Raw genomic sequence first — 109893 nt, forward strand, 5'->3', positions numbered from 1 at the left:
GCAAGCGGCGATCTTAAGGAGCTTTCATCATGAAGATTTCGTCCGGATTTCGGTCTATCGCGGTTGCAGCCATCGCCACGGCGGCAGTCAGCGTCGCCAGCGCCGCGCATGCCGACAGCGGCACGATCCGCTTTGCCGTCTACAAGGCTGCCTTCTTCGTCGGCGGCTCCGGCGGCGAAGGCACGTTCACCTTCCACGGCAAGACCTATCCCATCTCGATCGGCGGCGTCTCGGGCGGCCTCGCCTTTGGCGTTTCCAAGACCTATTTCCACGGCACTGTGCGCCACATCAGGCGCGCGCGCGATGTGACGGGGGTCTATGGCGCGGCAGGTGGCGGCGGCACGCTCGGCAAAGGTGCCCAGGTGATCGTCATGACCAATGACAAGGGCGCCCAGCTCGAACTCACCGGCAAGCAGGTCGGGCTGCAGGTCAACGCCGATCTCAGCGGCATGGCCATCTCGCTGCGGTAAGGGCGGTCGTTCCGCCCCGTTCACACGCAAGCTGGTTCCAAGGGCGGCGTCGGCTCGACAGCCGCCCTTATTGTCAGCTCCGCAAGCCCGGTGCTTCCTGCCCCGTCCTCTCGACATATTCCGTATAGCCGCCGCCATAGGTGTGGATGCCTTCGGGCGTCAGTTCCAGAACGCGGTTGGAGAGCGCGGCCAGAAAATGCCGGTCGTGCGAGACGAACAGCATGGTGCCCTCATATTGCGACAGCGCCTCGATCAGCATCTGCTTGGTGGTGATATCGAGGTGGTTGGTCGGCTCGTCCAGCACCAGCAGGTTGGGCGGATCGAACAGCATCAACGCCATCACCAGCCGCGCCTTTTCGCCGCCTGACAGCACCCGGCATTTCTTCTCGATCTCGTCGCCGGAAAAGCCGAAGCAGCCGGCAAGCGCGCGAAGCGGCGCCTGGCCGGCCTGCGGGAAATTGTCTTCCAGCGTCTGGAACACGGTGCGCTCGCCCTCAAGCAGTTCCATGGCGTGCTGGGCGAAATAGCCCATCTTCACGCTCGGTCCCCGCGCCACCGTCCCGGTGTCGGGGTCGGAAGCGCCGGCCACCAGCTTGAGCAGCGTCGACTTGCCGGCGCCGTTGACGCCCATGATGCACCAGCGCTCGCGGCGGCGGACCTGGAAGTCGAGCCCCTCATAGATGGTGCGGCTGCCATAGGCCTTGTGGACGTTCTTCAAGGTCACGACATCCTCGCCGCAGCGCGGCGCCGGCTGGAACTCGAAATTCACCACCTGGCGACGCTTGGGCGGCTCGACGCGGTCGATCTTGTCGAGCTTCTTCACCCGGCTCTGCACCTGCGCCGCATGCGAGGCGCGCGCCTTGAAGCGCTCGATGAAGGCGATCTCCTTGGCCAGCATCGCCTGCTGGCGCTCGAACTGCGCCTGCTGCTGCTTGTCGGCGATCGCCCGCTGCTGCTGGTAGAATTCGTAATCGCCGGAATAGGCGGTCAGCGAACCGGCATCGATCTCGACGATCTTGTTGACGATGCGGTTCATGAACTCGCGGTCGTGCGAGGTCATCAGCAGGGCGCCGTCATAACCTTTCAGGAACTGCTCCAGCCAGATCAGGCTTTCCAGGTCCAGATGGTTGGACGGCTCGTCGAGCAGCATGACGTCGGGCCGCATCAACAGGATGCGCGCCAGCGCCACGCGCATCTTCCAGCCGCCGGAGAGCTTGCCGACGTCGCCATCCATCATTTCCTGGGAAAAGCCCAGGCCATCGAGCACCTCGCGTGCCCGGCCGTCGAGCGCATAGCCGTCGAGCTCCTCGAAGCGATGCTGCGCCTCGCCATATTTCTCGATGATCTCGTCCATGCGGTCGGCCTGGTCGGGATCGGCCATGGCGGCCTCGAGTTCGGCCATCTCGGCCGCCACCTCGCTCACCGGCCCGGCGCCGTTCATCACTTCGGCGACAGCGCTATGCCCCGACATGTCGCCGACATCCTGGCTGAAATAGCCGATCGTGACGCCGCGATCGACCTGCACCTGGCCCTCGTCGGGCTGCTCCTGGCCGGTGATCATGCGGAACAAGGTCGTCTTGCCGGCGCCGTTCGGCCCGACAAGGCCGACCTTCTCGCCCTTCTGCAGGGCGGCGGACGCCTCGATGAAGACAAGCTGACGGCCGTTCTGCTTGCTGATGCTTTCAAGTCTGATCATGATGTTCCGAGGGACGCCTGGAAATTGAAGGAATTTCCCGGGCCTTTACGCGATCGGCCGCTCCGGTGGAAGCGCGCAAATTGTCCGGCGCGGCGAAGGCCGTCCCGAGTCCGGCACCAGGCGTCTCAGGACGTCAGGCCGGTGCCGGCGGCCAGGCCGTCCAGCCGCGCCAGGAACAGCTTCAGCAGCGGCGAGGTGTTGGACTTGGCATAGCCGAGCACGAGGTCGATGGTCGGCACCGGCCCGGCCAGCGGCCGGCTCACCACCGAGCGCGGCAAAAGATGTTCGGCATAGACCGGCAGCAGGCTGACGCCACCGGTCGAACTTACCAGCGAGATCGCCATCGACAGGTTCTCGGCTTCATGGGCGGGGCGCAGCGTGACGCCGACCCGCCGCGCATAATCGTCGATGACGATCTTCAGCGCCGGCGCTGCCCTGGTCGGCATGATGAAGGTTTCGGCGGCCAGATCCTCGATGCGCACGGCATCGAGCGTTGCCAGCGGATGGCCCGCCGGCAGGATCGCCACCAGCGGCTCGCGCGCCAAAAGCTTGAACGCCAGGCCCGACACCCAGTCCTCGCGGCGAAGGAAGGCAACGTCGATCGCGCCGCGCAGCAGCCCGCCTGCCAGTTCCGGAGAGGACTGGCTGGACACGGTCACGTCGAGATTGGGCAGTTCGCTGCCCAGGATGCGCAACGCCTGGGGCAGCCACGTCACCTCCTGTCCGGTCAGGAAGCCCAGCGCGAAGGCGGCCTTGGCCGGCTGCGCGGCGCGGCGTGCGGCAATGCCTGCCGCCTCCACCTGCATCAGCGCCAGCCTTGCATGGTCGAGGAATGTCCGGCCAGCCGCCGTCAGTTCGATGCCGCGCGCGCCGCGCACAAGAAGCCTGGTGCCGACCTCCAGCTCCAGGTCGCGCATCTGCCGGCTCAGTGAAGGCTGCGCGGTGTGCAGCCGCTTTTCGGCCGCGAGCGTCAGGCTGCCCTCTTCCGCGACGGCGATGAAGTAGCGGAGATGGCGCAGTTCCATGATCTTCAGCCATGCTTTGAAAGTATGGCTGAAGCATACAAAGTCTTGGTCGCCAAGTCATCACTCCCCCATCTTCGCATCCATTGGCGGTGCAGGTCGCACGCCCTTTCAAGGAGAACGAAGATGGATACCAAGATTGTCTTGATCACTGGCGCGCTGACCGGCATTGGCCGCGCCACCGCGCTGGCCTTTGCCAGGGACGGTGCGCGGCTTGTCGTTTCCGGCCGCCGCGAGGAAGCCGGTGCAGCCCTTGTCGAGGAATTGCGCGGCCTTGGCGCCGAGGCCGAATTCATCAAGGCCGATATCCGCGAAGACGATCAGGTCGCGGCCCTCGTCGACCGGACCGTCGCTCACTTCGGCCGCCTCGACGTCGCCGTCAACAATGCCGGCACCGAGGGCCAGCCAGGCCCGCTGACCTCGCAGACGGCGGCAAGCCTTGCCGCCACCTTCGACACCAACGTGCTGGGCACGGTGCTTGGCCTCAAGCACGAACTGCGCGTGATGGTCCCGCAGGGTCATGGCGCCATCGTCAACATCTCGTCGACATATGGCCATCGCGGCGGCGCCAACGCATCCATCTATGCGGCGAGCAAGCACGCGGTGGAAGGGCTGACCAGATCGGCCGCACTGGAAGCCGCCGCGGCCGGCGTGCGCGTCAACGCCGTCGCTCCCGGTCCGATCGAGACCGAGATGCTCAACCGTTTCACCGGCAATGCGCAAAACAAGGCAGGATTGCTTGCCGGCGTGCCGATGAAGCGCGGCGGCAGGCCGGAGGAGATCGCCAACGCCATCCTCTTTCTCGCCTCGGGCAAGGCCTCCTTCATCACAGGCCAGGTGCTCGGCGTCGACGGCGGCAAGGGCGCGGCCTGACCCGCCCATAACTCGGTTCACGGAAAGCAAAGACCATGTCGCACGACATCAAGCTCTATCATTCCACCAACTCGCCCAATGCCAGGCGGGTGCGCATTTTCATCGCCGAGAAAGGCATTTCCATCCCGTCGGTGGCAGTCGATCTCGGCAAGCGCGAGCAGTTCTCGGACTGGTTCACGGCCATCAACCCGCGCCAGCAGGTGCCGGCGCTTGTCGCGGACGGCACCACCATCGCCGAAGTGCCCGCGATCTTTCGCTACCTGGAAGAGGAATTCCCGGCCGTGCCGCTGCTCGGCTCCAACTCGATCGACAAGGGGCTGGTCGCCATGTGGGAGCGGCGCGCCGAACTGGACGGTCTTGCCCCGGCACTGGAAGGCATTCGCAACAAGGCCGAAGGGCTGAAAGGCCGGGCTCTGTCCGGCCCCTACGCCTATGAGCAGATCCCGGCGCTGGTCGACCGCGCCATGGCGCGCATCGCCCATTTCCATGCCGACCTCGACGTGCGGCTGCAACGCGTGGCTTTCATTGCCGGCGATCATTTTTCGGCCGCCGACATCACCGCGCTGGTCGCCCTCGATTTCGCCGCCGCCGCGATGAAGACGCCGATCCCCGAGGGATTGGACGCCTTGCGGCTGTGGCATGGCGCCGTCTCGGCACGACCGAGTGCCGCAGCCTGAGATCCTGCTCGCTCCGCCGCTTTGCCCAGCCCCGGCATTGTCCGAGGCGGCGCCGGCCCTGCCCGGCGCCCCGCTGCGATTGGCATCGATCGGGCCCCAGACACACTTCAGAAACAAGATTCAACATCCGGGAAAAACTGAGGAAAACATCGTCTGCGATAACCATCCTCGCGGCGGCCGAACGGAGACCGCCACATCAACGCAAAGGGATGGTCCCGACAATGCAACGACGTTCGACCCGATGGATGGCTGCCCTCGCCGGCATTTCGCTTGCCATGCTCGCGGTCGCATCGTCGGGCGCGGAAGCGGCGGTTACCCGGAGCGAATACTGCAGCCGGCTCGGTCTTCAACTCGACGGAGCCATCCAGACCAAGGCCAAACCCGGCGCCGGTGCGAGCGAGATCGCAGAGGCAACGGCCCTCCAGGACAAGGCGAGCCGGTTCTGTGCCGAGCGCAAGCAGGCGCAAGGCATTCGCACCTACGCCAACGCCTTGAAGCTCTTGGGCGTGACGCCGGTCGACCTCGACCAGTGACAGCAACCTACAACATGTGAAGGAAAGCCTATCATGAACAAGCCCATCCTCTCCGCGCTCGGCCTGGCCATCGCTCTCGGTCTGGCAATGCCGCTCGTCGGCACCGCCAATGCGGACACGACCACCACCACGACCGCTCCGGCAACGACCACCGCCCCCGCAACGACGACCGCTCCGGCGGCCCCTGCCGCGGCTGACGCGGCGAAGACGCCGGTCAAGGCGGCCGCGCACAAGCGTCACCGCCACCACAGGAAGCACCACAGGCATGTGCGCAAGCACGCTCACCGGCACGCGGGCAAGAAGCACGGCCACCGGCACGTCGCCAAGAAGCACCACCACATCCGCACCCACAAGAAGCATGGCCACAAGCACGCCAAGGCTGCTTGAGCTGCCCTGACTTCCCTCTGACTTCCTCCCGGGAAAAGGCCGCCACGCGCATGAAGCGGGGGCGGCTTTTTCTTGTGCCAGGGTTCGTACCCTGCCCTTTGCCCGAGCTATTTCTCGCCGAGATATTGGAAAACGGCCTGCTTCCACCAGTCGCTCTCCATCGCCTGCAGCAGGGCGACATCGAGCGGTTTGCGCAGCGGGCTGCCGAGCGGCAGCGCGATGGCGTATTGCTGCTGGTCGAAGCTCGCGTCGAGAACCTGCAGGCTGGTCGCGTAGTTCTGCCCGACCAGCCAGCCTAGCAGCGGCTTGTCGTGGACCAGCGCGTCGATCTTGCCGGCGCGCAGCGTGTCGAGGCCTTGCTCGACCGTGGCGAAGTCCTGATGACGGGTATGGGTCGAATCCAGATAGGACGCGGTCGACGAATTCTGCACGGCGCCGACCCTGACCTTGGCGAGATCGCTTTCGCCCTGCACCATGCCTTCCATCTGCGTCACCGTCAGCACCGATGTGACGCCGGCGGTGAACACCGCGATCGCGATGATCGAACCCATCATCCAGATCGCGGCGAGCACGCGTCCGGGCACGGTCCGCGGCCCGAAATCGCCGGTGCTTGCCTGTGTCGCGGCGATGGTCGACCACCACATGCTGGAAAACAGGCCCTTGGCGACGCCACCGCCGAAATCATCATTGTGGCGGCGTTCGAACATCCAGATCAGCACGCCGACCACCACCGATATGACGATCAGCCCCAGCACCGCCTGCAGGAAGCCGAACGAGGTCAGCGCGCGCAGCACCGGCCGCCAGGAGGGCTGGCTGTTGAGCGGCGTGGCAATGCCGAGCCCGGTCGAGAAAAAGGGCTGCGTGAAGTCGACGACCTTTTCGCGGTCGGCGGTGACCGTGATCGCTGCCATCGCCGCATCGAACTTGCCGCTGACGACGCCATCGATCTGGTCCTGCACGCTTGGCACTTCGACATAGCGGAAGCGAAGGTTGAGCCGCCCGGCTATTTTCTGCCAGAGATCGATGCTCAACCCCGACCAGGTGCCGTCCTGCAGCTTGAAGGCGAAGGGCGGCGCGGCCTTGATCCCGACCGCTATCTCCTTGGCCGACAGGGACGAGGACTGATCGGTCTGCGCGGTGGCGCCGGTTGCGGCACACGCGACGGCGGCGACGAGGAACAACGTCATTGCCCACGAAGCAACTCTTCTCAACGGCAGGGACTCCCGCAACCAGTTCCGCCGCGCGATCGTCGCGGCGTTCGAAAAGGTAGCCGTCACGCCGCCCTTCGTCCACCCGCGATGTTGGCGCCAGCCAGGAAGCGGGACACGATAGCTCGGCGCCGATTCAAACAAAAACAGGCAGTTAGCGCGATTTCGCGATTCACCTGTTGAACCGTAATCAGGCAATGCCGAGTGCGGCCCGAACCTGCGGACCGCTCATGCCGCTGTCAAAGACGACAGTGCCAGGATCGAAGCGGCGGGCCTGCGACAGCGGCCCGGCCCCAACCCGATCGAGGCCGGCACCGCCCACCAGCCGCGCCGCGATGGCAACAGCCCCGGCGTCATCACCGGCGAGCGCAATGCCGATCCTGTTGCCGGCGCGATGCGCCTGCGATCGCAGCGTCGTCCACATGACGGTGCTGAAGGCGCGAACAAGCCGCGCGGCACAAGCGGCGCCACGGCAAGAGCCACGCCGTCCGCAGGAATCGGGTGTCGGCCGGCATCGCGCCATGCGATCGTTGATCCGTCACGAGGATCGGCCATGCTCACGCTTCACGATTATCTGCCATCGCAAAATGGCTGGAAAGCCAGGGTTCTGCTCGGGCTGCTGAAGATCCCTCACAACACGCGCATCGTCTCGATTTTCGAGGGCGAAAGCCACACCGACGCCTTCCTGGCGCTCAACCCGGCCGGCGCGGTTCCCGTGCTCGAGCTCGAGGACGGCAGCGCCATCGCCGAATCCAACGCGATCCTCACCTACCTCGCCGAAGGCACGCCCTTGCTGCCGGCGGATCGCTATCAACGCGCCAAGATCATGCAGTGGCTGTTCTTCGAGCAATACAATGTCGAGCCCGTCATCGGCTCGCTGCGTTTCTGGACCTTGACCGGGCGGCTCGAGCGCAACCAGGCCATGGTTGCCGGCAAGCGCGAAGCCGGCGCGCGAACTCTCGCCGCCCTGAACCGCAGCCTTGCCGGAACGCCGTTCCTGACCGAAAACGACCTCACCATCGCCGACATCGCCGTCTATGCATACAGCCACCGCGCCGGGGATTGCGGCTTCACCCTCGCGGACCATCCGGCATTCCTGGCATGGACCCACCGCGTGCGCGATGCCATCGGTCCCGGCTACCCCGTCCACCCCTACAGCATCGACCCGCACTCAATCGAGCCGCACTCCGGCGCCTGAGGCTACTTCTTCCCCTGCGGATAAATCGTCTCGCCGCGCTTCAGCATCGCCACGAAGGTCTCGATCTTCTTCTTGCGTCCGGCCTCGGTCCTCATGTTGTGGGTACGGAAGGCGAGCGAGAAGCGGTTCTGCGCGCTGAGTTTGTCCAGCATCGCCTTCGCCGCCGGCTCGGCATCGATCGCCGCCTGCAGATCATCGGGGATTTTCATGTCCTTGCCGCTGCCATAGGCGCGCGCCCAGCGCCCGTCGGCCTTGGCGGCCTCGACCTGGCTCAGCCCATGCGCGGTCATGCCGCCCTCCTCCACCAGCCGCGCGACATTGTCGATGTTGATCTTGCTCCAGATGCTCTTCCTGCCGCGCGGCGTGTAGCGCTGCAGGAAACTGTTCTCGTCCAGCCCCTTGCGCACGGCGTCGATCCAGCCGAAGCACAGCACGACATCGATGGCCTCCTTCGGCGTGATCGACTTCAGCCCCGAGCCGACCTTGTGCACCTTGATCCACACCTCGGTTTCGGTGGCGTGGTGCTGGCCGAGCCAGGCATGGAAACTGGCCGCGTCGGGGAATTCCCGGACCTTGGCGGGATCGACCTTGACCGGCGCCATCAGCCAGCCCGCCGGTTCGGTATCATTGTCGCTGACGCCGTTTTCATCTTGCCTCCGTCATGGTGCGATTGCCCGCATCATGGCACAGTCCACTGTCAGTTTTAGGCAGCAGTGGGGCACGCCGCCGCGAAGCAACGGAACGGCCCATCCATCGCCGCGTTGCGGCTTCAGTGCAACCGCCCGATGGAGGTCCCGATGGCGATAGAGACCATTTTCGCCCATGTCAGCTGTTCCGATCTCGAAGCGAGCATCGGCTGGTACGAAAAGCTCTTCGGCAAGCCGCCGCTGCGCCGGCCGATGCCGGGGCTGGCCGAATGGCACTTCACCGAGAGCGCCGAGCTGCAGTTGTTCGAGGACAAGGACAAGGCCGGCACCTCGACGCTGACGCTCGGCGTCCTGCCCCTGGCACCCGAACGGCAGCGGCTGGTGGCGGCCGGCCTCCAACCCGGCCCGATCGAGGAGGCCGACCATTTCTGGATCATGCGCATGCGCGATCCCGACGGGAACCTGGTGGTGTTCGCAAGCGCGGAACGCGAGTAGGAGTGCCGAACCGCGCGCGCGGGACGCCATTTCGCCCGCACGGAGAGTAAGGCTGCCTAGCCCGGTGGCGGGGCGGCCGGCGTCAGCCCATGGCGGCGCATGATCTCCATCATCCCGGCCTTGTCCGGCGGCCCGCCAGCGGCGGCGTTGAGCAGGCCGAACGCCTCGCGGAAATAGTCCGGACCGATCGCCGCCGGCGAGATGACGCACAGCGCTTTCGCATCTCGGGTGCCATTGTTGTCGAACCGGTGGACGGCGCCACGTGGAATGCACAGTGCCTCCCCCGGCCCAACCTCGATCGGCTTGCCGTTCACGGTCCAGGTGAGAACCCCTTCAATGCCGTAGATCGTCTCCTCGTAGTGATCGTGGCTGTGCGCCGGCGCGGGCAAACGCTGTGCGCCTAGCACCGTCAACTCGAAAGCGGCGACACTGCCGTTCGAATTTTCGCCCGATACGAGGAAGCGGACCGACAGCCCCTTGGTGCCGATGGTCTCATTGGATGGGTTGACCTGAAGATTCATGGCTGACATTGCGCAAACCCCTCCGGTAAATTACATTTACTAACTATCAGTAAACTCAATTTACCGGATCGTCAATGGCCACCTCCACGGAAGTTCTGCAGACCAAGACCGAGGACCTTTTGATCGGCGCCCTGCTGCGCGTTCCGGCGCAGGCCATCCAGCGCCGGCTGATCAAGGAGCTCAACGCCGCCGGTTTCGACGAATTGCGCCTGCCGCATATGGCGGTGCTGCAGTTTCCCGGCCCGGACGGCGCGCGCCCCGGCACCATCGCCGAGCGTGCCGGCATGAGCAAGCAGGCGATCAACCAGCTGCTCAGCAGCCTCGAAGGCTATGGCTATCTCGTCCGCTCCGACGGCGAAGGAGGCACGCGCGTGGTGCACTCCACCGAACGCGGCCACGCTGCTTTCTGGAAAATGGTCGACATATTGCGCGACATCGAGGAGGAGTGGCGCACCGAGCTTGGGCCGGAGCGCTTCGCCCAGCTGAAGGCGCTGCTGTTCGCTGTCTGGGACAGCCCGCTGGTGCGTTGAACGAGACGGTCCCGCCGGGCGGACACCATCATCGGCATTTCCGATGGTGCCATCGGTTTCTTCCGTTTCCCCTGCCCCGCGCCGACCTGCCAATCCCTTGCCTGTGTCCATCCAGACAAAGGCAGAGCGAAATGAGCATTTCAAATCAGAAGATCCTGATCGTCGGCGGCGGCTCCGGCATGGGACTGGCGCTGGCCAGGCGTTGCGTCGAGGCCGGTGCGACGGTCACCATCGCCGGACGTGGTGAGCAGAGGCTGCAACAGGCGCGTGAGGCGCTAGGCAATCCAGCGAACCTCGAGGTGGCCGTGGTCGACATCGCCCGGGAAGATCAAGTCGCGGACCTGTTCGCGCGCATCGGCGGGCTCGACCATATCGTCAGCACGGCGGCCGACATCGAGGGCGCCTACAGGCTGCTGCCGGAACTTGACCTCAAGGCGGCGCAACGCGTGGTCGAGAGCAAGTTCTATGGCCCGTTGCTGCTCGCCAAGCACGGCGCGCCACGGCTGGCCAGAGCCGGCTCGATGAGCTTCGTTTCAGGCATCGCCGCCTACCGGCCGGCCGCGCGCGGCTCGGTCGTCGCCGCGGTCAATGCCGCGCTCGAAGGGCTGGTGCGGGCGCTTGCCGTCGAACTCGCGCCGATCCGCGTCAACGCCGTTTCGCCCGGCTGGGTCGATACCGAGATCTGGGCGCAGGTCGCCGGCGACCGCAAGGCCGAGACGCTCGCCGCGATGGCCGAACGGCTGCCCGTCGGCAGGGTCGGCCGACCAGAGGATATCGCCGACGCCATCGCCTTCCTGATCGGCAATGGCTTTACCACCGGAACGACATTGCATGTCGAGGGCGGGCACCGGCTGGTTTAGCTGGTGACGCTCATCCCCGGGGAGTTGTTTGGAAACAAGGCTTTGGATCCATCGGCCGATTCAAGACCTGAACGATCCCCGGAGCGTTCCGGCACCAGCATGTCTCGCGCGGCGGCGAGAAATTGCCTGAGCGCCGGCGGCTGGACGCGCCGGCGCCGCCAGATCATCGCCAACGGCGCCGCCCGCATCAGGCCGGGCCATGGCAGTTCGACAAGATCGCCACGCGCAAGCGCGTCGCTGGCGGCAAGGCGTGGAACAAGGCCCAGGCCGGCGCCCGCCGCCACCAGCCGGACAATGGCGCCGATGCTGCCGGCTTCGGCGGCAAGCCTCGGAGCCGCCATGCCCGCCTCGGCAAAGGCAGTGTCGACCATATGACGGTAGATGCACCCAGGCTCCGTCGCCACGAAACGCAGCGCGGCAAGGTCTTCCAGCGCGCGTGGCGCGGTGCCCTGCCCGGGAGCCGCGACCAGCACCAGCGGTTCGGCCCCTATCGTGCGGCGGGCCAGGCGTTCATCCGCGGCGCCCCCCACGCCGTCGCGACGCTCGAAGCAGAAGGCGACATTGATGTCGCCATCCTCCAGCAAGTGCAGCAGCGTGCCGCTGTCGGCCACCTTCATCCGCACGGTGATGTCGGGATGGCTGGCCTGGAAGCCCGGCAGCCAGGGCGCCAGCCGGGCCGAGGCGATTGTTTCCAGCGCGCCGATGGTCAGCGCCCCGCTTGTCTGCCCGGTGGCCAGCAGCACCGCCGCGCGCGCCTCGCCGTCGAGCCGCAGCAGCTCCTCGGCCATCGGCTTCAGCGCCAGTCCCGCCGGCGTCAACTCCAGGCCCGACTTAGAGCGCGTGAACAAGGAAGCGCCAAGCTCGGCCTCGAGGGTCTGGATCTGGTCGCTGACACTCGATTGCGCGAGGTGGACCGCCTCGGCCGCGCGCGTGATGTTGCGGCTGCGCGCCACCGCGAGAAAGGTCTTGAGCAGTCTTGGATGCATCGCCCGGCCGGCGCGCCTACTGCAGCTGCGGCTTCTTCAAAAAACTGCCGCGGTCGGCGGACTTGACGCGCAGCCAGGTCTCGCGGCCGTCGCGCACCACGCGCATCGGGATTTCGGCACCGGCCGAGCCGCTGTCCCACAGCTTGCGATAGAAATCGGCGAGCCCGTCGACCGCGCCGTCGCGGACCTCGGAGATGACGTCGCCTTGACGCAGGCCGGCTTTTGCCGCCGGGCCGCCTTCGGTCACGCTCATCACAACCACCTTGCCGTCGCTCTCGGCCGACAGGGCGCCAAGCCATGGACGCGGCGGCCTGGCCACCTGGCCGCGCGTCAGGAGATCGTCGAGGATCGGCGGCAACAGATCGATCGGCACCACCATGTTGATATCGGCGACCTCGCCGGCGCGGCTCATCTGCAGGCGAAGCGAGCCGATGCCGAGCAGCGTGCCATCGGCGCTAAACAGCGGCGCACCGCCCCAGGAGGGGTGCGCGGGCGCGATGAAGATCGCCTCGTCGAGCAGATACTCCCAATAGCCGGCGAATTCCTGCTTGGTGACGATCTTGGCCTCGACCGCCCGGCCGATGCCGTCGGCAAGCACCACCGCGTCGCCGATCCTGGCCTTGCCGGCGTCGCCAAGCGCCACGGCCGGCAGGCCGGTCGGCGCCAGCGCCTGGACCAGGCCGAAGCCCGATTCCTGGTCATAGGCCAGCGCGTGCGCCGGGATGACACGGCCGTCATGCGCGGTCAGCCAGACCTCCTCGGCCTCAGTGATGAGATAGCCGATGGTCAGCACCAGCCCGTCATCCCTGATGACGACGCCGCTACCTTCCCTGAGCGTGCCCAGCGCGCCGGCCGTGAAGGCATCGTCCGGAACGGTCGCCCGCACGGCAACGACGGAACGCGGATTGGGATTGATGGCCATGATTCTGTCCTGCGATGCAAATGCCCTGGCGGCTTCTTCTATAGGTATGCCTCGGAGGGGATGGTGCAAGGTGCGAATTGCCGGTTCTTCCTTCTCCCCTTGTGGGGCCCGTAGGGCGGGCGAGGCCCGCGACTCGCCCCGGGCGGTGGATCGCCGCGCAGCGCCGATCCACCTTCTCCCACAAGGGGAGAAGGAAGAAGGGGCAGCGCCGACATTGACAATAGTTCAATGCAAGTTGAACTTCCGCCTCCACAGCCCTAGTTGTAGATCGACCGCCCATCCTCCCCCAAGCCCCCACGACACGAGGCCCGACATGACAGAGTACACCCCGCCGAAAGTATGGACCTGGAACAAGGCAAATGGCGGCGCCTTTGCCAGCATCAACCGGCCGATCGCCGGGCCGACGCATGACAAGGAATTGCCGGTCGGCAAGCACCCGTTGCAGCTGTACTCGCTGGCGACGCCGAACGGCGTCAAGGTGACGGTGATGCTGGAGGAGTTGCTGGCGCTTGGCCACAAGGGCGCCGAATATGACGCCTGGCTCATCAGGATCAACGATGGCGACCAGTTCGGCAGCGGCTTTGTCGAGGTCAATCCCAACTCCAAGATCCCGGCTCTGATGGATCGCAGCGGCGCCACGCCGGTACGCATCTTCGAATCCGGCTCGATCCTGGTCTATCTCGCCGAAAAGTTCGGCGAATTCCTGCCCACCGAGCAGCCGGCGCGCGCCGAGGTCCTGTCCTGGCTGTTCTGGCAGATGGGCTCGGCGCCGTATCTGGGCGGCGGCTTCGGCCATTTCTACGCCTATGCGCCGCAGAAATTCGAATATGCCATCGACCGTTTCTCGATGGAGGTAAAGCGGCAGATGGACGTGCTCGACCGCCGGCTTGCCGAAACGGAATATCTCGGCGGCAAGGATTATTCGATCGCCGACATGGCGGTATGGCCCTGGTATGGCGGGCTGGCGCTCGGCCGCATGTACAATGATTCCGGCGACTTCCTGTCGGTGCAGGACTACAGCCACGTACAGCGCTGGGCGAAGGCGATCGACGCCCGCCCTGCGGTCAAGCGCGGGCGCATGGTCAACCGCGCCTTCGGCGAGCCGGCTCTGCAACTGCACGAGCGCCACGACGCCGGCGATTTCGACACCAAGACGCAGGACAAGCTGGCCGCCGAATAGACAGCGGCAAGGGCGAACTTAACAAAAAAGCCCGCCACAAACCCGTGGCGGGCTTTTCCCAAGGCTAGACTGGTGTCGCACCCACTGTCATGGCCGAGCCATGGATCAGTGCAGCACCTCGACGATCTGACGCGTATCGGGATCGACCAGGACGGTCTGGTCGTTGATCACGGCGACGCGGTACTTGACGTTCGGCACCTCGCGCAATTCGACCTTGTCGGGCACCGGAGAGCCGAGCTTGAGCTCGAGGCCGAGCAGATTCACCGACGCCAGCGGCTGCTTCTTGACGTATTCACGAACGACCGTCTCCTGCTCGGGCTGAACGACGATTGTGTCCGCCATGGCCACGCCGATGCCGCCCATCAGAACGATCGCGGCTGCTGCACTCGAAAGATAATGTTTCATGGTAACCTCCATTTTAGATATCCGATTGCCGCCCGGGAGGAAAACTCGGTCGACACAATGAGGTTCCATCGCCTTTTGTGGAATAAATACGGCGCGCCCAACAAATGCCAATTTTTATTCTTTTTGCAATCGGGCGATAACACTCAAAGAATTCTTCAAAAATCCGTGATCAATCTTGGAATTTTGAGAGAATATAAAATAAATCCGCCATGGAAGGCGCATCTTGATGCCTCTTCCGGGAAACATGTCCGGCAACTGTCTTAGCGATAGCTAACGTAAAGCGCACGATGTCGTTCCGCATGCCGTTGCGCAGTACGACGAAAAAGGCCCGCTCTGCCGGGAGCAGAACGAGCCTTAGACGATGCCGGCGGAGGTGGCAGCCTCACCGGTCACATCAGGGAAACGCCAGCGCCGGCATCCGGTTCCCAGCCACGGCGGCATGTCCCTGCCCCGATGCAACCATGGCGCCCTGACGACGTTGTGCACGCATTCGATGAAATCCCAGCAAGGATATCGCGCCATGGCTCCCCGCCCTCCCGTGACCAAGCATCCCTTCACGCTGATGCTTGTCGTCATCGCGCTGATGGCGCCCTTTGCCGGCCTTGCCTGGCGCACGCGCGAATGGATGGGCTGGTAGGCATTCCAGGCAGCCGAGACACCAGGCAACGGCCACTTCAGGCGGGCATATCTGGCGGCAATATGACCGCCCGGGTGGCCGCCTGAATACATCTCTTTTAGCTAATGTATCGGAACGTCCAATGGACATTGCCGGAACCGAACGGGGCCTCCCGGACCTTTGCCAGAACCACCTAAGACCTTGGTCCTGCAAGGAAACGCAAAGGGCCGATGAGGTTCTTCATCGGGAACATCCCGCCTCTGCCATCGTTTGCCGCAAGGTCCCCAGACCGGATCATTTCGGAGGAAAAGCGATGTCACATCGGTCCATCATCACCAGGACAGGCCACGGCCCCGGCACGGCGATCGCCGTGTTGATGGTCGGGCTGGTGGCGGTGGGGATTGTGTTCCTCGTCCTTGGCGGCGCGCTCTATTTCGGCGAGGCGTCTTCGGACTCACACGCCCTGTCTTCGGTGCCGGCGCGGTCGTTTCAGCAAGCTGATCGCGGAGCGGCGAATTGATCGATCCGCGCTCCGGAGCATTCCATCGCCTTATGGCAAGGACGCCGCCTCAGCGCGCCAGTATCGTCCCGTCCCTGGCCACCGCCTTGCCCCGGCGATAGACCGTGCGGTCCTTAGGCACGGCCACCACCGCCTCGGGCACATGCAGCGCCCGCATGGCGACAAAATCGGCCTTGGCGCCAACCATGATGCCGTAATCCGCCAACCTGAGCGCCTTGGCGCCGGCATGGGTCACCACATCGAAGGCGTCAGCCAGTTCGCGGTCCTCGTAAAAGCCTGAGCGGTAGCCGATCATGTTGGCGCGCGAAAGCATGTCGCCATCGCCATAGGGCCACCAGGAATCGCGGATGTTGTCGGAGCCGCTGAACACGGTGACGCCCGCCTGCCGCAGGGCCGCAACCGGCGGGAAGGCATGGTTGCCGGGCGCATTGGTCATGATAGCCACGCCGGCGGCCGCCAGCATCTCGCCGGCCTTCGCCAGCGCGTCGGCCGGGATATCGCCGAGGCCATAGGCGTGGCTGACCGCGACATGGCCTGCCATGCCGAGCGCCTTGGTCCGCGCGGCGATCTCCTCGACTTGGAACAGGCCGAGCGTGCCGCCATCATGCAAATGGATATCGACGCCGGCGCCATGCTTTTGCGCCAGCCCGAACACCACATCGAGATGCCCCTTCACATCGCGGTCGAAACTGGCGGGGTCGAGCCCGCCGATCAGGTCGCAGCCGAACTTCAGCGCCTCGTCCAGAAGCTCCGCCGTGCCGGGCGAGGACAGAATGCCGCTTTGCGGGAAGGCGACGAGCTGGATGTCGATGAGGTCCCGATACGTCTCGCGCACGGCGAGAACGGTCTCGACATGGCTGAGCCCGACCGAAGCATCGACCATGACATGGCTGCGCATGGCCAGGCTGCCATGGCCGACACAGAGTTCGAGCTGGTTCTTGGCGCGCTCGGCCATCGGCGCGGCGGCGGCAAGGTTTTGCGCCTGGAAGGCAACGCGCTCGCGCACGTCGAAACCGTTGGTGCAAGGAATATGCGGCCGCCAGGCGTCGCCATGGAACGATGTGTCGAGATGGATATGTCCCTCGACGAAGGCCGGCACGACAAGCTGGCCGCCAAGGTCGACCATGATGGGATCGGTGGCGGCAGGACGGGCCGGCGGCGCCTTGCCGGCCGGCGCGATGGCGCTGAAGCGGCCGTCGGTGACGGAGAGATCGGCCAGCGACCCATCGGCCAGTTTCGCGTTGCGGAAAATCGTCTGTTCTCTCACCGGTGCTATTCCTGTTGAAAGCGCCAGTCCTCGCCGCCCGCCCGCCGCGGGTCAATGCGGCAAAGTCGAGAAACTGTTTCACGCACGGCGAACCGGGAATCACATCGCAGCTCCTGCCTATTCCGCTTTCGCGGAAGTTTCGGCGAGCCCCGCGATATGCAATGATACTGTCGCGGCGGTACGAGCCGCCCTGGTTGACGCGGGCGCCCAAGCACACCCCAACAATGCGCCCCCTCGCCCGCGTCGGCCACGGCAAACCTCTGCGGCTACCTCACTGCGGCGCGCCGGCAAACAGCACCACGCCGTCGCCGCCAGCCGCCGGCCAATCCCTGATGGTGCGGTCGTAGCCGCCGGTCAGCACCGTGCCGTCGGGAGCGAAGGCCACCGCGTAGATCGGGCCGGTCTGGCTGTCGAACATCGCGATCTGGTTGCCGGTTTCCATGTCCCACAGCCGCGCCGTGCCATCGAGCGAACCCGACAGCAGGCGCTTGCCGTCCGCCGACAGCGCGAGCGTGTAGACCGTGCCCTCATGGCCCTCGAAGCGCTTCACCTCGCGGCCGCTGTCGAGATCCCAGACCTTGATCGTCAGGTCACCGCTGCCGGTGATCAGATGGTGCCCGTCGGCGGTGAACACGGCGCCATAAGTACCTTGCTCGTGGCCGTGCCAGCTGCGCAGCTGCTTGCCGCTTTCGACGTCCCAGAGCTTCAGCGTGCCGTCGATGCTGCCGCTGAGCGCCTGCTTGCCGTCGGGTGAGACGGCGACCGCGCTGATCGACCAGTCGTGCCCGGTCAGCACATGCAGAACCGAATTGCTGACGAGATCCCAGACGATGACGTTGCCGGTATCGTGTCCGCTGACGGCGCGTTTGCCGTCCGGGCTGATCGCCAGCTTGTTGACGCCGCCATTCTGGCCGGCCTGGAAGACATGCAGCACGGCGCCGTCGGCAAGTTTGCGCAGAACGATCTCGCCGTCGTCGCCACCCGTCAGCGCGCTGACGCCGTCGGGCATGTAGAGCGCGGTGCGCGCCATGTCCTTGTGGACGCCGAGGTTGCGGATCAGGTGCTTGCCGCCAATGTCCCAGAGCTTGATCACATGGTCGGTGCTGGCGCTCATGATCGATTGGCCGTCGGGCGCCACCGAAAGCCACACGACCGCGTCGCGATGGCCATCGGGCTGCGTTGGAGCCGCCGGCGGCGGTGGCGGCAACGGCGCCACGGTCGGCGGCGGAATGACCGCGACCTCCGGCGGCGCAGGCGCGACGGGCGCGGGCGCCGGCTCGGCCACGGGCGGCGCTGGCGGCGCGGATGCTGGCGGCGGATTGGCGGCTACCGGCGGCGGAACTGGTTGCGGGGCTGGCGCGGGTGCCGGTTCGGGGGCCGGTGGCGCGCTGGCCACATCCTGGCCTTTTGGTTCACCGGGTTTGGGCTCGGCAAGTTTGGGTTGATCTGGCTTGGGCTCACTGGGCTTGGGCTCACTGGGCTTGGGTTCGCTCGGCTGGCTGGCAATCTCGCCGCCGCCATCATGCCACGGGCCGAACCGGTCGGCGGCCAGTGCCGCCAGCACGATCAACGGCAAGGCGAAAAAGATCTTGCGCAGGCCGGGCCTGCCGGTCTCCCGCACCTCGGCCGCGCGACCGAACAGTGGTGCTCCAGCCAGATGCGCCGGCCGCCCCGGCAACAGCCCGGCCCAGAACAGCAAGGCGCCGACCAGGCAGGCAAGTGCCGCCACGGAGAAAGCCGCCAGCCGGGGCAAATTAGCGCCCGGCCCGGAAAAGCCGTGCAAGACAACAGTGCTGATCAGCGGAAAGATCAGCGCCAGGCAGGCGATCGCAACCACGGCAAGGACAAGCGCAGCCAACCTGTCAGCCAATCTGTTCATCGCGCTCCCCCCTCGCCGGGCTCTCGGGCCAGACTACCAGCGTCAACCGTCTATCGCAAAACGCATCCGGTGCCTGCACGCGACGGATGGATGCGTCTGAGATCTTGAAGAAGATCGGTTAATGACCTCGATCAAGAAATCAGTTCGAATCTGATCGCGATCGCCTGCGTCGCGGCGCAAAAATGTGTTTTCGGCTTGATCAGGCGCCGCAAAAAGAACCGGTGTTAATTTACCACAGTCATCACTGATACGCGCTGGACTATCCCCAGCGAAATATTGACACCAGGCGGCACTGTGTCACTGTCCTCACGGGATATAGTGGAGAGCTTGCATTATGAAGAAGATTTATGAACGGCCCGCGCTGATCAAGAAGGGCAATCTGAAATTGATCACGGCTGCGACCAACGGCCCGATCGTGACCTCGGGTCCGACACCGCAATAGGTCAGCCCGTCAGCGTCAGGTCGTCCAGCACCATTTGCCAAGAGTGTTTCGTCGAAAGACGGACACGGGTAATTGCCTTGAGCATCGGCGCGTAGTGCAGCGGCGTCAGCGCCGATAGCGCCAACTGGTCGCTGGCGACCAGTTGCTCGCCCAGCCAGCACTCGATCAGTGCCATCTCCCCTTCAGACTTCAGCCACGCCGCGCTCAACAGCACCGAGTGAAACCCGAACGGGGTCTCGCGGCTGAACTCGGCCGGGTAGCCGCTGCTGGTATAGGCGACGTGATCGCCCGAGACATTCCGTTGACATAGCCTTCGCTGCCCTTGGTGTGGTCCTGTGCCATGGCATTGAGGTTGCGCCATTGCAGCCCGGCATGGCCGCATGGGATCTTGCGGAAGCCGCGCCCAGTGACGTCGTCGAAGCCGATCGTCCGCAGCGAGGCCTCGTTCGGCAGCGCCTGCTGCGATAGCAGCCCGAGATCGGTTGGATAGGGCGAAAGCGCGAGCTGCCGGTCAAGTCCGCCGCCGGCGATCGCCACCATGTCGGCCTCGGCGGCGAGGTCGAGCCGGAAGGGCGAACCCAGCGCCAGCACCCGGCTCTCCAGCACTCGCCCATTTGCCTTCACCGACAGTGTCGCGGTGCCATCCGCCGCCATCCGGCCGGCCAGGCTGCGCGCAGGCGCCAGGCCGACCGGCTGCGGCAGGTCCTGCGACACCAGCCCCGCCGGCGAGCCGGAGGCCAGGCGGAAATCCTGCGATTGGGTCTCATTGGCGCTGGGCGAGCGCCAGCCCGGCGGCACTGAAACCGCGAACCGGTAGGTGCCCGGCGAGCGGATCATGGCATTGGCCGAAGACATCGACATGGCGAAGTTGGCAAAGCCGCCATTGTTTGTCCTGGTTGAAGCGACGAAGCCGCCCTGTCCGTCGAACAGCCGCACCATGATGCCGGCCATCGGCCGGTCACCAACGCCATATGTCCCGTCGCGGTCGACATCCAGATAGACGAAAGACGAGTAGTTGACGGTGCCGGTGCTGTGCTCCCAGTCGGTGCGAACGGCATAGTCGTTGGCCGGATCCGCCCGGCGTCGGGCGCGGCGCCGGATGCGCGCCTTGCGCGACAGCCAGACGACGCATGTCGCGACGACAAGGATGACAGCGGCCGCGAGCAGGATTTCGACGGGGCCGAAATCATGCATGATCGGCGAACTTCGTTTGCCGCCGCTCGTGGCTATCAGGCATGCAATGCATCAAACGCCCCCCGATGCTGATCATCGCCAGACTAGCGCGAGATGTCGCCTGCGTAAAAGGACCGCGCGGCCTGGACATTCCTTGCCTCGTGCGAAAGAAGGCCGGGTCAATCAGGGGAGCATCCATGACACAGGCGACCAAACCCGTGCTGACCGGCAGCAGGGTAACGCTGAGGCCGCTGACCCGGCTCGACGCACCGGCGATCCACGCGGGGCTGGAAGAACCAGAATCGAAGTGGCTGACGGGCACGCACGCAGAGCACACACTGGCAGAGGTGGAGGCCCATTACGCAAGGGCCGAAACGGCAAGCGACCGCTGTGACTATGGCATCATCGCCGGCGGCGCTTTGATCGGCGAAGCCGTGCTGAACGGCATCGACTGGCCAAACAAGGCAGCATCGTTTCGCATCGCCATCTGGGCGGCAACCGGCCGCGACAAAGGCTACGGCACCGAGGCCGCCGCGCTGCTCCTTCATCACGGCTTCGAGGCGCTGGGGCTGAACCGCATCGAACTGGAGGTCTACGCGTTCAACCCGCGCGCCAGACGGGTCTACGAAAAGCTCGGCTTCCGGCTCGAAGGCACGCGGCGCGAGGCCTTGATCTGGGATGGCGAAGCTGTTGATGCCCACATCATGGGCCTGCTGAAGCGCGAATACTCCGGGACGCCGCCAAGGGTTGGATGAACACCGCCAGCAGACGTCGCCGCTTGCTCGAAGTCGTCCAGGCGCGACCTACTTCAACTCCACCCAGACCGGCGCATGGTCGCTGGCGCCATCCTGCCCGCGCACGTCGCGGTCGATGCCTGCCCCCTTCAGCCGGCGGGCGAGCGTCTTCGACAGCAATATGTGGTCGAGCCGCAAACCCGCATCGCGCGGCCAACGGTTCCGGCGGTAATCCCAGAAAGTGTAGAGCGTCTCCTTCGGATAGACCTTTCGCAGCGCGTCGACCCAGCCCTGCTCGATCAGGGCCGCGAAGGCAGCGCGGCTTTCCGGCTGCACCAGCGCGTTGTCGTCGTAGGAGCGCGTGGCGTAGATGTCGCGCGGCTCGGGCACGATGTTGTAGTCGCCGGCCAGCACGACCGGCAGGCCGGTGTCGAGAAGCTGCTCGGCATGCGCCTCCAGCCGTGCGTGCCAGGCGAGCTTGTACTGGAATTTCGGCCCCGGCTGCGGGTTGCCGTTCGGCGCATAGAGGCAAGCGATGATAATGCCGTTGACCGCCGCCTCGATGTAGCGGCTCTGCCGGTCGGCATCGTCGCCGGGCAGCACGTCACGGGTCAGCACCGGTTCCGCGCCGCGCGCGAGGATGGCGACACCATTCCAGGTCGGCTCGCCCTTCCACACCGCGCCATAGCCGGCATCGGCAAGCGCGGTGCGCGGAAACTGCATATCGCGCGCCTTGAGTTCCTGCAGGCAGACGACATCGGGCTTCGCCGCCGCCAGCCAGGCCAGCAAATTGTCCAGCCGGCTGTTGATGTTGTTGATGTTGAAGGTGGCGATTTTCATTGGGCGCATGAAAGCAGGAAGGCGAAGCGGGGAGCAAGAGAGGATGCGGCGCGCTGCGCCTAGGCAATAGCCAATGTCTGCGCTGCCCCTCATCCGCCTGCCGGCACCTTCTCCCCGTAAACGGGGCGAAGGGAGCGGGTGGCAAAGCCGCCGCCATTTCTGTTACATAAGCGATAGGCGAAAGCAGCGATGACCGCGTCTTTCTCCCCGCCACTATGCGGGGAGAAATGTCCGGCAGGACAATGAGGGGCGGCGCAGACGTTTCAGAAAGTGCGAAAACCCAACGCGCGCTCTAAATCCGCTCTACCCACCCCTTCACCGTCTCCACCACCGTCTTCAGATGATCCGCCGTCGAGAAGCCCGACACACTCTTGCGTGGCTTCAGATCATGGTCGCCATCCTCCAGCCACACCACCTCGATGCTATCCGACAACCCATATCCCGCCACCTCGTCCGGCGTCCCGAACTCGTCGCGCGTGCCCTGGAAGATCAGCGTCGGCGTCTTCAGTCCGGCCAGATGCCTGGTCCTGAGCTGTTCCGGTTTGCCCGGCGGATGGAAGGGATAGCCGAGGCAGACCAATCCAGCGATCTCGCCCTTGGCCAGCATCTCGTCCGCCACCATCGAGGCGACCCGGCCGCCCATCGACTTGCCGCCGACGATGAGCTTGCCCGTCACGCCCCTGGCCCTGAGATCGGCTATCGCCTTCACATATTCCGGGTTCACCGTCTCGGCACGCGGCGGCGGCTTGCGCTGGCCGTAGCGGCGCGCGGCCATATAGTGGAATTCGAACCGCGCCACCTGGAACCCGGCTTCGGCGAGCGCCCTGGCGGTGGCGGTCATCGAAGGAGAATCCATCGATGCGCCCGCGCCATGGGCAAGCAGGATGGTCGTCGGGGCGGTATCATGACCGTCGAAGAGGAAGCTGGTGGACATCAGGCCGGAACTCCCGGAAAAGCAAAGGCAATCCGCTCTGCCCGGCATGCTACCACATGAAGTCGCCCGTCGCCCGCGCCTCGGTCGCGATTGTGGAAAATCGGTCACCCGGCGTAGGGAATCTCCCCTTTCAGCGGCGCTGCCAGATTTCCGTCTGGCAGAAGATCTTGAGCGCGCAGCCGGTGAGTTTCAGCGAATTGCCCTTCAACATGGCGCGGCCCGAATATGTCCTCTCGTCGCGCGGATCGGTGATCGTCCCGGAATAGGTGCCCTTGCCCGCCGCCTTGACCCGGCCGATCTCCCTGCCCGGCCAATCGCCATTTTTCGCGATGATGCAGAAACGGTCGCCACACCCTTCGATCAAGGCGATGGATATGCCATCCGTCGTTATCCACTCCCCCTCGATCGGATCGGCCCAGGCCATGGCGGGCGCCATGGCCATGGTGAGCAGAACAGACAGTCGCGGCAGTTTCATGAAGCACCTCCCCCTTTTCGGCAAGATTTCAGCAGGCCATGCCGACGAAACCAGCGCCGCCGATGTCGCCTCGTCGATGATCCGGCTCTGTGTCAGCCTGTATTGCCTGACGCAGGGCAGACATCGCCGCGCTCTCCCGCGAAGACTGGCAGCGCTTCAGCGGCGCTGCCAGACTTCCGTCTGGCAGAATATCTTGAGCGCGCAGCCGGTGAGCTTCAACGTGTTGCCGTTCAGCATGGCGCGGCCCGAATAGGTCTTCTCGTCGCGCGGATCGGTAACCGTGCCGGCATAGATGCCCTTGCCCGACGCCTTGAGTCGGCCGATCTGCTTGCCCGGCCAGTCGCCGGTCTTCATGACGATGCAGAACTGGTCGCCGCAGCCTTTGATGGTGGCGAGCGAGGTATCGGCCGTCTTCCATTCCCCCTCGATCGGATCGGCCCACGCCATGGCGGGCGCCAGGACCACGGCGAGCAGAACTGACAGTCGCAACAATTTCATGGAGCATTTTCCTCTTGCAGGTTCTTAGCAGCCCGTGCCGACGAAGCCCGCCGAAACCAGCGCTTCCGATGTCGGCTCGTCGATGATCCCGGTCTGCGTCAGCCCATATTGCCGCTGGAAGCGGCGAACGGCCTCGGCCGTGGCCTCGTCATAGACGGTGTCGGGGAATTCGAGCAGCAGCCCCAGCCGGCTGAGCAGCCGTTCGGCCCGCTTGACGCGCGGCGAGATGTCGCCCGGCTGGAGCGCCGCGAACACATGGTCGGGCAGGACCTTGCACTGCTTGTTTCCCTCATCCCTGGAGACCCTGAATTTACCCACCAGCGAGGCGACGTCGGGCCCTGGCTGCACCGTGAAAAGACTTTCCGAACCGGTCATCGAATAGAGCAGCGAGCTGTCCAGGTCCCACGCCCCGTCAGGCGTCGACGAAACCGTGACGTGGCCTCCGTCGCAATCGATCTGGCATTCCAGCTTGCCCTTGACGAGATAGCACTTGGCGCTGGTCTCGAACTCGGTGTTGGGCACATCCCATTCGGTGAACGAGATCCTGATGATGTCGTCTTGCAGTCGTACGGCCATGTCCTTCACAGGCCCGTCCTTGCGGTCATTGTGCAGTGTCATGCATTGCCCGGACTCGAACTTGTCCGCCGCCCGCGCGATTCCCGGACCCAGTCCCAAAAGGACCATCGCCAGCATCATGGAAAAAATGCGTGTCATGCAGATCTCTCAACGCCAGTTGCCGGTGAGCAGGAAGGGGGCCCAGTAATAGGGGTGCGAAAGCCCGCCCTTCGCATCCGGCGGCACCAGCGAAATGGCGCCGCGCGCCGCGGTCTCGGTCACGATGCTCGGCCCCGCCGCGATATCCGTCGACCCGATCTTGCCGGCGATGAACTCGCGCTGGGTCAGCGCCAGCGCCATGGCCTTCGACATATTGCCCCGCTCGCGGATCTCGTAGAAGCGCTGCATGCTGAGTGCCGTCGAGGCATCGTCGACCGGCCACAGGCTGGCCAGGATGGCGCGCGCGCCACGGCTGCCGGTCAGCATGGAAAGGCTTTCGAGCTCGCGCCCGTCGAGACCCGGATCGACATAGCCGGTCTCGCAGGCGGACAGCGTCAAAAGGTCGACGCGGCCGAAATCGAAGGCGCGCCGATCCTTCTTGATATCGCGCAGCGACAGTTTTTCGCCGGTGCCGAGCAGCAGGAAAGACGACCCATCGCTTCCCGCCAGGTTGAAGTGCGAGGAGATATGCACGACGCCGAGGCCGGCCGGCGAGCGCGCGCCGATGCGCAGCGCATCGGCCAGCGCGTCCTTGTTGAACGCCGCGTCGAAGACCGCGCGCCCCTCGAAAAGACCGTATCCGTCCTTGCCCCTGATGATGCCGTCGATCTCGGCCTTGACGCCCGGCAGCGCCTTGAATCCGTCGGCGGCGCGCGTCATTCCAAGGGCTGCGAACGGAATGCCGGTCGTCTTCCTGCCGGCGATCTCGTAGCCGGCGTCGGACAGCATGGCGAATTCGAAATGCTCCACCGCATAGCCCGTGCCGTCATGGAGCGCGGCGAAGGGGATGTAGCGCAGGCGGCGGTCCGGCGACAGCAGCACAAGCTTGGTCTGGACCGCATCCAGATCGGCCCTGAAGGGGGCGATAAGCAGGTCGTAGAGCTTGCGCGCCTGTGGCTTCGGGTCGCGCGACGGCGACGTCATCGCGAGGTGCAGCTTCTGGATCTCTTCATTGAGATGCGCCTCCGAGAAGGGCTGGCCGTCCCATTGGTCGATCGTCACGCTTTTGCGGTCATAGGCGGTCGTCAGGATGATGTTCAGCCTGTCGGGAAGAACGAGATAGTGCAGCACCGCCGGCTGCTCCGGTTCATCCCTGAGATAACCCTGCAGCGATCCGAGCGCGTCGATCCGCGCGACCTCCTCGCCGCGTCCCAGCGCCTCGGCCTTTTCCACGATGGCATCGAGCGCCTTGTCATAGGCGGCGTCCGCCTCGGCGAGCCTTGCCTGGAGCGTATCGAGCTCTTTCGTCTCCGCGTCGTCGAGGCCGCCCTGACCGCGCTTGACGATCAGTTCCTCGGAGCGCCTTGCATCCTGCGTCGTCGGCGGACGCAGCGTATCGATCGCCGCCTTCAGCCCGCGCTCCGGCTCGGACAGCGGCAGCGTGTCATAGGAACGGCCCCGGAAATCGGCATCGCGGTCGACGAACTGGAAGGCCTCGAAATCCTTCAACATGGCAAGCACGGACTCGGCTTCGGCGAGACGGTTCTGGCGCACGAAGAAGTCGGCAAGCCAGCGATAATTGTCCGCGACCAGGTCGCTGAAACATGTCTGCAGATGTTCGGGCAGGCTCGACAGCGCCGAGCGCACCGTCTGCAGCGTGTTGACGGCGTCCTTGGCCAGCACCATCGCCACGTCATTCGAGCCCAGGGCCAGCGTCCGTTCGCTGGCCTTGGAGAGCAGGCAGACGCGCGTCAGGTCGCGCTGCAGGGCTCCCTCGGAAAGCCCAGCGATCTCGTTGAGCTGAAGTTCGGCCGAAAGCGCCGTCAGTTCCATGCGCAGCGCCTCTTTCGGCTGCTCTGCCTGCTTGAGTGCTCCCGACAGATCGCGTGCGGCATTGACGAAGGCGCGCGACAGGCCGCCTTTGGCGGCAACATGGCCGAAAGCCGCGCGGGCATCGTCAAGCGGAGGCGCCGTCGGCTCGGGCTTGCCAACCGAACCGCGCTGCATCAGCGTCTCGAGGAAGCCCCTCGCCTCTTCGTCGCCATTGTCCGCCAGGAAGGTCAGAAGCGGTACGAACCCTTCCGGCAGCGCCTTCAGGTTGGTGGCGTCGCGGGAAGCGACGAGGCGTCGGAAGGTGGGCGTCCGGGCGTGCTGCTCGCTGGGACCGGTGATCTGCGACATTTCAAAGCTTGTCGATTGGATCCGGCGGGCCCGCGCCAGCGCGCCGTCGAAGTCGCCATACGCGGCCAGAATGTCGACTAGCTCGATCGAATCGAGCTCGGTCAGCTTGGCGAGCCCCGGCGCCACCGCTGCAAGGTCGAGCCGGCCCGAAGCCATGGCCCGCGCGGAGCTTTCGCAGGCATACTGGTCGTCCTTGCAGACACGCTTGAGCAATGCCGCGGCCGCGGCCGGCACCGCCTTTTCACTGTCCTTCTGGCGGGCCTCCTCGAGAGCCGCGGCGACGAAGGAATCGATGTGCTCCGTCCCACCCGCGCGCAGGCGCTCCAGTCCTTCATTGGGCTGCTGCGCAAGATCGGGCCGGGCGCGCAACAGGAGGTAGAGCTCATAGCCGGCGTCCTGATTGCCGAAATCATGCGCCAGGCGAAGCCATTCAGCGGCCTTGTTGACGTCTATGACGCCGCCGCATCCGGTGCACAGATTGACCCGCGCCAGGGCGAGCGCGAAGTCGGGCGCCACCTCCGCCACGTTCATGATCGCGGTGGCCGCCGCCTCCGATGACAGCGCCGCACCGGGCGACATCATCCGGTTGGCCAAAAGCAGCGCCGCCGCCGTCGGTCCCTCGGAGGCGCGAAACCGCCCGGGCTCGGACAGGAACCGCTGATAGAGGGAGAGCGCCATGGAAGCGCCCGCGGGCGTCTCGTCCGTCTCGGCCATGCGCGCCAGTTGGTAGATGGCGAAACCATCGCCGGCATCGGCGGCACGTTGCGCCCACCGCCTGGCGGCCGCCTTGTCCTTCTCGACACCGAGGCCCTCCAGATACAGGAAGGCCAGGCGCGATTGCGCCAGGGGACTGCCGGCCTCCGCCGCCATTTCGAAAAGGCGCGCGGCAACGACGGCGTTGCGGCCATCGATCGTCCCCTCGAGCAAGCGTTCCGCCACGGTGACCTGCAACGCCGGCGGGGCGGGCCGCAACGCCTGCATCCCTGCCTCATAACGCCCGGCCAGCGTGGCAACGCGGGTGAGAGTGGCGATGTCGGCGACGCTGACCTGCTCCCAGGAATGGGTGACGAAAGGCCCTGCCGAGCCCAGTTCCGCATCCACGTCTTCAGGGCTGGCGGCGCCCGGCTCCTGCTGTGCGCCCTCGTCTGGCGGCATCCATTTTCCGGCAGCGACCTCACCGCGCACGAAGAACGTGACGGCGTCGGCGGCGGAAGCCGGCTTATCCAGTGCCTCCAGGTAACGTTTGTAGAAAACATCCGAACCGGAGGGCGTCGAAAAATCTTCGATCGCATCGCTTTGAGCCTGCGACGCACACACCCAGCACAGCGCCAAAAACGGCGCCAGCAGAACACCCCTCAAACGCATATTGCTGCCCACGCAAACTGCTATCGACCCACCCGGGCGCAGCATATCTGGAGCATTGGGACGATTTCAAGACACCGCGGCCAGCTTTGACTGCCCGTCAACAGTAACGTCGAACAGGCCGCCGAACAGAAGACTTTCCCTCACCCCGCCGTCCGCGCCAGCTGCATATCCACGAACTGCACCCCTTTGGCCGCCACCCCGGCCCATTCGCTATCCGTGTCGAGTTCCAGATATCGCACCCACAGCCGCCGTGCCTCGGGCAGATTGCCGGCGTCGAATTCCAGCCGCGCCAGGTTGAACACCGGGTCGGCATAGGCCTTGTCGAGCGCGATCGCCTTCTGCAGGTGCTTTCGCGCCGAGGCGTCGCGGCCTTGCTCGCTCATCAGGCCGGCAAGGTTGAACCAGGCTTCGACGAAGGCGGGGTCCAGTTTTATCGCCCTGGCATAGTCATGCGCGGCCTCAGCCGCGTGGCCGGCGGCGCGCAGGCAGTTGGCGCGGTTGAAGGCGGCGATGGCGTCGGTCGGGTCGATGGCGAGGCAGCGCTGGTAGAGCGCGGCGGCACCGTCATGGTCGCCGCCCTCCTCCGCCGCTTCGGCCTCGGCGAACAGATCCTCCAGCGTGTCGTCGCCCTGGGCGGCGCTGCCCAGGTCAAACAGCAACTGCCCGTCGAGTTCGCTCTGGCCGCCTTCGAGATAGATCGCGTCGGCGCGGCCATGCTGCGAGCCGACAGCGAGCGACTTGGCGGTGAGTGACGCCACCGGGCCGGAGCGGTGCACGGAGCGCGCGATCGCGCCCCAACTGGCGCCGCCCGCCACCAGCCCCGCATATTTGCGCGCCAGGATCAGGTCGCGGAAGGAATAGGGCTCCGCATCATGCTCGAACGCATCGAAGAGCGACAGCAGATCGAGGTCGGCGCCGGGCAGCCGAGACTGGTCGATCAGCGACTGCCGGGACAGCGAGGACGCCTCCGGCGCCTTCATCAAGCCGAGCAGACGCAAAAAGCCGTTCTCGCTGATCAGGATGCGCCCTGCCGCACGTTCGGCGGCGACGCGGCGCTCGATCTCGGCATCGCCGTTCTTGGTCAGGCCAGCCTTGGCGAGAAGCGTACGGCCGAACACGACACGCGTGGTGCGCCGGGTGATGCCGCGCCTGAGCTGGCCATGCTGGCGCTCGACCTCGCGGGCGGCGAGCCTGAGCGGAAACGCCGCCAGCGCGCCGATGGTGCCGAAGACGGCGCCCGCGACGGCCGATGCCGTCATTTCTTGCTCTTGCCGACCGCCTTGAGCAGACTGGCCTTCAGCGGATTTTCAGGAGCCCCACCTGCTGCCGCCTTCTTGGCGGCGGGTTTTGCCGCGACCTCGTCGGCCTTGCTCTTCGACTTGGCCGGCGGCTTCGACTGCGACAGGCTCGCCTTGAGCGCATCCATCAGGTTGATGACATTGCCGCGCTCGGGCGCTGCCGCGATGATCGGCTTGTGACCCTTGAGCTTCTCGCGGATCATCGCCATCAGCGCGATCTCGTAGCGGTCCTCGTAATTCTTCGGATCGAAGGTGGTTTCCTTCTGCTTGATCAGCGCTTCGGCGAGTTCAAGCATTTCCTGGTCGGGCTTGCCGGCCGGGATGTTGCCGAAATATTCAGCCGTGCCGCGCACTTCGTTCGGGTTTCTCAAGGTGCACACGAACATGCCGTTCTCGCGCGCGCCGATCGTCACCACCCGCTCGCGGCTGGACAGAACCAGCCGCGCGATCGCCAGCTTGCCGGATTTGCGCATCGCCTCGCGCAGCACGGCGAACGTCTCCTCCGCCATAGCGCCATCCGGCGCCAGGTAATAGGGCGCGTCCTGGTAGATGACATCGACCTCGCCTTCGTCGACGAAGGCCTCGATGTTCATCGTGTGGTTGGATTCGATGCGCACCGCGTCGAGGTCGGCATCATCGATGATGATGTACTGCTTGTCCTCATACTCGTAACCCTTGACCAGGTCCGAGCGCTCGACCAGCCCGAGTTCGGGATCGACGGGTTTCATGTTGATGCGGTTGTGGGTCTTCTTGTGCAGCTGGTTGAACGAGATGCGCTCGCTGGTCGTCGTTGCGGGGTATAGCCGCACCGGACAGCTGACGAGGCTGAGCTTGAGGTAACCTTTCCAACTTGCCCTGGGCGCCATGATATACTCCTACGCGGCCATGCACTGACATTTTAGCTTGAGCATGGTCTTGTCCGAAAACCGGTTCCCGCTTTTTGGGATCATGCTCTCTGCAGCGCTTTCGTCCGAAGGACGATTGGCGCCATGGAAATCCTACACCGACCCCGCATGATACCGGCAAATCCCTGACGAAATGGTTTAGGGCGCCGAAGGGGTCGCGGGCGGAGGATAATTCAAATTGTATGAAGCGTCGATGGCGGGCGAAGGGCTGGTGATTGGCCGAACGCCTTTAAGTTTAGCCATCCTAGGGTCTGCGCGCGTCGCTTCGCTCCTTGCTCCGCGCTAGGATGACGAAAGAAGGGTCGGCAAATCCCGCGCGAACTCGTCGATATCCGCCCAGGGATCGCCCGACGTTTCCAGCAAGCCCGGCAGCGACGAATAGTTCAGATCCTGCGGCGCATCGATCGCTTCCAGGTCGCTCCAGCTCACCGGCGTCGAGGCCGGCAGATTGGTGCGGGCGCGCAGCGAATAGGGGGCGGCGGAGGTGTGGCCGCGCGCGTTGCGGTGATAGTCGATGAAGATGCGCTTCTTGCGGTTTTCCTTGCCCATGGTGGTGGTGAAGGTGTCGGGCGCGGTTGCCGTCAGATGCGTGGCGATCGCGCTGGTCGCCTGATGCAGCTTCTTCCAGTCCTGCCTTGATGTAACCGGCACGGTGATGTGGATGCCGCTGCCGCCGGACGTCTTGGCGAAAGGCACCAGCCCCAGCCCCTCCAGCTCGCCCTTGATGTGGACGGCCGCCTCCACCACCTCGCGCCACGAAATCCCCTCGCCCGGGTCGAGGTCGAAGACGATCTGGTCGGGCTTGTCGAGACTGGCGCGATGCGTGCCCCAGGTGTGGAATTCGACGACGCCGAACTGCGCCAGCGCCAGATAGCCCTTGGCGCCTTCGACCGAGAGATAGGATTTTGTCTCGCCTTCTGAATTGGTCGCCTGGAACGTCACCACTGAGGGCGGCATGCCGGTGAAGGCGTGGCGCTGGAAGAAGCAATCCTTGGGCAGGCCGGTCGGGCAGCGCACCAGCGACACCGGGCGGCCAAGAATGTGCGGCAGCATGAAGTCGCCCACCAGCGCGTAATAGACGGCGATGTCGAGCTTGGTCGGTCCGGTCTTGCCGAACAGCCGCCGCTCCGGATTGGTCACCCAGATGGTGGCGAGGTCCGCCTCGGATATCAGGCGTTTGCGCTTGGCCGAGACCGGTGTCGACAGCCCGACATCCCTGAGACCGCGAAACACGCCATGGCGCAGCGAATTGTCCGCCGTTCGGTTGGCATAGTGGATGCGCGCCGAAAACAGCGGCTTCACCCAGTGCATCTCGCGCATGATCTCGCGCGGCACGCCTTCGGGCGGCGTCGCGCCTGATGTCAGAGGCTCCAGCCGGGCAAGCAGATCCTCCGCCGTCTCGGCATCGAAGCCGGTGCCGACTTTGCCGCGATAGTGCAGTTCGCCGTCCTCCCACTCGGCCATGCCAAGTGCTGCCAGCCCTTCCGCCGCTTGCGAGGTCGTGTAGCCCGCGATGACGAAATCGTCCTTCTGAAGCGCCTTGCATTTGGTCCAGCTCTTGCTGCGGCCGCTCTGGTAGATGGCGTTGGCGCGTTTGGACACGACGCCTTCCAGCCCGAGCTCCGTCGCCTGGTCGTAGAGCCCCTGCCCCGAGCCTTCGACATGGTCGGAGAACTGGATGGCGGAATTGGCGCCGAGGCCGGCGAGCAGTTCCGCCAGCAGCGCCTTGCGCCGGATGAGCGGCGCCTTCATCAAATCCCAGCCGTCGAGATGCAGCAGATCGAAGGCATAGAAATGCAGCTTGCTGCCGGCGCCCTCGGCCAGCGCGTCCTGCAGCAGCGCGAAGCGGCTGATGCCCTTGCCATCGAGCACCATAATCTCGCCGTCGATGATGGCCTCGCGGCATGGCAATTTGGCAAAGGCGTGCGGCAGGTCGCCATAGCGTCTTGTCCAGTCGATGCCGCCACGGGTGATCAACCGCACCTGCCCGTCGGAAACATGCGCCATGGTGCGGTAGCCGTCGAACTTGATCTCGTGCAGCCAGAGCTCGTTCGTGTTCTCGGCGACGCCTTCGCCGCCCGGTGGCTTTGGCACCTGCGTCGCCAGCTGCGGCTCGATGCGGCTGAGCGCCTGTGCCTTGACGGCGCCAGGCAGCGTGCTTGGTTTCAGGGAACCCGGCTTGGGCGCGGACTTCGCGGCCGGCTTCGCCGCTGCCGCCAGTTCCTCGATGCGCAATCCCGATTTCACGCTTTCCGGCCGCGCTTCGAGGATGTTCAGCGTCGTGTCGGCGGCAAGGTCGCGCTCCTTGAACAGCAGCCAGTTTTTCTTTTCCGCGTCCTCGCCGGGCTTGGGCTTCAGGCGCGTCAGCATCCAGCCGCCATTGAGCTTGTCGCCGGCAAGCCGGAACTTGAACGCCCCGGTCCTCAGGCTCTTTTCGACGTCGTCCATCGGCGCCCATGTGCCGGTGTCCCAGACGATCATCGGCCCGCCGCCATACTCGCCCTCGGGGATGACGCCCTCGAAGTCGATATATTCGAGCGGATGGTCCTCGGTCTCGACCGCCAGCCTCTTGTCGGCCGGGTTGAGCGAGGGCCCGCGTGGCACCGCCCAACTCTTCAGCACATCGCCGACCTGCAGGCGCAGGTCGTAATGATCGGCGGTGGCATGATGCTTGTGGACGACAAATCGGTTGCCGTCGCCGGCAATGAGGCCGCCCGCCGGCTCCGGCGTCTTGGAGAATTCGCGCTTGGCGCGATAGGTTTTGAGTTTGGAGGGAGCCGGCATGGGTCAGCGCCAGAAGCGTTTGGCAAGCAGGAGCAACCGCCGCGTTCCGGAACCGATGGAAGTCACGCTCTCAATCGTCGGCGGCCGGCGTCAGTTCGAGTTCGGCCGGCGATAGCCCCTGCTTCAGCTGGCTTAGCCGGAACTCATCCACCCAGTAGGCCTCGCCGTCGACCAGCACGCGTGCCCTGTAGGCACCGTCCGAAAAGCTCTGCGCGGTGATGTAGACCTTATGGGCGTCGAGCGCCTTGCGCACCGCGGCGCGTTTGGCATTCTGGCTGGTTACGGGACTGAACATGACGCTGCCCTCGGTCGCCCTGACACATCGGGCGACTGGGCTCAAGGATGACGGAGACAAGCAGTCCTGTCAATTTGGCGGCGCCGGCCCGCGCATTGGTCATGCGAAAAAACTCCGCTCCCTTGTCGAAATCCGCTCCCGGCGAACGACATTGGTGCGGCGCCGACGAGGCGCGATCACCTCAAACAGGGAGCACCACCATGGCCAAGATGCTCGTCATCTACAAAACCCCCGCCGATCCCGCGGCCTTCGAGCGCCATTATCACGACATTCACGTGCCGCTGGCCAAGCAATTGCCCGGACTGCGGCGCTACGAGATCAGCCGGTCGCCGATCATGAATGTCCTGCCGGGCGAGACGCCCTACAGGGTCGCCATCCTCTATTTCGACAGTCCGGAGGCCATTCGCACGGCCTTTGCCAGCGCGATCGGCCGGGCATGCGCGGAGGACCGGCGAAAGTTCGCCGGCGATGATGATCTGGTGACGATGCTGCTCTTCGACACCGAGCCGCTGTGAGCCGTCACACATCTTCACCGTCGAAGATCAGCATGTCGGCGCCGCCGGTCGCGAAGACCTGGAGGTCGGCTGCGGCAGCCTGCCCTTCGGCGCTGGCGAATGCATTCTGGATGGCGGCCAGATCGTCAAACCGCAAGGTGGCGACCAGGTGGACCTTCGCTGGTCCGGCCGGCGTCATCACCGGGCCGCGGCTGATTTCATAGCGCCGCAATCCCGGGATGGTCTTGGCCAGCGGAATGTGCTTTTCGCGATAATAGGCATTGAACGCCGCCGGATCCGCAGGCGTGCCGTACATCACCACCAGGCTTGCCATCAGCCTCCCGAAATCATTGCTCTTTCGGGAGCCTGATGACGTTGGCGGGAGCTTGTCAATCCACCCGTCCCTCCCAGGACGAAGTCGCCTTGACGAGCAGCCTCAGTTCTTCAATCGCCGCAACCGGCGCATCACACCCTGCACGGTCTTGTACAATTCCGGCCTGGAGCGCACGAAAAGCTCGATCCTGCCGCGCAGCTTGATATCGGCGGTCGCCACGCTGCCCCGCAGCGTGATCGGCTCGCACAACTCCGCCAGCACAGAGCTTGAAGCGCCGATATGCTGCTTGTAGCCCTGGCTGCCGACCGACAGGTCGAAATAGCCGAGCCCTTGCGTCACCCCCCACATCATCAGCTTGCCGATTGTCGTCAGGCCCGGCGAGGCGTTGGCCACCGCGTCCTGGTCGATCCCGAGCAGAAGGGCATGCAAGGTGCCCTTCATGATCAGCACATAGATGACGGCGAGATAGGTTTGCCCGACACGCAGCCCGAACAGCCGTACCGAGCCGTCGGACAGGCCTTGCAGGGCGGCGTTGCGATAGAACTCGACGACCGGTGCCTGCGTCAGGAGGTCGAAACGCCCGAGCTCGCGAAAGCGATTGAGCCTGAGTTCCAGCAGCGTCGCGAACTGCTTTTCCACCATATCCGGTGTCTCGGCTTCGGCCAGGTCGAGCTTGCCCATCTGTTCGAAGCGGCGGCAGTGCTTGTGGAAGTTCTTGGCGAAGGACGATTTGCAGATGCGCTTGATCAGCGTCGCCGGCTCGCCATGCATGGCCAGGCCCGAGGCGATCTGGATGGAATCGCGCGTCGCCGAAAGCAGCGCCAGCGGATTGGCGACGCCATGGATCTGTTGCGGAATGCCCGCGATGTGGATGCGGTCCGCCGGCGGCAGCACGGCGCGGACCGCTGCCCACGCGGCATCGGCACCTTGCCTGGTCCAGGGTCTCGCATCGGCCAGCAGCGGCGCCGAGTAATCGCACACGCCACAGCTCAGCCATTCGATGACATGGTGTCCAAGCGCCCGGCGCCGCATCAGCGGCAGCAACATGACCGGCGCGCCCGTGACGGCGTCGTTGACCTCGACGACCAGCAGCTCGGCACTTGCGGGCATCAGCCGTTTGGCGATCCCTTCCACCCAGGCAAGGCCCTGATGACCGGTGCATAGGCCGGTCGCCTCAAGGCGCTGCCACAGCGGCCTTACGCTGTCGAAGCTGGTGTGCAGCCGCGCCGTATAGTGCGCGACGGCGCCCAGACCGGCGACATCGGGGGAGGCCAGCTGGCCCGCTGCATCCGCTACCGCTTCTATTCGCATTGCCTGGCCTGCCACGTCCTTCTCCCGTCGTTCAGGCCCGCCCTCGTCATCCCCCACGAAGACGCCGCAAACCTCGCATCATCCCCTGGGCCGCGGTGCGCAGCCGGGGGTTGGAACGCACGAAGGCTTCGGTCCGGTTGCGGAGATCGATGGCAGCGCTCGCGACACGGCCCCGCACCGTCAACCCCTGGCGTAGTTCGGCCAGCACCGAAGCCTTGGCGCCCATACGTTCCTTGTAGCTCTGGTCGCCAACCGACAGGTCGAAGTAATCGAACCGCCGCTCGCGCGCCCAGCCTATCAGCCGGCCCATGATCAAGAGGCCCGGTGAGACATTGGGCACCACGCTCTGGTCCATAGCTATCAGCAGAGCATGAACAGTCCCTTGATGGACCACCGCATATTGGACGGCGATCAGGGCATCGCCGACGCGCAGCCCGAAGAGCCGCACCGATCCGTCCGGCAGACCCTGCAGGGCGGCGTTGCGGTAGAAATCGACAACCGCCTCCTGCGTCAGCAGGTCGAAGCGGCCAAGCTCGCGAAAACGGCTGAGCCGCATCCGGATCAGTTCGCCGAAGAGTTGCTCCACTTCGGCCTGCGTGGCGGCCTCGACCAGTTCCACGCCGCCGAGCCGTTCGAGCCGGCGCCAGTCCTTGCCGAATTCCTTGACGAAGGACGGCCTGCACAGGCGCTTGAGGACGGTTTCCGGGTCGCCGTCGATGGCCAGGCCGAAGGTGGTCTGGAGGGAATCGCGCGTCGCCGGAAGCAGTGCCAGCGGATTGTCGACGCCGTCGATCCGCCGCGGGATTCCCAGGATGTTGACGCGGTCCGCCGCCGGCAGCACGGAGCGCACCGCCGCCCACGCGGCCTGCGCGGATTGTGCCGTCCATGCGCTCGCATCGGCCAGCAGCGGTGCCGAGTAGTCGCAGACGCCGCAGCTCAGCCATTCGATCACCCGATGGTGGAAGGCCGGCCGCAGCATCAGCGGCACCAGCATCAGGGGCGCGCCCGTCACCGCGTTGTTCACTTCAACGATGAGCGGCTCCGCGCCTGCCGGCATCAGCCGCGCCACGATCCCCTCCACCCACGCGAAATGCTGGTGGGCGGTGCAGACGCCATCCGTCTGGAGGCGCAGCCAGAGCGGCTTGACCGCTTCGAGGCTGGTGTGCAATCGCGCCGTGTAGGCGTCGTTCGCGGCGACGATGGCGGAATGAGAGGCCTGCCCGTCGGGCAAGTCGGTCACCGCGGCAATGTGCACTGCCTGCTCTGCCACATCTCTCTCCTATCGCTTCGCCGCGGCGAACGTGACCGCCCGCCGCCAGGAGCCGAGGCGGCTGTGCCGCTGCTGGTCCGGATGCTCGATGTTCCACATGCGGTGATGCGCGAAATACCATGATGCCACGAGCACGAAGGTCTCGGAGACCGCCGAGCCCAGCAGCGCCCATGGCGGCGACGCGACGGCCAGCAGGATCGCGATCAGCGCCAGCCCGACGATCGCGCCGCCCATCGTGATGAACGCGACGATCCGGAAATCGCCGAAGATCTCGAGCACGATGCGGGGCATGATGTAGAGCATGATCGGCACGAAATTCGCGATCACGAAAAGCCCGATGAACCCGACCGAGGCATCCTGCAGAGCCTGGGATTTTATCATCGGCAGGACGAACATGATGGCGCATCCATAGGCCAGGCCGCCGAGCCCCATGACGAGCGACCAGATCTTCGCCTGCGCCCAGACGCGGCGCGTTTCGTTGGCCTGCATCAGCTTCGCGAGTTCCGGCTGCGTCATGTTGACGAAGGCAAGGCTGATGATGCGCAGAGGAGCGAACAGCACGAGGACCGCCGCCAGCGGCGCATAGGCGGCCGGTCCGGCAATGCCCGCGACCAGCAGCGCCAAGCATTGACCCTGGATGTTGGTGGTGGTGGCGCTGAAGGCCGACCAGCACAGCTGGCGCCAGAGCTTGGTGTAGCGCCGGCGCGTCGGCATGCGGAAACTGACGCGAACCCTACGGCCCGCCAGCCGGACCAGGACGAAGATGCCAAATAGATTGGCCGCCGCAAGGGCGTAGAACACGGTCTGCAGCACGTCCCTGGCGAACCAGATCGCCAACCCTGCGAGCACGATGCCGGCGATCGTGAAGGCGGCGTCGCTGATGGAGACGACCACCTGCTGGCGGCGCGTGAAGAATGCCGTGCGCATGTGGCTGCGCAGCGACCAGGCGCCGACGAAGCAGCCGGCGGCAATGCCGCTTGGGTCGCCCAGCAGATGCATCAGAATAGCCGTGCCGGCGGCCATCAGCAGCGCCACGACCAGCGCCGCCGTTCCGAAGGCCACGTCATGGGCATCGACGCCGGCCCTGTTCGTGCTCTTGCTCATCCAGATCGAGGCGGGGACGGCGGTAAGCGACCTGATGTAGGACAGGCCGACGCCGCCCATCACCATGGCAAGGGCGAAAAGGCCGTAGCCTTGCGCCGACAGCATGTGCAGCAGCGCGAGGTTGAGGGCGAAGTGAAAGCCGCTCTGCATTGCCTCGCCGCCGATCATCAGCACGAGGCGCCGCACCAGATGGACGGGGAACTTCACGGCTGTGTCTCCGCCTGGCGGGTGGTCGCCGCCTTGCCTGGCCTTGCCATGGCCGCCTTCAGCTTGTCGGCGGCGATCGCGGCGATCGCCGCGGCCGCGACCGGCTCGCTGAACATCGTCTCGTAGCGCTTGCGCCCGGCGGCGACGAACCCGCGCCAGGCTTCAGGGGCAAGGACGATCTCCTGCAATTTCGCGGCAAGCGCGGCTGCATTGTCAGGCGGAACATGCCAGCCGGTCTCGCCGTCGCTGACCACCTCGACCAGTCCGCCGATCGCCGACACCAGCGGCGGCCGGCCATAGGCCATGGCCTCGATGGCGACGCGGCCGAGCGATTCCGGGCGCCGCGACGGCACGGTGACGATATCGGCCCAGCGATAATGCTCGGAAGGGTCTGAGATGAAAGGCAAGGTGCTGACCTGATCGGCCAGCCCCATGGTGCCGACGAGTTCGGCCAGGGCGCGCTCGCGCTCGACGCTTTCGAAAGCGCCGCCGACCAGCCGCACCTCGATCCTCGACTTCAGCTCCGCCGGCATCGAGGCGATCGCCTCCAGAAGCACTTCCTGGCCCTTGATCCGGTTGATGCGGCCAAGCAGCAGCACCCGCAGCGGGCGCTTGCCGTCATAGGTCATCGCCTCGGCCGCCGCCGGGCCGGCGACGCCATTGTAGACGACATATGAGCGCGCGGATTTGGGATCGCCGAACGCGGCGCGCGTGGCGCGTGAGTTGAAGATGAGATCGGCACGGCTCCAGTGCATCAACCCGACCAGGATCCGGCGCAGCACGCCTTCGGGAATCTCGTGGATGTGCAGCAGGGCCTTCGTCGGCAGCAGGCGCGAGGCCAGCGCATAGTCGGCGACGATCGAGGTGTTGACGTAGACGAGGTCGCAATCGCGCAGCCGCCGCCATGCCCGCCACAGCGCGACCGGCAGCCGCGCCATCTCGATGGTCGCCAGCCTCAGCATCGCCTGACGCCGCAGCACCCAGAGCGGTTCGAAGACGATCCGGCTGGCATGAGGCTCCAGGATCTCAAGGATCGGCCCGCTGCGCGGCAGGACCACTTCGATGTCGGCGGACGGAAACGCGGCGCGCAGCGCCGCCACGCTCTCCGCGAAGCTGCGGTCGGAGCCGTAGAGTTCGTAGCCCTGGTGGATGCAGGCAATCCGCATCTTCACATGCATCTTTCTGTCAGGGGTGGTGTGACGATCCCGCCGCCTGACGGTACCGGCGACCGGAAACACCCCTTTGGACTTCACTGGTTGCGAGTGTGGTCATGAACGGGGATCACCACACCAATGCTGCACGCCCTCCGCCGATTCCGGCGCGCAGAAGTCCATCAGCAAGGATCATACCGGGCTAATATACCCATCTGCGGGCCGACTGGCCCCGGCATTGCCTCGTTTCGATACACATACGTGCGGAAAGTTGACCGATAGTGAAACAACTCCGGCGGTTGGAAGAAATATTTTACAACCCCAGTGCGATGATGGCCGGAACTGAGTCTGGCATGGATATCGCTAGGCTGCGGTTCTGAGATGACACAGCCTCGCATCACGGATCGAGCGGACCTGAAAGTACCAGCAGCCATGAAATCGGAACAGCCTTCCATCCTGATCCTGGGAACGCGCGGCATTCCCGCGGCCCATGGCGGCTTCGAGACCTTCGCCGAGAAGCTGGCCCTTTTCCTGGTCGCGCGCGGCTGGAAGGTCGGCGTCTACTGCCAGGAAGAGGTCGAGCGGGTTGACCAGCGTGTGCGCCTCGACAGCTGGCGCGGCATCGACCTGATCCACATCCAGGTCGCCTCGAAAGGCCCGCGCGCGACGCTGGAATTCGACTGGCAGTGCGTGCTCGATGCCGCGCGCCGGCCCGGTGTCTGCCTGGTGCTCGGCTATAATGGCGCGGTATTCCTGACCTGGCTCAGGCTGATGCGGCGCAAGATCATCACCAATATGGACGGCATCGAGTGGCGCCGCCCGAAATGGGGAGCAGCGGCGCGCACCTGGTTCTGGCTCAACGAATGGATCGGCGCCTGGGCTTCGCACCGCCTGGTCGCCGACCATCCTGTCATCGCCGATCACCTGGCGACGCGCCGGCCGCGCAGCGCCATCGCCACCATCACCTATGGCGCCGACCCGGTGACATCGGCACCCGAGGCGCCCGTACGCGCGCTCGGGCTCGAACCTGGAAAATACCTCATCTCGATCGCGCGCATCGAGCCCGACAACAACATCCTGCCGATCGTCGAAGCCTTCTGCAGCCAGAAACGCGACATGAAGCTGGTGGTGCTGGGCACGCTGTCCGACCAGAATCCCTATCATGTCGCCATCCGCAAGGCGGCGAACGCATCGGTGGTCCTGCCGGGCGCCATCTACGACCAGGCGGCGGTGAAGGCGCTGAGGTATCACGCGCGCGCCTATATGCATGGCCACACCGTCGGCGGCACAAACCCGTCGCTGGTCGAGGCGCTGGCCGCCGGCAACATGGTGATCGCGCACGACAATCCCTACAACAGATGGGTCGCCGGGGCCGCCGCCGTCCACTTCACCGACACGCAGAGCTGCGCCGAGCGGATGCGGCACGCGATGGAGGATGACGCGCTGGTCAAGGCCTGCGGTGAAGCCGCCAGGACGCGCGCCCGCGAAGCCTTCCGCTGGGAGGATGTGCTGCTTGCCTACGAGGATGAAGCCTACCGGCTTCTCGGCGTGACATCGGAGCGGACAGCCGCGATCGACCGCCCCTCGCCCGGCGCCGTATGACGGGCTGGTCGCGGCGGCGGTTGCTGTGCACCGCGCTGTCGACGGCGCTGGTGCCCGCGGCGCTGGCGCAGCTTCCCGCGCCGTCCGCGCTTGCCGCCAGCGGCGAATGGCGTTTCCGCCGCGGCGTCAACGCCTGGCCCTGGTTTGCACTGACACGCGAATTTCCCGCCCCGCGCACCGACTATGACTGGCCGCCCTTCCAGTCGCAGCGGCCGGTGCCAACCCCCGACGACCTCCGCCGGCTACGTGCCACCGGGCTCGATTTCATCCGCTTGCCCGTCGATCCAGGCCCGTTCCTGGCCGCCGACGCCACCACGCGCGGCAAGTTGCTGGATATGCTGGACGCGGCCGTCGCCGCCACGATCGACGCCGGTCTCGGCATCATCGTCAACGTCCAGGCCAATGGCGCCACCCATTACTGGAACCCCGACCGCATGGTCTCCAGCACCGCGGCACCCGAATTCGCGGCCTATCGGGCGCTGGTCGGCGAGCTTGCCGGCAGGCTGGACCGGTTCACGCCCGGAATGGTGGCGCTGGAGCCGGTCAACGAACCGGCGCAATCCTGCGATTCAAACGTCTGGTCGCAGGTCCAGGCATCCCTGCTGACGGCGGCGAGAGGGTCGTCCCGAGCCTTGCCGCTGGTCGTCACCGGCGGCTGCGGCTCGATGGTGAGCGGGCTGGCCGCGCTCGATCCGGCGCCGCTGGCGGCCTTCGAGCCGATCCTGTTCACCTTCCACTTCTACGAGCCCTATCTGTTCAGCCACCAGGGCGCGCCGTGGATGCGCGAGCCCGTCTACCGCGCGCTGAACAACGTGCCGTGGCCGGCCTCCGCCGGCTCGCTCGAAAAGACGCTGGCCTCCGTCAAGGCGCGCATGGCCGCGGATACCGAGACCTCCGAAGCGGACAAGAAGGCCGCTTATGCCGAGACCGAGCGCGTGCTGAAAGTCTATTTCGACGCCCGGCCCGACCGCTGGTTCATCGACAAATATTTCAGCCAGGCGCGCGACTGGGCCGACAGAAACGGCATCGCGCCGGCGCGCGTCATCATGGGCGAATTCGGCGCGCTGCGCACCGACGCGCGTTATGTGGCAGCACCCAACCCCGACCGCGCCCACTACATCGCCGACGTCCGGCAGAGTGCAGAAGCCGCCGGCTTTCCCTGGGCCTTCTGGGACCTCTTCGACGGCATGGGCATGATGGACGACAAAACCCGCGCGCTGGACCCGGCGATGGTCGAGGCGCTTGGGTTGATGATGCCGGAGTAGGCGCCTTCCGTCCCGATTGACAGAACGCCTCCCTCTCTTCGTCATCCTAGGGCGGAGCAAGGAGCGAAGCGACGCGGCGCAGACCCTAGGATCCATGCCGTGACATTGGCTGTAGAATGCAGCGGTCCCCTGAACCCACCCTGAGCTCAAGTCACGCATGACCGGATATGTCTACATGACTGCAAGCCAGAAGCGCGGCACGATCTACATCGGCGTCACCAATGACCTCGGCCGCCGCATGCCTGAGCACAAGTCTGGCCAAGGCGCGGGCTTCACCAGTCGCTACGGCGTGCAGCGCCTTGTCTGGTATGAGGAGTATTTCGACATCACTGATGCGATACAGCGCGAGAAGTCGCTGAAACGCTGGCAACGCCAATGGAAGATCGACTTGATCGAAAAGACCAATCCGGAGTGGTTTGAACTTTTTCGCGGCACGGGATGGTGAGCATCCTGAACCGTTGCGGCGCTTCACCGTCCCGGCATGAATCCTAGGGTCTGCGCCGCGTCGCTGCGCTCCTTGCTCCGCCCTAGGATGACGAAACGCGGGGTTGCGTCTGGGGTCGGTGCCCAGCTTGTGCGCCCGAACGCCCCACACCCCTTGCCGGCCGATACAGCACCAGCGCGATCACCACGAATTTGGTCATGAGCGTGGTCTTCGACGCCAGGCTTTCGGAGGTGTTGAGCAGGATCAGCCAGCCCAGCATCAGCAGCCAGATGCCGGCATGGCAGCGGCGCGCCACTTCGTGCATGAACAGCGCGAAGCTGACGAACAGCAGCAAGGTGAAGAAGGCGCCCTGGTAGAGGACCATGCGGATGATGGGGTTTTCGATACCCTGCTCGAGGCCGCTGATGCGGCGCAGGCTCTCGATGAGGTCGATATCCGGCCCCACGATCACGTCGCGCAATTCCAGATGATTGAACAGGTCGAACATCTCGACGCGGGCATTGGCGCTGCCGGAGTCGGACACGAAGCGCTCGAGCAGCGCGTCGAAAAAGCCGTAGGACGCCGCCACCGCGATGACCACCGGGACCAGCGCGGCAAGGATGAGGCCCAGCGCCGCGCCAAGCAGGTTGACGCGCCCCGTGCGCAAGCCGCGCAGGCCCAGGATGAGGAGGTAGCAACCGCCGAGCACGATCGTCAGCACCATCGCGGAGCGGCCGCCGAAGGCGACGAGCGCCGCGCATTGCAGGCCGATCATCCCGAGCCGCAGCGGCATGGACAGCGATTTCGAGCCGGAGAGCAGCGCCAGCACATAGATCGAGGTGACCGTGGCGTTGGACAGCGGATGGCCCTGAAGCGCCGTCGAGCGCAGGTCGGTCATGAACGCCTCGCCGTCGAGGCGATAGGGAAAGATCAGCGTCTTGGTGGCGAACTCGAACAGGGCCAGCAGTGCGTTCACGGTCATGATGGCGTGAACCACGGTCTGCATCCGGGCGAAGGTCTTCTCGTCCTGCTCGCCCAGCATCATCACCAGCAGCGCCGGCGCCACGAACGTGTCGATCATGCCGGCCATGCCCGGGCGCTGGCGCGCGATGACGACGACCAGGAGCACGATCGACATGACCGCCAGCAGCGTGCTGGCCGGGCGCCGGTCGGCGACGGCAACCATGTAGCCGACCGGATTGCCGAAGGTGCAGGCGCGCCAGGCAAACACGAGTATCAGCAGATAGGTCGAAGGATGGATCTTGGTCGCGGGGTTGCCGGTCAGGCCGTCGTAATTATAGCCCACCAGCCACAGCATGCCGCCGGAGATGGCGAACAGCAGCGCCACGACGGTGACCAGGCCGAAGCTCGTCAGCCAATCGACGGAGCTGCCGGCGCCGGCCTGACCCGAACCGGCCCAGCCGGCTGCCGGGTTGGCGGTCCGGATCGCAACCATGTCAGGCCGCCTCGTCGACCAGCAAGGCGCCGGTCGGCAACCGCCCCATGACAGAAATGGCCTGCGACGCCGTCGTGACATCGCGCATCGGCGTCGAATTCAGTGTCGCGACCATCACGATCTCGTCGACCATGGCGACCAGCGGCGAGGCGTTGAGATTGTCGGCCAGCGCGCCGCCATCGACGACGACGAGGTCGAAATTGCGGCCCGCCTGGGCCAGCATGTGCTGCGTGAAGTAGACGCCCTGCGCCTCGGAAAAGACGGCCTTTTGCCGGCCCCTGCCCAGAACAGCGACATTGCTGCCGGCCGTGTACTGGCTCAGCGACTCGAAGGCATATTCGCCGCGCAGCACGTCGAGGAGACCGGGCTGCGGCTCCTTCTTGCCGCCGCCGGCATTGTTGGTGTCGATGAACAGGACACGGCTGCCCCTGGCCGCCGCCGCATTGGCGAGCAGGCGCGCCACCCTGCCCCGTTGCGCGGCGTCCTCGGGCGGCGATGTCAGCAGGATGGACGGCACCAGCGGCCAGTTCGGCGGACGCCGGCTGGAGGCGAACAGGCGCCTCAGCGCCAGGCCCGCGACCGCATCCGTCTTCTGCCCGGCCGAGGCGGCCGCGCCGCCGAAAGGCCACCAGCGGTGGCGCGCTGATTTCGCCGGCAGGACGCCAAACACCGGCGCGTCGATAGCCGATTGCATCTGCGCGCTGGAAAGCACGGTCGGCGAGGAATATTCCGCGATCAGCGCGAGCGCCGTGCCCAGCCCCAACCCGCCGAAGAGCGCGCCGAAAAGCAGCAGCGGCAGGGGCGGCCAGCTCTTCTTCAAGGCGGGCATGGCCTGCGAGATGATGCGCGCATTGGTGCTGTCGACATTGATCTGCTCGCGCGTTTCCTGCGCCCGCTGCAGATAGGTGGCGTAGACCGAGCGCACCGCCTCGAGGTCGCGCTGCAATTCACGCAGCTTGACCGAAGCCTGGTCGGTGTCGAGCGACTTGCTCTTCATGCCGGCGACCTTGGCCTCCAGCGCCTGCTGGTTGGCCAGCGCCCGTTCGTAGTCGGTCTCGGCGGCGGCGCCGATGCGACCGAGTTCGCGCGCGATGAGGGCGCGCGTGTCGCGCAGTTGCTGCTGCGCCGCGATCATCGAGGGGTGGCGCGGCCCGAGTTCGGTGCCAAGCTGCGAGACCTGGTCGACAAGCGTCGCCTCCTGCGCCCGCAGGCTCGATATCACCGACGAGCGCATCGCTTCCGAGGTCGCGTCCGGCGCGCCGCCGGACCGGCGCAGCTGGTCGACCTGCGCCTTCAGCGTCGCGGTGCGGCTCTGCGCGGCGGAAAGCTGCGTGTTGATCTCGGTCAGCTCCTGGTCGCTGACCAGATTGCCCGCCGCCATCACCATGTTGTGGGCGGACTTGTAGGCCTCCACCGCGTTCTCGGCCTGCTGCACGCGCTTGCGCTGTTCGTCCAGCCGAGCGGTGATGGAATCGGAAGCGTCGGTGGCCATCTTCGCGCGCGCGCTCGCCTGGTCGGCGAGGTAGGCCTGCGCGATGGCATTGGCGAGCTTCGCCGCCTTGTCGGGGCTCTTGGCGGTGACGATCACATCGAGGACCAGCACCTTGTCGGCCCGCTTCACCGCCAGCCGCCGGCGCAGCGCATCGAGCGTCTTTCCGGTCCTGTCGGTTTCAGCCGACCCCGAACCCAGCAAGCCGCCGAGCAAACGGCTCACCAACCCGCCCTGCCCGTTGAATTCCGGATCCTCGGTCAGGTTGGTTGCCTCGATGGCCCTGAGCAGAACGCCCGTCGACTGGACGACGCTGACCTGGCTTTCCACCATGGTGATGCCGCCATCGGGCGGAACGCGGCTCGGATTGACGTCGTTGGTGACCACCTGCAGGTCTTGCGGATCGATGATGATCTCGGCCACCGAACTGTAGAGCGCCGGCGTGAACAGGCCGTACAGCAGCGCCCCAAGGGTCAGCAGCGCGGCGGTCAACAAGATCAGAAAACGGCGGCGCACCAATATGCGCTTCAGGTCACCCAGCTCGACGGTCGAGGATGCATAGGATGCCGTCGGCGTTGGCTCCGGGGCGTATTGGATCACCTCTGGAGCGTGTTGTTGCGGCAACGAGAGCAGGGATGATTGCAAAGGTCGCTCCGACAACACTCCATATGCCCCAAAAGATTAATTGCGGCCTCAGCCTAGCTATTCCTCCAACTGTTAAAACACTGTTAATTATGTTGGGAGCTCTTCTGATTTTTGGCACGGAGTTTGCCTAATAAAGGCACGAGCGTGGTGACGCGAGCGCGGGCGAGCAGGAGACGGACGGAAATGGGGCAACACTTCACTTCGACCCATCCGTCCGGGCCTCTGGCGTGTCCAATTTTCGAACACCGGCCAGATGCCGAACGTCAGGATGCTAGGGGTGCGACATGCGGGTGAGCCTGCGCCTGGACAGCGAGCGCGTCCGTGCTTTTCACCTGCTGCTGCTGCAGCGTCTGGCCGAACTGGCCCCTGTCGAGGTTTCCGTCGACGCCAGGCCGGCCGGGGGCGGCATTCCAGGCAGCGCCACGGCGCTGTTTCAGCTTGAGATGGCCATCCATGGCCTGCCGGCGGACGGGCTGGCCAAGCGCCTGCCGCTTTCGGCTTTGGCGCCCTACCGGACGCAGCAGCCCGCCTCCCCTGATCTGGTGATCGACCTCTGCGGCGACGTCCAGCTGGAAGGAACGCGGGTCTGGCGCGTGACCTATGACGGCGCTGCCGGCGAAGCGGCCCTGCTGGCGCTGATCCTCGACGGCCGCACGCCGATCGCCCGCATCGAGGAGAACGGCACCACTGTTGCCGAAGGACGCCTTGGCACCGAATATGGCGGCATCGCGCTTGCCTCGTTCCAGGACATACTGGCGCGCACGGCAAGCCTGATCGTCGCCGCCATGGCCGGCACGGCGCGCACCGTGCCCATCCTGCCTGAACCGGCGCAGGCCGGCGCCTCGCCGCAGATGCCCTCCACCACCAAGCTTGGCATCAGGGCGGGCAAGGCGCTGGCGCGGCGCGTCGTCCAGAAGATCTATCACCTCTGCTACAATGCCCCGCACTGGAAGGTCGGCTGGCGCCAGACCAATGGCCGCGACCTGTTCGACCTGCGCGCCCATCCGGCAACGGGCTGGCAGGTGCTGCCCGACGACGGCAGCCGCTTCTACGCCGATCCGTTTCCGATCCTCCATCAGGGACAGGTAACCCTGTTCGTCGAGGACTATATCCACCGCCTCGGCAAGGCCATCATCTCCGCCGTGCCGTTTGGCCCATCGGGGCCGATCGGACGTCCCGAGCCGGTACTCGATCTGCCCTACCACCTCTCCTACCCCTTCGTCTTCGAGCGCGACGGCGAGGTCTGGATGGTGCCGGAAAGCTGCGCCAACCGCACGGTCGACCTCTACCGCGCCACCGCTTTCCCCGGCGGCTGGGTCAAGGAAGCGACGCTCTTGTCCGATATCGTCGCCAGCGACGCCACGTTGGTCGAGCATGGCGGCCTCTGGTGGCTGTTCGCCACTGTCCGCGACGGCGGCGGCGCTTTCTCCGATGCGCTGCACCTGTGGTCGGCGCCGGACTTTCGCGGGCCGTGGACGCCGCACCCCAAGAATCCCGTATTGGTCGACATCGCCTCGGCGCGGCCGGCCGGCCGCATGGTCAGGCGCGGCAACGACCTGCTGCGCCCGGTGCAGGATTGCCGCAGGAGTTACGGCGCGGCCCTTGGCATCGCACGCGTCGCTCACCTTGATGTGAACGGCATGGAGCAGGTTGTCGAGACCATTTTAACCCCTGGTGCGCTATGGAATGGGCGCAAGCTGCACTCGCTCAACGAGGCGGGCGGCCTGGAATTCATCGATGGCTCGGCGATCGCGCCGCGCTGGAAACAGGAGAGGGGCCCACCATTAACCTGAACATTGGGTACTACCAGCCACCCGCGCTGGTTGCTTGAGGTTGATATGGGCCGGAAGATATTTCCACCACAGATTGCGGACACGGAAGATGACCAGCAGAAGGGCAACGACATGACCACCGCCGAGGCTGCCCCGGCCGAAGTCGACGTGGCGATCATTGGCGCCGGAATGGCCGGCACCACCCTGGCAACGCTGTTGGGAAATGCCGGCCGCAAGGTGGCGTTGATCGATCCGCACCGCGTGCATCACGACGAGTTCCGGGCCGAGAAGATCGGCATGCAACAGATGGAGCTGTTCAAGAAGCTCGGCCTCGACAAGATGCTCATGCCTCTCGTCACCCCGTTTACCGACATTCACGTCTTCCGCCTCGGCCAATTCTTCGCATGTGAAAAGAAGTGGGAATACGCATTTTCCTACGGTGCGCTGATCAATGGCCTGCGCGACGCCTTGCCGCCGCAGGTGCCGCTGACGGTCGGCAAGGTAACCGAGGTCTCGACCGGACCGGACCGGCAGCGGCTGGTGCTGGCCGACGGCTCCGTCATCAATGCCCGCCTGCTGGTGGTGGCCACCGGCTACAGCGAGGCGGTGCGGCGCGCCATCGGCGTCGAGCGCATCGAGCTGTCGAAGGCGCATTCGCTCTCGATGGGATTCGATCTCGCCATTTCGCCGCGTGAATTCGCGTATCAGTCCATCAACTGCTTCGGCAAGCGCGCCAAGGACCGTGTCGCCTACATCACCATCTTTCCGATCGGCAACAAGATGCGGGCGAACATGTTCGTCTATCGCACCGTCGCCGAACAATGGACGAGGGACTTTCGCGCCAATCCGCAGAAGATGCTTTGCGAGCTGATGCCCGAAATTTCAGCGCGGTGCGGCAACTTCGAAGTGGCGAGCCCGGTCGAGGTCAGGCAGGTCAACCTGACGACCACGGCGGGCCATCGCCGCGACGGGGTCGTCTTCATTGGCGACGCGTTCTGGACGACATGCCCGACGCCGGGCGTCGGCATCGGGCGGGTCATGATCGATGTCGACCAGCTTCATTCGGTTCATATTCCGCGCTGGCTGGAAACACCGGGCATGGCGGCCGACAAGATCGGCACTTTCTATGACGACCCGGTCAAGGTGGCGTCCGACGAGGGTGGCATGCGTGCGAGCATCTATGCCAAGCGGATCACCACCGAAACCGGGCTGGAATGGCGCGCGCGGCGCCTGCGCAACAACACGGCGCGCCGGCTGATGATCATCAGCCGCAAGGTGCGCCATCTGGGACCGCGGCGGGCGCCCGGCATAGCGTGAGGGGCTTCCCCTTTCCCGCCAAAAGCAAAAAGGCGCGATCGAGCGACCGCGCCTTGCACCTCGCCCCATCGGGCGAAAGCGTCGTTCCGGCCCGCTCAGGGCGGCGGCGGCGGCGTCGAACCTGATGATGGGACCGCCTGGGCCGTGACGGCCGAAAGCCGCTCACGCTTCTGCCAGCTTGGCTTCTCGTATTTCTTCATCGGGTAGGGCCTCCGCGTTGGATACCGCGCCATAAAGAACCGCTTCGGCACGCAGTGTCAATTGTGCCAGGCTTTCACAACCTGCCTGAACGATCCCGTGCGGCTGCATCTCCCGAGCGTGCCCGCCGGCTTCCACGCATGGCGGACTATTGTCGGCCCCCGGAATGCGGGCCGCTGCCTGGCGCGCCAACGGATTCCCGCATCAAGACCCGGCAAGGTTCGAGCCGCGCCGTCGGCGGCCCCTGCTTGCCTTCGATCCTGGCAAACAGGACGTCCATGGCGTGGCCGGCGATCTGGCGCACCGGCTGCACCACGGCGGCGATGGCCGGCCATGTCGCCTGCATCCATTCGGCGTCGTCGAAACCGACGAGCGAAATGTCGTCGGGGCAGTGCCAGCCGCGCCGGCGGAATTCCGACAGCGCCACCAGCGTCCCCTTGAGGAACAGCGAATAGACCGCCGTCGGCCGCTCGCCTTTTGCAAAATAGTCGCGCAACCGTGCCCTGAGCGGCTCGACATCGGTTTCGGCAAGCACGACGTCGATGCGCGCATCCGGCGCCAGTCGCAGCGCGGCGGCTCGAAACCCGTCGAGGCGGGCGCGCACCGTCGCCGCCTGCTCGCCAAGGCCGACCACCAGTACGTGGCGGTGGCCCTTGCCGAGCAGCTCGCGCGCCACTTCGGCGCTGGCCGAGGCACTGTCGGCCGACACCGTGTCGAAGGCATCGTCCGACAGCACGCGGTCGATCAGCACGCCGGTCATGCCGTTGGCTTTCATGAATGCGGCCGCCGGGCCATGCTCGTTGCGCACCGGCGCCAGCACCACGCCGGCGACGCGCCAGTCATGCATGCGGGCCAGGATCTCCGTTTCGCGCGCTTCGGATTCGCGGCTCGACGCCGCCACCAGCGTGTAGCCGCGCTGCTCGGCGAGGCTCTCGAGCTGGGTGAGCATCTGGCCGAAGAACTCGCTTTCGAATTCCGGCATGATGGCGCCGATGATGCGGCGCCTGGCCCGGCGCATGTCGGAGGCCAGCGGATCCACGCGGTAGCCCAATTGCTCGACGGCATCGAAGACGCGTTGCGCATTCTCGCGCTTGACCGTGGTGACACCGGCCATGACCTTGGAGACGGTGGCGGCGGATACGCCGGCCCGGCTCGCCACGTCGTGGATCGACGGACGCCGCAGCTGGTCCTGCCTATGTGCCATGGCTCCTCCTCCCGAGGCGCGGCCAAAGGCATTTTCTTGTCCGCCGGGGACATGAATAATCGATTTTTCCGAGTTGTAAATCGGTTCACGCGAGGTGATTATTGCCGCGAGAGCGCGGGTCGCGCCGGGAGGAATCATCATGTCGAACAAGGATTTGCCGCTGGTGATCAGCGCGCCGGAACCACGCACGCTCGAGCTGATCTTCACGCCGCCGCAGCTGGCGCGCTTCAAGGCGAAATACCGCGTCGTCGAAACCACGGCCGATGGCGTCGCCGGCCTGCCGGCCAATGTGCTGGCGCAGGCCCGCTACATCGTCGGCCAGCCGCCGATCGCGCCCGAAACACTGGACGCCATGCAGGCGCTGCGCTGCGTCTTCAACGTCGAGAGCAACCTCCTCAACAACATGCCTTACGAGGCGCTGTTCGCGCGCGGCATCCATGTCGTCACCACCGGCCTCGTCTTCGCCGAGCCGGTGGCCGAGCTTGGCCTTGCCATGGCGCTGAACCTTGCCCGCGGCATCGTCGACGCCGACCTCGCCTTCCGGCAAGGCAAGGAGTTGTGGGGCGGCGACGGCAATTTGACGGCACGGCTCTTGTCGGGCGCCGATGTCGGCATCGTCGGCTTCGGCGATCTCGGCCGCGCGCTGAACCGCCTGCTGTCGGGCTTCCGCACCCACACAAGGGTCTTCGACCCCTGGCTGCCGCCATCGATCCTGATCGACAATGGCGTCGAGCCGGCCTCGCTCGACGAGGTGCTGTCGCGCAGCGACTTCGTCTTCGTCGTCGCCTCGGTGACCTCCGAGAACCAGGGCTTTCTCGGTGCCGATGCCTTTGCGAAAATGCGCAAGGGCGCTGCCTTCATCCTGCTCAGCCGCGCCGGCGTCGTCGATTTCCCCGCTTTGATGGCGGCGGTGAGAAGCGGCCACATCGTCGCCGCCAGCGATGTCTTTCCTGAAGAACCGCTGGCGCCGGACCATCCGGTGCGCACCTTGCCCGGCTTCCTGCGCTCGGCCCACCGCGCCGGCGCGCTCGACATCGCCTTCAAGCGCATGGGCGACATGGTGCTGGAGGACATGGACCTGATCGACCGCGGCCTGCCGCCGCTGCGCTCCAAGCGGGCGGAGCGCGAGACGGTGTCGAGGATGCGCTCGAAGCCGGTGGACAGGAACTGACGGGAGGGCGGAGAGCGTTTGTACGCCCCGCGATTTCGGCGTCTTGCCGGCTCTAGCGTAAGTATCCCACCACCAGCCGCGTGGCCTCGTCGACCAGTGCCCGCACTGTTTCGCCGCTGAGCTTTTGCGGCCCATGCAGGACCGCCGTGTGGGCCAGTGCCTCGATCGATGTCACCGACACGAAGGCGGCCATGTCGAGATCGGTCGTGCGCAGCTCATCGCCATGGGCTTCGAGATAGGCCCTGAACAAGGCATAGGTCTGGCGGCCGAAGGCTTCGACATCCGCAAGGCGTCCCGTACGCGGGATCTGTTCGGCAAGCACGCGGTGCAGTCTTGGGTCGATCTGGTGTGCCTCGATCGCCACCGCGACCAGTCGGCGCACCGCTTTATCGACCGGCTGTGAAGCGACCTCCGCGAAGGCGGCGGTCACGACCCGCATGATCGCCCGATTGTGGCGATCGATGACGGCTGCCACGAGCGCCTCCTTGCTCGGATAATATTGGTAGAGCGAACCGACGCTGACACCCGCTTCCTCTGCGATCCGGTTGGTGCTGGCCTTGTCGAAACCCTCCTTGACCAGAATGCGAGCAGTCGCCTCGACCAGCGCGTCGACCGTCACGCGCGCCCGCTCCTGAGTGGCGGTCTTCCTGGGTTTGGTGAGCGGTTTTCGCGCCATGGCCTCCGGTCCGAATGCGAGTAGGAGAATGCGAGCAATCGCTCGTATTATAGCTCCGGGCGCCGGCGAATGGCCAGACGCCATGGAGCGTCGGGAGGGCAACCAACCGAATTCGGACAGGACATGGACATGAACATCGCGAAGATAGTTTTGGCGCACGACATCCAGGAGGACGGAAGACCGCCGCAGGCGTCTCCGGACGATGCCGGACCGAGTTGGCAGAGCCGCTGCATCAACGTCCTGCTTGGACTTCTGCCCTTCAAGAAGCGGCTGGCGTCCGCCGCTTCGGTGCGGCGGCATGCGCGCAGGCTTGCCTTGCGGCCGGCTTCCCATGAACCGACAGGGCTCGGCCGTGGCGTGGCGGTGACATCGATGCATGTGGCGGGATGGCCGGTCTACTACACCGCGCCATCCACTGGATTCAGCACCGGCAACATCATCGTCTTCCTGCATGGCGGCGGCTATATCAACGAGATCGTCCGCGCCCATTGGCGCATCGTTGGCATGCTGACCCGCGAAGCCGGCGTGCGCTGCGTGGTGCCGATCTATCCGCTGGCGCCACGCGCCACGGCGAGCGAAGTCGTGCCGGCGACAGGCGCGCTGCTGCGCAAGGTTCTGGAACAGGCTGGGCCTGCACAGGTCACGGTGATCGGCAATTCGGCGGGGGCCGGGCTGGCGCTGGCAGCCGCGCAATGGCTGTGCGATCAGGGATACCCGCAACCGAGCGGCCTGGTGCTGATCTCGCCCGGCGTCAATGCGTTGCTGGATAGTCCCGAGCGGAAGGCAATCGCCGCCGTCGATCCCCTGCTGGATATTCCCGGAACGCTCGAGGGTGCCCGTCTCTATGCCGGCGATCTCGACCCCGCCCATCCCTATGTCAGCCCATTGAACGGCGACTTTCACGGCCTGGCGCCGATGCTCGTTTTCTCCGGCACTCGCGACCTGCTCTACCCCGATAGCATCGAACTCGCCGCGAAGGCGCGGGCGGCGGACGTGCCGGTCGAGCTTCACCTGCGGAAGGGCCAGCCCCACAACTATGCCGGACTGCCCACACCGGAAGGCCGCGAGGCGCGCGCAACCATCCTGCGCGCAGCCCAGGGACTGGGGTGATCCCTTTTCCGAAAGAGAGGAACCCTTTCGCGGCTTTTGCGTTTCCCTCCCGGATCGTCTCCCATTCGATCCACTCCTCCAATCAATACCCCGCCAGGCTTAGGCCGGCGGGGCTTTTTTTGCGCCGTTCGCAGCGAAGAGGTCCTATTGGCCCCGTCTTCTGGTGCCCGGCATTTCGCGCCTTTTGTGGGGTTTTGGCATCAGCATGACCTAAATCATCTGATGCCAGCGGTTTCAGGGACCGAAAAATTTGACATCAACCTTTCCCCCGCGTCACCTGTGCTGGTCAATGTTGAGGCAAGGGGGAATAAAATGAAGAAGAACTATGTGAAGCCTACGCTTCTGAAGCGCCAGAAGCTGTCTTCAGTCACAGCTCAAGCTTGTCCGGTCTCACAGTGCGTGGACTAAACCTACGCCAAGCCGACGCTTTAAGCGTGAGAAACTCTCGGCGGTTACAACAGACACATGCACCTCGATCTGTGTGAATCGAAGGCTCGTAGCAGCGCCGAAGCTGGAGACATGGGCGAGGTCCAGCGACGTCGCGGCCGGAAAATCCGGAATGATCCGCGAGGCCGGAAGAACCGCAGGCTTCTTGTCGTGATGGAACGATCGCCCCGCTGACAGGTTTTGCAAACGGCCGGGCGGTGGGACGCCCGGTCTACTCCAGAAGGCCTGTCACCAGTCGCGTCGGTGGCGGGCCTTTTCGTTTGCCGCGCTCTCCATGGCGTGCGGAACCTTCCCGACAAAGCGACGTTGGTCCTCGCCGGTCAGGCAGACAATTCGCAAAAAGGAACATTCCATGGGAAGCACCAGTGACAAGGCCTCGGGTCTCGCCAATCAGGCTGTAGGCAAGGCCAAGGAAGGCGTCGGCAAGGCCGTGGGCAATGATCGCCTGCGCGCCGAAGGCGCGGCGCAGGAAGCCAAGGGCAAGGTCCAGAAGGCTGTCGGCGACGCCAAGTCCGCCGTCAAGGACGCGACCAACAAGACCGCCGCCGCGATCAACAAGAACCTCTGAGGGCTCTTCCCTCTTGAAGCCCTTGAAGGCCGCCGCGCCAAACGGCGGCCTTCTTCACGTCCGGATTTGAAACCGGCAGGGAACGCATTGCCCTGCCAGAGATTGAGGGACCAGCGCAGCCCGCGCATTGCCCCCTCGAGGATTTCAGTCATGGCCAAGCAAGCATCCAAGCCGGCCGGAACGGCGGCGACCATTCACGATCAGAAACTGCAGCGTGGCGAAGGCGGCGAACTGCACCAGACCGCGTCCGGCGCGACGCCGGTGCTGACCACCGCGCAAGGCGGGCCGGTCTCGGACGACCAGAACTCGCTCAAGATCGGCGCCCGTGGCCCGACAGTGCTCGAAGACTTCCATTTCCGCGAAAAGATCTTCCATTTCGATCACGAGCGCATCCCCGAGCGCGTCGTCCATGCGCGCGGCTATGGCGCCCACGGTTATTTCGAAACCTATGAATCACTGGCCAAATACGCCCGCGCCGACATCTTCCAGCGCGCCGGCGAGAAGACACCGGCTTTCGTGCGCTTCTCCACGGTCGCCGGCAACAAGGGTTCGGCCGACCTTGCCCGCGACGTGCGCGGCTTCGCCGTCAAGCTCTACACCAGGGAAGGCAACTGGGACATTGTCGGCAACAACATGCCGGTGTTCTTCATCCAGGACGCGATCAAGTTTCCCGACCTGATCCACGCCGCGAAGGCCGAGCCCAACAGCGATTTCCCGCAGGCGCAGACCGCGCACGACAATTTCTGGGACTTCATCTCGCTCACGCCCGAAAGCATGCACATGATCATGTGGGCAATGTCCGACCGCGCCATTCCGCGCTCGCTGCGCTTCATGGAAGGGTTCGGCGTCCACACCTTCCGGCTGCTCAACGCCAAGGATGAATCGACCTTCGTGAAATTCCTCTGGAAGCCGAAGCTCGGCCTCCAGTCGGTCGCCTGGAACGAGGCGGTCAAGATCAACGGCGCCGACCCCGACTTCCATCGCCGCGACCTGTGGGACGCCATCCATGCCGGCAATTTCCCGGAATGGGAGCTGCAGCTGCAGCTCTTCGACCAGGCTTTCGCCGACAGTTTCGACTTCGACATCCTCGATCCGACGAAACTCATTCCCGAGGAGGTGCTGCCGCCGATCGCGGTCGGGCGCCTGGTGCTCGATCGCATGCCCGACAATTTCTTCGCCGAGACCGAGCAAGTCGCGTTCATGACGCAGAACGTGCCGCCCGGCGTCGAGTTCTCCAACGATCCCCTGCTGCAGGGCCGGAATTTCTCCTATCTCGACACCCAGATCAAACGGCTGGGCAGCACCAACTTCACCCACATCCCGATCAACGCGCCGAAATGCCCCTTCCACAACTTCCAGCAGGACGGCCACATGGCGATGCGCAACCCGGTCGGGCGCGCCAACTACCAGCCCAACTCATGGGACGAAGGCCCGCGCGAATCCCCGCAAAAGGGTTTTCGTTCCTTTGCCGAGGCCGAAGCCGGACCGAAGGCACGGCTGCGGTCGGAAACCTTCGCCGACCATTACAGCCAGGCGCGCCAGTTCTACATCAGCCAGGACCCCGTGGAGCAAGGCCATATCGCCGCCGCACTGACCTTCGAACTGAGCAAGGTGCAGACGCCTGTCATCCGCGAGCGCGTCGTTTCCCACCTTCTCAACATCGATGACGGGCTGGCCGGCAAGGTGGCGGATGCGCTCGGCCTGAAAGCCATGCCGAAGCCCGCCGATGCGGCGGTGCCGACGCGCAGGGATCTTCCCGCCTCGGATGCGCTCAGCATCCTCAAGAACGGCCCCGGCCGCTTCGAAGGCCGCAAGCTCGGCATCCTGGTGACCGACGGAACGGATGCCGGTTTGCTGAATGCCTTGAAGCAGGCGCTGACCAAAGCCGGCGCCAAGTTCGAGATCATCGCGCCGAAGGTCGGCGGCGCCAAGGCGAGCGACGGCAGCTGGATCGACGCGCAGCAGATGATCGCAGGCGCACCGTCGGTTCTCTACGACGCCATCGCGCTCCTGCCGGCAAAGCCCGCAATGGCCGACCTGCTGAAGGAATCGACCGCCCGAGACTTTGTCGCCGACGCCTTCGCGCACTGCAAGTTCATCGGTTTCGTCGAAGCGGCGGCACCACTGCTGGCGAAGGCGGGCGTGGCCGAGGACGAGGCGGTGATCCCGCTTGCATCGCCCAAGGACGTCGCCGGCTTCGTCGCCAGTCTCGGCGACCTGCGCTTGTGGGCGCGCGAACCGAAGGTGAAGCTGGGCTGAAGCCGATCTTTAGCGACCATCCGCTGGAACCGGCTTCTTTCTCGGACATTACATCAGTCAGTCCGATCGGCGGGTTGCCGATCGGGAAGGAGCCCGCTGCCCTCATCGGGATGGCGGGCTGCTTGCATCCTCAGGCGGAGATTTGGGTGGACAGACCTCTCTATGCCCTCGCCGAGTTCTTCTCCAAGCCGCCGGGCTTCTATGTGATGCTGGGCGCGGCGCTTGTCTGCGCACTGCTCACCAGCGCGACGCTCGGAACCTACATCATCTCCATTTCAGCGATGTGCCTGACAGGCGTGGTCCTGATCCAGAACTACCGCGACACCTCGGCCATACAGGCGAAACTCAACGAGATAATCGTCGCCCTGGACGCCGCCCGCAACGAGGTGGTGGGGCTTGAGCATGCTTCGCCCGCGGCCATCGATGCGGAGCTGAAAAACACAGAGAGCCGGGCCTCGGCCGCGCCCTCACGCGAGACGACGCGGATTGGTACCTCGTCTGCTTGATGCTTGATGCATACGTGGCGTGGTCGTCCATCCGAGCCCAACAGGCCGTAAGCTTCGGAAGCATGTTTGGGGCGCCCGGATCGTGTTGGCCATACGCAAACCGGACATCCCCAAAAGGGCTAAAGTCCCGACCACATCCCTCCGTCAAGTCTCAGGTTCACACCCGTTATGTAGCTGGCGCGCGGACTGACAAGGAATGCGATGGCATCGGCGATCTCCTCGGTTGTTCCGACCCGGCCGATGGGAACATGAGCGAACATTGGCAGTACTTTCTGCTCGATTTGGGTCCACGAGGCATCGGCCGCGATGCCTTGGTTCGAAGCCACCTTTCGGAACGCCTCGTCGAGGCTGACGCTGTGGATCGTTCCAGGTGAAACGGTATTTGCAGTGATTCCATCGATCGCCACCGCCTTTGCGAGCGAGGCAGTCATCGCGATCATGGCCACCTTGGCTGCCGCATAGTCCGGTCTTTTCGACGGTGGCATCAACGCTGCCAGGCTTGAGATGTTGATAATCCTCCCCCATTTCGCCTTGCGCATGGCTGGCAGGAGGCGAGAGGTGACCCTCACAGCCGCAAGGACGTTCCGGTCGTAGCTTGCAGCCCATGTCTCGGGTCGTGTCGTGGACCAGTCTTCCGTTTCGCCGGAGCCGCCTGCATTGTTTACCAAAATCTCGACAGGTTTGACGAAAGCCTGCGCATCCTCGACGAGGCGTTGCACCTGTTCGTCGTTTGTCAGGTCGCCGATGACGGCGTAGGCCCGCCCGCCCTCAACGACGATGTCGTGAGCGACTTCCTCGGTCTTGGTCTTTTTGCGACCATGGACGATGACGATGGCCCCCTCCCGCGCAAGCCCTCTGGCCACCCCTTCGCCGATGCCCTTGCTGCTGCCTGTGACCAGCGCCACCTTGCCGTCGAGTTTCAAATCCATCGTGCAATTCCCATGTTAATATCGGGAATGCATAAGAGGACACGGCGATGAACGAGGCAATTACGCACTTAAAAGTGCCTGTCAAACGAGAGCAGAGAGATGTTTGCCTCGGCCCGAATGGATCTTTCGAGCACGTTACCAGAGTGCTCCGCATGATCAGTGGACGATGGAAGCTGCCGATCCTGTTCCGATTGTTCGCGGAAACTTCGATGCGATCTTCACAATTCATGCGAGATATACCCGACATCTCTCAAAAGATGCTGACGCAGCATCTCAGGGAGTTGGAGAATGATGGACTTGTCGCGAGGCACGATTTCGACGAGCAGCCGCCGCGTGTCGAGTACGGACTGACGAATTCCGGTCGGGGTCTGATGCCTGTCTTGATGTCGGTGAGGGAGTTCTCCCGGCACCATCCGGAAACATCTGGCTCTCCATGATGCCCGGCCAGTGGCGGCTCCTGGCGACCCGGCGCTCCATCCAGGCGTCCGGCTCAATCCACTAGCTCTTCTTCGCTGCCTTCGGTTTCGCCACTTCCTTGGCTTGCTTGGCCTTCTCGCAGATGGCGCGGAATTCCTCCACCTCCCTCTCGGTGAGGTGCTCTATGCCGATGAAGTCGTTCTTGCCCAGGCCAGACCGGATCAGTTCATCCAGCTTGACCTGGATCGCCGCGCCGTCCCTGTTCTGGGTGTTCTGAATGAGAAAAACCATCAGGAAGGTGATGATGGTGGTTCCGGTGTTGATGATGAGCTGCCAGGTTTCGGAGTAGTGGAAGACGGGACCGGTCGCTGCCCAAACCAAAACCGACGCCAGGCACAGGGCGAAGGCCCAAGGTCTGCCGGTGGCACGGGCGACCGCGCCGGCCATGCGGTTGAACGTTTTTTCCATGCAGGAGCTTTCGAAAGGGTTGGAGGGAGCTTTCCCACAACTTCCCCGTCGACCCCCGGTTCCGGGCAATGAGTTCGTTTTCGCCCCATCCCCAGGGACATGCCCCCGGCACGCAAAGCTCGACCGAAGGCGATCGACGTCGACTGACGCCGCGCGGGCATCTCGAAAGCGGCAAAAATCTACTTGCGCACGATCCAGTCCAGGATGTCCGGATCGATCTCGTCGAGTTCGGTCAATTCGCGCGCCAGCACCCGCGCGTGCATGCGCCATTCCCTTTCGGCGATACGATTTTCGACGACTGATTTCCTGAAGGCGCCGCGAAGAATCTCGCAATCCAGCGCTGTTACCGTTTTGCCTGAATGGTCGTCAGCCATTTCAGTCTCCGCGAACGTGGCGGGAGCACCTGAGTTGGCTACCAAGCGTCCGTGTGCCGTGGAAGGCGGACGACCGGCGCGACTGTACGCCTCCATACGGTAATGGCGAGTCAATTCATCATGGGGAACGTTGCAAGCACTTGGTGGTTGTAGCCTGAGGAGGGCTGCCCGTGTCAAACCAACCCAGCGTTGTCGAGACCCTACGGATCGTCAGGGGATTTTTGACCCTCGCGCGAAAGGCGGTCATCGACGCGCACCATGTCGAAGCCATGATCGAGATCGATACGCTGATGCAGGTCGCGCAGGTGGAGACCGACAGGCGCATTGCCGTCCTCGAACGGGCGGCGGCGTCAAAGAGATAGGTGCCGCGCGCGATCCCCGATGGCACGACGCGGGCCCCATGCCTTTTGGACAGTGGCCGGGCCGGTGCAGCCGTCGAACAGTGCAAACGGCCTATTGGCCAAAGGTCCCATTCGCGTCGGCGCGGTGATGTGAGAGAGTGACGAAGTATAAGCAATTGCTTGAATAGTGGTCCGGACGGCTGTCGAGAGGCGGTGTCGTGCCCATCCGCAGGAATCTTGCCGAGAATCTCCGACGGCTGGTGAGCAGCCATGCGTCGGTGGCCGCCGTATGCCGCGGACTGAACATGAACCGCACGCAGTTCGAGCGCTATCTGCAAGGCAAGAGCGTGCCCAACCGGGCGACGGCCAAGCTGATCTGCGACTATTTCCGGATCGACGAGGATGAATTGTACCGCGCGCCGGACGCGCCCGCGCCCGCGGACGCCGGCCTGTCACCGATCCACCAGACGCTTTACGAGAACATGGTGCGCGGCCCGTCCCCCGCCATCGCAGGCGGCATCTATTTCACCTACTTCGCGGTTCCGGACCGGCCCGACCTTGTGATGCGGTCGGTCACCTTCGTGCGGCGCGAGGCCGAGCGCGTGACTTTCAGGCGCGTGACCCGATGGGCCGAAGGCCACCGCCAGGGCGGAGCGCGGGCGCCGGGCTGGCACTATGGCGTGGCGATCTCGCGGCTGAACTGGATCTATTTCGCCGGCATCAACCGCCGCCAGACCGGCGAACCATCGATCGTGGCCGTGCAGTGGGCGCCTTACTCTGAGCCGGTTCTGGTCGGCAACGCCTTCATCCTGACCGCGGTTGGACCGGTCTGTGTAAAGGTCATCATGCGCCAGGAGGTCCGCAGGATCAGCCTGCGGCAGGCGCTGCGCATGTCCGGCGTCGTCAGCCTCGACGACCCGCGCCTCGACCAGCTTGTGGCAAGCCTTGTGCGCGAGGGCTAGAGCAATTCCAGGAAAAATGTGAGCGGTTTTCCCGGGACAAGCGCGTAGCGCTTGCCCTTGGGAATTGCGTCAAAACAAAGAGTTAGAGCGGTTCGCCGTTTCCGCGAAACGGTGAAATGCTCTAGAGTGCTGTCCCGGGTCAATGGAATTGGCCGGGAGCAACAAGGGTTCGCGATGCTCAGCAGTTTCGACTATGGCGGCAAGGAAGCCGACACCGTGCACGCTCTGGAGGAGGACATCATCTTCGGCCGGCTGGCGCCCGGCACGCGCCTGGTCGAGGATGTGCTCTTGGCCCGCTTCCCGGTTTCGCGCCACTCGATCCGCCAGGCGCTCTACCAGTTGGAGAGGCTGGGCATCGTCACACGCGAGCGCAACAAGGGCGCCATGGTGCGCCGGCTCTCGCCCGAAGAGGTGCGGCAGATCTATGAAGTGCGCGAAATGCTGCAGCGCCAGGCGGCACTGATGATCCCCCTGCCGGCCAGCGACGCGCTGGTTGCCGAACTGACCCAGATCCACGCCATCTACAGCGGCCATGTCGACGCAGGCTACCTCAGGGGCATCCACGAGGCCAATGACCGCTTCCACCTCACAATGTTCTCGGCCTGCGGCAATGCCTATCTCGTCTCATCGATCGAACATTACATGCGCCTCAGCCTGCCGGTGCGGGCCAATTCCCTGGCCGACAGGGAAAAACTCGACATCTCCCGGCAACACCACTTGATGATGATCGAGGCGCTGAAGCGCAGGGACAATTGGGTGCTGGCGCAGCTCTGCGTCGACCATCTGCAGCCGAGCAAGACGTTCTATCTCCAGAAGATCGAGGCAGCGCCGGCGGGCAGCGAAGCCGGCTAGGGGCAATTCCCAGGAAAAGTGCGAGACGGTTTTCCCCGGGGAAAAGCGCGACCAGGCCGGCTCGAACAGAAGCCCGAACCGGCCTTTGCCCCAGCCGTTCGGCCTCGGTCTTGGCCCGAACCCGCCCGCCCTGGCCGCAGGCATTCAAAAGCACAAGATGCGACACACGCTCGGGATGCCTCAGCGCATAGGCGATGCTGAGCGCGACAGGCCGGCCTCAAAACCTGGCGGCAGCGAAAGGCGCAAGTCTTTCGCTGTTGGGCCGCCGGTCGGCGATGAGATCGCCAACCAACCGCGCGGTGACAGCCGAGAGCGTCAGCCCGAGATGGCCATGGCCAAAGGCGTAGATCACGTTCGGATTGCCTGGCGACGCACCGATGACGGGCCTCGAATCCGGCAACGATGGCCGGAAACCCAGCCATTGTGACGACGGCTGACCCAGCGCGGGGAAGAACTGACGCACGCCGCGATCGAGCAGCGCCAGCCGGCGCGGATTGGGCGGCGCGGCCAGCCGGCCGAGTTCGACCGTGCCGGCGACGCGCAGCCGGCCTGCCATCGGCGTCATGTAGAAGCCGAGATCGACCGGACATACCGGCCGCGTCAGCACCGGCACTTCGACCGGAAATTCCAGGTGATAGCCGCGCTCGGTTTCGAGCGGAATGATGTCGCTGGCCTGTGCGGCCAGCGGCCGCGAGAAGGCGCCGGCGGCAATCACCACCTTTCCGGCGCGCAGCCGCAGACCAGGCCCACTGAGTTCGACACCGCCGGCATCGGCTCGCAGCCCTGTTACCTCGCCCCGCAGCAAGGCGGCACCCCGGTCTTTTGCCGCCTTGAGCAGCCGCCCCATCATCGCCATGGGATCGGTCAGGTTCATCGATTGCGGGAAAAACAGCCCGCCGCCCTGCACCGCCGGCAGGTTTGGTTCCAGCGCGGCCACTTCACCAGGGTTCAGCATCGCCTGCTCGACACCGAATTCGGCGCGCAACGCGCGGCTCGACGCGCCGCCGGCTAGATCGGCAGGGCGACGGTAGAGATAGAGGCAGCCATTACGGCGCAGCAGATCCCCGGCATTGGCCTCTACCGCCATCTCCTCCCATGCTGGCAGGGAATCGGCCAACAGCCCGGCCATCGCGACCGCATTGGCATGGGTGGCGGCCGGCAGCGATTGCCTGGCGAAGCGCAGCAGCCACGGCGCCAGATGCAGCAGCGCTGTCCAGCGCAGCGAAAACGGACTGTCGGCGTCGAGAAGCAGTTTCGGCAGCGCGCGCAGCACCGCGGGATTGCCGACCGGCATGCAGGCATATTCGGCCAGTGTCCCGGCATTGCCAAACGAGGCGCCTGATCCCGGCTCGTTGGGATCGATGAGCAGAACTTCGCGGCCGTCGCTGGCCAGGCGCAGCGCCGTCGCCAGCCCGACCACGCCAGCTCCGACAATGGCGATTTCGACGCTCTTTGAAGATGTCACTTGTTGTTCCCTCCTGCCCGTCCTTGTCCCAAAACCGCTGCGCACTTTTGGGCGACAGTCATCAGACGAAACCGGGAAGCTGCAGGTGCCCGGCCGACAGCAACTCAGCCATCGTGGTCAGCGCGGTGCGCAGATCGTCCCGTGAGCGCGCGGCACCCACATTGATGCGCACGCCATGCTGGACCGGCTCGCGGCCGACGGCGAAGGCATCGCCCGGCAAAAGGGCCACGCCGCGCTCCAGGCAGGTGCGGGCAAATCCGGCGCCGCGCCAGGGCTCGGGCAGGCGCAGCCAGGCATGGGTAGCGCTCGGCTGGCTCTGGACATCGTAGCCGCCAAGTATTTCGCTCAGTATCGCCTGGCGCTGGCGAAGCTCTTGCTTCTGCACTTCGATAACACGCGCCGCCGCCCCATCCTCGATCATGCGCGCGCCGATCAGCGCCGTCAGCGGGCTGATGCTCCAGCAATTGATACGCAGTGCCGCCGCCACCTGGCCGGCAATGGCGCGCGGCGCGATGACGAAACCGAGCCTGAGGCCCGGCGCCAGGCATTTCGACAGGGCGCCGATATGCACGGTCAGCTCCGGTTCCAGGCTGGCGAAGGAGGGCAAGGTCTCGTCAGCCAAGGGCCTGTAGACGTCGTCCTCGATGATCAAGACGTTGTGGCGGCGCGCGACAGCAGCAAGCTCATGGCGACGCGCTTCGCTAAGCGTGATGGTGGTCGGGTTGTGCAGCGTCGGCACCAAAAACACTGCGCGCGGCCGCAGCTGCGCGCAGGCGGCATCGAAAGCATCCGGCCGCATGCCGCCGCGATCCATGGCGACGCCCCTGAGATCGAGCCCATGCACCCGGCAGAGCGCGTTGATGCCCTGATAGGTGACCTCGTCGGCCAGCACCACCTCGCCCTGCCTGGTCACCGCGCCAAGCAGGCAATCCAGCCCATGCTGGGCACCGGCCGCCAGCACCACGCGGCCGGGGTCGCCCTCGCCGGCAACGGGCTTGAGCCAGTCGGCGACGGCCGCGCGTGCCCAGAGCGGCCCTTCCGGCGGATGGTAATCCTGCAGCGAGGCATAGTGCGGATCCCTGGGCAGGCGCGGCAAGAGCAACGCGAGCGCGTCGAGATAGGCCGAAGTGGCGGGGCGGTTGACCGAAAGGTCGATGATGCCACTCTCGTCGCTCGGCGCCGAGACGAAACCGGGCCGCTCGGCCGCCTGCCTGGCCGCCACGGTCGTACCCCGCCCCGGCCGCGCCTCCAGCAGGCCGCGCTGCTGCAGCGTCGCCAGCGCCCGCGTCACCGTGGTGACGTTGATGCCCAGCGCCCGCGCAATGTCGCGCTGCGGCGGCAGCCGGTCGCCGACAGCCAGCGTACCGGCGCTGATGCGCTCGGCGATCGCGTCGGCGAGACGGCGATAGACCGGACTTTCGTCCTCGGCAAGTCGGAGATCACTGAGCATGCGGACAGGATTCGGGCTGGGAGCGTTGTAAGCGCTCTAGCATAAGACAATTCATCGGACAATAGCGCTTGTGTGAGCCTAATCGACCAAAGCTCCAGCAAAAATATCACACAATCCTTGAAAAAATCGACTTGACGGCCAAAGTTGTCTGCATTTATGGTCAGATTCAGATTGATTGTGTGAGCATACAAGTTTGGGTGACCCGCCGAGATGCGGGCTTCCAATGGGATGGAACCATGCACCACAAGCCGCATAGCGCTTCAGCCTGCCGCACGGGCAGCGCACCTTGGGATTGCACCCGATGAGCACCCAGGCCGTTTCCTCGCCGGCCGCGCCGGCGCCTGCCATCGGTCCGGGGTTCGTCGAATTCGCCGATGTCGAGAAGTCCTACGATGGCCGCGCCTTCGCGGTGACGCGGATGAACCTGACCGTCGCGCGCGGCGAATTCCTGACCCTGCTTGGCCCGTCCGGCTCCGGCAAGACGACCACGCTCAACATGCTGGCCGGCTTCGAACGGCCGACGCATGGCACGATCACGCTCGAAGGCCAGCCCGTCGACCGCTTGCCGCCCTACCAGCGCAACATCGGCATGGTGTTCCAGAACTACGCGCTGTTCCCGCATATGAGCGTGGAGGAGAATGTCGGCTTCCCGCTCTCCGTGCGCCACGTCAGCAAGGCCGACATCGCGGCCCGCGTCGGCCGTGCGTTGGACATGGTGCGGCTGAAGCAGTTCGGCGACCGCAAGCCGGCGCAGCTTTCGGGCGGCCAGCAGCAGCGCGTGGCGCTGGCACGCGCGCTGGTGTTCGAACCAAGCCTGGTGCTGATGGACGAGCCGCTCGGCGCGCTCGACAAGAAATTGCGCGAGCACATGCAGCTCGAGATCAAGCAGATCCACACCATGCTCGGTGTCACCATCGTCTACGTCACCCATGACCAGAGCGAGGCGCTGACCATGTCGGACCGCGTCGCGGTGTTCAACCAGGGCGGCATTGCCCAACTCGGCTCGCCCGACGATCTCTACAACACCCCGCAAAGCGCCTTCGTGGCGAGCTTCATCGGCGAGAACAACACGCTGGACGGCGTCGTCGGCCACGTCTCCGGCAAGGAATGCCGCGTGCGGTTGAACGGCGGCGGCGAACTCACCGCGCTCGCCATCGGCGTGGCGCCAGGCAAAGCCTGTCACGTCGCCATCCGCCCGGAGCGGCTGAGCCTGAGAGCCTTGGCCGGCGGCAACGCCCTGCCCGCCACGGTCGACGGCCGCATCTATCTCGGCGACCATCTGCGCCTTCTGGCCAGGCTCGGCAACGACCAGGTGCTGACCGTCAAGGTCGGACCCGAGGCGACCATGACCAATGGCGAGGCCGTCACGGTCTCCTGCGCGCCCGCCGACTGCCGCGCCTTTCCCGCCGATGCCGCAACGGGCGGCGGCATTTCGAAATCAGGTCCGTCCTGAACCAGAGCCAGATCAAAAACAGAAAACAGGGGAGAACACACATGAAAATCGCAAGGACCCGGCTGCTCGCCTATGCCGCCGCCACCGCACTCTTCACCATCGGCCACGCCGCCTTCGCCGACGAACTGTCGATCATGGCCAGCGGCGGCGCCTGGCAGGACGCGCAGCGCAAGGCCTGGTTCGAGCCCTTCACCAAGGAGACCGGCACAAAAATCCTCGAACAGGAATATCTGGGCGACCTCGGCAAGGTCAAAGCCATGGTCGACACCGGCAACGTGCCGATCGACCTGGTGACGGTGGAGACCGCGACCGTGCTGCAAGGCTGCGACGCCGGCATTCTCGAACGCCTCGACTATTCCAAGATCGGCCCGCGCGACAAGTTCATCGAAGGTTCGGCGCTGGATTGCGGTGTCGGCCTCGATGCTTACGGCGACATCCTCGCCTATGACCCGACCGTGCTGAAGGAAGCCCCCACCTCGGTGCTCGATCTCTTCGACACCAAGAAATTCCCGGGCAAGCGCGCCATGCGCAAGTTCCCGGCGCAGAACCTGGAATGGGCGCTGATGGCCGACGGCGTGGCGCCCGCCGATGTCTACAAGGTGCTGGCGACGCCGGAAGGCGTCGACCGCGCCTTCAAGAAGCTCGACACGATCAAGAAGGACATCGTCTGGTGGGATGCCGGCGCGCAGCCGGCGCAACTGCTTGCCTCGCAGGAAGTGGTGATGACGACGGCCTGGAACGGCCGCATCCAGAACGCCATCGACACCGACAAGAAGCCGTTCAAGATCGTCTGGAACAACCAGATCCTCGAATACGACATGATCGCCATTCCCAAGGGCGCCAAGAACCCGGATGCCGCCTATAAATATCTCGCCTATATCTCCAAGCCGGAAAACAACGCCAAGCTCGCCAGCTACATCACCTACGGGCCGGTGCGCACCGACGCCGCCTCCTTCGTGGCGCCGGACGCCCTGCCGAAACTGCCCAACGCGCCCGACCATCTTGCAGGCGCCTACCTTGTCGCCGACACCGAATTCTGGGGCGACTATGGCGAGGACCTGGTCAAGCGCTTCAACGCCTGGCTGGCGCAGTAAGCGCTGATGTCGGCCTCGCTGCCCAGCGAACTCGACCGGCCCGCGCTGGCCCGCGGCCGGTCCGCCGCCGGCACCGATCCAAAATCGGTGTCGGCGGCGCTCAGGCGAGCCGAATTCGGCGACCGGCTGCGCTCACTGGCGCTGGCCGCCCCCCCTGCTCCTGCTCCTGGCCTTGAGTTTCGGCATCCCGATCGTGCTGCTCTTGTCGCGTGCCGTCTACGACCCGACCATCGCCGACGCCTTGCCACGCACCAGCCAGGCGCTTGGCGACTGGAACGGCCAGGGCCTGCCCACCGACGCCGCCTTCATCGCGCTCGCCGCCGACCTCGGCGAGAATCAGGCCAAGGGCACCGCCTATGAGCTGGCCAAGGCGCTCAACGCCCGCCTGCCCGGCGCCCGCAGCCAGGTGCTCAAGACCGTGCGCCAGCTGGAAGGCGCCGGCGGCAAGCCGCCGCTCGAAGTGATGAAATCGGTGCCGTTCTGGTCGGCGCCCGGCACCTGGCCGGCCATTCGCACCGGCACGCATTCGCTCACCTCCTTCTATCTCCTGAGCGCGCTCGACCTCCGCTGGAACGCCGATGGCGGCATCGAGCGTGTGCCGCCCGAACAGGCGATCTTCCTGCAGGTGTTCCTGCGCACCTTCTTCGTCGCCGCCGCGGTGACGCTTGCCACCTTGCTGCTCGGCTTTCCCCTCGCCTTTCTCATCTCCAGCGTGCCGAAGGGGCTGGCCGCCATCCTGATCGTGGCGGTGCTGCTGCCGTTCTGGACCTCGATCCTGGTGCGCACGGCAGCCTGGACTGTGCTCTTGCAGAAATTCGGCCTGGTCAACGACCTGCTCCTGTGGCTCGGCTTCGCCTCGGAGCGGCTCGACCTGATGTACAGCCGCATCGGCTTGATCATCGCCATGACGCATATCCAGCTGCCTTTCACGCTGCTGCCTATCTACTCCGTCATGCGCACCATCGCGCCCTCGCAGATGAAGGCGGCCTATTCGCTCGGCGCAAAGCCGTTCACCGCCTTTCGCCGCGTCTACCTCCCGCAGGTTTTCCCCGGCGTCATGGCTGGCTGCCTGCTCACCTTCATCCTGTGCCTCGGCTACTACATCACCCCTGCCCTGATCGGCGGTGCCAGCGACCAGCTGATCAGCAATTTCATCGCCAACTACGTCAATGTCGAACTGAACTGGGAGATGGCGGCGGCGCTGAGCTTCATCCTGCTGGTGTTCACGCTGGCCCTGTTCGGCATCTTCGCCCGGATCCTCGGCCTCGACCGCTTGAAGATGGTGTAGCCATGCTGCTGTCGCCCTATCCAACTCCTGGTGAACGCATCCGCGTCGCGCTGCTCTGGCTGTGGTGCGGGCTGGTTATCCTGTTCCTGCTGGTGCCGATCCTCATCCCGGTGCCGCTCTCCTTCAACAGCGGCGCCTTCTTCATCTTCCCGCTCGAAGGCCTTTCGACGCGATGGTACGAGGTGGTGCTGGGCACGCAGCGCTGGCAATCGGCGATCGGCAACAGCCTGATCGTCGCTTTCGGCACGACGTTGATCGCCACCACGCTCGGCACGCTGACGGCAATCGCGCTCTCCAATGAGAAATTTCCCGGGCGCCGTATCGTCATGCCGCTGCTGCTATCGCCGCTGATCGTACCTGTCGTCATCACCGCGGTAGGCTCGTATCTGTTCTACGCCCGCGTGGGCCTGGCCAGCACCTATGCCGGCATCATCCTGGCGCATACGGCATTGGCCAGTCCCTTCGTCGTCGTCACCGTGGGCGCGAGCCTCACCGGCTTCGACCGCAATCTGATGCGCGCCGCCGCAATCTCGGGCGCAAGGCCGCTGACGGCGTTTTTCCGCGTGATGCTGCCGCTGATCCTGCCCGGCGTGCTTTCGGGCGCGGCGTTCGCGTTCGTCACCTCCTTCGACGAGGTGGTGGTGGTGCAGTTCCTGGCAAGCGCGAGCCAGCGCACCATGCCGCTCGAAATGTTCATCGGCTTGCGCGAAAAACTCTCGCCCGCCATCACCGCCGCCGCGACGCTGATGATGGGGCTGTCGATCGTGCTTTTGGTGGTGGCGAACCTTTTGGCCCGGCGCGGACAGGGTCGGCGCGCGGCAAGCGGCTGATGCCGGCCACTGGCAACAGCCGGCGCGGAAACTGTGAAACTTTTCGCAAGCCGTTTCTCGTTGCTCCAGGGATCGCCTCCCCGGGCGATCGCAGACCTCCGATCAATGCCCCGCCGGCCCTGCCGGTGGGGCCTTTTTCGGCGGCCGGCAAGGAACAATCACGGGGCCGGGAAATTCTGAAATTGGCCGGATGCTGCGTCCGGTCCTCCAGTGCCGTCCGCGTTTCGCGTCGGCAGCGGGATCAACGCGTGGTCGCCATGGAGAAAGAGAGTTCTTGTGCGGGCATACGGCAGAATTACCAGAAAAGTTTCAAGATTTTTTGGATATATTTTTGGAAAATCAAGCGCGTTTCACGTCGGAAACCGGAACTTTTACCCGAATTCTTCCGTTATGACCTTGATCGTTGCTTCGACGGTCACAAAGCAACAGGGAAGGATCCTATCATGAATATCAAGATGATCTGTCTTGGCGCCATGGCGCTTTCAATGGCCACCGGCTCTGCCCTCGCGGGCGGCAGCACCGGTACGTCAGCTCTCGACGACCCGGCCAAGATGCAGCCTTTCTACACGGATTCCAGCATGAAGACGCTGCGCGGCAATGACGATTTCGTCAAAGCCTGGAAGGCGATGACGCCGGACGACCAGGCGTCGATGAAGACGGCTTGTGCGGACGAGGCCAAGAACGCCACTCCCGCCAATTCCCATCCGGAATTCTGCAGCAGCGTGAAATTGAACGGCGGCAGCTGATAGCGCTTGCCCTCCATAGAAAAACAGCCCCGTTCGCGGGGCTGTTTTGTGATGGCGGCATGCCGAATAGTCGAGGTGCCCGACAACAGTCCGCCTCCCCGCCCGCCTGCGAGCGGCGAAGCCAGCCGGCTTAGACGGGCTTTCCCGATGGCACGGCCATCGCGGTGACGCGGGAAAGTTGCTCGCGCTTCACGAGCACCGGCTTCTCGTAGGTCTTCTTCATGATATCCCCTTGCCCAAGTGACGGGCCGACATCGCATCGCCGCCGCATCGCGTCAAGCACCGACCAGCATGTCAGCCCGACTGCCGCGACCGGAAACGCCGCCCTGTTGCATTGTCACCACGGTGCATCTGGAATGCATACCGGCTGGAATGCCCGGCCGCGCCCGTTCAGAATCGACCCGACACCACGACCGCAACGATGCTGGCCAGCTTCTCGCGTTTCACGAGCACCGGTCTTTCGTACGTCTTCTTAATGGAATGCCCCATTGCCCGGGATTTCGCCTCGCGCAGGTCGCTGCGGAAGCCCTGCCTTGCCAAGCAATGGCCAGACACTGTTCCGGGATCGCCGACCGTGCGGCCGTCGCACGCCTTGAGTTCTCTGCGCCCGTCTCCTTGTTCTGGCCATGTTGCACTGCGAAAAACTTGCTGCATTGCGATAGCGGCCTGTAAGGCCGCGATTGGCAAGCATTGGGCTTGGGCAGGGTTGTTGGGCTTGGGGGGCACGAAGGAGGCCTCGTGGCGGCATCGTTCCGGTCGGACATACAGGGGTTGCGCGCGCTGGCGGTCGGCGGCGTCGTTGCCTATCATTTCGGCCTCTCTGGCCTGCCCGGCGGCTTTGCCGGCGTCGACATCTTCTTCGTCATTTCCGGCTGGCTGATCACGACGCATCTGATGGGCGAGATCACCAGGACCGGCCGGCTTGATCTCTGGCGATTTTATGCCCGGCGCGCCCGTCGGCTTCTGCCGGCGGCCCTGTTCGTCATCCTGGCGACGCTTGGCGCGGGCTATTTCATCCTCGCGCCGCAGGAGCAGGCGCTCTATTCGCGCGGCGCCATGTACGCCTCGGCCTACACCATCAATCTGTGGCTGCTGCGCTGGTCGTTCGACTATTTCGCCGCCGATGCCCTGGGCAATCCCTTCATCCATTTCTGGTCGCTGTCGGTGGAGGAGCAGTTCTATCTCGTCTGGCCGGCGCTGCTGCTCTTCGCCGCCTGGCTGCACCGGGGCAAGCGCATGGCGGTGGTGGTGATCGGCGTCGTCGGCCTCGCCTCCTTCGCCGCCTGCCTGTGGCTCACCAGCCTCTCGCCGGCCTGGGCCTTCTACTTCTCGCCATTGCGCGCCTGGGAGTTCGCCGCCGGCGGCCTGGCAACACTGGCGCCGGCGGCCTTGTGGCAGCGCCGGCCATGGCTGCGCGCGGCGCAGGGATGGATCGGCCTGGCGCTGATCGTGGCGGCCTATCTGACCTTGAGCGAAGACCTGCCCTTCCCCGGCTGGTACGCGGTTCTCCCGGTTGCCGGCACGGTGCTGGTGCTGCTGAGCGGCGCGGGCGAAGAACGCGACGCGGCAGCCAGCCCGACCGGCTGGCAGGTCCTTGCGCCCGCTTCCGTGCTTTCGCTGCCGCCCCTGCAATGGATCGGCACGCTCTCCTATTCGCTCTATCTCTGGCATTGGCCTGTCATCGTCTATGCCGGCATGCTGGCGCCGGACCTCACCGTCTTCCAGCGCCTCGGTTGCGCCGCGCTGGCGCTGGTGCTGGCATTCCTGACCTACCACCTGATCGAGAACCCGGCGCGCCTCGGTGGCGGGCTGATGGCAGGCGCTCGGGCGCTGGCCCCCGCCCTGGCTCTGACCGGCGTCGGCGTGGCCGTGGCCTATGCCAACGCGCATCTGGCCACGCGCAACATCGACCCGGCCCAGCGCGGCATCGAAGAGGCTGCCGAACAGCCCTCCATCGCGCGCGCCGCCGACAAGAACTGCCTGCTCGACTTCCACACGGTGAAGCCCAAACCCTGCACGTTCGGGCCGACCGACGCGGCCCACACCATCGTGCTGTTCGGCGACTCGCACGCCGACCACTGGTCGACGCCGCTGGTCGAGGCGGCGAGCCGCAACGACACCAAGGTGGTCACCTATCTCAAATCCTCGTGCCGCGCCTCGCGGCTATCGACCTTCAACACGGTGCTGAAGCGCGACTACACCGAATGCGACGCCTGGCGCGAACAGGCGATAGCGGAAATCATCCGCCGCAAGCCGCGCCTGGTGGTGATTTCGGAATTCTCGATCGGCAATCTGACGCGCGACATGACCGCCGCCGGCCGCAAGCAAGAAACCGCGCGCTGGCAGGCCGGCCTGCGCTCCACCTTGCAGGCCTTCAGCCAAGCCGGCGTCGAGACGGCGGTCATCCGCGACACGCCGATCGGCGACAGCTTCGCCGATTCCTGCGTGGCCCGCGCGCTGTGGTGGCGCGAGGCTCCCTCGCGCTGCGACACGCCGAGGGCGCAGGCCGCCAATGACGGCACCGCCGCGCAAGAGCGCGCCGTGGTGAAAAGCGTGCCCGACACGCTCTATGTCGACCTCACCGACCGCTTCTGCGGCCCGACCGAATGCCACGTCTTCATCGGCGGCAAACTGGCATTTCGCGACCGGCATCATCTGGCGACGGCCTTCGCCGAGACGCTGGAGGGGCCGCTGGAGAAGGCGCTGTTTTAGAAGAGCTTAGCTTACTTTTCTCACCTGTGGGAGAAAGGAGAGACACACCTCTGCCGCCACCCGCCAGACGCCGTGATCCGCTCCCCGCTCACCCACGCCGCCCCGTCGGATGCCAGGAACACCGCCACCTTGGCGATATCGTCCGGCTGGCCGAAGCGGCCGAGCGGGGTGACCGCCACCAGCGCCTTGTCCCGGCGCGATCGAATTGACGCGGATGTTGCGGCGGCCCAGTTCGCGCGCCATCGACAGCGCGATCGAATCCACCGCCGCCCTGGTGGCGGCATAGACCATTGAATTGGACTGCGGGTTGAAGCTGGGCCCTGGCAACGCGCCCCCCCGCGTCACCGGTCTTGGCGCACCCTACGCATGCCGCCTGTAGCGCAAATGCTCGACGAGGGCCGCAAGCGCGGCCGATTTCTGGTGCCTGCTCGGATAGTAGAGATGGTAGCCCGACCAGACGGGGCAGAACGTTTCCAGACACGTTTCCAAACGTCCCGAGGCGAGGTGCCCGGCAACGTGCGGTTCGAAGATGTAGGCCAGCCCCAGACCAGCCAAGGCGGCTTCGATCATCACGGGCGCATCATTGACGATGACGGCGCCCTCGACCGGCACGTCGACCGTGCGCGCGCCGTCCCTGAACATCCAGCGGTAGACGTCGCCATGGCTTGCCGTGCGAAAGTTGATGCAGTCATGCGCCGCAAGATCCTCGAGCCGGACGGGCCGGCCTCTCCTGAGGTAGTACGCCGGCGCGGCGACAATGGCCGCACTGACATCCGGCCCCACCGGAACAGCCACCATGTCCTTCTCCAGATGCGCTCCGAAGCGTATGCCGGCATCGAACCCTCCCTGGACGATATCGACGAACCGATCGCTGACGTGGATGTCGACCCGAACACCCGGATGGCTGGCCAGGAATTCACTCAGCGCCGGCACCAGAATGGCGCGCGCCGGATATTCCATCACGGTCAGCCGCAACGTGCCGGACGGCTGGTCGCGGCTGTCCCGCAACTCCAGCAGCCCGCTTTCGATCTGGCGCAGCGAAGGCGTGATCCGATCGAGCAGGCGGCGGCCCGCCTCGGTTGGCCGCACGCTGCGGGTGGATCGCGCCAGCAAGGGCACGCCCAGCCGCGCCTCCAAGGCACTGATGGTCTGGCTCAGGCCGGACTGCGCACGCCCCATGACGGAAGCGGCCCGCGTGAAGCTGCCCGCCTCCACAATGGCCTGGAACACGAGCAGGTCGGCAATATCGCGACGATCCATTTATCAGCCAGTGTGATAGACTCATTCATATAAATCACTCTAATGGCGAAATGCAATTCGCCTTAGGTCTCTGGCTCCAACCAACCGGAGCTCCAAAATGGACAGGATCAGCACCCTTCTCGCCTCGCTCATGATTGTTGCCGCCGCCGCGGCACTGCCCGCGCCCGCCGCGGCGAAAGCCGGCAATATCGTGCTCGTGCACGGAATGAACATGGATGGCGGCGCCTGGCGCGGCGTCTACGACCGCCTGACAGCCGACAAGTATCATGTCACCGTGGTGCAGCTGCCGATGACCTCCATTCAGGACGATATCGCCGCCACCCGCCGCGCGGTCGACGCGCAGGATGGTCCCGTCGTGCTGGTCGGCCACTCCTATGGCGGCATGGTGATCAGCCAGGCCGGCACCGAGCCGCAGGTCCGTGCCCTCGTCTACGTGGCTGCGTTCCAGCCCGACATCGGCGAAAGCCTGGGCTTCCTCAACGCCTCCATCCCCGGCAAGCTGCCGGCGGACGCGCTTACCGTGTTCAAGGACGGCTTCTACCTTGTAAAGCCCGACGCCTGGATCGCCGATGTGGCGAACGGCCTGCCCGAGGCCGAGGCACGCTATACCGCCATGTTCCAGACGCCCGCGAACACGGCGATTTTCGGCTATAAGGCCGAAGCCGCTGCATGGCATAATACGCCAAGCTGGGCAGCCATTGCCACGGAAGACCGCACCATTGCGCCGGATCTGCAGCGGCGGATGTCCAAACGCTCGGGCGCCAAGGTCGTAGAGATCCACGGCGGCCACTTGCTCCCGATATCGCATCCGTCGGAAGTCACCGCTGTCATCGAGGACGCGGCCGCCTCGGTGAAGTGAAGCCGGGTGTCTCGCGCCCCGGCGCCCGCATCGGTTGCCTTGCGAATCCGTGGAACGAGGTCGCGCCTGGCGGGTTATATTAGACAGGCCTTGAAAAGGAGGTAGCCATGAAGAAGCTCCTGTTTGCCTCGCTTATCGCCATTGCGTCGGCCGCGGCGATGATCGCCCCCGCCGAGGCCCGCAGCCACGTCTTTATCGGCATCGGCGGCTACGACAATTATTACGGCAACGACTACGGCAATGACTATTACGATGGGGACTATGGCGGCCGCTATGTCTATGGCCCCTACGACCCTTATGACGACGGCTACAGGTACAGGCCGCGTTATTTCCACCGGCACCACCGCTGCCACCTCGAACTGGTCAGTCATTGGCGCCACCACCACCGGATAGTCGAGGAAATCCGCGTCTGCGGATGACCTGATCCTGGTGAAGCGGATCCGGCCGGCATCGCCGGCCGGATTGTTGCGGCTCTCTCTCACCCCGCCCGCCGCTCCATCATCATCCCGTAATGCACCGCCAGCAGGTCGAGCCCGACCTTCAGCAGCTTCGTCATCACGTCGCGGCCCTCGCCGGTCTGTTCCGCCACGCCTTTCACCGACTCCCCCGCGCAGCAGACTTTTTGCACCACGGCGGCCACTTCCCAGTGGCCGAGCGCGCGGGTGGCGGCGGCATGCGCGCGGCCCGCGTCGAGCACGCTGTCGGCGATGCCGCCGCCCTTGCGGCCGCCGTCGACACGTTCGCTCCAGCGCATCGGTTTCACGCCGGCCTGCTGGCTGCACTGGAAATCCTCGCGGTAGCGCTGGCCTGCCTCGCGCTGCTGGCGCGACAGCGAGGTGATGCCGATAAGCGGATCGACCGTGCGGACCCGCACGATGCCGCCGGTCGAGGTATGACCGTCATTCGACACCTCGTAGACGCGCCGTGCTTCAGCCGTACCGGCGGCGAGCCGCTTGCGGCCAAAGGCGTCGTCGCTCAGCGCGAAATCATGGCCGATCTCGCGGCGGATGCGCACCTGCTCGGCCTCGCCCTTGGGCAGTTTGGGGGCCTGCGGTTTGGCGGCTTTGGCTTTTTTGGGCATGGGTGGCTCCTTGGGGTTGGGGTGTGGCGTTTTTGGTTGGAGAGGTTGGCGGGACAGCGCCCCCCTCTGCCCTGCCGGCCATCTCCCCCACTAGGGGGGAGATCAGATGTGTCGCGGCCTTCGCGCCAGCGTTGCAAGGAGGGCGACGCTGCCGATCTCCCCCCTAGTGGGGGAGATGCCCGGCAGGGCAGAGGGGGGCGCTGTCCCGCCGACCTGCCTGATCATTCCGTTACTTGCTTCACGGGCGCCTGCACCGCCCTTCTCGCCATCAGCTCGCGCATCGTTTTCCTCTCCCGCACTTCGATGCAGAGCTGAGCGCTCGACGGGCAGAACTGGGCGTTGCCGCTCCTCACCTCGCCGCGCACGAAGCGCTGGATGGCGGCCTGCAGATCGGCAAGCTCGGCGTCGCGCACCGCGCCGAGATAGCCGCGCATCTGCATCTCGACGTCAGTCAGGGCGGATTGCGGGAAGCATGAGAACATCGCGGCCAGCGCCTTCGTCGCCTGCTGCAGTTCGGCTGCGGTCATGGCTGCGGATCTCCTCGATGATGGCGTTGGCGGCGTCGGTGTGGGTTTTCGGCCGGTGCCAGCCTGGTTTCTTCCCCGGGAAAACGGGAGCTGTCTTGCCCGCGCGGGACAAAGGCTCCGCCTTCTCCCGGGAGAACACCGCCGCGTCCTGTTCTCCACGAGCCGAAGAAGCTTCCGCATTTTCAGGGGAAAAAGCGGGAGCTTTTTCATTCTGGTTTCTGGAGTCTGGAGAATGCCGCGGCAACGCGCCGGCATTTGGTCCCGCATGCGCCTTTGTTTTCAAGGCGGTAGCGGCCCCGCCGCGTGCGCCGGCGGCGGCCCTCGCCTCGCTTTTGACCAGTGCCTTGTGCAGTTCTTTCGTCAGCCTTTTGTGGCCGATCTCGCCCGCCTCGCGCTGGAAGAAGGTCAACAGATCGGCGCTGATGGCACGCCATCTCCTGAGCGACAGGCGCGCCACGCGCGCGAGCTTGGCGTCGTCGTCGGGCAGCCGGCCGCCGGCGTTCCACATCGCCATCAGGATGAGCATGTAGGCGCCGATCTGCTCGGTGGAGAGCTGCAGCGTGTCGCCGACGAAATCGGAGACATAGAGCTGCATGAAGGGCCGCTCGCTCATGCCGGCCCCATATCTGCACGCATGCTGATGGAACCAGCCGCCGGCCCGCACGTTATGACGCGTCCACGCCAAGGGGAGGTTTGCCGATGACAGCTTTCATACCGGTTACGCTGCGCTTTTGCGACAACAAGACCATGCTGGTGGGGTCGGTGGCCGAAGCCGAAACGGCGTTGCAGCACCAGTGGCCAGACAAAACAGCACCCGCCTTTCTCGACGCCGCGCGGCTGGTCAGGCAGGCGATCGAGGGCAATTGCTGCCCGCGCACCGCCTTCGAAGCCTTCACCGGCGCCGCCGGGCAACAAGGCATATTGGTAGTCAAGCCGCGAAGCCGAGCGCATGACTGGCTCGACGCCGCCGCCAACCCCTGAAGCAGGCACGAAGGCGATGCAACCGCCTGACGGCCTCGCGCGTTTATAAGCGCAGGCTTGAAAGCCGCGCCCAGAGCGAAGGTGAATGCCGTGGGTACGATGAAAACCGGAGTGCCGCTTAAAGTGTCGATGGACGGACATGTCGAGGAGATCGACAGCGTCAGCGACGCCGCCGATTTCCTGCAGCGCTGGCCGATCGAGCGGCGCGGCCATGTCTACCGCAGCGCGCTCAACGCCTGCAGTGCCGCGATCGCGGCTCAGATCTCCGAATCCGACGCGATAAAAGTGTTCACCGGCTTCGCCCGCGTTACCGGCATTCTGGTTGCCGACAGCGGCCCGGCCATGAGGCTGGAGGCACGCACGGTGCAGAGCCGCATGCCCAAACAGGGCCGCCAGATGCCGAAATAGGCTCACGTGCAGACCCGGCGCTGAAATCGGGCCTGGTGGTAACTGCAATAGCTCTTCAATGCCTTCGTGCGCATGCCGCAGCACAGCATCTCGGCGCCCGGCCGTCCGCCCGGCGCATCGTTTTGCGGATCCTCCTCCAATGTCAGGTCGAGCGGCGCCCGGCAGCGTGAAAACAGGCAGTCGATGAAGCGCATCGCCACGCCATGCGGCTGGCGGCCGATGGGTCCGCGCTGCGGCGCAGGCACCTTGAAACGGTAAGCTTCGCCATCTGCGATCAGCACGCCCACCTCGCGCACGAACAAGCGCGGCGGCAACCATGCCGGCGACGGATCGTGCCTCGCCCGGACCTTGTTCTTGCGCGCCACGGCGGCCTTGGCGCCATGCGCCTCGGCCATCGCCCCGGCGGCCGCCTTGCCATCGGCCTTGCCCTTCGCCGGCTTTGCAGCCGCCGGCTTGCGCATTGCCCGTTCGGCACCCGGCGGCATCCCACGGCCATTGGCAAAGCCGATCGCGCCCAGCATGGCGTTGCGGTGCACGATGCCGATGATGGCGTTGCGCGAGACCGGACTGCCGCGCAGCGCGCTGAATGCCGTCGCGATCCGCGAGGCCGAAAGCCCATCCTTCAGCCAGCGGGCGATCTCTTGCAATTCGGCGTCGCTGTAGCTTGCCATGTCCAGGCTCCATCCAGGGCTCCGCCTTCGGCAGCACTCGGGAGCGCGCCGTCGGCCAGGCGTCAGGGTTCAGGCCCGGTTCAGGCCACTGTCAGGGGTGTTCGGTTCGGAAGCCGGCCTGCGGGCAGCAATCAGCCGGAGCGGATCGAGTGCCCGGCGCTCAGGCGCGTCAGCCGCGCCTCCGCTGTCTTTCTGTCGGGGGCGGAAACCGCCCTGCCCGTCATCGGCTCGAACAGGATGACGGTGCCGTCCTGCGTACGGATGCAGCAGCGCGCAGAGGGACCGGCGGCGTGCCGGTCGAATGGGGGGCCGGAGCCGAGGGGAGCGGCGGCTCCGGCCGTTCCGGCCGCCGGTGACGGGCGGGCCGGACCCGAGGCATCAAAGCGCTCGGGCTTCGCCCCGGCCGGGGAGGAGGACGGCCGGGACGGAAGGGAATGGCTGGCGACTTCGGTCGCCGGATGCGCCTCACGGGAGGCCGGCGCTACCGCGCCATGAAAGCTGGACAGGTTCTGCATGGCCAGATATAAGCATAACTCAAAAATATATGCAAGCCATTCTTTCGTAGACGAGAGCCGCTTTCATCGCTCACATGGTCGCCATGGCAAAAACGGAACTGTCGATCAAGGTCGGGGCGGCGATACGCCAGGCACGCAAGCAGCGCGGCCTGGTCATGCGCCACATAGCCGAGCACAACGACACCGATGTCGCCGCCGTCGGCAATTGGGAAACCGGGCGCAACCTGCCCAAGACCGAGAACCTGTTGAAGACCGCCGCCTTCCTGCGCGTCGACCCGGTCGCGCTGGGCCAGGGGCATGTCGTCTTCCTCGACGATGCCGGCCCGGTGGCCGACGCCGAGATCGTCACCGATGCCGGCCCGATGCCCGCCGGATCAATGGATATCGAGGTGCTGGGCGCCGCTGTTGGCGGCGATGACGGCGACTTCACCTTCAACGGCGAGCCTGCCGGCTACGTGCAGCGCCCGCCGGGCGTGCGCAACCTGCCGAAGGTCTTCGCGCTGCATGTGCTCTCCGATTCCATGGTGCCGCGCTACGAGCCCGGCGACCTCATCTACTGCGGCGGCCGCGACGCCGTGCCCGGCGACCATGTGGTGATCGAGACGTTTCCGGAAGAAAACGAGCGCAACGGCAAGGCCTTCATCAAGAAGCTGGTCAAGCGCACGGCGGGCGAGCTGGTGGTCGAGCAGTACAATCCGCCCAAGACAATCACCTTCAACCGCTACGCGATCAAGCATGTCTGGCGGGTTATCCCGCTGAAGGAATTGCTGGGGTATTAGCGCGCCTGCCTTTCCGGATGCAGGCCGCCCTCACCAGCGCGCCGACGCTCTTAACCGTTGATATTTGGCGAAACCATCCGCAACAGCTTACTTTCTCCCCGTCTCTATACGGGGAGAAATGTCCGGCAGGACAATGAGGGGCAGCACCAAGATTTCGGCAAGCGGCATCTCGAATGCCACCTCAAAGAAAACGACCAAGCTTGCAAACTCTCTCGCACCATCAGAATAAGAGTTCAAATTCGCCAAATCAGCGCCGCCCCTCATCCGCCTACCGGCACCTTCTCCCCGTATAGTGACGGGGAGAAGGGGGCTGGATCGCCGCGTAGCGTCACAATGTGGCGAAATCGTCCATGACGGCACGTCCTTTGCTCAAGCCCGCCTCGCCTCCACCAGCACCTCGCGCTCGCTCAGCATCTGCGCTTCGCTGCGCACCCGCTGGCGCTCGTCGATGAACGCCGCCTGGATCGACACCGCCGTGCCCGGCAGCCCGTCGGCGCGGCAGGCCGAGCAGACGATGCGTCCCGAAAGCTCCGCCAGCGGCGTGCTGCCCGTCACTCCGAAGCGCCGGAGTTCATCGGGTTTCCACCACCTGTTTCGGCCGCAATCGGCGCACTCGACCGATATCGAGACGACATGCGCGATGACTGGTTTCCTGCCCGGCAATGCCATTGCCTCTCCACCCCATTTGTTCCTGATTTGTTCGTATATTCCTGCCTTTTGAGCCCGGAGTCGAGTCGCAGTTTTCACACTTGGCCAAAAGTTTCTCTTCTATAGTTTTTTGAGTTATGCTTATATACATAGATAAATGCGAGTCGCCTGCCGCACAGACCCGGGAGCAACGATGGATGCCGCCGATTTCGCCCGCGCCTGCGGTTACACCGGCGACAGCCCTGCTTTGCTCGAAGCCTTCGAGGCGATCCTCCGCAGCGGCATCGCGCAGGCTCGCCAGGACCATTTCCGGCGCAAAGCCCTCATTGACGAACTGAAACAATCCGAGCCGCTGTTCCTGGCCGCGATCGGCCCGGCGCTGTCGGCCGACGAGGCCATCGAGGACACCACCCGCTTCATCGCCTTCTGGCGCGCCATGCCGCGCTGGCGCCAGGAGCGGCGCCTGCCCGACCTCGCCAGGGCCAGGCAGCAGCGTCTCCTGGCGCGCTTCTTCCGACGCTACGGCCACCGCCTGTGGGCGCTCGAAGCGGCTTGAGGCCCGGGCGTCTTGACCACCCGGCTGGCTTGGCACCGCGCCGGCCCTGATTCCGTCGGATTGCTGCGCTGATTGGTATCTCGAAACCGCCGGAAGGACCCGCCATGACACGCACTGTTCTCGCCGCCCTGTGGATGCTGGCGCTTGCCTTATCGGCCCACGCCGCCGGCGACAGCACATCAGGGCTTGCCGACGCCACCGTGCTGATCGTGCGCCATGGCGAAAAGCCCGACGGCGGCACCGGCCTGTCGCCCGAAGGCGAAGCCCGCGCGCAGGCCTATGTCGCCTATTTCCAGCCCTTCATGCTCGACGGCACGCCGTTCCGGCCCAACATGCTGGTGGCCAGTACCGATTCCAAAAACAGTGCGCGCGAACGGCTGACGCTGACGCCGCTCTCCGAAGCCTTGAAACTGCCCATCGACCAGCGCTTTGCCGACAAGGACGTCAAAGCCCTCGTCGCGGCGCTCGCCAGCGAAACGCATGGCAAGTCGATCCTGATCGCCTGGCATCACGGCGAGCTGGGAAAACTCATCAAGGCCTTCGGCGCCGACCCCAAGGCGCTGCTGCCGAACGGCAAATGGCCCGGCGATGTCTTCAACTGGGTGGTGGTGCTGCGCTTTGATCACGCCGGGCACCTGGTGCCGGGGTCGGCGCGGGTGATTGAGGAGAAGTTGCCGGGGTGAAATGGATTTCGGCTGGTGCGAGGCGCCCCCCTCTGTCCTGCCGGACATCTCCCCCACAAGGGGGGAGATTGGCAGTTTCGTCGGCATCGCTTTTTCTTCAGCGCTGAAAATTGGCGAAGGCCGTATGGCATCCGATCTCCCCCCTGGTGGGGGAGATGTCCGGCAGGACAGAGGGGGGCGCCTCGCGCAGACCTCTCGTCCCTACCTTCTCACCCGCGACTTCAGCCAGCGGTCGAACGCCACCGCCAGGATCAGGATGAGCCCGATCACGATGCTCTGCGTGTAGGACGAGACGTTGTTGAACTGCAGCCCGTTCTGCAGCACGCCGATCAACGCCGCGCCCACCACTGTGCCGCCCACCGAGCCGATGCCGCCGAACAGCGAGGTGCCGCCGATGACGACGGCGGAGATGACCGTCAGCTCATAGCCGATGCCGGCCACAGCTTCGGAAGAGTTCAGCCTGGCCGACAGCACGAAGGCGGCAAGGCCGGCGAAGAAGCCGACGATGACATAGACCGAGACCAGGATGCGGTCGACGCGCAGGCCGGACAGGCGTGCGGCCTCCGCATTGCCGCCGACGGCATAGACGGCGCGGCCATAGCGCGTGTAGCGCAGCACGATGTGGCACAGGATGGCGGCAATGGCGAAGATGATCGCCGGCACCGGCACCGGGCCGATCAGGCCGGTGCCGAACCAGCGCATCGAGGCGTCGAAGCCCGAGATCGGGCCGCCATTGGAGATGGTCAGCGTCAGCCCGCGAAACACCGTCAGCCCGCCCAGCGTGACGACGAAAGGCGGTACTTTCAGCCGGGTGATGGCAAGCCCCTGCACGCCGCCGGCGGCGGCACCGACGATGACGGCGGCGAGCAGCGCGGCGAACCAGCCATAGCCCTGCGTGCCTGATGTCGACAGCGACAGCGTGTTGGCCGCCCCGCCCTTGGCGACGACGGCGGCCACCATGCCGCAGAAGGCCAGCAGCGAGCCGACCGACAGGTCGATGCCGGCAGTGAGGATGACGAAGGTCATGCCGAGCGCGATCAGCCCGGTGATCGAGATCTGCCTGGTGATGTTGAACAGGTTGATCGGATCGATGAAGCTCGGCTTCAGCACGGTGAACACGATGACCAGCGCCGCGAGGAACAGCAGCGGCCCGAAACTCATCAACAGCCGCGCGATCGTCACGCCGCCGCGCTGGCTCTGCTCTTCGGCGATGCTCATCGTGCCTGCCCCTCCGCTGGCTGTTCCTGCGCGTCCTGGCTCAGCGCATCTTGGCTGTCGAGCGCCATCAGTTCCATCAGTTTTTCCTCGTTTGCCTCGACGCTAGGCATTTCGCCGGTGATGCGCCCCCGCCGCATGGTGACGATGCGGTCCGACACCGCCAGAACCTCGGGCAGTTCGGACGAGATCATCATCACCGCGATGCCGCGCGCCGCCAATTGCGCCAGGATCTGGTGCACCTCCGCCTTGGCGCCGACATCGACGCCGCGCGTCGGCTCATCGACGATCAGCACTTTGGGATCGCGTGCCAGCCAGCGCGCCAGGATCACCTTCTGCTGGTTGCCGCCCGACAGGCCTTCGATCGCCTGCTCGGCGGACGCCATGCGGATCGACAGCATTTTCCTGAAACCCGAAAGCGCATCGCGCTCGCGCCGCTCGGCCATGAAACCGAAACCATTGCTGAATGCGCCGAGCGAGGCGACGGAGAAATTCGGCAAGATGCCGAGGGCTGCAAAGATCGCCTGGTGCTTGCGGTCCTCCGGCACCAGGCCGATGCCGAGCGCAATGGCGTCGGCCGGCGAGGCCGGTGCGATGGATTTGCCCTCAAGCGTGATCGTTCCCGCCGCGATGCGGTCGGCCCCGAAGATGGCGCGCGCCAGTTCCGTGCGGCCGGAACCGACAAGGCCGGCGACGCCGAGGATCTCGCCCGCCTTGAGGTCGATGTCGACGCCGTCGAGCACGATGGCATGCGGCGCCTCCGGGTCGCGCACGGTGCGCAGGCCGCGCACCGACAACACGACATCGCCGGCCACCGCGCGCTGCGCAGGTCGCGCGTAAAGTTCGGAAGCCGCGCGGCCGACCATCTTCTCGATGATCCGCGGCAACTGGATCGGCCGTCCCTTGTCGCGGTCGAGATGCCCGGCCAGCCGGCCGTCGCGCAGCACCGTCATGCGGTCGCAGATGGCGGACGCCTCCTCCAGCCGGTGGGTGACGAACATGATGGCGACCTTGTCCTGGCGCAGCCGGTCCATGATCGACAAAAGCCGCTGCACCTCGGTCTCGGTCAGCGCCGAGGTCGGCTCGTCCATGATGATCAGCCGGCTTTTCAGCGACAGCGCGCGGGCGATCTCGACCAGTTGCTGCTCGGCCACCGACAGCGCCGAGACCGGCGTCATCGGATCGATGGAAAGCCCGACGCGGGCGATGATGGCGCGAGAGTCATCCTCCATCTTGCGCCAGCTCACCAGCCCGAGCGGCCCGACCGGCGCGCGGCCGATGAAAATGTTCTCCGCCACCGTCAGCGTCGGGATCAGGCTGAGTTCCTGGTAGATGGTGACGATGCCGAGCCGCTTGGCATCCTGCGGGCTGGAAGGCGCATAGTCGGCGCCGTCGAAAGTGATGCGCCCGCTGGATGGCGGCATGACGCCGGACAGGATTTTCAGCAGCGTCGATTTGCCGGCACCATTCTCGCCAAGCAGGCCGAGGATTTCGCCGGGACAGACATCGAGGGAGACGTCGCTCAGCGCGGTGACACCGGCGAAATGCTTGGTGACCCCTTCGACGGCAAGCAGGACAGGTGCGGCTTCAGCTGGCAAGGGTTGCTCCCGGATTACAGCAGGCAGCGGGACAGCGCCCCCCTCTGTCCTGCCGGACATCTCCCCCACGAGGGGGGAGATTGGATGTCACGCCGGCTTTCGCCAATCTCAAACGTCGCAAGAAAGGCGCGGTCGAATAAGTTGCCGACCTCCCCCCAAGGGGGGGAGATCTCCGGCAGGACAGAGGGGGGCGCTGTCCTACCAACCTTGCCAATGAGCCTTTCCCCGCCAAGTTCTACTTCGTCTCGTTCAGCCTCTCGGCCTTGTCGAGATTGTCCTTGCCGATGACGATCGGCGTCAACAGCACCAGCTTCTCCTTCGGCTCGGTCTTGTTCTTGGCGTAGGCGACCGCGATCTGCACGGCGGTGCGCGACTGCTGGCCGGGGAACTGTTCGACCGTGCCGGCGAGCTTGCCGTCGCGGACCGCGACCAGCGCTTCCGGCAGCGCGTCGAAGCCGTAGATCTTGACGTCGGTGAAGTTGCGCGCCGCACACGCCTCGAGCGCGCCGAGCGCCATGTCGTCATTGGCGCAGATGATGGCGTCCGGCTTGCCGTTGGCGGCAAGGCCGGCTTCCGTCACCGACAGCGCTTCGGCGCGGGCGAAGTTGGCGGTCTGCTCGAAAATGATCTGGTACTTGTCCTTCAGGGGATCGAGCACATTGTGCACGCCCTTGTTGCGGTCGATGGCCGGACCGGCGCCCGGCTGGCCCTGCAAGTGGAACAGCTTGGCGCCATTGGGGAACGCCGCCACGACCGCCTGCGCTTCCGCCTCGCCGCCCTTCACATTGTCGGCGCCGACATGGGCCAGTATGCCCTGGACACCGTCGACGCGGCGGTCGATCGTCACCACGGGAACGCCGGCCTTGACGGCTTCCTCGATGGCCGGCGCCAGCGCGTTGACGTCGAGCGGCGAAATCACGATGGCGTTGACCTTCTGCACCAGGGCCGCCTCGATGTCCGCTGTCTGCTTGGTGGCCGAATTCTGGCCGTCGCTCTCGGTCAGGTTCACGCCCTGCGCCTGCGCTTCCGCCTTGATCTCGTTCAACATGTGCACGAAGAACGGAAAGCCGAGATTGGGCACCGAGCCCAGTATGGTGAGCTTGTCCTCGGCGAACGCCGAACGTGCGGCCAGCACCATCGCGCCCGCGGCCACGGACGTCATCAGGAATTCACGTCTGTTCATGGTTGATCCTCCTCCACAAGAACGCACGGCCCCGGAAACCGGGACGGTTTCAGGAAGGGATCATGCGTCGGTTCAAAGTGTTGGAGCATCCTCCTTGCGCCCGATGGCGCATGCCGCTCCAGCTGATCGCCGTTGCAAAAAACTGCCTCCCATCGGCATCAGCAAAGGGATGCTAACCCAGGGTCAACCATTTGTGCAACATCGATATAACACTGCCGGGCGACGAATTATCGGAATTGTCGGATTTTTGGATTCCCGGCAGGCAAGGGCGAGCCGACCTTGCATCACCTGGAACACACCGGCCAGAGCGCAATGCGCCATGACAATGCATGGCAGACGGTACTCCGGGATACCGCACTATTGCGTTTGGGCAACAGAGGCTAACCAACCGGGTAACTTCTGTCAGGCGGGTTGACAATCGCCATCGGCCCGGCAGTTTAGCGCGGTTTGAGGGCCAACGGGGATTCCCAGCATGAAAAAGACTTATGAGCCGCCGCGGATAGTCAGGCGCGGTAAACTTGGTGCGCTCGCCGCCGAGCCGATACCACTCTCACCGCCGCCGCAGATTGATTGATTGCGATTCCTTTGGCCGCCGTCACACGGCCCGTGGCCGGTTGACAGGGTGCCTCGCCGCACCAATTGATGGTGGTAGCCAGACACTATCGCGCTTCGCGGGAAGCCCGTTGCCCAGGAGGTGGCGGGCTTTTTGTTTGGACACCAGTTGGAGAACCCGCATGAAGCCGCACATCATCTGCCATATGCTCGCCTCGCTCGATGGCGGCCTTCACCCCAGCCGCTACACCGCCAGCCCGGACGGGACCCGGGCCGAGTGGTCAGGCCTGTATGAACAGATCCACGGCGACCTCGAAGGCGACGCCTGGATCGTCGGCCGCGTCACCATGGCCGAGATGAGCAAGGCCGGCGCGCACCCGCCGGCACATGCCGGCAAGGTCGAGCGGCCGCATCATTTCGCGCAACGCAATGCGGGACCCTATGCGGTTGCGCTCGATGCCTCCGGCAAACTCCATTTTGCCAAGCCGGATGTCGGCGGCGACCATGTCGTGGTGCTGCTCGGGCACGGCGTCTCCGACAGCCATCTGGCGGAACTTATCGGCGACGGCGTGTCCTACATCGTGTCGGAAACGGCCGAGCTCGATCTCGCCGCAATGCTCGATGTGCTCGGGCGCGAACTCGGCATCCGCCGGCTGCTGCTCGAAGGCGGCGCCGGCATCAACGGCTCCTTCTTCGCGGCCGGGCTTGTCGATGAGTTGAGCCTGCTGGTCGCCCCCGCGCTCGATGCGCGGGCGGCAAACCAGGGCTTTGTCGAGTTCGGCGAAAGCGGCCTCGCCGGCAGGGCGCAGCTGTCGCTGACATCTTGCGAAACGCTGGCGCATGGGGTGATCCACCTGCGCTATGCCGTCAGCGCTGCATGATCCCGAACAGGAGGAACCGTCTTCCGCCAGTAGCTTGGCACAGAAGTCTAATGGCCGGGTGTGCCTGCATTGACGAACCGCAGGCCTCCATCATCGTCATCCTATGGCGGAGCAAGGAGCGAAGCGACGCAGCGCAGACCATAGGATCCATGCCGGGACTCCTGAGCCCCGCCACGGTGCAGAATTCTGCTCCGCTGCACATTCGTTCAACGTCACGGCATGGATCCTCGGGTCTCCGCGACGGAGCTTCGCTCCTGCTTCGCCCGTGGATGACGAAGTCGGGGAGGCTTCCGCCAACCTCGAACGGTGCTATGCCCCTCAGTACCGCATCGCATCCAGATCGGCGATCAGCGTCGGGCCGGTCGGGTGCCAGCCGAGCCGTGCCTGGGTCAGCGCGCTGGAGGCAGGCAGGTCCATGGGGGCGAACATCGCCATCCAGCCGAAATGCTCCGCCGCCTTTTCCGGCGCGATCGAGACGACCGGCAGGTTGAGGCCCCGGCCAAGCGCCTCGGCGATCGCGCGCACTTCGACGCCTTCCTCGCCGACCGCGTGATAGCGCGCGCCCGGCTGCCGCTTTTCCACGGCCAACCTGTAGAGGCGCGCCGCGTCCAGGACATGGCCTGCCGAAAAGCGGTTGCGGCCTTCGCCGACATAGGCCGAAACGCCTTTCTGCCGCGCGATCTCGATCAGCGGCGAGATGAGCCCCTGCTTGACCGGATTGTGCACCTGCGGCAGGCGCACCACCGACACATTGACACCGGCCTCCAGCAAGGCATTGCCGGCGAGTTCCGAGGCGATGCGCGGGTTGGGATGGCTGGGATTGAAGACATCCTCGACCGCCAGCTGGCCATGTCCCGGGCTGCCCATGCCGACGCCCGACGTGATCACCAGCGGCCGGTCGGATCCGGCCAGCGCCGCGCCAAGGGCCGCGATAACGCGCTTGTCCTTTTCGCAATTTTCCGCAAACCGCGAAAAATCATGGTCGAACGCCGTGTGGATCACGGCATCCGCCTTCGCCGCGCCGTCGCGCAGGCCCTCCGGCTCTTCGAGGGTTCCGCGATGCACCTCGGCACCTGCCGCAGCGAGTGCCTCGGCGCCTGCCTCGGAGCGGGTGACGCCGACCACCTGGTGGCCGGCCTTGATGAGTTCGGGAACGATGGCCGAGCCGATGAAGCCGGTCGCGCCGGTCAAAAAGATACGCATGCAAAATCTCCTGCGGTTGCCTGCGTAATATCGACGGTCTATTATTCCATTAAAGTAGTGACCTTATCATGGTATAATCTTTAACAGGGTGCCTGACAGAATGCCTTCCCCCGGTTCACTCGCAGCCTTCCTGAAAGACCGGCGCACCCGGCTCGACCCCGCCTCGTTCGGCTTTTCCGGCCGCCGGCGCACGCCGGGGCTGCGCCGCGAAGAAGTCGCCCAGCGCGCCAACATCAGCCCGACCTGGTACACATGGCTGGAACAGGGCCGCGGCGGCGCGCCCTCGGCCGATGTGCTGAACCGCATCGCCAAGGGGCTGCTTTTGACCGAGGCGGAGCGCGAACATCTCTTCATGCTCGGGCTCGGCCGCCCGCCCGAGGTTCGCTACCGGGGCGACGAAGGCGTCAGCCCCCGGCTGCAACGCCTCATCGACACGCTCGATGCCAGCCCGGCTCTGGTCAAGACCGCGACCTGGGACGTCGTTGCCTGGAACCGCGCCGCTGAGGTCGTGCTGACCGACTACAGCACCATCCCCGCCGGCCGGCGCAACGTCCTGCGCTTCATGTTCCTCACGCCCCACATTCGCGCCAAGCAGCACGATTGGCAAAACCTCGCCCGTTTCGTGGTCGGCGCCTTCCGCGCCGACGCCGCGCGCGCCGGCGCGGTCTCCGAGGTCACCCAGCTGGTGGACGAACTGTGCAACGGCAGCCCCGAATTCGCCACCCTGTGGCGGGAGAACGACGTGCTCGCCCATGGCGACGGAACAAAGCGCCTGAAGCACCCGGAACTGGGGGACATCGAACTGGAATACTCGTCTTTCGCGGTCGACGGCAGGCCGGATTTGAACCTGACCGTCTACAACCCGATCGACAGCAAGGTCGCCGACCGCATCCGCGCGCTGGCCCGGCACCCCAAGGCGGCTTGAAGCTCCAACTTCATCGCCTAAGCTATTACCTTGGCAAGAAAATCCCGGGTCTCGGCAACCACGCGATCCTGGAATTGCGGGTCACGGGCAAGCGTCGAGGCGAGCATAGGCTCACCGAGCTCATCGTAATAGACGCCGGTCGCCCCTGATGGATTGAGCAAGGCCTTGGTTATGACGCGGGCCGCCCGCTTTGGCGTGCTCCAGTATTTGACATAAGGGGCGACCAGCGACAGGACAGGCAGCAGCAGGTAGCGCAGCAACACATTGGCATCGCGCCCGAGTCCAGTCGCCGGTGCGAATCCCGGTTCGACGGCATTGAAGCGCAGACGCGGCGTCTCGCGCGCGAACGCCATGGCCGATGCGAGAATGCACAGCTTCGACGTGGCGTAGGCATCCGCACCTGGCATCGTCGAGCCGCCCCGCAGCCACTCCCCGCGCGCGCTGGCTTCCACGCTGACGAAGCGGCCGCCGCGAAAACCGGCAATCCGGGCCGGCCTGCGTTCAGGGTCTTCGACCCCCGAGGCGATGAAGACGACATTGGCGCCGTCGGGAAGATGCGGCACGAGCGCTTCGGTCAGCGCGAACGGACCGAGATGGTTTGTGGCGAACGCCAGGTCCCAGCCAAGCGCGTTCTGCCGGGCGCCTAGCGGCATGATGCCGGCATTGTTGAGCAGGCCGGCCATGGGAAGATCCAGAGCGACGATCTCGGCCACGGCCCTGCTCACACTCTGGGGATCGGCCAGGTCGCACACCACGGACACGGCATGCTGACCTCGTCCCGCAATGATCTTGCGCACATCGCCGAGCTTGCGCTGGTCGCGGCCAACCAGCACCACGGTGCCGTGCTTGGCCAGTTCGAGTGCCGTGAAGCGGCCTATGCCCGAGGTCGGGCCTGTGATGACGAAAGCCGGTCGTCCGGTCATCTGCGTCTCCTTTATAATTGTCTGTCTAGTCAGTCATTAATCAGCGAATTTTTTTTAGGCGATCATGCGCCACATCGCGTCGAACGAGTCCGCGCAATGCTTCTCCGCATTGGCAGGATCCCGGATGATGAAATCGACGACGGCGTCGGCCACCCCTGTCATCAGCGTGGCGACAAGAGCGATCGGAACATCGCGCATGGGGCCTTCCGCGCGGCTCTGCTCCAACAATTTCGCCACGCCGGCCATGGTCCGGTGCCCGATCTCACGGCTTTGCGGCGTGATGTCGTCCGAGACCGCCAGATGCGCGAGCGTCCGGCGCTTTTGCGGCCAAGATGTCGCCCATTGCAGCGAGCCGAACCACACATGGCGCATCTGCGTGCGGACGTCGCTTTCAGTCGGAAGTCCATCGAGGGAAGCGGCGGCCATCTCCGTCTTCAACTCGACATAGAGCTGGTTGAGCAGGTCGGCCTTGGTCTCGAAATAGGTGAACAGCGAGCCATTGGAGACACCCGCCTCCTTCGCGACAACAGCCGTTGGCGCACTCAGACCCTGGGCCGCGATGACACGCGTGGCCGCCGCCAGAATGGCGCTGCGCTTGTCCTCGCTTTTCGGTCTGGCCACGGTTTTCTCCTGGATTTGCAGCGCGGTTTATAAAAGAGTGACCAGTCAGTCAAGAGATTTTGCGCGACACGACGCGCTCTGGTGCAAGGCCGACGACACTGCCGGCAACGACCAACTGGCCGCCTAACGTCGCCGAGACGTTCTTGTCCTCTTGCCAGGACCCGACGTAGAAGTGACCGAACAGGAGACACAGGCAACATGGTGGGTGACACGAACCTTCGGGCTGGCCAGTGCCATTGCGGCGCGGTGCGTTTCGAGGCGACGCTCAGCGACGGGTTCAACTCGATCCGGCGCTGCACCTGTTCTTACTGCCGGATGCGAGGCGCCGTCGTCGTCATGGCTGAAATGGGCGGGGTCAGGATCCTGCAGGGGGAGGATGCCCTGACGACATATCGCTTCCATACCGGATCGGCGCAGCACTTCTTCTGTTCCCGCTGCGGAATATACACACATCATCAACGACGTTCGAACCAGAACCTGTATGCCGTGAACGTGGCTTGCCTGGACGGGGTAAGCCCATTCGATTTCCCGGAGGTGCCTGTCATGGATGGCGTCAATCATACGAACGACACCGGTAGGCCGACGCGCCGAGCAGGCACCCTGCGCTTCATCCCGACTGACTGACTGTCGTCATGACCGCCCTTCGCAGACCGCCTTCAGGATCCGCAAGGTCGGCCCCCAATAGAGATTGGCATGCGGGCGGATCGCCGGTTCGGCGAAATCGCTGAGCGTCAGCGTCAGCAGCGTTCCGCCATTCGCCGGCGCCAGGGCGAAGCTGACAACCGTGTGGTTCTCAGGCAGGTCCGCCAGGCGCGAGGCCGACAGCGTGCTCCAGTAGCTGTAGGCGAACCGCCTCTCCGGCTCGAACACCCGCACGGTGCCGTGGTTTTCGAACGGCATTCCATGCAGCACGCCGCGTATCACGATCGTACCGCCTTCATGTCCCTGCAGGCTGACGGTCAGGTCCTCGTCCGACATCCATTGCGGAATCATCCCTGGCGTCGTCAGCACCCGCCAGACCTCAGCCGGGCCGGCATCGATGGCGATCGACTTGACGATCGGCGCGGCGGCGGTGGAACCGTTCACGGGCGCGGGATCCGCGCGGTCGCGGCAGCGGCGCGGCCGGGACCACGCCAGGCGTGGCCGGCCGTCAAAAGGACCGCATCCGCGCGCCGCATCATCCAACAGACCACACTTGCAAGATCCGGCCCTGGAGGGTAGCGAGGCACCATCCTGCACCCACCCGCACAGGTAGACAGCTGACTGCGTTTTGCGCCTATGCCGGCCTGTTCCTGAGCGCCCTGGTCGCGGCCACGATCCTTCCTGCCCAGTCGGAGGCCGTTCTGGCCGTCATGCTGGCCAGCAAGGCCTATTCGGCCCTGCTGCTGCTCGCAGTCGCCAGCGCGGGAAATGTCCTGGGCGCCGTGATCAACTGGTTCCTTGGCCGGGAAATCCTGCGCTTCTCGGGTCGCCGCTGGTTTCCGGTCACGCCGGCCGCCCTTCAATCCGCCTCGAAATGGTACCATCGCTACGGCAGATGGTCGTTGCTGGCCAGTTGGCTGCCGATCGTCGGCGACCCGCTCACGGTCGTCGCCGGCGTGTTGCGCGAACCGTTCTGGAGCTTCCTTGTGCTGGTCACGATCGGCAAAACGGCGCGATACGCGGTGCTGGGCTGGATCGTCCTCAGCTGGACATGACAGAGAACCGCTTGCCGGTGACGTCCCCGGCAGTGTCATTGCGCCGGCTCGGGCGCCAGCACCAGCGCGATCTCCCGCGCCGCCTCCGCCGCGTGGCGGCGCACGGTGGCAAGGTCGAGCATGCTGTAGGTGGTCGCCACATAGGGCACGGTGAGTGCCGCGACCGACTGGCCGAACGGCCCGATGACCGGAAAGGCAAGATCGATGACGCCCGGCTGCAGCCCGTCCGCCACTTCCTCATGGCCGGCGGCGCGGATGCGGGAGAGCGCATCGCGCATTTCGGCCTTTTCGTCAGGGATACCAGAGGCTTGCAGCCATTGGCTGACTCTGTCCTGCGGCTGGAAAGCCATCAGCGTGCGGCCTGTCGCGGTGCCGAACAGCGGAAACTCGGCGCCGACGCGGACACGGAAGCCGAACGCCGCCGGGCTTTCCACCTGCGCCAGGATCAGCACCCTTCCGGCATTGTGGACGCCGAGATTGCAGGATTGCTGGATGGCGTCGGAGAGCCGCCGCATCGACGGCAGCGCCGCCTGGACGAGGCCACGCAACGGCTCGTGCCGGTGCGCCAGTTCGAAGAGGCGCGGCGACAGGAAATAGAGCCCGGCCGGGCGGTCGCGGAAGATGTAGCCGCGCCGCTCCAGCGCTTGCAGCACGCGGTATATCTGGTGGATGGAGCGGCCGACCGCTTCGGAAATCTGGCCCTGGTTCAGCCCGTCCTTCTGCTCGGCCAGCAGTTCGATGATGTCGAACGCCTTTTCCAGGGCCGGTACCGAATAATCCGGCGCTTCCGCGGTCTTGCCAGCCATGCCCCACAATCCTTCAGAACCAGAATCAAGGGCTTACTATAGTTACAAGGCGGCCCCCATCGTAGCCGTCATCAGCCGGGCGATGCGCCGGTTGATGTCGTCGGGCACGGGCTGCGCGCCCCCCACAAATCCCTCGCCCCTGGCCACCCGCTCCAGCGACAGCGCCTGCAGCATGAAGCCGATATCCATGGATTCGATCGAATTGCCCTTCGGCTCGACGCCGGCAAGGTTGAACATGCGCCCCTCGGCAACGAGGATGACATGGCGTCCATTGGCAAGGTCGAGGCGCCGCAGCGTGCCGTCCAGGTCGGTGGCGGACGTGGTCATGGCGTTGAGACCTTCGGTGTCGATCTCCCACGGGAAATGCCCGGAATTGGCCAGCACCGCGCCGTCCTGCATGACGGCGATCGCTTGCGCCGGCAGCACGCCGGCGCGGCCGGTGGCGGTGATGAACACTTCCGCCCACGGTGCAAGGTCGGCGAGCGGAGCCACGCGGTAGCCGTCGAGTGCCGCCTCCAGCGCCTTGATCTCGTCGATTTCGACGATGGCCACGCGGCCGCCCAGCGCCCGCAAATACTGCGCGATGCCGCGCCCGCACCAGCCATAGCCGATGACGCAGAAGCGCCGGCCGGGGATCATCAGGTTGGTGATGCGCATGAAGCTTTCCACCACCGACTGGCCGACCGCGTGCTTGTTCTCGCCGATCGCCTTCAGCGGACTGTCATTGATGACGATGGAGGGGAACGGCACCTTGCCGGCCAGTTCGCCGCGCAGCCGGTCGCCGCCCGAGGTCGTCTCCTCGGTGCCGCCCAGTATGGACGCCGCCCTGCCCCGCTCGACGATGCCGGCGGCGAGGTCGGCGCCATTGTCGAGCAGCATGTCGGGCTCAGCGTCCAGCACCCGCGCCAGATTGGCGTGATGGTCGGCGAGCGAGTCGGCGCGGCGGCCGAAAATGCCGATGCCCTGGCTCTGCAGGAAGGCGACGACATCATCCTGGGTCGACCCGTGATTGCCGGTGCCGACGATCTCGGCGCCGCCTTCGGCCAGCACTTCCAGCAGCACCGCCGTCTTGGGCTCGACATGCAGCGACACGCCGATGCGCCGGCCGGCAAAGGGCCGCGTGCGGCGGAATTCCCCGCGCAGTCCGGCCAGCAACGCCATGCGCGAGCGGATCCAGGCGATGCGGGCGCCACCGCGCTCGACCAGCTCGGGGGTCGCCGGATTGGCCTGGGCTTGGGTCATTCGAAGTCTCCGATCACGATCCAGATTCAGCACTTGCAAAAAAGTTTTTTGCATGTGACAAATCTTGCAGAGGGTCGTCAAGCCCCCATGAGAAGGGGCAACGGACAGCAGCGCGGCGCGCCCCAGGGCATGCGGCGCGCCATCGGCTTTGCATGTGAAGGGGTACGAAATGGGAAATCTGGATATAGCTGTCGTCGCCATCTATCTCGTGGCGGTCACCGGCATCGGGCTGTTCTTCGCCCGCTCGATCAAGACCGAGGAAGACTACATCGTCGCCGGCCGGCGCATGGGGCCGCTATGGCTGACCATCTCCGCCTTCGCCTCCTGGACGGGCCTGGCCGGCCTGTTCGGCACGCCCGAAATGGTCGTGCGCTACGGCATATCGGGAACCTGGTGGTGGTTCACCTTCCCGATCGGCCTGCTGTTGATGGGCATCTTCCTGGCCAAGATCGTGCGCCAGCGCATGCATGTGACGACGCCCGACATCGTCGCTCAGGAATATCCCGATTCAGTGCGCGTCGCCGCCTCGCTGGTGACGAGCTGGAACTATCTCGCCTGGGCGGCGGCCCAGGTGTTCGGCATCTCCATGGTGTTCACGCTGTTCTCCGGCATGGATCCGAAGACCGGCGCCATCGTCGCCTTCCTCGTCGTCATCGTCTACACCATGCTCGGCGGCTTCCTTGCCGTGGTGGCGACCGACGTGCTGCAGGCCGTCATCTTCCTGATCGTCATCGGCGTGGTGGCGCCTCTGTTCGTCATCTTCGGGCCTGGCGTGCCGCACATCTATGAGGCGACCAAGGACATTCCCGGCTTCTACAATCTGTTCGCCAACGTGCCGCCGGCGACGCTGTTCGTCTGGTTCCTGCTCCTGCCCGCCGGTTTCATCGACACGATCGGCTTCCAGCGTGTCTTTTCCGCCAACTCGCCCGACACGGCGCGCCGGGGCATGATCAACGGCTTTCTCATCATGGCCGTGTTCGGCGTCATCCTCACCTTCCTCGGCGTCGCCGCCAAGGCGCTGCTGCCGGCCGACACCAACCCGGTCAACGCCATGCCCGACCTGATGGTGCAGCTTCTGCCGCATGGCGTCATCGGCGTGCTGGTCGCCGCCTTCCTGGCGGTGGCGATGTCGACGGCGAGCACGACCCTGCTGGTGACAGCCACCACGCTGCAGCGCGACGTGATCTCGCGGCTGCGCCCAGATGCCAGCGACCGGGAAAGGCTGTGGACCAGCCGCATCCTGCTGCTCGTGCTCGGCCTCGTCGCCCTGGTCGTGGCGCTCAGCGTGCCCGGCATCGTCACCATCCTGATGCTCGGCTTCTCGGTCTATGTGCCGGGCCTGCTGCTGCCGGTGCTGTCGGCCACTTTCGGCTGGCGCATTCCGTCCTGGTCGATGCTGGCGACCATCGTCATCGGCTCCGGCTCGACCGCGATCCTGGTGCTGCTGGGCGAGCCGGGCGGCATTCCAGCCTCGCTGGTCGGCTTCATCCTCTCGGTCGTTCCCTTCGTCGCGGGACTTGTCACGCGATCGGAACGGCAGCCGGCCTGAGCCAGCGAAAGACCGGGAAAAGCAATAAGATAAGGCTCCATCCTGAATCAGTGCGGGATGGAGCCCCGATGCGGAGAAACCAATGCTGAAGACCACTTTCGACAGGCTTTCGAGTGCCGACCAGGCGCTCGTCACCGCCGCGGCGCAAGCGCGCGACAAGGCCTACACGCCCTACTCCAATCACAAGGTCGGCTCGGCCGTGCGCACCGCATCGGGCCTGCTTTTCGCCGCCTGCAATGTCGAGGTCGTCACCCTCCAGCAATCGGTCCATGCCGAGCGCAATGCCGTGATGCAAATGGCGGCGGCGGGCGAGCGCCAGATCGAGGCCATCGTCTGCCACGGTCCCTATTCGGGCGTGCCCTGCGCCGAATGCCGGCAAGTGATCTGGGAGTTCTGCTGCGACGATCCGGAGGTGAAGATCATCGGTTCGACGCTCGACGGCGAGATCGAACTGATGACCATCGGCGAGATCTATCCAAGCCCGTACGGCCCGGGCACCAAGGGCATCGACCCGCGCAAGTTCTGAGGCGGGCCGCCGTCCGCCCTCTCCCGCAAGGTGGTTTGCGGACCACCTTCGGCAACCCGCCGCACATTTCCGCGCGGACCTCTTGCACCAATCATCATTATACATTATGTGCAATTGTATATTGAAGCAGGTGCTCGAACATGACCATCATCCGTGTAAATGACGTGCTAAGCGTCGGCCCTCAGCCCTCGATTCCCGAAGTCCGGTCGCTTGCGGGCCACGGGTTTGCGGGAATGATCAACGCTCGACCTGACGGCGAGGAGGCCTCCCAGCCCGGAAACGCCGCCGAGCGGGAGGCGGCCGCTCACGCCGGTGTTTCCTACACCTTCATACCCGTCACCATGCCGACCATCACGGAAGCGGACGTGCGGGCCTTCCAGGCGGCCATGGCCGATGCCGGCGGCCCGGTCTTTGCTCATTGCAAGTCCGGCACCCGCGCCCTGACCCTGTATGTGCTGGGCGAGGCCCTCGATGGCCGCATGTCGCCCCGGCACATCGAGGCTCTTGGCTCGAAACTCGGCTTGGACCTGTCGGCGGCGTCGCGATGGCTCGAAGCGCACAGGCGGCTGCGACCGGACGTGAAAGGGTTCTACGATCCCCGCACAGGAAGCGTGCAATATGTGGTTTCGGACCCGGATACCCGGAAATGCGCCATTGTCGATCCGGTTCTTGATTTCGACGAGAAGTCCGGAGCGACCGCGACGCGTAACGCCGACGCTATGCTTGCCTATGTCGCCGAGAACGGGTTGATCGTCGAATGGATTCTCGACACCCATCCTCATGCCGATCACCTTTCGGCCGCCCAGTATCTGAAGGAGAAGACGGGCGCCCCGACCGCGATCGGAGCGCGGGTGGTCGATGTCCAGCGCTTGTGGCGAGGCATCTACAACTGGCCGGAACTTCGTGTCGACGGTTCGCAGTGGGACAGGCTGTTCTCGGACGGTGACACTTTCAAGGTCGGTTCCATCGAAGCGCGCGCGATGTTCTCGCCCGGTCACACCCTGGCGTCGATCACCTACGTGATCGGCGATGCGGCGTTCGTCCACGACACCGTCTTCATGCCCGACAGCGGCACGGCTCGTGCCGATTTCCCCGGTGGGGACGCTCGCATCCTGTGGAAATCGATCCAGAGGATCCTGGAGCTTCCGGACGAAACCCGCCTGTTTACGGGCCATGATTACCAGCCGGGCGGACGCGAGCCGAAATGGGAAAGCACGGTCGGCGAACAGAAACGTACCAATGCGCACCTGGCGGGCATGAGTGAAGAGGCCTTTGCCGGGTTGCGCATGGCGCGTGACCGAACGCTGCCGATGCCCAAGCTCATCCTGCATGCCCTGCAGGTCAACGTTCAGGCCGGGCGTCTGCCGGAGCCGGAAGCAAACGGTACGCGCTATCTGAAATTTCCCCTCGATGCATTGCCGGGAGCAGTATGGTGAGCGAGATCCAGCCCGATACGGTTAACATGTCGCCCGCCGCCATGGAATCGCGCGCCGGTGAAGTGGCGGCCTTGCTGAAGACACTGGCGCATCCAATGCGGCTGATGCTCGTCTGCACCCTTGTCGAAGGCGAGTATTCGGTCAGCCAGCTGGAAGAAAGGCTCGACATCCATCAGCCGAACCTTTCCCAGCAACTGACCGTGTTGCGCGACGCCAACATTGTGGAAACGCGGCGAGACGGCAAACAGATCTTCTACCGGCTGACTGCCGAAAAGGCCGCTCGATTGGTTGCGGCACTTTACACGATCTTCTGTTCGGACGGCCGGCCATGACCTCCTATCTCGTATCCCTTGTCGGCGGAGCCCTCATCGGTCTTTCATCGGCCATCCTGCTGATGCTGAACGGCAGGATCGCCGGCGTCAGCGGGATTGTCGGCAGGGCGGTCTAGGGCATCGATGTCCGGACAAACGCCGCCTTCGTCGCCGGATTGCTGCTTGGCCCGGTGGTGTACTTCACGGCTTTCCGTCACTGGCCGGCCGTGACCGTGACGGCGTCGCTGCCATTGGTGATGCTTGCGGGATTGCTGGTCGGCTTTGGGTCCCGGATGGGCTCGGGTTGCACCAGCGGTCATGGCGTCATGGGGCTGGCCCGGCTGTCGCCACGTTCGATCGTCGCGGTCGTGACGTTCCTTGCGAGCGGCATCGCGGCTGTCGCGGTTCTGCGCGGAGCAGTCTTGTGAAACACACCAAACTACAGCCTGTCGCCGCCTTGGCCGCGGGCACGCTTTTCGGATTCGGCCTGGCACTGTCGGGCATGCTCGATCCTGTCCGCGTCCAGGGCTTTCTCGACGTCTTTGGCGCGTGGGATCCGAGCCTGGCCTTCGTTCTGGGCGGTGCCGTCGCGGTTGCGATGGCGGGCATGGCCTGGATCCGGCGGATGTCGCGACCGCTGCTGGCGGATCGCTTTCATTGGCCGATGAACGCGCGGATCGACACCCCTCTTGTCATCGGCTCGGCGATCTTCGGCCTTGGCTGGGGCCTGGGCGGGTTTTGCCCCGGCCCGGCACTGGCTTCGCTGTCGCTTGGTCTGACGCCAACCCTGGTCTTCGTGGCCTTCATGCTGGCGGGAATGATCGTCCATGACCGCTTCTTTCCCAGGAGACCATCATGACCGGGACATTGGTTGCCGCCGTCGGCTCCGGCGGCCTGGTCGGCTTCACCCTTGGCCTTGTCGGCGGCGGCGGATCGATCCTTGCCACGCCGCTCCTGCTTTATGTCATCGGCGTCGCCCAACCCCACATCGCCATCGGCACGGGCGCGCTTGCGGTGGCCGCCAACGCGTTCGCGAACTTCGGCAGCCATGCGTTGAAGGGTCACGTCTGGTGGCGCTGCGCGCTTGTCTTCGCCGCACTGGGTTCCGTGGGGGCCCTGGCGGGATCGACGCTTGGAAAGTCGATCGACGGGGCGCATCTGCTTTTCCTGTTCGGGCTGCTGATGCTGGTGGTGGGCGGCTTGATGGTCCTTCCCAGGCGCGGCGCCTCGACCACGGCCCGGCCCGTCGACGCCAAGATGTGCGCGATGACCGCTGCGGTCGCCGTCGTCGCCGGCGCGGCCTCCGGCTTCTTCGGCATAGGTGGCGGCTTCCTCATCGTGCCCGGGCTGATCCTGGCCACCGGAATGCCGACGATCAATGCGATAGGCACGTCCCTGCTTGCCGTCGCGGCCTTCGGTCTCGCCACGGCCTTCAACTACGCGCAATCGGGAATGGTCGACTGGCAGTTGGCCGGCGAATTCATCGTTGGCGGTATTGGCGGCGGCTTGATCGGCATGTTGGCGGCAACCCGCCTGGCATCCTACAAGAACGTGCTCAACCGCATCTTCGCCGCCCTGATCTTTGTCGTCGCGGGCTATGTCCTCTACCGGAGCATCGGCGCGTTTACCCTGGGGTAGCGGCCTTGTGCTCGAACACCGCCCCGTAGTGATACGGCGGCAGATCGACCATTCGCAGAAGCCGGAAACCGGCAGCCTCCATTACCGCCGACACCGCTTCGGGTGACATGCGCATCTCCGTCCTGGGGCCGCGCGGCTGACCAAGCACGGTCGTGCTCTCTCGCGGCAGCCGATGCCAATTGACGAACGCAAACAGGCCGCGCGGCTTGAGCGTACGGGCGACGGCTTTGACGAGGGCCGGCTGATCGGGCACTCCGTGGAAGGTGTTGGCGATCAGCACGAAGTCGATCTTCTCGGGTATCAGTTCCGCGACTTCGCCGGCATCCGCGACAATCCACTTCAGGACCGAAACGCCGAGCCGCTTCACCTCGGCCTTGGCCGCCTCGATCATGGCCGGGTCGAGATCGAGCGCATAGACGCGGCCACCGACGATTTTCGCAAGCGGAGCGGTGAAATAGCCATCGCCGCAGCACAGGTCCAGGGCCGTCATGCCCGGCTCGACGCCCAACGACAGCAAGAGCCCTGACGGGTCTGGCCAAAGTGCCTCCCACCAATCGCGGTCAGGCATGGAGGTGGCGGGAAACATTCCAGTCATGGGCGGACGCTCTAGAGCAATTCCAGGAAAAGTGTTAGCGGTTTTCCGTCTGGAATTGCGTCAAAACAAAGAGTTAGAGCGTTTCACCGTTTCCATGAAACGGTGAAACGCTCTAGAAATTGCGCTGTAGGCAGCTTTGACCGGCACGCAGCCAAAGGCAATGCGGCCGTTGCCGGTGGCGGATCGACCGACGGCCGTCAGCGAAATCCGCCCGAGCCCTTGCGGCCCCAGCACCAAAGGCAGCGCCTCGCATAAATTCCGATGGCTGGGCACCGGCGACAATCATCCAGCCGCGTGCGGCGCGACCGCGGCCGTGCCGCTCTCCGCACCCTTGCGCGATTGCCGGCTGATCAGCGCGATGGCGGCGAAGGCCGCGATGCCGAACAGGCCGACCACGACATTGAGCCACAAGGCCGGCAGGACGCCGAGGCCTGATATCATCAGCGTCAGGCCGAATGGGGCGAAGGCGGAACTGAACTGGCGCGCCGCCGTGATCCAGCCGACATAGGAACCGTAGCGCTCCTGGCCGAACAATTCGAGCGGCAGCGTGCCGCCGACAATGCTCATCAGGCCCGAGCCGAAGCCGAAGAGCACGGCAAACAGCATGGCGCCGGGAACGGAGGGCGCCACCACCAGCAGCACCGCGAGGCCGCCGGCAAGGGCTGCGGTCGCGCCGAGCGCCAGCGATGTCTGCGACAGGCCCCGGCCGAACAGCATGTTGACCAGCCGGCTCGCCACTTGCGACGGGCCAAATAGGCTGGCGACCAGCACCGAGGCGCCGCCGAGGCCGACCAGCGTGAGCAGTGGCACCATCTGCACGAGAACAGCCGAAAGCACGAACCCCTCTATGGCAAATCCGGCCAGCACCAGGATGAACAGAGGCGACCATCGCCGGTCGGACGCCGGACCAGACAGGCCTGACGTCATCGGGACGATCTTCTCCCGCGCCTTGCCCGCGCCGCCCGGAAGCCGGGCCAGCCACCAATGGATCGGCAGGCAGACAAAGGCGTTGAGCGCGGCAAAGAGAACCAGCACCTCGCGCCAGCCGAGATGCTGGTGCAGCAGCGTCGTCAGGGGCCAGAACAGGGTCGAGGCGAAGCCGGCGATCAAGGTGAGATGGGTGATGGCGCGCCGCGCGCCGCCGAGCTGCACGATGGCGACGAAGGCCGTGCTGTAGAGCACGAAGCAGGAGGCAAGCTCCATGGCCAGCACGCCAAGGGCAAAGCCGGCACGCCCCGGCGCCAGCGCGCACAACAGCAACGCGCCCGCCGCCGCCAGCGATCCCGGCACCATCAGGCGCCCTGCCCCGACCCGGTCCGCAAGGCTGCCCGCGAACGGCGCCAGGATGGCGCTCGCCAGCAGCGACACCGACAGCACGGCGAACACCCATTGCTGCGACCAGGCGAGTTCTGCCGCCACCGCCGGCGCCAGGATGCTGTAGCTGTAGTAGAGCGTGCCATAGCCGATGATCTGGGTGGCGCCCAGCGCCCAGATGGCGGAAGCGGGGATCTTGCCGTCGCTCACTCGGCGGCTTCCATCTTGCCAGTGCAGCCGCAGCCGCCTTTGCCGGCGGCCTTCGCGTCGGCATCGGCCACGCAGCAGGCTTCGATCGCCGCCGGCGCCGGTCCGCCGCAACAGCCCTGCGAAGCGCCGCCCGCCGGCACCGTGCAGACGCCGGTTTCGGGCAGCACCAGTTGCACCGCGTCGGCCGCCGCCATGTCGCCGGCGATCGCCGCCGCGACCGAGCGAACCTGTTCGTAGCCGGTCAACAGCAGGAAGGTCGGCGCGCGGCCATAGCTCTTGATGCCGACCGTGTAGAAGCCGGGCTCCGGATGGCTGAGCTCGCGGTGGCCGTGCGGCGGCACGTCGCCGCAGGAATGCTCGTTGGGATCGATGAGCGGACCAAGGGCCTTGACGCTTTCCAGCCATGGATCGAGATCGAGCCTGAGCTCCCTGGTCAGCGAGAGGTCCGGACGCTGGCCGGTCGCGGCGATGATGCGGTCGACGGGGCCCAGTTGCATCAGGCCCTCCTCACCCTGCCTCGCCACGATCAGCCGGCCGTCATGCTCGCGGATCGCAAGCGTGGCAAAGCCCGTCACCAGCCGGACGCGGCCGCTTTCAGCGAGGTCGCGCACATCGGCACCGAGTTCGCCGCGCGCCGGCAACTGGTCGGCATCGCCGCCGCCATAGATGCGCACGAGGTCGGTTCCGCGCACCGCCCAGATGAAAGCCGTGCCGGGTTCGTCATCCGCCAGCCTGGCAAGGTCGAGCAAGGCGTTGGCCGCCGAATGGCCCGATCCGGCAACCAGCGTCGTGCGGCCGGCATAAAGCGCCCGGTCGCGGCCCAGGACATCGGGTATGCCGTAGGCGATACGGTCGGCGAACTCCGCCTCGCCCTCCGCCGCGATGCCGCCGGCGCCGAGAGGATTGGGCGTGCGCCATGTTCCGGAGGCGTCGATGACGGCCCGCGCGCTGTCGCGCCTGGTGCCGTCGGCGGTCTCGACGACGAGCATAAAGGGCCGCGCCCCGCGCTCGCTGCCGCGCACCTTGTCGGCGCCCCAGCGGGATATGGCCACGACACGCGCATTGGTCTCGATTGCCGGCGCGAGTTGGCTGGCAAGCGGCTCGAGATAGTGCGCGACGAGTTCATCGGCGGTGGGAAAAGCTTCCGGGTCCGGCATCCGCCATCCCTGGCTTTCGAGCAGCCGGCCGGCCGCCTCATCGACGCAATAGCGCCACGGCGTGAACACCCGGACATGACCCCAATCGCGCAGGCTGGCCGCGACGCCGCCGCCGGCCTCGTAGAGTTTTACCGGCAGGCCCCGGGCCATGAGATGAACGGCGGCCGCCAGCCCAACCGGACCGGCGCCGATGACGGCGATTGGCGGATCTTCTCGTGTGGCCATAGTTTCCATCCTTCCGGTATTATCGAAATAAAAGGCAAAAAAATCAGGCGGCCGCGTCATCCGCCGCCGGATTGCAAGCCGCATCGGCGCAGCATTCATCGGCCAGGAAGCCGATGAGATCGTTCATCATGGGGTAATTGGCGCGGCAGATCAGCGTCGTCGCCTGCCGCTCCTGGCTGACCAGCCCGGTCAGGATCAGGCGATGCAGATGGTGCGACAACGTTGAGGCGGCGATGCCGAGGCTTTCTTGCAGGACGCCGACCGGCCGGCCCGCCTCGCCGGCCCTCACCAGGATACGATAGAGGTTCAGCCGCGTCGGATTGCCGAGTGCTTCCAGCTGCTTCGCTGCTTGTTCGAGTTTCATGGAAATAGCATGCGGCCGGCGACAGGACTCGTCAAGGGTTATTTCGAAGAATATCGAAATAGCAGTCAGGCGACCCGCTTGCCGGCGGCATCGACGACGACCTCGCCGTCCTCCTTGGTGAACGGGCCGATGTCGGGATTGGGCAGGAAATCGAGCACCGCTTCTGACGGCCGGGCCAGCACGACGCCGAGCGGGCTCACCACGATCGGCCGGTTGATCAGGATCGGATGCGCCAGCATGAAATCGAGGATCTCGTCGTCGCTCCATTTGGGATCGCCAAGGCCGAGTTCCGCATAGGGCGTGCCCTTCTCGCGCAGCAGCGCGCGCGGCGTCATTCCCATCGCCGCGATCAGCTCGACAAGCTTTTCACGCGACGGCGGGTTCTTCAGATATTCGATCACCTCCGGCGCCTCGCCGGACTGGCGGATGATCGCCAGCGTGTTGCGCGACGTGCCACAGGCCGGGTTGTGATAGATGGTGATGGTCATTGCGCGGCTTTCATCTGGGTTGGGGTCTTGTCGGTAAGGGTCTGGGGTTCGGCCAGCAGCCAGCCGGCAAGCGCCAGCGCCAGCAGCGCGCCCGCCAGTTCCGCGGCTATGAAGGCCGGCACATCGGAGGGCCGGATCCCGGCAAACGTGTTCGAGAAGGCGCGGGCAATGGCCACCGCCGGATTGGCGAACGAGGTCGAGGCCGTGAACCAGTAGGCCGATGTGATGTAGAGCCCGACCAGCCACGGAATAGCGTCGCTCCGGAAGCGCAAGCCGGCAAGGATGGTGAAGACCAGGCCGAAACTCGCGACCAGTTCGGCCAGCCACTGCCCCTGCCCGCTGCGTACCGTCGCCGACACCTCGAGCAAGGGCAGGTCGAACATGGCATGGGCGACCAGCGTGCCGGCGAGGCCGCCAACAATCTGGACAGTGATGTAGCCCAGCGCCGCCGGCCAGCCGATCTCGCGCCGCAGCCCGAAAACCAGCGTGACGGCCGGGTTGAAATGGGCACCGGAAACCGGCCCCAGCGTGGTGATCAGCACCACCAGCATGGCGCCGGTCGGAATGGTGTTGCCGAGCAGCGAAAGTGCGACATCGCCGGTCAGCCGGCTGGCCATGATGCCCGAGCCGACCACCGTGGCAACCAGCATGGCGGTGCCCAGCGCTTCGGCCGCGAGACGGCGTCGAATGTCGGTCATGACTCCCGCCTCAACATTTGCAGGTCACGGCCTGGATGATCGGCTGGCAAAGCTCCGGCGCGCCGTTGCAGCAATCCTCCATCAGATAGGCGAGCAGATCGCGAAACCCGGTCATGTCGGCCGTATAGCGTATGCTGCGCCCTTCGCGCTCGGCACGCACCAGCCCGGCCCGGCCGAGGATCTTCAAATGCGCCGACATGGTGTTCTGCACCGTGCCCAGCCGTATGCCGATCTCGCCTGCCGGCACACCCTCGGCCCCGGCCCGGACCAGCAGCCGGAACACTTCCAGCCTTGTCTCCTGGCCGAGCGCGGCGAGCGCCAGCAATGCCGAAATCTTGTCCATCAATCCATTCATCCAGATTTATGGATTAATGGCAGCGGACCATGACAGGGCCGTGACAGCCAAAAGGCTCACGCCTTGCGCTGGGAACTCGTCGCGCGTGGTTCGCTGAGATGCGGGCGCCAGCCATGCACGCGGTCCCGTCCGGCAGCCTTGGCGCCATAGAGCGCCTCGTCGGCGCGCCGCAGGAGATCGGCGATCTCGATGTCAGCGCTGCCGTCGAACGTGCCGACCCCGATGCTGACGGTGACAATGCCCTTTTCGCTGCCGGCATGCGCGAGCCCGAGGTCGCGCACCTTGGCCCGCAGCGTTTCGGCGATGACGAAGGCGCCCCTTGCGTCGGTTTCCGGCAGGACGAGCGCGAACTCCTCGCCGCCATAGCGGGCCGCCGAGTCGCCGGGCCGGCGGGCCGTGGCGTCGATGCAGCGGCTGACGGCGCGCAGGCATTCATCGCCAGCCGGATGGCCATAGTGGTCGTTGAACCGCTTGAACCGGTCGACATCGATGATGAGCAGGCTGAGCGGCGCCATGGTGCGCCGGCCGCGACCGAATTCGCGCGCCAGCGCCTCGTCGAAGGCGCGCCGCGTCAACAGTTCGGTCAGCCCGTCGCGGTGCGCCAGGAGGTTCAGCTTCTCGTTGGCCGCCAGCAACTCGGCCTCGACCTGCTTGGCTTCGGTGATGTCGGAAAACACACTCAGGCTGCCGCCATCGCCAGTCGGCCGGGTCCGCACGTCGAGCCAGCGGCCGTCGGCGAACCGGACCTGGCGATGGTTGGCAATCGTCTGCATGGCCATGATGTCGGCGATCCACTCCTCGATCGCGTCCGATGGAGTAACGCTTTCGCCGCGCGCCACCGAGGCGCGCAGAATATCGCGGTAGTCGGCGCCCGGCACCCTTATGTCGGCCGTTTTCGGAAACAGGGCGCGGTACTGCGCGTTGCACAGCACCAGCCTGCCGTCCGGGTCGAACATCACCAGGCCGTCCGCCATATGCGTCAGTGCGTCTCCGAGCCTGGCCTGGCTTTCCGCCAGTTCGGTCTCCAGCTGCTTGCGCTGGGTGATGTCGCGATTGTGCGTGATCAGGCCGACGATCGTGCCGGCCTTGTCGCAGAACGGCGCCTTCAGCGTCGCCAGCCAGGCATCGGTGCCGTCCTCATGGTGCACGTGCTGTTCGATGGTGGAGGCGACGCCGGACGCCAGCACCGCAAGCTCGTCCTCGCGGAATTCCTGCGCCGTTTCAGGCGGATAGAAGTCGAAATCCGTCTTGCCGATGAGTGCCTTGGTATCAGCCGCCTGCATCAGTTCGGCCGTTGCGGGATTGGCGGCGATGAACCGCCCATCGAGGTCCTTGACATTGAGGCAGTCGGGCAAGGTCTCGACCACCGCCTTGAAGATGCGCCTCGACTGCAGCGCCTCGATGCGCCGCCGCTCCTGGTAGATCGCCAGCCCGGACATCGCCACGGAGACAAAGATGAGCAATGTGGAGGGAAACACCACTTTCGGCAAAACCGTCTCGATAACAGGCTGCGGCAGGACGCTGAGGCCAAGCAGCGATCCGCATGCGGTGGCGGCACCCAGGATCATGATATCGCCCATGCCGGGCGACCGGCCCCTGAGCGCAAGATTGCCGGCAATACCGACCAGCATGGTGGCCGCGATGCCGACCGCGCCGGCGAAGGCGCCGACACCACCCTCGAAAGAGCGGAAGGCGCCGGCCATGACCCCCGCGACGATACCGGCGACAGGACCGCCGAAGAAGCCGGCAACGGCAATCATCGTCGCCCTGAGATCGACCAGGACGCCCGGCTGCAACTGCATGGGTGTCAGCATCAGGATGATGGCGCCGGCGCCCATCAGCAGGCCGAAAGCCGTAGCCTTTACAGCGGCCGGCCTGCGGTCCAGCCACACATGCGTGTGGATCCAGACCGAAACGAACATCGCAACGACCGCGAGATTGGCCAGCAATTCGGACCAGGGCGAACCCATTTTCCTGCGCGTCCCCCTTCTTCCATGCGTCGAGGGTGCGTCGGCTATTGGCGACGCTGCCCCCGTGGATAAGGCGGGCGAGGAAACAAAGTGTTACGGATCGCGCTTGGATTGTCCGGATGTGCCAGCAAGTTGCATAGGCGCACGCTCACCCCCAGCGCATCGTGCCGACAAAATCGATGAAGGCGCGCAGCGGTGCCGGCGTGAGGCGGCGGCCGGGATAGTAGAGGAACGGCCCGGAAAATTCCTGCCACCAGGGTTCCAGCACCGGCTCCAGCCGGCCATCGTCGAAATAGGGTCGCAGCCAGTCCTCGAACAGCGAGACGATGCCGCCGCCGGCAACCGACACTTCGAGCGCAAGGGCCATTGCCGTGCCGGTGCTTACCAGCAGCGGCCCGGTCGGTTCGACGCTCACCACCTCGCCGTCGCGTTCGAATTCCCAGGCCGGCGTCAGGCCGCTGGCGAAGCGGCCGCGCAGGCAGGCATGGTCGAGCAGGTCGCGCGGGTGCCCGGGCCTGCCGTGCCGGTCGAGATAGGCCGGAGCGGCGGCGGTGGCAAAGCGCTGCCGGCGCGGACCGATCGGCACGGCGATCATGTCCTGCTCCAGCCGCTCGTCATAGCGGATGCCGGCATCGCAGCCGCTCGCCAGTATGTCGACGAAACTGTCCTCGGCGGTCACTTCCATGCGGATCTCGGGATAGGCGGCGAGGAACGGCGGCAACAGGCGCGGCAGCACCAGTTTCGCCGCGACGACGGGCACGTTGAGCCGCAGCGTGCCGGCCGGGCGGCCGCGAAAGCCGTTGACCACGTCGAGCGCCGCCTCGACCTCGCCGAGCGCGGGGCCGAGCCGCTCGAGCAGCCGGGCCCCAGCCTCGGTGGGGGCGACGCTGCGCGTGGTGCGGTTGAACAGCCGCACGCCGAGCCCGTTCTCCAGCCGCCGCACCGTTTCGCTGAGGCTGGAGGCGCTGACGCCGCCCACCCGTGCCGCTTCGCGAAAGCCGCCGGCGCGCGCCACCGCCATGAACGCCTGGAGGTCTCCGAGATCCGTCGCCATTGTTCGCCTTTCCGCACAGGGTGTGCCGATTGCACCATATTATCGTGCAAGCGCGCTTTGTCTACATTGGGCCGATCCAAAGGAGATGAGACTATGACCGACATCAGCAAGGCCGGAACCTTCAAACTCGGCGACCGCACCGTGAAGCGCCTCGGCTACGGCGCCATGCAACTGGCGGGGCCGGGCGTCTTCGGTCCGCCGAAAGACCATGATGGCGCCCTCGCCGTGCTGCGCGAGGCGATCGCCAGCGGCGTCGACCACATCGACACGTCGGATTTCTATGGCCCGCACGTCACCAACCAGATCATCCGCGAGGCGCTGCACCCCTACCCCGCCAGCCTCACCATCGTCACCAAGATCAGTGCCCGGCGCGGCGCCGACGCATCGTGGCTTCCCGCAATGTCGCCGCCGGAACTGACGCAGGCCGTGCATGACAATCTGCGCAATCTTGGCCTGGACGTGATGGAGGTCGTGAACCTGCGCTCCATGCATGGCATCCACGGCCCCGCGGAAGGATCGCTCGAGCCGCAATTGAACACGCTCGCCGAATTGCAGCGCCAGGGCCTGGTGCGCCATATCGGCATGAGCAACGTCACCCGCGCCCAGATCGCTCAGGGTCGCGGCATCGCCGACATCGTCTGCGTCCAGAACCAGTACAACATCGCGCATCGCGAGGATGACGCGCTGATCGACGAGCTGGCCGCCGACGGCATCGCCTATGTGCCCTTCTTCCCACTCGGCGGCTTCACGCCGCTGCAGTCGGACACGCTGGCCAATGTCGCCCGCAAACTTGGCGCGACCCCCATGCAGGTGGCGCTCGCCTGGCTGCTGCAGCGCTCGCCCAACATCCTGCTCATCCCCGGCACGTCGTCGGTCGGCCATCTCAGGGAAAACCTGGCGGCGGCGGAACTGAAGCTGCCAGCCGACGCGGTCGAGGTGCTGAACGGCATCGCGAACGAGGTCGGGCAAGCGGCCTGAAACGTCCAGCCGGGGCGGAAACGCCCTCCCCGGCGGATGCTTCCACAAGCGCCCACACCACTCCGTAAGCGCGTTGACGGCGCGGCTGGAACCGTTTATAGAACCAATTAGTTCCAGAACTGATTGGTTCCGTAATGGCTGTTGAACCCTCCCTCGACGACACATTCGCGGCGCTGGCCGATCCGACGCGCCGGGCGATCCTGGCCCGGCTGCTCGATGGCGAGGCCTCGGTCGCCGAACTGGCGCAACCCTTCGCGCTTACCGTGCGCGCCGTCTCCAAGCATGTCGGCGTGCTGGAACAGGCCGGCCTCGTTACCCGC

The 109893-nt window shown here is 65.3% G+C and carries 117 protein-coding genes and 3 pseudogenes (1 of these 120 only partly in view); 54 read left to right on the plus strand and 66 right to left on the minus strand.

What is annotated here, in order from left to right:
* Positions 1–29: 29 nt before the first annotated feature.
* Entirely contained in the window at positions 30–470 is a 441-nt protein-coding gene (locus FJ977_RS20440) for a hypothetical protein (RefSeq protein WP_140774028.1), read from the plus strand.
* A gap of 73 nt (positions 471–543) precedes the next feature.
* Here FJ977_RS20440 and FJ977_RS20445 read toward each other — a convergent pair whose 3' ends face one another.
* A complete protein-coding gene (locus FJ977_RS20445; RefSeq protein WP_140774029.1) occupies positions 544–2166 on the minus strand; it encodes an ABC-F family ATP-binding cassette domain-containing protein in 1623 nt (540 codons plus the stop codon).
* Positions 2167–2291: 125 nt separating this feature from the next.
* Complete coding sequence (locus FJ977_RS20450) at positions 2292–3191, minus strand: LysR family transcriptional regulator (protein WP_140774030.1); 900 nt, start codon at positions 3189–3191, stop codon at positions 2292–2294.
* Between the two features lie 123 nt (positions 3192–3314).
* On the opposite strand from FJ977_RS20450, the gene FJ977_RS20455 reads away from it, so the two are divergent.
* From FJ977_RS20455 to FJ977_RS20470, 4 genes are all read left to right on the plus strand, one after another.
* Positions 3315–4061 (plus strand): glucose 1-dehydrogenase, encoded by a 747-nt coding sequence (locus FJ977_RS20455; RefSeq protein ID WP_140774031.1) that lies wholly within the window; start codon positions 3315–3317, stop codon positions 4059–4061.
* Positions 4062–4096: 35 nt separating this feature from the next.
* Entirely contained in the window at positions 4097–4738 is a 642-nt protein-coding gene (locus tag FJ977_RS20460; protein WP_140774032.1) for a glutathione S-transferase N-terminal domain-containing protein, read from the plus strand.
* Positions 4739–4959: 221 nt separating this feature from the next.
* The gene (locus tag FJ977_RS20465) at positions 4960–5271 is read left to right on the plus strand and encodes a hypothetical protein (protein ID WP_244735455.1); all 312 of its coding nucleotides are present in this window, start codon (positions 4960–4962) and stop codon (positions 5269–5271) included.
* A gap of 33 nt (positions 5272–5304) precedes the next feature.
* Positions 5305–5658 (plus strand): hypothetical protein, encoded by a 354-nt coding sequence (locus FJ977_RS20470; protein WP_140774033.1) that lies wholly within the window; start codon positions 5305–5307, stop codon positions 5656–5658.
* Positions 5659–5765: 107 nt separating this feature from the next.
* On the opposite strand, the gene FJ977_RS20475 is transcribed toward FJ977_RS20470, so the two are convergent.
* Positions 5766–6845, minus strand: coding sequence for a transporter substrate-binding domain-containing protein (locus tag FJ977_RS20475; protein WP_140774034.1), 1080 nt, complete (start codon positions 6843–6845; stop codon positions 5766–5768).
* A 211-nt stretch (positions 6846–7056) separates the two neighbouring features.
* Positions 7057–7290 (minus strand): hypothetical protein, encoded by a 234-nt coding sequence (locus tag FJ977_RS20480; RefSeq protein WP_246683220.1) that lies wholly within the window; start codon positions 7288–7290, stop codon positions 7057–7059.
* A 129-nt stretch (positions 7291–7419) separates the two neighbouring features.
* Between FJ977_RS20480 and FJ977_RS20485 the strand changes: the two genes are divergently transcribed.
* On the plus strand, positions 7420–8064 hold the full coding sequence (locus FJ977_RS20485; RefSeq protein ID WP_140774035.1) for a glutathione S-transferase family protein: 645 nt from the start codon (positions 7420–7422) through the stop codon (positions 8062–8064).
* 2 nt (positions 8065–8066) lie between these two features.
* Here the strand turns inward: FJ977_RS20485 and FJ977_RS20490 are convergent, their stop codons facing one another.
* Positions 8067–8666, minus strand: a complete 600-nt coding sequence (locus tag FJ977_RS20490) for a YdeI/OmpD-associated family protein (protein ID WP_140774036.1) — start codon at positions 8664–8666, stop codon at positions 8067–8069.
* Between the two features lie 195 nt (positions 8667–8861).
* Here FJ977_RS20490 and FJ977_RS20495 point away from each other — a divergent pair, with 195 nt between their 5' ends.
* Positions 8862–9206: a VOC family protein gene (locus FJ977_RS20495; RefSeq protein ID WP_065005370.1), complete on the plus strand. Its 345-nt coding sequence runs from the start codon at positions 8862–8864 to the stop codon at positions 9204–9206.
* A gap of 56 nt (positions 9207–9262) precedes the next feature.
* Here FJ977_RS20495 and FJ977_RS20500 read toward each other — a convergent pair whose 3' ends face one another.
* Positions 9263–9736 carry a cupin domain-containing protein gene (locus FJ977_RS20500; protein ID WP_140774037.1) on the minus strand — a complete coding sequence of 158 codons (474 nt, stop codon included), beginning with the start codon at positions 9734–9736 and terminating at the stop codon, positions 9263–9265.
* Positions 9737–9801: 65 nt separating this feature from the next.
* Between FJ977_RS20500 and FJ977_RS20505 the strand changes: the two genes are divergently transcribed.
* On the plus strand, positions 9802–10257 hold the full coding sequence (locus FJ977_RS20505) for a MarR family winged helix-turn-helix transcriptional regulator (protein WP_140774038.1): 456 nt from the start codon (positions 9802–9804) through the stop codon (positions 10255–10257).
* A 131-nt stretch (positions 10258–10388) separates the two neighbouring features.
* Positions 10389–11117, plus strand: coding sequence for an SDR family oxidoreductase (locus FJ977_RS20510; protein WP_140774039.1), 729 nt, complete (start codon positions 10389–10391; stop codon positions 11115–11117).
* Here FJ977_RS20510 and FJ977_RS20515 read toward each other — a convergent pair.
* Together FJ977_RS20515 and FJ977_RS20520 are read right to left on the minus strand one after the other, a co-directional pair.
* Complete coding sequence (locus FJ977_RS20515; protein WP_140774040.1) at positions 11114–12103, minus strand: LysR family transcriptional regulator; 990 nt, start codon at positions 12101–12103, stop codon at positions 11114–11116. The two genes, FJ977_RS20510 and FJ977_RS20515, sit on opposite strands and share 4 nt — an antisense overlap.
* A gap of 16 nt (positions 12104–12119) precedes the next feature.
* Entirely contained in the window at positions 12120–13025 is a 906-nt protein-coding gene (locus tag FJ977_RS20520; protein ID WP_140774041.1) for a S1C family serine protease, read from the minus strand.
* A gap of 313 nt (positions 13026–13338) precedes the next feature.
* On the opposite strand from FJ977_RS20520, the gene yghU reads away from it, so the two are divergent.
* Entirely contained in the window at positions 13339–14205 is an 867-nt protein-coding gene (gene yghU / locus FJ977_RS20525; protein WP_140774042.1) for a glutathione-dependent disulfide-bond oxidoreductase, read from the plus strand.
* Positions 14206–14310: 105 nt separating this feature from the next.
* Here yghU and FJ977_RS20530 read toward each other — a convergent pair whose 3' ends face one another.
* On the minus strand, positions 14311–14610 hold the full coding sequence (locus FJ977_RS20530; protein WP_140774043.1) for a DUF1236 domain-containing protein: 300 nt from the start codon (positions 14608–14610) through the stop codon (positions 14311–14313).
* A 929-nt stretch (positions 14611–15539) separates the two neighbouring features.
* Between FJ977_RS20530 and FJ977_RS20535 the strand changes: the two genes are divergently transcribed.
* The gene (locus tag FJ977_RS20535) at positions 15540–15746 is read left to right on the plus strand and encodes a hypothetical protein (protein ID WP_140774044.1); all 207 of its coding nucleotides are present in this window, start codon (positions 15540–15542) and stop codon (positions 15744–15746) included.
* Positions 15747–15795: 49 nt separating this feature from the next.
* Here the strand turns inward: FJ977_RS20535 and FJ977_RS20540 are convergent, their stop codons facing one another.
* Together FJ977_RS20540 and FJ977_RS36695 are read right to left on the minus strand one after the other, a co-directional pair.
* Positions 15796–17022, minus strand: coding sequence for an amidohydrolase family protein (locus tag FJ977_RS20540; protein WP_140774045.1), 1227 nt, complete (start codon positions 17020–17022; stop codon positions 15796–15798).
* A 262-nt stretch (positions 17023–17284) separates the two neighbouring features.
* Positions 17285–18892 carry a WD40 repeat domain-containing protein gene (locus tag FJ977_RS36695; protein ID WP_140774046.1) on the minus strand — a complete coding sequence of 536 codons (1608 nt, stop codon included), beginning with the start codon at positions 18890–18892 and terminating at the stop codon, positions 17285–17287.
* 334 nt (positions 18893–19226) lie between these two features.
* Here FJ977_RS36695 and FJ977_RS36130 point away from each other — a divergent pair, with 334 nt between their 5' ends.
* A complete protein-coding gene (locus tag FJ977_RS36130; protein WP_202326678.1) occupies positions 19227–19334 on the plus strand; it encodes a putative RiPP precursor in 108 nt (35 codons plus the stop codon).
* A 1-nt stretch (position 19335) separates the two neighbouring features.
* On the opposite strand, the gene FJ977_RS36330 is transcribed toward FJ977_RS36130, so the two are convergent.
* Positions 19336–19509, minus strand: a complete 174-nt coding sequence (locus FJ977_RS36330; RefSeq protein ID WP_246683222.1) for a hypothetical protein — start codon at positions 19507–19509, stop codon at positions 19336–19338.
* 29 nt (positions 19510–19538) lie between these two features.
* Complete coding sequence (locus tag FJ977_RS20550; protein ID WP_246683224.1) at positions 19539–20528, minus strand: hypothetical protein; 990 nt, start codon at positions 20526–20528, stop codon at positions 19539–19541.
* A gap of 176 nt (positions 20529–20704) precedes the next feature.
* Here FJ977_RS20550 and FJ977_RS20555 point away from each other — a divergent pair, with 176 nt between their 5' ends.
* Positions 20705–21262: a GNAT family protein gene (locus FJ977_RS20555; RefSeq protein ID WP_140774047.1), complete on the plus strand. Its 558-nt coding sequence runs from the start codon at positions 20705–20707 to the stop codon at positions 21260–21262.
* Between the two features lie 48 nt (positions 21263–21310).
* Here the strand turns inward: FJ977_RS20555 and FJ977_RS20560 are convergent, their stop codons facing one another.
* From FJ977_RS20560 to FJ977_RS20605, 10 genes are all read right to left on the minus strand, one after another.
* A complete protein-coding gene (locus tag FJ977_RS20560) occupies positions 21311–22081 on the minus strand; it encodes an exodeoxyribonuclease III (RefSeq protein ID WP_140774048.1) in 771 nt (256 codons plus the stop codon).
* 292 nt (positions 22082–22373) lie between these two features.
* Positions 22374–23015 (minus strand): alpha/beta fold hydrolase, encoded by a 642-nt coding sequence (locus FJ977_RS20565; protein ID WP_140774049.1) that lies wholly within the window; start codon positions 23013–23015, stop codon positions 22374–22376.
* 130 nt (positions 23016–23145) lie between these two features.
* Positions 23146–23490, minus strand: a complete 345-nt coding sequence (locus tag FJ977_RS20570; protein WP_140774050.1) for a DUF2147 domain-containing protein — start codon at positions 23488–23490, stop codon at positions 23146–23148.
* A gap of 156 nt (positions 23491–23646) precedes the next feature.
* Entirely contained in the window at positions 23647–23988 is a 342-nt protein-coding gene (locus tag FJ977_RS20575; RefSeq protein ID WP_140774051.1) for a DUF2147 domain-containing protein, read from the minus strand.
* Positions 23989–24012: 24 nt separating this feature from the next.
* The gene (locus FJ977_RS36135; protein WP_210243846.1) at positions 24013–24702 is read right to left on the minus strand and encodes a peptidoglycan-binding domain-containing protein; all 690 of its coding nucleotides are present in this window, start codon (positions 24700–24702) and stop codon (positions 24013–24015) included.
* A 9-nt stretch (positions 24703–24711) separates the two neighbouring features.
* Positions 24712–28248: a CHAT domain-containing protein gene (locus FJ977_RS20585; protein ID WP_181179990.1), complete on the minus strand. Its 3537-nt coding sequence runs from the start codon at positions 28246–28248 to the stop codon at positions 24712–24714.
* 140 nt (positions 28249–28388) lie between these two features.
* Positions 28389–29507: a tetratricopeptide repeat protein gene (locus tag FJ977_RS20590; RefSeq protein ID WP_140774053.1), complete on the minus strand. Its 1119-nt coding sequence runs from the start codon at positions 29505–29507 to the stop codon at positions 28389–28391.
* Positions 29504–30412: a Ku protein gene (locus FJ977_RS20595; protein WP_115142657.1), complete on the minus strand. Its 909-nt coding sequence runs from the start codon at positions 30410–30412 to the stop codon at positions 29504–29506. The genes FJ977_RS20590 and FJ977_RS20595 overlap by 4 nt, the downstream gene beginning before the upstream one ends.
* A gap of 321 nt (positions 30413–30733) precedes the next feature.
* Complete coding sequence (gene ligD, locus FJ977_RS20600; RefSeq protein WP_140774054.1) at positions 30734–33235, minus strand: DNA ligase D; 2502 nt, start codon at positions 33233–33235, stop codon at positions 30734–30736.
* Between the two features lie 70 nt (positions 33236–33305).
* Complete coding sequence (locus tag FJ977_RS20605) at positions 33306–33530, minus strand: hypothetical protein (protein ID WP_140774055.1); 225 nt, start codon at positions 33528–33530, stop codon at positions 33306–33308.
* A gap of 200 nt (positions 33531–33730) precedes the next feature.
* Here FJ977_RS20605 and FJ977_RS20610 point away from each other — a divergent pair, with 200 nt between their 5' ends.
* Positions 33731–34045, plus strand: a complete 315-nt coding sequence (locus tag FJ977_RS20610) for an EthD family reductase (protein ID WP_140774056.1) — start codon at positions 33731–33733, stop codon at positions 34043–34045.
* Between the two features lie 4 nt (positions 34046–34049).
* On the opposite strand, the gene FJ977_RS20615 is transcribed toward FJ977_RS20610, so the two are convergent.
* The 5 genes from FJ977_RS20615 to FJ977_RS20635 form a co-directional block, all read right to left on the minus strand.
* A complete protein-coding gene (locus tag FJ977_RS20615) occupies positions 34050–34358 on the minus strand; it encodes an EthD family reductase (protein ID WP_140774057.1) in 309 nt (102 codons plus the stop codon).
* 102 nt (positions 34359–34460) lie between these two features.
* A complete protein-coding gene (locus FJ977_RS20620) occupies positions 34461–35684 on the minus strand; it encodes a GNAT family N-acetyltransferase (protein WP_246683225.1) in 1224 nt (407 codons plus the stop codon).
* Positions 35685–35715: 31 nt separating this feature from the next.
* Positions 35716–36939, minus strand: coding sequence for a GNAT family N-acetyltransferase (locus FJ977_RS20625; RefSeq protein WP_140774058.1), 1224 nt, complete (start codon positions 36937–36939; stop codon positions 35716–35718).
* A 9-nt stretch (positions 36940–36948) separates the two neighbouring features.
* Positions 36949–38250, minus strand: coding sequence for a hypothetical protein (locus FJ977_RS20630; protein WP_181179991.1), 1302 nt, complete (start codon positions 38248–38250; stop codon positions 36949–36951).
* The gene (locus tag FJ977_RS20635; protein ID WP_140774720.1) at positions 38247–39416 is read right to left on the minus strand and encodes a glycosyltransferase family 4 protein; all 1170 of its coding nucleotides are present in this window, start codon (positions 39414–39416) and stop codon (positions 38247–38249) included. Before FJ977_RS20635 ends, FJ977_RS20630 begins: the two co-directional genes overlap by 4 nt.
* Positions 39417–39833: 417 nt before the next feature.
* Here FJ977_RS20635 and FJ977_RS20640 point away from each other — a divergent pair, with 417 nt between their 5' ends.
* From FJ977_RS20640 to FJ977_RS20650, 3 genes are all read left to right on the plus strand, one after another.
* The gene (locus FJ977_RS20640; protein WP_140774059.1) at positions 39834–41003 is read left to right on the plus strand and encodes a DUF1972 domain-containing protein; all 1170 of its coding nucleotides are present in this window, start codon (positions 39834–39836) and stop codon (positions 41001–41003) included.
* Positions 41000–42268, plus strand: coding sequence for a cellulase family glycosylhydrolase (locus FJ977_RS20645; protein ID WP_140774060.1), 1269 nt, complete (start codon positions 41000–41002; stop codon positions 42266–42268). The genes FJ977_RS20640 and FJ977_RS20645 overlap by 4 nt, the downstream gene beginning before the upstream one ends.
* A 157-nt stretch (positions 42269–42425) precedes the next feature.
* Entirely contained in the window at positions 42426–42713 is a 288-nt protein-coding gene (locus FJ977_RS20650) for a GIY-YIG nuclease family protein (RefSeq protein ID WP_140774061.1), read from the plus strand.
* 82 nt (positions 42714–42795) lie between these two features.
* Here FJ977_RS20650 and FJ977_RS20655 read toward each other — a convergent pair whose 3' ends face one another.
* Together FJ977_RS20655 and FJ977_RS20660 are read right to left on the minus strand one after the other, a co-directional pair.
* Entirely contained in the window at positions 42796–44148 is a 1353-nt protein-coding gene (locus tag FJ977_RS20655) for a VpsF family polysaccharide biosynthesis protein (RefSeq protein ID WP_140774062.1), read from the minus strand.
* Between the two features lies 1 nt (position 44149).
* A complete protein-coding gene (locus tag FJ977_RS20660; RefSeq protein ID WP_246683228.1) occupies positions 44150–46237 on the minus strand; it encodes a Wzz/FepE/Etk N-terminal domain-containing protein in 2088 nt (695 codons plus the stop codon).
* Between the two features lie 329 nt (positions 46238–46566).
* On the opposite strand from FJ977_RS20660, the gene FJ977_RS20665 reads away from it, so the two are divergent.
* Both FJ977_RS20665 and FJ977_RS20670 read left to right on the plus strand, forming a co-directional pair.
* Positions 46567–48075: a formyl transferase gene (locus FJ977_RS20665; RefSeq protein WP_140774064.1), complete on the plus strand. Its 1509-nt coding sequence runs from the start codon at positions 46567–46569 to the stop codon at positions 48073–48075.
* Between the two features lie 45 nt (positions 48076–48120).
* A complete protein-coding gene (locus FJ977_RS20670) occupies positions 48121–49371 on the plus strand; it encodes an NAD(P)/FAD-dependent oxidoreductase (protein WP_246683229.1) in 1251 nt (416 codons plus the stop codon).
* Between the two features lie 346 nt (positions 49372–49717).
* Here the strand turns inward: FJ977_RS20670 and FJ977_RS20675 are convergent, their stop codons facing one another.
* A complete protein-coding gene (locus FJ977_RS20675; protein ID WP_140774065.1) occupies positions 49718–50773 on the minus strand; it encodes a LacI family DNA-binding transcriptional regulator in 1056 nt (351 codons plus the stop codon).
* Positions 50774–50912: 139 nt separating this feature from the next.
* On the opposite strand from FJ977_RS20675, the gene FJ977_RS20680 reads away from it, so the two are divergent.
* Positions 50913–51944: a hydroxyacid dehydrogenase gene (locus FJ977_RS20680; protein ID WP_140774066.1), complete on the plus strand. Its 1032-nt coding sequence runs from the start codon at positions 50913–50915 to the stop codon at positions 51942–51944.
* A gap of 52 nt (positions 51945–51996) precedes the next feature.
* On the opposite strand, the gene FJ977_RS20685 is transcribed toward FJ977_RS20680, so the two are convergent.
* Positions 51997–52620 carry a TetR/AcrR family transcriptional regulator gene (locus FJ977_RS20685; RefSeq protein ID WP_140774067.1) on the minus strand — a complete coding sequence of 208 codons (624 nt, stop codon included), beginning with the start codon at positions 52618–52620 and terminating at the stop codon, positions 51997–51999.
* A gap of 129 nt (positions 52621–52749) precedes the next feature.
* On the opposite strand from FJ977_RS20685, the gene FJ977_RS20690 reads away from it, so the two are divergent.
* From FJ977_RS20690 to FJ977_RS20705, 4 genes are all read left to right on the plus strand, one after another.
* The gene (locus tag FJ977_RS20690) at positions 52750–53730 is read left to right on the plus strand and encodes an alpha/beta fold hydrolase (protein ID WP_140774068.1); all 981 of its coding nucleotides are present in this window, start codon (positions 52750–52752) and stop codon (positions 53728–53730) included.
* 799 nt (positions 53731–54529) lie between these two features.
* Complete coding sequence (locus FJ977_RS20695; RefSeq protein ID WP_019859538.1) at positions 54530–54745, plus strand: CsbD family protein; 216 nt, start codon at positions 54530–54532, stop codon at positions 54743–54745.
* A gap of 150 nt (positions 54746–54895) precedes the next feature.
* Positions 54896–57004 carry a catalase gene (locus tag FJ977_RS20700; RefSeq protein WP_140774069.1) on the plus strand — a complete coding sequence of 703 codons (2109 nt, stop codon included), beginning with the start codon at positions 54896–54898 and terminating at the stop codon, positions 57002–57004.
* Between the two features lie 146 nt (positions 57005–57150).
* Positions 57151–57510: a low affinity iron permease family protein gene (locus FJ977_RS20705; RefSeq protein ID WP_140774070.1), complete on the plus strand. Its 360-nt coding sequence runs from the start codon at positions 57151–57153 to the stop codon at positions 57508–57510.
* 119 nt (positions 57511–57629) lie between these two features.
* Here FJ977_RS20705 and FJ977_RS20710 read toward each other — a convergent pair whose 3' ends face one another.
* A complete protein-coding gene (locus FJ977_RS20710; protein WP_140774071.1) occupies positions 57630–58439 on the minus strand; it encodes an SDR family NAD(P)-dependent oxidoreductase in 810 nt (269 codons plus the stop codon).
* A gap of 47 nt (positions 58440–58486) precedes the next feature.
* Here FJ977_RS20710 and FJ977_RS20715 point away from each other — a divergent pair, with 47 nt between their 5' ends.
* Positions 58487–58876 (plus strand): helix-turn-helix domain-containing protein, encoded by a 390-nt coding sequence (locus FJ977_RS20715; protein WP_140774072.1) that lies wholly within the window; start codon positions 58487–58489, stop codon positions 58874–58876.
* A gap of 61 nt (positions 58877–58937) precedes the next feature.
* Here FJ977_RS20715 and FJ977_RS20720 read toward each other — a convergent pair whose 3' ends face one another.
* Positions 58938–59324 carry a low affinity iron permease family protein gene (locus tag FJ977_RS20720; protein ID WP_140774073.1) on the minus strand — a complete coding sequence of 129 codons (387 nt, stop codon included), beginning with the start codon at positions 59322–59324 and terminating at the stop codon, positions 58938–58940.
* 179 nt (positions 59325–59503) lie between these two features.
* Positions 59504–59698, minus strand: coding sequence for a hypothetical protein (locus FJ977_RS20725; protein WP_140774074.1), 195 nt, complete (start codon positions 59696–59698; stop codon positions 59504–59506).
* A 170-nt stretch (positions 59699–59868) separates the two neighbouring features.
* Between FJ977_RS20725 and FJ977_RS20730 the strand changes: the two genes are divergently transcribed.
* The 3 genes from FJ977_RS20730 (at position 59869) to FJ977_RS20740 (ending at position 61853) form a co-directional block, all read left to right on the plus strand.
* A complete protein-coding gene (locus FJ977_RS20730) occupies positions 59869–60060 on the plus strand; it encodes a hypothetical protein (protein WP_140774075.1) in 192 nt (63 codons plus the stop codon).
* 197 nt (positions 60061–60257) lie between these two features.
* On the plus strand, positions 60258–61001 hold the full coding sequence (locus FJ977_RS20735) for a helix-turn-helix transcriptional regulator (protein ID WP_140774076.1): 744 nt from the start codon (positions 60258–60260) through the stop codon (positions 60999–61001).
* Positions 61002–61175: 174 nt separating this feature from the next.
* Positions 61176–61853: a GntR family transcriptional regulator gene (locus FJ977_RS20740; RefSeq protein WP_140774077.1), complete on the plus strand. Its 678-nt coding sequence runs from the start codon at positions 61176–61178 to the stop codon at positions 61851–61853.
* Positions 61854–61944: 91 nt separating this feature from the next.
* Here the strand turns inward: FJ977_RS20740 and FJ977_RS36770 are convergent.
* From FJ977_RS36770 to FJ977_RS20755, 3 genes and pseudogenes are all read right to left on the minus strand, one after another.
* A pseudogene (locus tag FJ977_RS36770) lies at positions 61945–62058 on the minus strand (helix-turn-helix transcriptional regulator); the annotation flags it as partial.
* Between the two features lie 12 nt (positions 62059–62070).
* A complete protein-coding gene (locus FJ977_RS20750; protein ID WP_140774078.1) occupies positions 62071–63318 on the minus strand; it encodes an FAD-dependent oxidoreductase in 1248 nt (415 codons plus the stop codon).
* 61 nt (positions 63319–63379) lie between these two features.
* Positions 63380–64768, minus strand: a complete 1389-nt coding sequence (locus FJ977_RS20755; protein WP_140774079.1) for a PLP-dependent aminotransferase family protein — start codon at positions 64766–64768, stop codon at positions 63380–63382.
* Positions 64769–65069: 301 nt separating this feature from the next.
* On the opposite strand from FJ977_RS20755, the gene FJ977_RS20760 reads away from it, so the two are divergent.
* The 5 genes from FJ977_RS20760 (at position 65070) to FJ977_RS20780 (ending at position 70179) form a co-directional block, all read left to right on the plus strand.
* Positions 65070–66221, plus strand: coding sequence for an ABC transporter ATP-binding protein (locus tag FJ977_RS20760; RefSeq protein ID WP_140774080.1), 1152 nt, complete (start codon positions 65070–65072; stop codon positions 66219–66221).
* Between the two features lie 41 nt (positions 66222–66262).
* Positions 66263–67315, plus strand: coding sequence for an ABC transporter substrate-binding protein (locus FJ977_RS20765; RefSeq protein WP_140774081.1), 1053 nt, complete (start codon positions 66263–66265; stop codon positions 67313–67315).
* A gap of 172 nt (positions 67316–67487) precedes the next feature.
* Positions 67488–68603: an ABC transporter permease gene (locus FJ977_RS20770; protein WP_246683231.1), complete on the plus strand. Its 1116-nt coding sequence runs from the start codon at positions 67488–67490 to the stop codon at positions 68601–68603.
* A gap of 2 nt (positions 68604–68605) precedes the next feature.
* Entirely contained in the window at positions 68606–69433 is an 828-nt protein-coding gene (locus tag FJ977_RS20775) for an ABC transporter permease (RefSeq protein WP_140774082.1), read from the plus strand.
* A gap of 443 nt (positions 69434–69876) precedes the next feature.
* Positions 69877–70179: a hypothetical protein gene (locus FJ977_RS20780; RefSeq protein WP_140774722.1), complete on the plus strand. Its 303-nt coding sequence runs from the start codon at positions 69877–69879 to the stop codon at positions 70177–70179.
* Positions 70180–70309: 130 nt separating this feature from the next.
* Here the strand turns inward: FJ977_RS20780 and FJ977_RS36140 are convergent, their stop codons facing one another.
* Positions 70310–70402, minus strand: coding sequence for a putative RiPP precursor (locus FJ977_RS36140; protein ID WP_202326640.1), 93 nt, complete (start codon positions 70400–70402; stop codon positions 70310–70312).
* Between the two features lie 167 nt (positions 70403–70569).
* Complete coding sequence (locus FJ977_RS20785; RefSeq protein WP_140774083.1) at positions 70570–70833, minus strand: hypothetical protein; 264 nt, start codon at positions 70831–70833, stop codon at positions 70570–70572.
* Positions 70834–70917: 84 nt separating this feature from the next.
* Here FJ977_RS20785 and FJ977_RS20790 point away from each other — a divergent pair, with 84 nt between their 5' ends.
* On the plus strand, positions 70918–72891 hold the full coding sequence (locus FJ977_RS20790) for an acyltransferase family protein (protein ID WP_140774084.1): 1974 nt from the start codon (positions 70918–70920) through the stop codon (positions 72889–72891).
* Between the two features lie 20 nt (positions 72892–72911).
* On the opposite strand, the pseudogene FJ977_RS20795 reads toward FJ977_RS20790, so the two are convergent.
* Together FJ977_RS20795 and FJ977_RS20800 are read right to left on the minus strand one after the other, a co-directional pair.
* Positions 72912–73185, minus strand: a pseudogene (locus tag FJ977_RS20795) (SDR family oxidoreductase); the annotation flags it as partial.
* 66 nt (positions 73186–73251) lie between these two features.
* Entirely contained in the window at positions 73252–74151 is a 900-nt protein-coding gene (locus FJ977_RS20800; RefSeq protein ID WP_140774085.1) for a LysR family transcriptional regulator, read from the minus strand.
* Between the two features lie 97 nt (positions 74152–74248).
* Between FJ977_RS20800 and FJ977_RS20805 the strand changes: the two genes are divergently transcribed.
* Both FJ977_RS20805 and FJ977_RS20810 read left to right on the plus strand, forming a co-directional pair.
* Entirely contained in the window at positions 74249–75010 is a 762-nt protein-coding gene (locus FJ977_RS20805; protein WP_140774086.1) for an alpha/beta hydrolase, read from the plus strand.
* A gap of 107 nt (positions 75011–75117) precedes the next feature.
* Positions 75118–75429, plus strand: a complete 312-nt coding sequence (locus FJ977_RS20810; RefSeq protein ID WP_140774087.1) for a hypothetical protein — start codon at positions 75118–75120, stop codon at positions 75427–75429.
* A gap of 59 nt (positions 75430–75488) precedes the next feature.
* On the opposite strand, the gene FJ977_RS20815 is transcribed toward FJ977_RS20810, so the two are convergent.
* The 3 genes from FJ977_RS20815 to FJ977_RS20830 form a co-directional block, all read right to left on the minus strand.
* Positions 75489–76091 (minus strand): DUF6456 domain-containing protein, encoded by a 603-nt coding sequence (locus tag FJ977_RS20815; RefSeq protein WP_140774088.1) that lies wholly within the window; start codon positions 76089–76091, stop codon positions 75489–75491.
* Between the two features lie 221 nt (positions 76092–76312).
* Positions 76313–76618: a hypothetical protein gene (locus tag FJ977_RS20825; protein ID WP_140774089.1), complete on the minus strand. Its 306-nt coding sequence runs from the start codon at positions 76616–76618 to the stop codon at positions 76313–76315.
* Entirely contained in the window at positions 76539–77231 is a 693-nt protein-coding gene (locus FJ977_RS20830; RefSeq protein WP_140774090.1) for a DUF1376 domain-containing protein, read from the minus strand. The genes FJ977_RS20825 and FJ977_RS20830 overlap by 80 nt, the downstream gene beginning before the upstream one ends.
* A gap of 86 nt (positions 77232–77317) precedes the next feature.
* Here FJ977_RS20830 and FJ977_RS20835 point away from each other — a divergent pair, with 86 nt between their 5' ends.
* Positions 77318–77599, plus strand: coding sequence for a DUF982 domain-containing protein (locus FJ977_RS20835; RefSeq protein WP_140774091.1), 282 nt, complete (start codon positions 77318–77320; stop codon positions 77597–77599).
* A 99-nt stretch (positions 77600–77698) separates the two neighbouring features.
* Positions 77699–78007 (plus strand): DUF982 domain-containing protein, encoded by a 309-nt coding sequence (locus FJ977_RS20840; RefSeq protein WP_056572073.1) that lies wholly within the window; start codon positions 77699–77701, stop codon positions 78005–78007.
* A 2-nt stretch (positions 78008–78009) separates the two neighbouring features.
* Here the strand turns inward: FJ977_RS20840 and FJ977_RS20845 are convergent, their stop codons facing one another.
* Positions 78010–78678, minus strand: coding sequence for a GcrA family cell cycle regulator (locus FJ977_RS20845; RefSeq protein ID WP_140774092.1), 669 nt, complete (start codon positions 78676–78678; stop codon positions 78010–78012).
* A gap of 589 nt (positions 78679–79267) precedes the next feature.
* Here FJ977_RS20845 and FJ977_RS20855 point away from each other — a divergent pair.
* A complete protein-coding gene (locus FJ977_RS20855) occupies positions 79268–79972 on the plus strand; it encodes a helix-turn-helix transcriptional regulator (RefSeq protein WP_140774094.1) in 705 nt (234 codons plus the stop codon).
* Positions 79973–80341: 369 nt separating this feature from the next.
* Here FJ977_RS20855 and FJ977_RS20865 read toward each other — a convergent pair whose 3' ends face one another.
* Positions 80342–80641, minus strand: coding sequence for a hypothetical protein (locus FJ977_RS20865; protein WP_140774096.1), 300 nt, complete (start codon positions 80639–80641; stop codon positions 80342–80344).
* A gap of 172 nt (positions 80642–80813) precedes the next feature.
* On the opposite strand from FJ977_RS20865, the gene FJ977_RS20870 reads away from it, so the two are divergent.
* Together FJ977_RS20870 and FJ977_RS20875 are read left to right on the plus strand one after the other, a co-directional pair.
* On the plus strand, positions 80814–81176 hold the full coding sequence (locus FJ977_RS20870) for a hypothetical protein (protein WP_140774097.1): 363 nt from the start codon (positions 80814–80816) through the stop codon (positions 81174–81176).
* A 104-nt stretch (positions 81177–81280) separates the two neighbouring features.
* Entirely contained in the window at positions 81281–81859 is a 579-nt protein-coding gene (locus FJ977_RS20875) for a flagellar basal body-associated protein FliL (RefSeq protein WP_246683233.1), read from the plus strand.
* A 201-nt stretch (positions 81860–82060) separates the two neighbouring features.
* Here FJ977_RS20875 and FJ977_RS20880 read toward each other — a convergent pair whose 3' ends face one another.
* From FJ977_RS20880 to FJ977_RS20895, 3 genes are all read right to left on the minus strand, one after another.
* Complete coding sequence (locus FJ977_RS20880) at positions 82061–83077, minus strand: ABC transporter permease (RefSeq protein ID WP_140774098.1); 1017 nt, start codon at positions 83075–83077, stop codon at positions 82061–82063.
* On the minus strand, positions 83074–84672 hold the full coding sequence (locus FJ977_RS20885) for a sugar ABC transporter ATP-binding protein (protein WP_140774099.1): 1599 nt from the start codon (positions 84670–84672) through the stop codon (positions 83074–83076). The genes FJ977_RS20880 and FJ977_RS20885 overlap by 4 nt, the downstream gene beginning before the upstream one ends.
* A gap of 235 nt (positions 84673–84907) precedes the next feature.
* Positions 84908–85855, minus strand: coding sequence for a substrate-binding domain-containing protein (locus tag FJ977_RS20895; RefSeq protein WP_140774100.1), 948 nt, complete (start codon positions 85853–85855; stop codon positions 84908–84910).
* Between the two features lie 734 nt (positions 85856–86589).
* Between FJ977_RS20895 and FJ977_RS20900 the strand changes: the two genes are divergently transcribed.
* Positions 86590–87288, plus strand: a complete 699-nt coding sequence (locus FJ977_RS20900) for a RibD family protein (RefSeq protein ID WP_140774101.1) — start codon at positions 86590–86592, stop codon at positions 87286–87288.
* A gap of 318 nt (positions 87289–87606) precedes the next feature.
* On the opposite strand, the gene FJ977_RS20905 is transcribed toward FJ977_RS20900, so the two are convergent.
* Entirely contained in the window at positions 87607–88491 is an 885-nt protein-coding gene (locus FJ977_RS20905; RefSeq protein WP_140774102.1) for an SDR family oxidoreductase, read from the minus strand.
* Positions 88492–88591: 100 nt separating this feature from the next.
* Between FJ977_RS20905 and FJ977_RS20910 the strand changes: the two genes are divergently transcribed.
* Complete coding sequence (locus FJ977_RS20910) at positions 88592–89416, plus strand: helix-turn-helix transcriptional regulator (protein WP_181179993.1); 825 nt, start codon at positions 88592–88594, stop codon at positions 89414–89416.
* 17 nt (positions 89417–89433) lie between these two features.
* On the opposite strand, the gene FJ977_RS20915 is transcribed toward FJ977_RS20910, so the two are convergent.
* Together FJ977_RS20915 and FJ977_RS20920 are read right to left on the minus strand one after the other, a co-directional pair.
* The gene (locus FJ977_RS20915) at positions 89434–90339 is read right to left on the minus strand and encodes an SDR family NAD(P)-dependent oxidoreductase (RefSeq protein ID WP_140774104.1); all 906 of its coding nucleotides are present in this window, start codon (positions 90337–90339) and stop codon (positions 89434–89436) included.
* A 54-nt stretch (positions 90340–90393) separates the two neighbouring features.
* A complete protein-coding gene (locus FJ977_RS20920; RefSeq protein ID WP_140774105.1) occupies positions 90394–90960 on the minus strand; it encodes a TetR/AcrR family transcriptional regulator in 567 nt (188 codons plus the stop codon).
* Positions 90961–91158: 198 nt separating this feature from the next.
* Between FJ977_RS20920 and FJ977_RS20925 the strand changes: the two genes are divergently transcribed.
* Positions 91159–91584, plus strand: coding sequence for a GFA family protein (locus FJ977_RS20925; protein WP_140774106.1), 426 nt, complete (start codon positions 91159–91161; stop codon positions 91582–91584).
* A gap of 6 nt (positions 91585–91590) precedes the next feature.
* On the opposite strand, the gene FJ977_RS20930 is transcribed toward FJ977_RS20925, so the two are convergent.
* Complete coding sequence (locus FJ977_RS20930) at positions 91591–92046, minus strand: SRPBCC domain-containing protein (protein WP_140774107.1); 456 nt, start codon at positions 92044–92046, stop codon at positions 91591–91593.
* Between the two features lie 173 nt (positions 92047–92219).
* Between FJ977_RS20930 and FJ977_RS20935 the strand changes: the two genes are divergently transcribed.
* Positions 92220–92657 (plus strand): YqaA family protein, encoded by a 438-nt coding sequence (locus tag FJ977_RS20935; protein WP_140774724.1) that lies wholly within the window; start codon positions 92220–92222, stop codon positions 92655–92657.
* Between the two features lie 35 nt (positions 92658–92692).
* Here the strand turns inward: FJ977_RS20935 and FJ977_RS20940 are convergent, their stop codons facing one another.
* Complete coding sequence (locus tag FJ977_RS20940) at positions 92693–93463, minus strand: IclR family transcriptional regulator (RefSeq protein ID WP_140774108.1); 771 nt, start codon at positions 93461–93463, stop codon at positions 92693–92695.
* Positions 93464–93505: 42 nt separating this feature from the next.
* Positions 93506–94705, minus strand: a complete 1200-nt coding sequence (locus FJ977_RS20945; protein ID WP_140774109.1) for an adenosylhomocysteinase — start codon at positions 94703–94705, stop codon at positions 93506–93508.
* A 169-nt stretch (positions 94706–94874) separates the two neighbouring features.
* On the opposite strand from FJ977_RS20945, the gene FJ977_RS20950 reads away from it, so the two are divergent.
* From FJ977_RS20950 to FJ977_RS20980, 7 genes and pseudogenes are all read left to right on the plus strand, one after another.
* On the plus strand, positions 94875–96254 hold the full coding sequence (locus FJ977_RS20950) for a sodium:solute symporter family protein (RefSeq protein WP_140774110.1): 1380 nt from the start codon (positions 94875–94877) through the stop codon (positions 96252–96254).
* A gap of 82 nt (positions 96255–96336) precedes the next feature.
* Complete coding sequence (locus FJ977_RS20955) at positions 96337–96780, plus strand: cytidine deaminase (RefSeq protein ID WP_140774111.1); 444 nt, start codon at positions 96337–96339, stop codon at positions 96778–96780.
* A gap of 140 nt (positions 96781–96920) precedes the next feature.
* Positions 96921–98216 carry a bifunctional sulfur transferase/dioxygenase Blh gene (gene blh / locus FJ977_RS20960; RefSeq protein ID WP_140774112.1) on the plus strand — a complete coding sequence of 432 codons (1296 nt, stop codon included), beginning with the start codon at positions 96921–96923 and terminating at the stop codon, positions 98214–98216.
* Entirely contained in the window at positions 98210–98548 is a 339-nt protein-coding gene (gene bigR, locus FJ977_RS20965) for a sulfite-sensing transcriptional repressor BigR (RefSeq protein ID WP_140774113.1), read from the plus strand. Before blh ends, bigR begins: the two co-directional genes overlap by 7 nt.
* Positions 98545–98955: pseudogene (locus tag FJ977_RS20970) on the plus strand (YeeE/YedE family protein). The gene bigR and the pseudogene FJ977_RS20970 overlap by 4 nt, the downstream one beginning before the upstream one ends.
* A complete protein-coding gene (locus tag FJ977_RS20975) occupies positions 98952–99386 on the plus strand; it encodes a YeeE/YedE family protein (protein WP_140774114.1) in 435 nt (144 codons plus the stop codon). Before FJ977_RS20970 ends, FJ977_RS20975 begins: the two are co-directional and overlap by 4 nt.
* Positions 99383–100165, plus strand: a complete 783-nt coding sequence (locus FJ977_RS20980) for a sulfite exporter TauE/SafE family protein (protein ID WP_140774115.1) — start codon at positions 99383–99385, stop codon at positions 100163–100165. The genes FJ977_RS20975 and FJ977_RS20980 overlap by 4 nt, the downstream gene beginning before the upstream one ends.
* Here FJ977_RS20980 and FJ977_RS20985 read toward each other — a convergent pair.
* The 10 genes from FJ977_RS20985 to FJ977_RS21030 form a co-directional block, all read right to left on the minus strand.
* Complete coding sequence (locus FJ977_RS20985; protein ID WP_140774116.1) at positions 100152–100760, minus strand: class I SAM-dependent methyltransferase; 609 nt, start codon at positions 100758–100760, stop codon at positions 100152–100154. The two genes, FJ977_RS20980 and FJ977_RS20985, sit on opposite strands and share 14 nt — an antisense overlap.
* Positions 100761–100820: 60 nt before the next feature.
* Positions 100821–101042, minus strand: coding sequence for a hypothetical protein (locus tag FJ977_RS20990; RefSeq protein WP_140774117.1), 222 nt, complete (start codon positions 101040–101042; stop codon positions 100821–100823).
* Positions 101043–102284: an arsenite efflux MFS transporter ArsK gene (arsK, locus tag FJ977_RS20995; protein ID WP_140774118.1), complete on the minus strand. Its 1242-nt coding sequence runs from the start codon at positions 102282–102284 to the stop codon at positions 101043–101045.
* On the minus strand, positions 102281–103666 hold the full coding sequence (locus tag FJ977_RS21000; protein WP_140774119.1) for an NAD(P)-binding protein: 1386 nt from the start codon (positions 103664–103666) through the stop codon (positions 102281–102283). The genes arsK and FJ977_RS21000 overlap by 4 nt, the downstream gene beginning before the upstream one ends.
* A gap of 43 nt (positions 103667–103709) precedes the next feature.
* A complete protein-coding gene (locus FJ977_RS21005; RefSeq protein WP_140774120.1) occupies positions 103710–104030 on the minus strand; it encodes a metalloregulator ArsR/SmtB family transcription factor in 321 nt (106 codons plus the stop codon).
* A 65-nt stretch (positions 104031–104095) separates the two neighbouring features.
* Positions 104096–104518 (minus strand): arsenate reductase (glutaredoxin), encoded by a 423-nt coding sequence (gene arsC / locus FJ977_RS21010; protein ID WP_140774121.1) that lies wholly within the window; start codon positions 104516–104518, stop codon positions 104096–104098.
* Positions 104515–105216 carry an MIP/aquaporin family protein gene (locus FJ977_RS21015; RefSeq protein WP_140774122.1) on the minus strand — a complete coding sequence of 234 codons (702 nt, stop codon included), beginning with the start codon at positions 105214–105216 and terminating at the stop codon, positions 104515–104517. Before FJ977_RS21015 ends, arsC begins: the two co-directional genes overlap by 4 nt.
* Before the next feature lie 10 nt (positions 105217–105226).
* Positions 105227–105559 carry a helix-turn-helix transcriptional regulator gene (locus tag FJ977_RS21020; protein ID WP_140774123.1) on the minus strand — a complete coding sequence of 111 codons (333 nt, stop codon included), beginning with the start codon at positions 105557–105559 and terminating at the stop codon, positions 105227–105229.
* A 68-nt stretch (positions 105560–105627) separates the two neighbouring features.
* Positions 105628–107541 (minus strand): diguanylate cyclase, encoded by a 1914-nt coding sequence (locus FJ977_RS21025; RefSeq protein ID WP_140774124.1) that lies wholly within the window; start codon positions 107539–107541, stop codon positions 105628–105630.
* Positions 107542–107689: 148 nt separating this feature from the next.
* Positions 107690–108595, minus strand: a complete 906-nt coding sequence (locus FJ977_RS21030; protein ID WP_140774125.1) for a LysR family transcriptional regulator — start codon at positions 108593–108595, stop codon at positions 107690–107692.
* Positions 108596–108688: 93 nt separating this feature from the next.
* Here FJ977_RS21030 and FJ977_RS21035 point away from each other — a divergent pair, with 93 nt between their 5' ends.
* Together FJ977_RS21035 and FJ977_RS21040 are read left to right on the plus strand one after the other, a co-directional pair.
* Positions 108689–109573 (plus strand): aldo/keto reductase family oxidoreductase, encoded by an 885-nt coding sequence (locus tag FJ977_RS21035; RefSeq protein ID WP_140774126.1) that lies wholly within the window; start codon positions 108689–108691, stop codon positions 109571–109573.
* Between the two features lie 134 nt (positions 109574–109707).
* Positions 109708–109893 carry the 5' portion of a metalloregulator ArsR/SmtB family transcription factor gene (locus FJ977_RS21040; protein WP_140774127.1) on the plus strand. Its footprint extends 150 nt past the window's final position, so only the first 186 of its 336 coding nucleotides appear in the window; it begins with the start codon at positions 109708–109710; the stop codon falls past the right edge of the window.

It is taken from the genome of Mesorhizobium sp. B2-1-3A (assembly GCF_006442655.1).
In the GTDB taxonomy this organism is placed as follows: domain Bacteria; phylum Pseudomonadota; class Alphaproteobacteria; order Rhizobiales; family Rhizobiaceae; genus Mesorhizobium.

Bases quoted from the DNA above. Each gene is read 5' to 3' on its own strand.
- FJ977_RS20980 (WP_140774115.1), top strand. From the start codon at position 99,383: ATGACCGGGACATTGGTTGCCGCCGTCGGCTCCGGCGGCCTGGTCGGC.
- FJ977_RS20595 (WP_115142657.1), bottom strand. From the start codon at position 30,412: ATGGCGCCCAGGGCAAGTTGGAAAGGTTACCTCAAGCTCAGCCTCGTC.
- FJ977_RS20640 (WP_140774059.1), top strand. From the start codon at position 39,834: ATGAAATCGGAACAGCCTTCCATCCTGATCCTGGGAACGCGCGGCATT.
- FJ977_RS20835 (WP_140774091.1), top strand. From the start codon at position 77,318: ATGACAGCTTTCATACCGGTTACGCTGCGCTTTTGCGACAACAAGACC.
- FJ977_RS20500 (WP_140774037.1), bottom strand. From the start codon at position 9,736: ATGTCAGCCATGAATCTTCAGGTCAACCCATCCAATGAGACCATCGGC.
- FJ977_RS20815 (WP_140774088.1), bottom strand. From the start codon at position 76,091: ATGCCCAAAAAAGCCAAAGCCGCCAAACCGCAGGCCCCCAAACTGCCC.
- FJ977_RS20650 (WP_140774061.1), top strand. From the start codon at position 42,426: ATGACCGGATATGTCTACATGACTGCAAGCCAGAAGCGCGGCACGATC.
- FJ977_RS20675 (WP_140774065.1), bottom strand. From the start codon at position 50,773: ATGGCACATAGGCAGGACCAGCTGCGGCGTCCGTCGATCCACGACGTG.
- FJ977_RS20510 (WP_140774039.1), top strand. From the start codon at position 10,389: ATGAGCATTTCAAATCAGAAGATCCTGATCGTCGGCGGCGGCTCCGGC.
- FJ977_RS36135 (WP_210243846.1), bottom strand. From the start codon at position 24,702: ATGACACGCATTTTTTCCATGATGCTGGCGATGGTCCTTTTGGGACTG.
- FJ977_RS20825 (WP_140774089.1), bottom strand. From the start codon at position 76,618: ATGACCGCAGCCGAACTGCAGCAGGCGACGAAGGCGCTGGCCGCGATG.
- FJ977_RS20865 (WP_140774096.1), bottom strand. From the start codon at position 80,641: ATGGCATTGCCGGGCAGGAAACCAGTCATCGCGCATGTCGTCTCGATA.
- FJ977_RS20470 (WP_140774033.1), top strand. From the start codon at position 5,305: ATGAACAAGCCCATCCTCTCCGCGCTCGGCCTGGCCATCGCTCTCGGT.
- FJ977_RS36130 (WP_202326678.1), top strand. From the start codon at position 19,227: ATGAAGAAGATTTATGAACGGCCCGCGCTGATCAAGAAGGGCAATCTG.
- FJ977_RS20485 (WP_140774035.1), top strand. From the start codon at position 7,420: ATGCTCACGCTTCACGATTATCTGCCATCGCAAAATGGCTGGAAAGCC.
- FJ977_RS20445 (WP_140774029.1), bottom strand. From the start codon at position 2,166: ATGATCAGACTTGAAAGCATCAGCAAGCAGAACGGCCGTCAGCTTGTC.
- FJ977_RS20465 (WP_244735455.1), top strand. From the start codon at position 4,960: ATGCAACGACGTTCGACCCGATGGATGGCTGCCCTCGCCGGCATTTCG.
- FJ977_RS20530 (WP_140774043.1), bottom strand. From the start codon at position 14,610: ATGAAACATTATCTTTCGAGTGCAGCAGCCGCGATCGTTCTGATGGGC.
- FJ977_RS21020 (WP_140774123.1), bottom strand. From the start codon at position 105,559: ATGGACAAGATTTCGGCATTGCTGGCGCTCGCCGCGCTCGGCCAGGAG.
- FJ977_RS20490 (WP_140774036.1), bottom strand. From the start codon at position 8,666: ATGGCGCCGGTCAAGGTCGATCCCGCCAAGGTCCGGGAATTCCCCGAC.
- FJ977_RS20450 (WP_140774030.1), bottom strand. From the start codon at position 3,191: ATGGAACTGCGCCATCTCCGCTACTTCATCGCCGTCGCGGAAGAGGGC.
- ligD (WP_140774054.1), bottom strand. From the start codon at position 33,235: ATGCCGGCTCCCTCCAAACTCAAAACCTATCGCGCCAAGCGCGAATTC.
- FJ977_RS20805 (WP_140774086.1), top strand. From the start codon at position 74,249: ATGGACAGGATCAGCACCCTTCTCGCCTCGCTCATGATTGTTGCCGCC.
- FJ977_RS20615 (WP_140774057.1), bottom strand. From the start codon at position 34,358: ATGGCAAGCCTGGTGGTGATGTACGGCACGCCTGCGGATCCGGCGGCG.
- FJ977_RS20710 (WP_140774071.1), bottom strand. From the start codon at position 58,439: ATGGATTTGAAACTCGACGGCAAGGTGGCGCTGGTCACAGGCAGCAGC.
- FJ977_RS20635 (WP_140774720.1), bottom strand. From the start codon at position 39,416: ATGCGGATTGCCTGCATCCACCAGGGCTACGAACTCTACGGCTCCGAC.
- FJ977_RS20535 (WP_140774044.1), top strand. From the start codon at position 15,540: ATGTCACATCGGTCCATCATCACCAGGACAGGCCACGGCCCCGGCACG.
- FJ977_RS20550 (WP_246683224.1), bottom strand. From the start codon at position 20,528: ATGCATGATTTCGGCCCCGTCGAAATCCTGCTCGCGGCCGCTGTCATC.
- FJ977_RS20715 (WP_140774072.1), top strand. From the start codon at position 58,487: ATGAACGAGGCAATTACGCACTTAAAAGTGCCTGTCAAACGAGAGCAG.
- FJ977_RS20875 (WP_246683233.1), top strand. From the start codon at position 81,281: ATGACACGCACTGTTCTCGCCGCCCTGTGGATGCTGGCGCTTGCCTTA.
- FJ977_RS20845 (WP_140774092.1), bottom strand. From the start codon at position 78,678: ATGGCAAGCTACAGCGACGCCGAATTGCAAGAGATCGCCCGCTGGCTG.
- FJ977_RS21005 (WP_140774120.1), bottom strand. From the start codon at position 104,030: ATGAAACTCGAACAAGCAGCGAAGCAGCTGGAAGCACTCGGCAATCCG.
- FJ977_RS20700 (WP_140774069.1), top strand. From the start codon at position 54,896: ATGGCCAAGCAAGCATCCAAGCCGGCCGGAACGGCGGCGACCATTCAC.
- blh (WP_140774112.1), top strand. From the start codon at position 96,921: ATGACCATCATCCGTGTAAATGACGTGCTAAGCGTCGGCCCTCAGCCC.
- FJ977_RS20475 (WP_140774034.1), bottom strand. From the start codon at position 6,845: ATGACGTTGTTCCTCGTCGCCGCCGTCGCGTGTGCCGCAACCGGCGCC.
- FJ977_RS20670 (WP_246683229.1), top strand. From the start codon at position 48,121: ATGGGCCGGAAGATATTTCCACCACAGATTGCGGACACGGAAGATGAC.
- FJ977_RS21000 (WP_140774119.1), bottom strand. From the start codon at position 103,666: ATGGCCACACGAGAAGATCCGCCAATCGCCGTCATCGGCGCCGGTCCG.
- FJ977_RS20760 (WP_140774080.1), top strand. From the start codon at position 65,070: ATGAGCACCCAGGCCGTTTCCTCGCCGGCCGCGCCGGCGCCTGCCATC.
- FJ977_RS21025 (WP_140774124.1), bottom strand. From the start codon at position 107,541: ATGGGTTCGCCCTGGTCCGAATTGCTGGCCAATCTCGCGGTCGTTGCG.
- FJ977_RS20955 (WP_140774111.1), top strand. From the start codon at position 96,337: ATGCTGAAGACCACTTTCGACAGGCTTTCGAGTGCCGACCAGGCGCTC.
- FJ977_RS20655 (WP_140774062.1), bottom strand. From the start codon at position 44,148: ATGGTTGCGATCCGGACCGCCAACCCGGCAGCCGGCTGGGCCGGTTCG.
- FJ977_RS20505 (WP_140774038.1), top strand. From the start codon at position 9,802: ATGGCCACCTCCACGGAAGTTCTGCAGACCAAGACCGAGGACCTTTTG.
- yghU (WP_140774042.1), top strand. From the start codon at position 13,339: ATGACAGAGTACACCCCGCCGAAAGTATGGACCTGGAACAAGGCAAAT.
- FJ977_RS20840 (WP_056572073.1), top strand. From the start codon at position 77,699: ATGAAAACCGGAGTGCCGCTTAAAGTGTCGATGGACGGACATGTCGAG.
- FJ977_RS36140 (WP_202326640.1), bottom strand. From the start codon at position 70,402: ATGAAGAAGACCTACGAGAAGCCGGTGCTCGTGAAGCGCGAGCAACTT.
- FJ977_RS20725 (WP_140774074.1), bottom strand. From the start codon at position 59,698: ATGGCTGACGACCATTCAGGCAAAACGGTAACAGCGCTGGATTGCGAG.
- FJ977_RS20480 (WP_246683220.1), bottom strand. From the start codon at position 7,290: ATGTGGACGACGCTGCGATCGCAGGCGCATCGCGCCGGCAACAGGATC.
- FJ977_RS20515 (WP_140774040.1), bottom strand. From the start codon at position 12,103: ATGCATCCAAGACTGCTCAAGACCTTTCTCGCGGTGGCGCGCAGCCGC.
- FJ977_RS20665 (WP_140774064.1), top strand. From the start codon at position 46,567: ATGCGGGTGAGCCTGCGCCTGGACAGCGAGCGCGTCCGTGCTTTTCAC.
- FJ977_RS20695 (WP_019859538.1), top strand. From the start codon at position 54,530: ATGGGAAGCACCAGTGACAAGGCCTCGGGTCTCGCCAATCAGGCTGTA.
- FJ977_RS20585 (WP_181179990.1), bottom strand. From the start codon at position 28,248: ATGCGTTTGAGGGGTGTTCTGCTGGCGCCGTTTTTGGCGCTGTGCTGG.
- FJ977_RS20555 (WP_140774047.1), top strand. From the start codon at position 20,705: ATGACACAGGCGACCAAACCCGTGCTGACCGGCAGCAGGGTAACGCTG.
- FJ977_RS21015 (WP_140774122.1), bottom strand. From the start codon at position 105,216: ATGACCGACATTCGACGCCGTCTCGCGGCCGAAGCGCTGGGCACCGCC.
- FJ977_RS20910 (WP_181179993.1), top strand. From the start codon at position 88,592: ATGCCTTCCCCCGGTTCACTCGCAGCCTTCCTGAAAGACCGGCGCACC.
- FJ977_RS20610 (WP_140774056.1), top strand. From the start codon at position 33,731: ATGGCCAAGATGCTCGTCATCTACAAAACCCCCGCCGATCCCGCGGCC.
- FJ977_RS20985 (WP_140774116.1), bottom strand. From the start codon at position 100,760: ATGACTGGAATGTTTCCCGCCACCTCCATGCCTGACCGCGATTGGTGG.
- FJ977_RS20520 (WP_140774041.1), bottom strand. From the start codon at position 13,025: ATGGCCATCAATCCCAATCCGCGTTCCGTCGTTGCCGTGCGGGCGACC.
- FJ977_RS20950 (WP_140774110.1), top strand. From the start codon at position 94,875: ATGGGAAATCTGGATATAGCTGTCGTCGCCATCTATCTCGTGGCGGTC.
- FJ977_RS20720 (WP_140774073.1), bottom strand. From the start codon at position 59,324: ATGGAAAAAACGTTCAACCGCATGGCCGGCGCGGTCGCCCGTGCCACC.
- FJ977_RS21035 (WP_140774126.1), top strand. From the start codon at position 108,689: ATGACCGACATCAGCAAGGCCGGAACCTTCAAACTCGGCGACCGCACC.
- FJ977_RS20755 (WP_140774079.1), bottom strand. From the start codon at position 64,768: ATGCTCAGTGATCTCCGACTTGCCGAGGACGAAAGTCCGGTCTATCGC.
- FJ977_RS20560 (WP_140774048.1), bottom strand. From the start codon at position 22,081: ATGAAAATCGCCACCTTCAACATCAACAACATCAACAGCCGGCTGGAC.
- FJ977_RS20765 (WP_140774081.1), top strand. From the start codon at position 66,263: ATGAAAATCGCAAGGACCCGGCTGCTCGCCTATGCCGCCGCCACCGCA.
- FJ977_RS20775 (WP_140774082.1), top strand. From the start codon at position 68,606: ATGCTGCTGTCGCCCTATCCAACTCCTGGTGAACGCATCCGCGTCGCG.
- FJ977_RS20945 (WP_140774109.1), bottom strand. From the start codon at position 94,705: ATGACCCAAGCCCAGGCCAATCCGGCGACCCCCGAGCTGGTCGAGCGC.
- FJ977_RS20895 (WP_140774100.1), bottom strand. From the start codon at position 85,855: ATGAACAGACGTGAATTCCTGATGACGTCCGTGGCCGCGGGCGCGATG.
- FJ977_RS20565 (WP_140774049.1), bottom strand. From the start codon at position 23,015: ATGTCCACCAGCTTCCTCTTCGACGGTCATGATACCGCCCCGACGACC.
- FJ977_RS20900 (WP_140774101.1), top strand. From the start codon at position 86,590: ATGAAGCCGCACATCATCTGCCATATGCTCGCCTCGCTCGATGGCGGC.
- FJ977_RS20570 (WP_140774050.1), bottom strand. From the start codon at position 23,490: ATGAAACTGCCGCGACTGTCTGTTCTGCTCACCATGGCCATGGCGCCC.
- FJ977_RS20785 (WP_140774083.1), bottom strand. From the start codon at position 70,833: ATGCAGCAAGTTTTTCGCAGTGCAACATGGCCAGAACAAGGAGACGGG.
- bigR (WP_140774113.1), top strand. From the start codon at position 98,210: ATGGTGAGCGAGATCCAGCCCGATACGGTTAACATGTCGCCCGCCGCC.
- FJ977_RS20685 (WP_140774067.1), bottom strand. From the start codon at position 52,620: ATGGCGCGAAAACCGCTCACCAAACCCAGGAAGACCGCCACTCAGGAG.
- FJ977_RS20870 (WP_140774097.1), top strand. From the start codon at position 80,814: ATGGATGCCGCCGATTTCGCCCGCGCCTGCGGTTACACCGGCGACAGC.
- FJ977_RS20880 (WP_140774098.1), bottom strand. From the start codon at position 83,077: ATGAGCATCGCCGAAGAGCAGAGCCAGCGCGGCGGCGTGACGATCGCG.
- FJ977_RS36330 (WP_246683222.1), bottom strand. From the start codon at position 19,509: ATGGCACTGATCGAGTGCTGGCTGGGCGAGCAACTGGTCGCCAGCGAC.
- FJ977_RS21030 (WP_140774125.1), bottom strand. From the start codon at position 108,595: ATGGCGACGGATCTCGGAGACCTCCAGGCGTTCATGGCGGTGGCGCGC.
- FJ977_RS20810 (WP_140774087.1), top strand. From the start codon at position 75,118: ATGAAGAAGCTCCTGTTTGCCTCGCTTATCGCCATTGCGTCGGCCGCG.
- FJ977_RS20740 (WP_140774077.1), top strand. From the start codon at position 61,176: ATGCTCAGCAGTTTCGACTATGGCGGCAAGGAAGCCGACACCGTGCAC.
- FJ977_RS20590 (WP_140774053.1), bottom strand. From the start codon at position 29,507: ATGACGGCATCGGCCGTCGCGGGCGCCGTCTTCGGCACCATCGGCGCG.
- FJ977_RS20645 (WP_140774060.1), top strand. From the start codon at position 41,000: ATGACGGGCTGGTCGCGGCGGCGGTTGCTGTGCACCGCGCTGTCGACG.
- FJ977_RS20780 (WP_140774722.1), top strand. From the start codon at position 69,877: ATGAATATCAAGATGATCTGTCTTGGCGCCATGGCGCTTTCAATGGCC.
- FJ977_RS20495 (WP_065005370.1), top strand. From the start codon at position 8,862: ATGGCGATAGAGACCATTTTCGCCCATGTCAGCTGTTCCGATCTCGAA.
- FJ977_RS36695 (WP_140774046.1), bottom strand. From the start codon at position 18,892: ATGAACAGATTGGCTGACAGGTTGGCTGCGCTTGTCCTTGCCGTGGTT.
- FJ977_RS20690 (WP_140774068.1), top strand. From the start codon at position 52,750: ATGAACATCGCGAAGATAGTTTTGGCGCACGACATCCAGGAGGACGGA.
- FJ977_RS20855 (WP_140774094.1), top strand. From the start codon at position 79,268: ATGGTCGCCATGGCAAAAACGGAACTGTCGATCAAGGTCGGGGCGGCG.
- FJ977_RS20940 (WP_140774108.1), bottom strand. From the start codon at position 93,463: ATGGCTGGCAAGACCGCGGAAGCGCCGGATTATTCGGTACCGGCCCTG.
- arsC (WP_140774121.1), bottom strand. From the start codon at position 104,518: ATGACCATCACCATCTATCACAACCCGGCCTGTGGCACGTCGCGCAAC.
- FJ977_RS20830 (WP_140774090.1), bottom strand. From the start codon at position 77,231: ATGAGCGAGCGGCCCTTCATGCAGCTCTATGTCTCCGATTTCGTCGGC.
- FJ977_RS20455 (WP_140774031.1), top strand. From the start codon at position 3,315: ATGGATACCAAGATTGTCTTGATCACTGGCGCGCTGACCGGCATTGGC.
- FJ977_RS20680 (WP_140774066.1), top strand. From the start codon at position 50,913: ATGTCGAACAAGGATTTGCCGCTGGTGATCAGCGCGCCGGAACCACGC.
- FJ977_RS20800 (WP_140774085.1), bottom strand. From the start codon at position 74,151: ATGGATCGTCGCGATATTGCCGACCTGCTCGTGTTCCAGGCCATTGTG.
- FJ977_RS20605 (WP_140774055.1), bottom strand. From the start codon at position 33,530: ATGTTCAGTCCCGTAACCAGCCAGAATGCCAAACGCGCCGCGGTGCGC.
- FJ977_RS20440 (WP_140774028.1), top strand. From the start codon at position 30: ATGAAGATTTCGTCCGGATTTCGGTCTATCGCGGTTGCAGCCATCGCC.
- FJ977_RS20460 (WP_140774032.1), top strand. From the start codon at position 4,097: ATGTCGCACGACATCAAGCTCTATCATTCCACCAACTCGCCCAATGCC.
- FJ977_RS20915 (WP_140774104.1), bottom strand. From the start codon at position 90,339: ATGACCGGACGACCGGCTTTCGTCATCACAGGCCCGACCTCGGGCATA.
- FJ977_RS20925 (WP_140774106.1), top strand. From the start codon at position 91,159: ATGGTGGGTGACACGAACCTTCGGGCTGGCCAGTGCCATTGCGGCGCG.
- FJ977_RS20575 (WP_140774051.1), bottom strand. From the start codon at position 23,988: ATGAAATTGTTGCGACTGTCAGTTCTGCTCGCCGTGGTCCTGGCGCCC.
- FJ977_RS20905 (WP_140774102.1), bottom strand. From the start codon at position 88,491: ATGCGTATCTTTTTGACCGGCGCGACCGGCTTCATCGGCTCGGCCATC.